At 71.8% G+C, this 111431-nt stretch carries 114 protein-coding genes, 1 tRNA gene and 1 riboswitch (2 of these 116 cut by a window edge); of the genes, 40 read left to right on the forward strand and 75 right to left on the reverse strand.

Features of this window, described 5'->3' with window-relative positions; all coding sequences use genetic code 11:
* Together AB0A65_RS14330 and AB0A65_RS14335 are read left to right on the forward strand one after the other, a co-directional pair.
* Positions 1–412, forward strand: the 3' portion of a protein-coding gene (locus AB0A65_RS14330; RefSeq protein WP_359951257.1) for a MarR family winged helix-turn-helix transcriptional regulator. Its footprint begins 17 nt before the window's first position; 412 of the gene's 429 nt are visible here — the last part of the coding sequence; its start codon lies off the left edge, out of view; the stop codon is at positions 410–412.
* A 155-nt stretch (positions 413–567) separates the two neighbouring features.
* Positions 568–2298 (forward strand): hypothetical protein, encoded by a 1731-nt coding sequence (locus AB0A65_RS14335; protein ID WP_359951259.1) that lies wholly within the window; start codon positions 568–570, stop codon positions 2296–2298.
* Between the two features lie 76 nt (positions 2299–2374).
* Here AB0A65_RS14335 and AB0A65_RS14340 read toward each other — a convergent pair whose 3' ends face one another.
* Positions 2375–2563, reverse strand: coding sequence for a YbdD/YjiX family protein (locus AB0A65_RS14340; RefSeq protein ID WP_106366286.1), 189 nt, complete (start codon positions 2561–2563; stop codon positions 2375–2377).
* Entirely contained in the window at positions 2560–4704 is a 2145-nt protein-coding gene (locus AB0A65_RS14345) for a carbon starvation CstA family protein (protein WP_359951261.1), read from the reverse strand. Before AB0A65_RS14345 ends, AB0A65_RS14340 begins: the two co-directional genes overlap by 4 nt.
* A 365-nt stretch (positions 4705–5069) precedes the next feature.
* On the opposite strand from AB0A65_RS14345, the gene AB0A65_RS14350 reads away from it, so the two are divergent.
* Positions 5070–5618 carry a hypothetical protein gene (locus tag AB0A65_RS14350; RefSeq protein WP_359951263.1) on the forward strand — a complete coding sequence of 183 codons (549 nt, stop codon included), beginning with the start codon at positions 5070–5072 and terminating at the stop codon, positions 5616–5618.
* 28 nt (positions 5619–5646) lie between these two features.
* Here the strand turns inward: AB0A65_RS14350 and AB0A65_RS14355 are convergent, their stop codons facing one another.
* Positions 5647–8454 carry a BTAD domain-containing putative transcriptional regulator gene (locus AB0A65_RS14355; RefSeq protein WP_359951265.1) on the reverse strand — a complete coding sequence of 936 codons (2808 nt, stop codon included), beginning with the start codon at positions 8452–8454 and terminating at the stop codon, positions 5647–5649.
* A 150-nt stretch (positions 8455–8604) separates the two neighbouring features.
* On the opposite strand from AB0A65_RS14355, the gene AB0A65_RS14360 reads away from it, so the two are divergent.
* From AB0A65_RS14360 to AB0A65_RS14405, 10 genes are all read left to right on the forward strand, one after another.
* Positions 8605–9258 carry a hypothetical protein gene (locus tag AB0A65_RS14360; protein WP_359951267.1) on the forward strand — a complete coding sequence of 218 codons (654 nt, stop codon included), beginning with the start codon at positions 8605–8607 and terminating at the stop codon, positions 9256–9258.
* Between the two features lie 9 nt (positions 9259–9267).
* Entirely contained in the window at positions 9268–10032 is a 765-nt protein-coding gene (locus AB0A65_RS14365; RefSeq protein WP_359951269.1) for a hypothetical protein, read from the forward strand.
* 256 nt (positions 10033–10288) lie between these two features.
* A complete protein-coding gene (locus tag AB0A65_RS14370; protein ID WP_359951271.1) occupies positions 10289–13039 on the forward strand; it encodes a BTAD domain-containing putative transcriptional regulator in 2751 nt (916 codons plus the stop codon).
* A gap of 83 nt (positions 13040–13122) precedes the next feature.
* Positions 13123–13587, forward strand: coding sequence for a heme-degrading domain-containing protein (locus AB0A65_RS14375; protein WP_359951273.1), 465 nt, complete (start codon positions 13123–13125; stop codon positions 13585–13587).
* Positions 13584–13979: an arsenate reductase ArsC gene (locus AB0A65_RS14380; protein WP_359951275.1), complete on the forward strand. Its 396-nt coding sequence runs from the start codon at positions 13584–13586 to the stop codon at positions 13977–13979. The genes AB0A65_RS14375 and AB0A65_RS14380 overlap by 4 nt, the downstream gene beginning before the upstream one ends.
* A gap of 54 nt (positions 13980–14033) precedes the next feature.
* Positions 14034–15425, forward strand: a complete 1392-nt coding sequence (locus AB0A65_RS14385; RefSeq protein ID WP_359951277.1) for a 3' terminal RNA ribose 2'-O-methyltransferase Hen1 — start codon at positions 14034–14036, stop codon at positions 15423–15425.
* Positions 15418–17958, forward strand: coding sequence for a polynucleotide kinase-phosphatase (locus AB0A65_RS14390; RefSeq protein ID WP_359951279.1), 2541 nt, complete (start codon positions 15418–15420; stop codon positions 17956–17958). Before AB0A65_RS14385 ends, AB0A65_RS14390 begins: the two co-directional genes overlap by 8 nt.
* A gap of 11 nt (positions 17959–17969) precedes the next feature.
* Positions 17970–18770 (forward strand): nucleotidyltransferase domain-containing protein, encoded by an 801-nt coding sequence (locus AB0A65_RS14395; protein ID WP_359951281.1) that lies wholly within the window; start codon positions 17970–17972, stop codon positions 18768–18770.
* Positions 18767–19414: an alpha-ketoglutarate-dependent dioxygenase AlkB gene (locus AB0A65_RS14400; protein WP_359951283.1), complete on the forward strand. Its 648-nt coding sequence runs from the start codon at positions 18767–18769 to the stop codon at positions 19412–19414. Before AB0A65_RS14395 ends, AB0A65_RS14400 begins: the two co-directional genes overlap by 4 nt.
* A gap of 76 nt (positions 19415–19490) precedes the next feature.
* On the forward strand, positions 19491–20393 hold the full coding sequence (locus tag AB0A65_RS14405) for an EamA family transporter (RefSeq protein ID WP_359951285.1): 903 nt from the start codon (positions 19491–19493) through the stop codon (positions 20391–20393).
* Here the strand turns inward: AB0A65_RS14405 and AB0A65_RS14410 are convergent.
* Positions 20390–21316, reverse strand: coding sequence for an NAD-dependent epimerase/dehydratase family protein (locus AB0A65_RS14410; RefSeq protein ID WP_359951287.1), 927 nt, complete (start codon positions 21314–21316; stop codon positions 20390–20392). The genes AB0A65_RS14405 and AB0A65_RS14410 overlap by 4 nt on opposite strands.
* A gap of 70 nt (positions 21317–21386) precedes the next feature.
* Here AB0A65_RS14410 and AB0A65_RS14415 point away from each other — a divergent pair, with 70 nt between their 5' ends.
* Complete coding sequence (locus tag AB0A65_RS14415) at positions 21387–22295, forward strand: LysR family transcriptional regulator (RefSeq protein WP_359951289.1); 909 nt, start codon at positions 21387–21389, stop codon at positions 22293–22295.
* A gap of 14 nt (positions 22296–22309) precedes the next feature.
* Here AB0A65_RS14415 and AB0A65_RS14420 read toward each other — a convergent pair whose 3' ends face one another.
* From AB0A65_RS14420 to AB0A65_RS14435, 4 genes are all read right to left on the reverse strand, one after another.
* Positions 22310–22693 (reverse strand): phage holin family protein, encoded by a 384-nt coding sequence (locus AB0A65_RS14420; protein ID WP_359951291.1) that lies wholly within the window; start codon positions 22691–22693, stop codon positions 22310–22312.
* 13 nt (positions 22694–22706) lie between these two features.
* Complete coding sequence (locus tag AB0A65_RS14425) at positions 22707–22997, reverse strand: SHOCT domain-containing protein (RefSeq protein ID WP_359951293.1); 291 nt, start codon at positions 22995–22997, stop codon at positions 22707–22709.
* 11 nt (positions 22998–23008) lie between these two features.
* A complete protein-coding gene (locus AB0A65_RS14430) occupies positions 23009–23413 on the reverse strand; it encodes a DUF6325 family protein (protein WP_359951295.1) in 405 nt (134 codons plus the stop codon).
* Between the two features lie 131 nt (positions 23414–23544).
* Positions 23545–23997, reverse strand: a complete 453-nt coding sequence (locus AB0A65_RS14435; RefSeq protein ID WP_359951297.1) for a DUF4383 domain-containing protein — start codon at positions 23995–23997, stop codon at positions 23545–23547.
* A 284-nt stretch (positions 23998–24281) separates the two neighbouring features.
* Between AB0A65_RS14435 and AB0A65_RS14440 the strand changes: the two genes are divergently transcribed.
* Positions 24282–25118: a hypothetical protein gene (locus AB0A65_RS14440; RefSeq protein WP_359951299.1), complete on the forward strand. Its 837-nt coding sequence runs from the start codon at positions 24282–24284 to the stop codon at positions 25116–25118.
* A 10-nt stretch (positions 25119–25128) separates the two neighbouring features.
* Positions 25129–25377, forward strand: coding sequence for a hypothetical protein (locus AB0A65_RS14445; protein WP_359951301.1), 249 nt, complete (start codon positions 25129–25131; stop codon positions 25375–25377).
* A 53-nt stretch (positions 25378–25430) separates the two neighbouring features.
* On the opposite strand, the gene msrA is transcribed toward AB0A65_RS14445, so the two are convergent.
* The 3 genes from msrA to AB0A65_RS14460 form a co-directional block, all read right to left on the reverse strand.
* On the reverse strand, positions 25431–25985 hold the full coding sequence (gene msrA, locus AB0A65_RS14450; RefSeq protein ID WP_359951303.1) for a peptide-methionine (S)-S-oxide reductase MsrA: 555 nt from the start codon (positions 25983–25985) through the stop codon (positions 25431–25433).
* A gap of 136 nt (positions 25986–26121) precedes the next feature.
* Positions 26122–27306, reverse strand: coding sequence for an FAD-dependent monooxygenase (locus AB0A65_RS14455; protein ID WP_359951305.1), 1185 nt, complete (start codon positions 27304–27306; stop codon positions 26122–26124).
* A 17-nt stretch (positions 27307–27323) separates the two neighbouring features.
* Positions 27324–27944 carry a TetR family transcriptional regulator gene (locus AB0A65_RS14460; protein WP_359951307.1) on the reverse strand — a complete coding sequence of 207 codons (621 nt, stop codon included), beginning with the start codon at positions 27942–27944 and terminating at the stop codon, positions 27324–27326.
* 117 nt (positions 27945–28061) lie between these two features.
* Here AB0A65_RS14460 and AB0A65_RS14465 point away from each other — a divergent pair, with 117 nt between their 5' ends.
* The 4 genes from AB0A65_RS14465 to AB0A65_RS14480 all read left to right on the forward strand — a co-directional run bounded on the left by AB0A65_RS14465 (position 28062) and on the right by AB0A65_RS14480 (position 31769).
* A complete protein-coding gene (locus tag AB0A65_RS14465; protein WP_359951604.1) occupies positions 28062–28862 on the forward strand; it encodes a Nif3-like dinuclear metal center hexameric protein in 801 nt (266 codons plus the stop codon).
* Complete coding sequence (locus tag AB0A65_RS14470) at positions 28862–29995, forward strand: epoxide hydrolase family protein (RefSeq protein WP_359951309.1); 1134 nt, start codon at positions 28862–28864, stop codon at positions 29993–29995. The genes AB0A65_RS14465 and AB0A65_RS14470 overlap by 1 nt, the downstream gene beginning before the upstream one ends.
* 74 nt (positions 29996–30069) lie before the next feature.
* Entirely contained in the window at positions 30070–30837 is a 768-nt protein-coding gene (locus tag AB0A65_RS14475; RefSeq protein WP_359951311.1) for a class I SAM-dependent methyltransferase, read from the forward strand.
* Positions 30838–30944: 107 nt separating this feature from the next.
* Positions 30945–31769 (forward strand): MBL fold metallo-hydrolase, encoded by an 825-nt coding sequence (locus tag AB0A65_RS14480; protein WP_359951313.1) that lies wholly within the window; start codon positions 30945–30947, stop codon positions 31767–31769.
* Between the two features lie 4 nt (positions 31770–31773).
* Here the strand turns inward: AB0A65_RS14480 and AB0A65_RS14485 are convergent, their stop codons facing one another.
* The 5 genes from AB0A65_RS14485 to AB0A65_RS14505 all read right to left on the reverse strand — a co-directional run bounded on the left by AB0A65_RS14485 (position 31774) and on the right by AB0A65_RS14505 (position 35135).
* Positions 31774–32346 (reverse strand): hypothetical protein, encoded by a 573-nt coding sequence (locus AB0A65_RS14485; RefSeq protein ID WP_359951315.1) that lies wholly within the window; start codon positions 32344–32346, stop codon positions 31774–31776.
* A 130-nt stretch (positions 32347–32476) separates the two neighbouring features.
* Complete coding sequence (locus tag AB0A65_RS14490; protein WP_359951317.1) at positions 32477–33352, reverse strand: alpha/beta hydrolase; 876 nt, start codon at positions 33350–33352, stop codon at positions 32477–32479.
* Entirely contained in the window at positions 33352–34017 is a 666-nt protein-coding gene (locus AB0A65_RS14495; RefSeq protein ID WP_359951319.1) for a TetR/AcrR family transcriptional regulator, read from the reverse strand. The genes AB0A65_RS14490 and AB0A65_RS14495 overlap by 1 nt, the downstream gene beginning before the upstream one ends.
* 51 nt (positions 34018–34068) lie before the next feature.
* Positions 34069–34536 carry a hypothetical protein gene (locus tag AB0A65_RS14500; protein ID WP_359951321.1) on the reverse strand — a complete coding sequence of 156 codons (468 nt, stop codon included), beginning with the start codon at positions 34534–34536 and terminating at the stop codon, positions 34069–34071.
* A gap of 2 nt (positions 34537–34538) precedes the next feature.
* Positions 34539–35135, reverse strand: a complete 597-nt coding sequence (locus AB0A65_RS14505; RefSeq protein ID WP_359951323.1) for a TetR/AcrR family transcriptional regulator — start codon at positions 35133–35135, stop codon at positions 34539–34541.
* A 169-nt stretch (positions 35136–35304) separates the two neighbouring features.
* On the opposite strand from AB0A65_RS14505, the gene AB0A65_RS14510 reads away from it, so the two are divergent.
* Together AB0A65_RS14510 and AB0A65_RS14515 are read left to right on the forward strand one after the other, a co-directional pair.
* Positions 35305–36309 (forward strand): hypothetical protein, encoded by a 1005-nt coding sequence (locus AB0A65_RS14510; RefSeq protein WP_359951325.1) that lies wholly within the window; start codon positions 35305–35307, stop codon positions 36307–36309.
* 135 nt (positions 36310–36444) lie between these two features.
* Positions 36445–37080, forward strand: coding sequence for a fasciclin domain-containing protein (locus AB0A65_RS14515; protein ID WP_359951327.1), 636 nt, complete (start codon positions 36445–36447; stop codon positions 37078–37080).
* 132 nt (positions 37081–37212) lie between these two features.
* On the opposite strand, the gene AB0A65_RS14520 is transcribed toward AB0A65_RS14515, so the two are convergent.
* Positions 37213–37968, reverse strand: a complete 756-nt coding sequence (locus tag AB0A65_RS14520) for an anti-sigma factor (RefSeq protein ID WP_359951329.1) — start codon at positions 37966–37968, stop codon at positions 37213–37215.
* A 264-nt stretch (positions 37969–38232) separates the two neighbouring features.
* Between AB0A65_RS14520 and sigK the strand changes: the two genes are divergently transcribed.
* The 3 genes from sigK to AB0A65_RS14535 all read left to right on the forward strand — a co-directional run bounded on the left by sigK (position 38233) and on the right by AB0A65_RS14535 (position 40108).
* Positions 38233–38850 (forward strand): ECF RNA polymerase sigma factor SigK, encoded by a 618-nt coding sequence (gene sigK, locus AB0A65_RS14525; protein WP_359951331.1) that lies wholly within the window; start codon positions 38233–38235, stop codon positions 38848–38850.
* On the forward strand, positions 38847–39629 hold the full coding sequence (locus tag AB0A65_RS14530) for an anti-sigma factor (protein WP_359951333.1): 783 nt from the start codon (positions 38847–38849) through the stop codon (positions 39627–39629). The genes sigK and AB0A65_RS14530 overlap by 4 nt, the downstream gene beginning before the upstream one ends.
* Positions 39630–39748: 119 nt before the next feature.
* Positions 39749–40108 (forward strand): metalloregulator ArsR/SmtB family transcription factor, encoded by a 360-nt coding sequence (locus tag AB0A65_RS14535; protein WP_359951335.1) that lies wholly within the window; start codon positions 39749–39751, stop codon positions 40106–40108.
* Here the strand turns inward: AB0A65_RS14535 and AB0A65_RS14540 are convergent.
* From AB0A65_RS14540 to AB0A65_RS14555, 4 genes are all read right to left on the reverse strand, one after another.
* Entirely contained in the window at positions 40105–40428 is a 324-nt protein-coding gene (locus AB0A65_RS14540; protein ID WP_359951337.1) for a hypothetical protein, read from the reverse strand. The genes AB0A65_RS14535 and AB0A65_RS14540 overlap by 4 nt on opposite strands.
* A 222-nt stretch (positions 40429–40650) precedes the next feature.
* Positions 40651–40836 carry a hypothetical protein gene (locus AB0A65_RS14545; RefSeq protein WP_359951339.1) on the reverse strand — a complete coding sequence of 62 codons (186 nt, stop codon included), beginning with the start codon at positions 40834–40836 and terminating at the stop codon, positions 40651–40653.
* Positions 40837–41273: 437 nt separating this feature from the next.
* Positions 41274–42284, reverse strand: coding sequence for an MsnO8 family LLM class oxidoreductase (locus tag AB0A65_RS14550; protein ID WP_359951341.1), 1011 nt, complete (start codon positions 42282–42284; stop codon positions 41274–41276).
* 1200 nt (positions 42285–43484) lie between these two features.
* A tRNA-Leu gene (locus AB0A65_RS14555) sits at positions 43485–43569 on the reverse strand.
* A 157-nt stretch (positions 43570–43726) separates the two neighbouring features.
* Between AB0A65_RS14555 and AB0A65_RS14560 the strand changes: the two genes are divergently transcribed.
* Complete coding sequence (locus AB0A65_RS14560) at positions 43727–44740, forward strand: phosphotransferase (protein ID WP_359951343.1); 1014 nt, start codon at positions 43727–43729, stop codon at positions 44738–44740.
* Between the two features lie 46 nt (positions 44741–44786).
* A complete protein-coding gene (locus tag AB0A65_RS14565; protein ID WP_359951345.1) occupies positions 44787–45884 on the forward strand; it encodes a C45 family peptidase in 1098 nt (365 codons plus the stop codon).
* Here AB0A65_RS14565 and AB0A65_RS14570 read toward each other — a convergent pair.
* From AB0A65_RS14570 to AB0A65_RS14610, 9 genes are all read right to left on the reverse strand, one after another.
* On the reverse strand, positions 45881–46687 hold the full coding sequence (locus AB0A65_RS14570; RefSeq protein ID WP_359951347.1) for an RNA methyltransferase: 807 nt from the start codon (positions 46685–46687) through the stop codon (positions 45881–45883). The genes AB0A65_RS14565 and AB0A65_RS14570 overlap by 4 nt on opposite strands.
* Before the next feature lie 72 nt (positions 46688–46759).
* Positions 46760–47797, reverse strand: a complete 1038-nt coding sequence (locus AB0A65_RS14575) for an SPFH domain-containing protein (protein WP_359951349.1) — start codon at positions 47795–47797, stop codon at positions 46760–46762.
* A 38-nt stretch (positions 47798–47835) separates the two neighbouring features.
* Complete coding sequence (locus AB0A65_RS14580) at positions 47836–48315, reverse strand: NfeD family protein (protein ID WP_359951351.1); 480 nt, start codon at positions 48313–48315, stop codon at positions 47836–47838.
* 108 nt (positions 48316–48423) lie between these two features.
* Positions 48424–49479, reverse strand: a complete 1056-nt coding sequence (locus tag AB0A65_RS14585; RefSeq protein WP_359951353.1) for a ferrochelatase — start codon at positions 49477–49479, stop codon at positions 48424–48426.
* 12 nt (positions 49480–49491) lie between these two features.
* A complete protein-coding gene (gene fabI, locus AB0A65_RS14590) occupies positions 49492–50274 on the reverse strand; it encodes an enoyl-ACP reductase FabI (protein ID WP_359951355.1) in 783 nt (260 codons plus the stop codon).
* Positions 50275–50318: 44 nt separating this feature from the next.
* Positions 50319–51023, reverse strand: coding sequence for a beta-ketoacyl-ACP reductase (locus AB0A65_RS14595; RefSeq protein WP_359951357.1), 705 nt, complete (start codon positions 51021–51023; stop codon positions 50319–50321).
* A 101-nt stretch (positions 51024–51124) separates the two neighbouring features.
* Positions 51125–52075: a VWA domain-containing protein gene (locus AB0A65_RS14600; RefSeq protein WP_359951359.1), complete on the reverse strand. Its 951-nt coding sequence runs from the start codon at positions 52073–52075 to the stop codon at positions 51125–51127.
* Between the two features lie 25 nt (positions 52076–52100).
* On the reverse strand, positions 52101–52997 hold the full coding sequence (locus tag AB0A65_RS14605) for a DUF58 domain-containing protein (protein WP_359951361.1): 897 nt from the start codon (positions 52995–52997) through the stop codon (positions 52101–52103).
* 4 nt (positions 52998–53001) lie between these two features.
* On the reverse strand, positions 53002–54081 hold the full coding sequence (locus tag AB0A65_RS14610) for a MoxR family ATPase (RefSeq protein ID WP_359951363.1): 1080 nt from the start codon (positions 54079–54081) through the stop codon (positions 53002–53004).
* 395 nt (positions 54082–54476) lie between these two features.
* On the opposite strand from AB0A65_RS14610, the gene AB0A65_RS14615 reads away from it, so the two are divergent.
* The 4 genes from AB0A65_RS14615 to AB0A65_RS14630 are packed head-to-tail and all read left to right on the forward strand — an operon-like array spanning position 54477 to position 57231.
* On the forward strand, positions 54477–55040 hold the full coding sequence (locus tag AB0A65_RS14615; protein ID WP_359951365.1) for an alpha/beta hydrolase: 564 nt from the start codon (positions 54477–54479) through the stop codon (positions 55038–55040).
* Between the two features lie 22 nt (positions 55041–55062).
* Positions 55063–55278: a hypothetical protein gene (locus AB0A65_RS14620; protein WP_359951367.1), complete on the forward strand. Its 216-nt coding sequence runs from the start codon at positions 55063–55065 to the stop codon at positions 55276–55278.
* Positions 55279–55285: 7 nt separating this feature from the next.
* Complete coding sequence (locus AB0A65_RS14625; protein ID WP_359951369.1) at positions 55286–55792, forward strand: PH domain-containing protein; 507 nt, start codon at positions 55286–55288, stop codon at positions 55790–55792.
* Complete coding sequence (locus tag AB0A65_RS14630; RefSeq protein WP_359951371.1) at positions 55789–57231, forward strand: PH domain-containing protein; 1443 nt, start codon at positions 55789–55791, stop codon at positions 57229–57231. The genes AB0A65_RS14625 and AB0A65_RS14630 overlap by 4 nt, the downstream gene beginning before the upstream one ends.
* A gap of 19 nt (positions 57232–57250) precedes the next feature.
* Here AB0A65_RS14630 and hisG read toward each other — a convergent pair whose 3' ends face one another.
* Positions 57251–58096 carry an ATP phosphoribosyltransferase gene (gene hisG / locus AB0A65_RS14635; protein WP_359951373.1) on the reverse strand — a complete coding sequence of 282 codons (846 nt, stop codon included), beginning with the start codon at positions 58094–58096 and terminating at the stop codon, positions 57251–57253.
* Positions 58097–58110: 14 nt separating this feature from the next.
* Positions 58111–58374, reverse strand: coding sequence for a phosphoribosyl-ATP diphosphatase (locus tag AB0A65_RS14640; RefSeq protein WP_359951375.1), 264 nt, complete (start codon positions 58372–58374; stop codon positions 58111–58113).
* Between the two features lie 218 nt (positions 58375–58592).
* Here AB0A65_RS14640 and AB0A65_RS14645 point away from each other — a divergent pair, with 218 nt between their 5' ends.
* Positions 58593–59297: a hypothetical protein gene (locus AB0A65_RS14645; protein WP_359951377.1), complete on the forward strand. Its 705-nt coding sequence runs from the start codon at positions 58593–58595 to the stop codon at positions 59295–59297.
* Positions 59298–59338: 41 nt separating this feature from the next.
* On the opposite strand, the gene AB0A65_RS14650 is transcribed toward AB0A65_RS14645, so the two are convergent.
* Together AB0A65_RS14650 and AB0A65_RS14655 are read right to left on the reverse strand one after the other, a co-directional pair.
* Positions 59339–61018, reverse strand: a complete 1680-nt coding sequence (locus AB0A65_RS14650) for a glycoside hydrolase family 2 TIM barrel-domain containing protein (protein WP_359951379.1) — start codon at positions 61016–61018, stop codon at positions 59339–59341.
* Positions 61019–61089: 71 nt separating this feature from the next.
* Positions 61090–61830 carry a TetR/AcrR family transcriptional regulator gene (locus AB0A65_RS14655; RefSeq protein WP_359951381.1) on the reverse strand — a complete coding sequence of 247 codons (741 nt, stop codon included), beginning with the start codon at positions 61828–61830 and terminating at the stop codon, positions 61090–61092.
* 122 nt (positions 61831–61952) lie between these two features.
* Between AB0A65_RS14655 and AB0A65_RS14660 the strand changes: the two genes are divergently transcribed.
* Positions 61953–62864 carry an NmrA family NAD(P)-binding protein gene (locus tag AB0A65_RS14660; RefSeq protein WP_359951383.1) on the forward strand — a complete coding sequence of 304 codons (912 nt, stop codon included), beginning with the start codon at positions 61953–61955 and terminating at the stop codon, positions 62862–62864.
* Here AB0A65_RS14660 and AB0A65_RS14665 read toward each other — a convergent pair.
* Complete coding sequence (locus AB0A65_RS14665; RefSeq protein ID WP_359951385.1) at positions 62861–63298, reverse strand: SgcJ/EcaC family oxidoreductase; 438 nt, start codon at positions 63296–63298, stop codon at positions 62861–62863. The genes AB0A65_RS14660 and AB0A65_RS14665 overlap by 4 nt on opposite strands.
* Positions 63299–63390: 92 nt before the next feature.
* Here AB0A65_RS14665 and AB0A65_RS14670 point away from each other — a divergent pair, with 92 nt between their 5' ends.
* A complete protein-coding gene (locus AB0A65_RS14670; RefSeq protein WP_359951387.1) occupies positions 63391–63846 on the forward strand; it encodes a MarR family transcriptional regulator in 456 nt (151 codons plus the stop codon).
* A gap of 49 nt (positions 63847–63895) precedes the next feature.
* Complete coding sequence (locus AB0A65_RS14675) at positions 63896–65335, forward strand: glycosyltransferase family 39 protein (protein ID WP_359951389.1); 1440 nt, start codon at positions 63896–63898, stop codon at positions 65333–65335.
* 50 nt (positions 65336–65385) lie between these two features.
* Here AB0A65_RS14675 and ribH read toward each other — a convergent pair whose 3' ends face one another.
* The 18 genes from ribH to AB0A65_RS14765 form a co-directional block, all read right to left on the reverse strand.
* The gene (gene ribH / locus AB0A65_RS14680; RefSeq protein ID WP_359951391.1) at positions 65386–65856 is read right to left on the reverse strand and encodes a 6,7-dimethyl-8-ribityllumazine synthase; all 471 of its coding nucleotides are present in this window, start codon (positions 65854–65856) and stop codon (positions 65386–65388) included.
* 1 nt (position 65857) lies between these two features.
* The gene (locus AB0A65_RS14685; protein ID WP_359951393.1) at positions 65858–67108 is read right to left on the reverse strand and encodes a bifunctional 3,4-dihydroxy-2-butanone-4-phosphate synthase/GTP cyclohydrolase II; all 1251 of its coding nucleotides are present in this window, start codon (positions 67106–67108) and stop codon (positions 65858–65860) included.
* Positions 67105–67695, reverse strand: coding sequence for a riboflavin synthase (locus AB0A65_RS14690; RefSeq protein WP_106364658.1), 591 nt, complete (start codon positions 67693–67695; stop codon positions 67105–67107). The genes AB0A65_RS14685 and AB0A65_RS14690 overlap by 4 nt, the downstream gene beginning before the upstream one ends.
* 88 nt (positions 67696–67783) lie before the next feature.
* A riboswitch (FMN riboswitch) is annotated at positions 67784–67925 on the reverse strand.
* A gap of 79 nt (positions 67926–68004) precedes the next feature.
* A complete protein-coding gene (locus AB0A65_RS14695; RefSeq protein WP_359951395.1) occupies positions 68005–68994 on the reverse strand; it encodes a response regulator in 990 nt (329 codons plus the stop codon).
* Between the two features lie 7 nt (positions 68995–69001).
* Positions 69002–69697: a ribulose-phosphate 3-epimerase gene (gene rpe, locus AB0A65_RS14700; RefSeq protein WP_359951397.1), complete on the reverse strand. Its 696-nt coding sequence runs from the start codon at positions 69695–69697 to the stop codon at positions 69002–69004.
* 76 nt (positions 69698–69773) lie between these two features.
* Complete coding sequence (locus tag AB0A65_RS14705) at positions 69774–71129, reverse strand: glycoside hydrolase family 6 protein (RefSeq protein ID WP_359951399.1); 1356 nt, start codon at positions 71127–71129, stop codon at positions 69774–69776.
* A 145-nt stretch (positions 71130–71274) separates the two neighbouring features.
* Positions 71275–72660: a transcription antitermination factor NusB gene (locus tag AB0A65_RS14710; RefSeq protein ID WP_359951401.1), complete on the reverse strand. Its 1386-nt coding sequence runs from the start codon at positions 72658–72660 to the stop codon at positions 71275–71277.
* Positions 72657–73577, reverse strand: coding sequence for a methionyl-tRNA formyltransferase (gene fmt, locus AB0A65_RS14715; RefSeq protein WP_359951403.1), 921 nt, complete (start codon positions 73575–73577; stop codon positions 72657–72659). The genes AB0A65_RS14710 and fmt overlap by 4 nt, the downstream gene beginning before the upstream one ends.
* Positions 73574–74125, reverse strand: coding sequence for a peptide deformylase (gene def / locus AB0A65_RS14720; protein ID WP_359951606.1), 552 nt, complete (start codon positions 74123–74125; stop codon positions 73574–73576). The genes fmt and def overlap by 4 nt, the downstream gene beginning before the upstream one ends.
* Before the next feature lie 223 nt (positions 74126–74348).
* The gene (locus AB0A65_RS14725; protein WP_359951405.1) at positions 74349–75056 is read right to left on the reverse strand and encodes a hypothetical protein; all 708 of its coding nucleotides are present in this window, start codon (positions 75054–75056) and stop codon (positions 74349–74351) included.
* A gap of 8 nt (positions 75057–75064) precedes the next feature.
* The gene (locus AB0A65_RS14730) at positions 75065–75775 is read right to left on the reverse strand and encodes a hypothetical protein (protein ID WP_359951407.1); all 711 of its coding nucleotides are present in this window, start codon (positions 75773–75775) and stop codon (positions 75065–75067) included.
* Positions 75772–76521, reverse strand: coding sequence for a hypothetical protein (locus AB0A65_RS14735; protein ID WP_359951409.1), 750 nt, complete (start codon positions 76519–76521; stop codon positions 75772–75774). Before AB0A65_RS14735 ends, AB0A65_RS14730 begins: the two co-directional genes overlap by 4 nt.
* Before the next feature lie 4 nt (positions 76522–76525).
* Positions 76526–77398 (reverse strand): ABC transporter ATP-binding protein, encoded by an 873-nt coding sequence (locus tag AB0A65_RS14740; RefSeq protein ID WP_359951411.1) that lies wholly within the window; start codon positions 77396–77398, stop codon positions 76526–76528.
* Entirely contained in the window at positions 77395–77760 is a 366-nt protein-coding gene (locus AB0A65_RS14745; RefSeq protein ID WP_359951413.1) for a GntR family transcriptional regulator, read from the reverse strand. Before AB0A65_RS14745 ends, AB0A65_RS14740 begins: the two co-directional genes overlap by 4 nt.
* A 102-nt stretch (positions 77761–77862) precedes the next feature.
* Positions 77863–78504 (reverse strand): response regulator transcription factor, encoded by a 642-nt coding sequence (locus AB0A65_RS14750; protein WP_359951415.1) that lies wholly within the window; start codon positions 78502–78504, stop codon positions 77863–77865.
* Positions 78501–79748: a histidine kinase gene (locus tag AB0A65_RS14755; RefSeq protein WP_359951417.1), complete on the reverse strand. Its 1248-nt coding sequence runs from the start codon at positions 79746–79748 to the stop codon at positions 78501–78503. Before AB0A65_RS14755 ends, AB0A65_RS14750 begins: the two co-directional genes overlap by 4 nt.
* 125 nt (positions 79749–79873) lie before the next feature.
* The gene (locus AB0A65_RS14760) at positions 79874–80353 is read right to left on the reverse strand and encodes a VOC family protein (RefSeq protein WP_359951419.1); all 480 of its coding nucleotides are present in this window, start codon (positions 80351–80353) and stop codon (positions 79874–79876) included.
* Between the two features lie 128 nt (positions 80354–80481).
* Positions 80482–82086, reverse strand: coding sequence for a hypothetical protein (locus tag AB0A65_RS14765; RefSeq protein WP_359951421.1), 1605 nt, complete (start codon positions 82084–82086; stop codon positions 80482–80484).
* A 135-nt stretch (positions 82087–82221) separates the two neighbouring features.
* Here AB0A65_RS14765 and AB0A65_RS14770 point away from each other — a divergent pair, with 135 nt between their 5' ends.
* Positions 82222–84735, forward strand: a complete 2514-nt coding sequence (locus tag AB0A65_RS14770) for a tetratricopeptide repeat protein (RefSeq protein ID WP_359951423.1) — start codon at positions 82222–82224, stop codon at positions 84733–84735.
* Here the strand turns inward: AB0A65_RS14770 and AB0A65_RS14775 are convergent.
* Entirely contained in the window at positions 84732–85949 is a 1218-nt protein-coding gene (locus AB0A65_RS14775) for an MFS transporter (protein ID WP_359951425.1), read from the reverse strand. The genes AB0A65_RS14770 and AB0A65_RS14775 overlap by 4 nt on opposite strands.
* A gap of 60 nt (positions 85950–86009) precedes the next feature.
* Here AB0A65_RS14775 and AB0A65_RS14780 point away from each other — a divergent pair, with 60 nt between their 5' ends.
* Together AB0A65_RS14780 and AB0A65_RS14785 are read left to right on the forward strand one after the other, a co-directional pair.
* Positions 86010–86378 (forward strand): MerR family transcriptional regulator, encoded by a 369-nt coding sequence (locus tag AB0A65_RS14780; RefSeq protein WP_359951427.1) that lies wholly within the window; start codon positions 86010–86012, stop codon positions 86376–86378.
* Positions 86375–86617 carry a hypothetical protein gene (locus AB0A65_RS14785; RefSeq protein ID WP_359951429.1) on the forward strand — a complete coding sequence of 81 codons (243 nt, stop codon included), beginning with the start codon at positions 86375–86377 and terminating at the stop codon, positions 86615–86617. Before AB0A65_RS14780 ends, AB0A65_RS14785 begins: the two co-directional genes overlap by 4 nt.
* Positions 86618–86620: 3 nt before the next feature.
* On the opposite strand, the gene AB0A65_RS14790 is transcribed toward AB0A65_RS14785, so the two are convergent.
* The 13 genes from AB0A65_RS14790 to pyrR form a co-directional block, all read right to left on the reverse strand.
* On the reverse strand, positions 86621–88510 hold the full coding sequence (locus tag AB0A65_RS14790) for a primosome assembly protein PriA (protein ID WP_359951608.1): 1890 nt from the start codon (positions 88508–88510) through the stop codon (positions 86621–86623).
* A 96-nt stretch (positions 88511–88606) separates the two neighbouring features.
* Positions 88607–89800 carry a methionine adenosyltransferase gene (metK, locus tag AB0A65_RS14795; RefSeq protein WP_359951431.1) on the reverse strand — a complete coding sequence of 398 codons (1194 nt, stop codon included), beginning with the start codon at positions 89798–89800 and terminating at the stop codon, positions 88607–88609.
* A 116-nt stretch (positions 89801–89916) separates the two neighbouring features.
* Entirely contained in the window at positions 89917–91107 is a 1191-nt protein-coding gene (coaBC, locus tag AB0A65_RS14800) for a bifunctional phosphopantothenoylcysteine decarboxylase/phosphopantothenate--cysteine ligase CoaBC (RefSeq protein ID WP_359951433.1), read from the reverse strand.
* A gap of 22 nt (positions 91108–91129) precedes the next feature.
* A complete protein-coding gene (rpoZ, locus tag AB0A65_RS14805; protein WP_112134919.1) occupies positions 91130–91402 on the reverse strand; it encodes a DNA-directed RNA polymerase subunit omega in 273 nt (90 codons plus the stop codon).
* A 29-nt stretch (positions 91403–91431) separates the two neighbouring features.
* Complete coding sequence (gene gmk, locus AB0A65_RS14810; protein ID WP_359951435.1) at positions 91432–92034, reverse strand: guanylate kinase; 603 nt, start codon at positions 92032–92034, stop codon at positions 91432–91434.
* A 20-nt stretch (positions 92035–92054) separates the two neighbouring features.
* Positions 92055–92378, reverse strand: a complete 324-nt coding sequence (gene mihF, locus AB0A65_RS14815) for an integration host factor, actinobacterial type (RefSeq protein ID WP_030156658.1) — start codon at positions 92376–92378, stop codon at positions 92055–92057.
* Positions 92379–92527: 149 nt separating this feature from the next.
* Positions 92528–93442 carry an orotidine-5'-phosphate decarboxylase gene (gene pyrF / locus AB0A65_RS14820; RefSeq protein WP_359951438.1) on the reverse strand — a complete coding sequence of 305 codons (915 nt, stop codon included), beginning with the start codon at positions 93440–93442 and terminating at the stop codon, positions 92528–92530.
* The gene (locus AB0A65_RS14825) at positions 93435–94526 is read right to left on the reverse strand and encodes a quinone-dependent dihydroorotate dehydrogenase (RefSeq protein WP_359951440.1); all 1092 of its coding nucleotides are present in this window, start codon (positions 94524–94526) and stop codon (positions 93435–93437) included. Before AB0A65_RS14825 ends, pyrF begins: the two co-directional genes overlap by 8 nt.
* A gap of 110 nt (positions 94527–94636) precedes the next feature.
* Positions 94637–97960 carry a carbamoyl-phosphate synthase large subunit gene (gene carB / locus AB0A65_RS14830; RefSeq protein WP_359951442.1) on the reverse strand — a complete coding sequence of 1108 codons (3324 nt, stop codon included), beginning with the start codon at positions 97958–97960 and terminating at the stop codon, positions 94637–94639.
* Positions 97953–99104, reverse strand: coding sequence for a glutamine-hydrolyzing carbamoyl-phosphate synthase small subunit (gene carA / locus AB0A65_RS14835; protein WP_359951444.1), 1152 nt, complete (start codon positions 99102–99104; stop codon positions 97953–97955). The genes carB and carA overlap by 8 nt, the downstream gene beginning before the upstream one ends.
* Positions 99101–100399 carry a dihydroorotase gene (locus tag AB0A65_RS14840; RefSeq protein ID WP_359951446.1) on the reverse strand — a complete coding sequence of 433 codons (1299 nt, stop codon included), beginning with the start codon at positions 100397–100399 and terminating at the stop codon, positions 99101–99103. The genes carA and AB0A65_RS14840 overlap by 4 nt, the downstream gene beginning before the upstream one ends.
* On the reverse strand, positions 100396–101316 hold the full coding sequence (locus AB0A65_RS14845) for an aspartate carbamoyltransferase catalytic subunit (RefSeq protein ID WP_359951448.1): 921 nt from the start codon (positions 101314–101316) through the stop codon (positions 100396–100398). Before AB0A65_RS14845 ends, AB0A65_RS14840 begins: the two co-directional genes overlap by 4 nt.
* Positions 101313–101891: a bifunctional pyr operon transcriptional regulator/uracil phosphoribosyltransferase PyrR gene (pyrR, locus tag AB0A65_RS14850; RefSeq protein WP_106364628.1), complete on the reverse strand. Its 579-nt coding sequence runs from the start codon at positions 101889–101891 to the stop codon at positions 101313–101315. Before pyrR ends, AB0A65_RS14845 begins: the two co-directional genes overlap by 4 nt.
* Positions 101892–102163: 272 nt before the next feature.
* Here pyrR and AB0A65_RS14855 point away from each other — a divergent pair, with 272 nt between their 5' ends.
* On the forward strand, positions 102164–102664 hold the full coding sequence (locus AB0A65_RS14855; RefSeq protein WP_091034397.1) for a transcriptional regulator: 501 nt from the start codon (positions 102164–102166) through the stop codon (positions 102662–102664).
* Between the two features lie 141 nt (positions 102665–102805).
* On the opposite strand, the gene nusB is transcribed toward AB0A65_RS14855, so the two are convergent.
* The 5 genes from nusB to aroC form a co-directional block, all read right to left on the reverse strand.
* Entirely contained in the window at positions 102806–103249 is a 444-nt protein-coding gene (nusB, locus tag AB0A65_RS14860; RefSeq protein ID WP_359951451.1) for a transcription antitermination factor NusB, read from the reverse strand.
* Positions 103250–103251: 2 nt separating this feature from the next.
* Complete coding sequence (efp, locus tag AB0A65_RS14865; RefSeq protein WP_359951453.1) at positions 103252–103809, reverse strand: elongation factor P; 558 nt, start codon at positions 103807–103809, stop codon at positions 103252–103254.
* A gap of 107 nt (positions 103810–103916) precedes the next feature.
* Positions 103917–104348, reverse strand: coding sequence for a type II 3-dehydroquinate dehydratase (gene aroQ / locus AB0A65_RS14870; protein WP_359951455.1), 432 nt, complete (start codon positions 104346–104348; stop codon positions 103917–103919).
* Complete coding sequence (gene aroB, locus AB0A65_RS14875; RefSeq protein WP_359951457.1) at positions 104345–105901, reverse strand: 3-dehydroquinate synthase; 1557 nt, start codon at positions 105899–105901, stop codon at positions 104345–104347. Before aroB ends, aroQ begins: the two co-directional genes overlap by 4 nt.
* Positions 105902–105956: 55 nt before the next feature.
* Positions 105957–107135 (reverse strand): chorismate synthase, encoded by a 1179-nt coding sequence (gene aroC / locus AB0A65_RS14880; protein WP_359951459.1) that lies wholly within the window; start codon positions 107133–107135, stop codon positions 105957–105959.
* Positions 107136–107357: 222 nt separating this feature from the next.
* Between aroC and AB0A65_RS14885 the strand changes: the two genes are divergently transcribed.
* Complete coding sequence (locus AB0A65_RS14885) at positions 107358–108635, forward strand: ABC transporter substrate-binding protein (RefSeq protein ID WP_359951461.1); 1278 nt, start codon at positions 107358–107360, stop codon at positions 108633–108635.
* 65 nt (positions 108636–108700) lie between these two features.
* Here the strand turns inward: AB0A65_RS14885 and AB0A65_RS14890 are convergent, their stop codons facing one another.
* The 3 genes in view from AB0A65_RS14890 to AB0A65_RS14900 are tightly spaced (at most 28 nt apart) and all read right to left on the reverse strand, a layout consistent with a single transcriptional unit that may run on beyond the window.
* Complete coding sequence (locus AB0A65_RS14890) at positions 108701–109699, reverse strand: Gfo/Idh/MocA family oxidoreductase (RefSeq protein WP_359951463.1); 999 nt, start codon at positions 109697–109699, stop codon at positions 108701–108703.
* A 28-nt stretch (positions 109700–109727) separates the two neighbouring features.
* A complete protein-coding gene (locus AB0A65_RS14895) occupies positions 109728–110651 on the reverse strand; it encodes a TIM barrel protein (protein ID WP_359951465.1) in 924 nt (307 codons plus the stop codon).
* 13 nt (positions 110652–110664) lie between these two features.
* Positions 110665–111431, reverse strand: partial view of a CoA-acylating methylmalonate-semialdehyde dehydrogenase gene (locus AB0A65_RS14900; RefSeq protein ID WP_359951467.1) — the 3' portion only. Its footprint extends 730 nt past the window's final position; only the last 767 of its 1497 coding nucleotides appear in the window; its start codon lies beyond the right edge, outside the window — the gene reads right to left on this strand; the stop codon is at positions 110665–110667.

A 111431-nucleotide genomic window follows, 5' to 3' on the forward strand; every position in this document is an offset into this window, starting at 1 on the left:
GGCGGCCCTGCCGCCCATCGGAAAGCTCCTGGTCACCCTTGACGGCCTCATCAACGACCAGTTCGACCACGCCATCGCCGCCCACGGCATCACCCGCCGCCAATGGCAGCTCCTCAACACCCTCGACCGGGCCCCGGCGACCATCGACGACCTGACCGAAGCGGTCTTGCCGTTCCTCGACACGGCCGCCGCCGAAACCGCCCTCCCCCACCTCGAACCCCTCGCCGCCCAGGGGCTCATCGCCATCGAAGGCGACGTCTGCTCCCTCACCGCCCACGGCCGAGAACGCTTCACCACCACTAAGTCTCACGTCCACGCCATCCGCGGCCAGATCCTCACCGGCCTGGAGGAGGGCGAATACGAAGCGACCGTCACCAGCCTCCAGAAGATGATCCAGAATCTGAGGCCATGACTGAGGGCGGCGCCTGAGGCGCTTTGGGGGCCAGCGGGTTTACATGGGCTTTGTAATATGTTACATATTACTGGCACTGCTCGACCCCCAGCAGACTCGGAGCGTGACAAGTGAAGAACCGCAGTGGAAGTGCGTTGATCGCAGGGGCGGCGCTGGTGGCGTTGCTCGTAGGGGCGAGCCCGGCGTTCGCTGAGAGTTCGGCGGTGGTCGAGGTCGGGGCGGACGGGCGGGTCGTCGTCGATCCGTCGTTCGCGGGGCCGCAGATCACCGAGGTGAGGGTGATCAACGAGGGGAAGTTCCTTGAGGTCTACTGGGACCGGTACGTCGACGAGGAAGCGGTCGTCAGTCCTGAGAACCTGGTGCTCACCAACGGCGGCACCGAGATCGACCTGAAGGCGAAGCCTTCGAGCGGGGCCACCGACACGATCTTCTTTGACAAGGACAACCGGCAGATCGCCGGGACCGACGCGAACAGCATGGCCCGGCTGCCGGAGGACCTGCACCTCGCGAGCATCGCCTACACCGGGACGATCGATCCGGATCAGCCCCTGACGCTCACCGTCTCCGGGTCGAACATCGAAGACGCGCAAGGCAGACCGGCCGCAGACGCGACGTACGCCGGGATTCCGATGCTCGACTACTACACGCAGCAGACGACCACCGCGACCGGGATCGTCGTCAAGGCCGCACCGCGGGTCGATCCGGCCACACTGGACCTCGCAGCCGCGCAGGTCGACGTCGAGCTCGGCAAGGGCGGGAACGGCATCGCCGAGACCATGGCCGACTTCGGGTGCTCGCTCGCGGTGTACGCGGCGCGCGAGAACGCCTACCTGGTGCCGGAGCACCGCGACGGGTACAACCCCGAGTCGTACGACGTGGAGGGCTTCGGCGGGAGCACCTGGAACAACTGCGTCTCCTCGATCTCCGAGCGGAACGTCCTGCGCACCAGGGGGAACGCCAACGCGTTCCTCAACACCGCCTATCCGAACGAGAACATCCTCGTCCACGAGTTCGGCCACGCCGTCAGGCTCGTCGGCATCGAGACGCAGGACGACGAGTCCCTTTCGGACGAGCTGTACGCCGTCTACGAGAACGCCTACGAAACCGGCCTGTGGCCCAACACCTACGCGATCTCCAACATCGACGAGTACTTCGCCACCCTCTCCTCGGTCTGGTTCGACGCCATGGCCGAGAAGCCCGACTGGAGCGACGGCGTGCGCAGCCCCATCAACACCAGGGCCGAGCTCCAGGCGTACGACCCGATGGCCTACGCGTTCTTCGCGAAGGTCTACCCCGCCGACCAGATCCTCCCCGCCCCTTGGGATGTGCCGGGCCCCGACGACTACCACGGGGACTTCACGCAGGAGCCGCAGCTGCCCGAGCGCGAGGCCGCCGAGCACGTCGATCTCCGCAATGACCTCTTCAGGATCGCCACCGACAGCCTCGGCACCGAGTACCAGATCGACCAGTACGCGGGCGACGCCGAGCATCCGGAGCGGGACGTCGTCGTGTGGGCCAAGTGGGGCGACGGCGTGTGGAAGCTCGCGCGCAAGCACGGGCAGTACACGATCAGCGCCGCCGACGGGAGCGGCGTCCTGGCCGCCGCATCGGACACCGAGGTCGCCTACCTCGGCGTCGAACCGGACAAGCGCGATCCGGCGCAGCGGTGGGAGTTCATCGCGGCCACCGCCACCGAGGCGAACCCGTTCGACGGCGTGCTCGTCAACGCCGCCAACGGACTCGCGCTCACCCTCGACGGCCGCGCCGGGTCCGGGACCTCCATGACGCTCGCCGAGCCCGACCAGGGCACGAGGTGGATCCTGGAGGACACCACCCGGACGGAGGCGCAGGGGACGGCGGCCTACCTGCTCCCCGACTGCGCGTGATGGCCTGAGCAGATCGAGTTCGGCGCGGCCGCGATGCGGCCGCGCCGAACTCGTCATTCCCGGACGACCGGGGATGTCAGCAGCACCGCGCCCGCGGATGCTCGTCGCCCCGGTCCGTCCGCCAGCGCTCGAACTCGCGCCGGGGCATGGCCGGGACGCCCGGGTGGGCGAGGCGGTGGCGCTCCACGTAGCGGTCGTAGGCGGTCTCGCCGGTGAGTTCCCGCAGGTACCACCGGACTAGACCGAGCAGGCGGCGCACGGTCACGGCCGGTCCTCGGCCGCGTCGGTGTCCTTGGTGGACGAGAAGCGCCCGGCCGAGACGAGCAGTTTCGACTCGACGTAGGGCGCCTCGGTCGACGGGAGCGGTTCGGTCGCCCGCACCGCGCGCCAGCAGATCCAGGCCGCGTTGAGGATGACGATCACCACCAGCAGCGCGAAGAACGCCGCGAGGACGCCGTCCACCGTGGAGTTCGTGACCACGGTCTGCATCTGGTCGAGGTCCTTGGCCGGGGCGAGGACCTCGCCCTGGTTCAGGGCGTCGGCGTACCGCTCGCGCTGGGCGAAGAAGCCGATGCGCGGGTCGGTGGAGAAGACCTTCTGCCAACTGGCCGTGAGGGTCACGATGGCGACCCAGGCGAGCGGCACGGCCGTCACCCACGCCCATTTGAGCCGTCCGCTCTTGACGAGGACGGTGGTGGCGACGGTGAGGGCGATCGCGGCGAGCAGCTGGTTGGCGATGCCGAACAGCGGGAAGAGCTGGTTGATGCCGCCGAGGGGGTCGTTGACGCCGGCGTAGAGGAAGTAGCCCCACGCGAGGACGACGACCGCGCTGGTGGCCCAGATGCCCGGCTTCCAGGAGACCCGGCCGAGGGGCTTCCAGACGTTGCCGAGGGTGTCCTGGAGCATGAAGCGCCCGACGCGGGTGCCTGCGTCCACAGTGGTGAGGATGAAGAGCGCCTCGAACATGATGGCGAAGTGGTACCAGAACGCCTTGAGCCCGTCGCCCCCGAAGACCGAGGACAGGATCTCGGACATGCCGACGGCGAGCGTCGGTGCGCCGCCGGTGCGGGCGACCAGGGATTCCTCCCCCACCGCGTCGGCGGCGGCCTGGAGGTCCTGTGGACTGATGGTGAAGCCCAGGTTGGCGACGGCGGTCGAGGCGGACTCCACTGTGGTGCCGAGGACGCCCGCGGGGGCGTTCATGGCGTAGTAGAGGCCCGGGTCGAGGATGCACGCGGCGATGAGGGCCATGACGGCGACGAACGACTCCATGAGCATGGCGCCGTAGCCGATCATGCGGACCTGCGACTCCTTCTGGATCATCTTCGGGGTGGTGCCCGAGGAGATGAGCGCGTGGAACCCGGAGAGCGCGCCGCACGCGATCGTGATGAACACGAACGGGAACAGCTTGCCCGCGAACACCGGTCCGGTGCCGCTCACCGCGAAGTCGGTGATGGCCTCGGTCTGGAGGATCGGGGCGACGATGAGGACGCCGATCGCGAGGAGCCCGATCGTGCCGATCTTCATGAACGTGGACAGGTAGTCGCGCGGCGTCAGCAGCATCCACACCGGGAGCACCGCGGCGAGGAAGCCGTAGATCACCAGGCAGAACACGAGGGTCTGCGGGCTGAGCGTGAACGCGTCGGCCCACGAGGACGCCTGGACCCAGCCGCCCGCGATGATCGCGAGGACGAGCAGGGCGACGCCGATGAGGCTCGTCTCCAGCACTCTGCCGGGTCTGAGCGTGCGCATGTAGAAGCCCATGAGGAGCGCGATCGGGATGGTCATCGCGATCGAGAACGTGCCCCACGGGGACGCGGCGAGCGCGTTGACGACGACGAGCGCGAGCACCGCGAGCAGGATGATCATGATGGAGAAGACGCCGATGAGCGCGGCGGCGCCGCCGATCGGGCCGATCTCGTCGCGGGCGAGCTGGCCGAGGCTCCTGCCGTTGCGGCGCATGGAGATGAAGAGGACGACCATGTCCTGGACGCAGCCGGCGAAGATGGCGCCGATGATGATCCACATGGTGCTGGGCAGGTAGCCCATCTGCGCGGCGAGGACGGGGCCGACGAGCGGTCCGGCGCCCGCGACGGCGGCGAAGTGGTGGCCGAGGAGGACGCGGCGGTCGGTGGGCTGGAAGTCCACGCCGTCGTCGAGGCGTTCGGCGGGCGTGGCGCGGGTGTCGTCGACCCGCAGGACCTTGGTGGCGATGAAGCGGGCGTAGAAGCGGTAGCCGATGGCGTAGGAGCCGAGGGCCGCGAGGACGAGCCAGAACGCGGAGACCTCTTCGCCGCGGACCAGGGCGATGACGCCCCAGGCGGCGGCCGCGGCGACGGATATCGCCGTCCATATGAGGATGGACCGCCAGCTCGGTCGGGATCTGGTGCTGTCGGGGGTGGTCATGTGGTCCTCCGATTGGTCGGCCGCGGGGGCCGGGGGTAGGGCAGGGGGTCCGGCGCCGCGCGGCGGGCCGCCGCACGGGGCTTGATGTAGGTAGATACCTCAATTCCTACGAGCGAATGTGTTCTGCGTCTCGCGGGTGCCGCCGCTCCGGTACTGGTTTACCAGTATTTCGTCCGGATTTCCAGTGATCCGGGCGCGGACGCGCCGGGGCCGCTCCACGTTCGCTCAACGCCGCCTCAACGCAAGGGGCGCATGATCGGCCCGCATCTGGAGGGGGCGGCTCGGCGCCGGTCCCTCCGCCCCTTTCGCGGGCGGGCCCGGTGACCGGGCGCCCGTCCGCTCCGACTTCTTGAGGAACGATCGATATGAGGCAATCTGTGCGGGCCGTGCTGCGGCCGGTGACCGCGGTCGGCGTGTGCGCCGTCGTGTTCGGGCTCACCGGCTGCGGTGCGGGCGAGGACGGCGACGCCGGTGCGGCGTCCGGTACCGAGTCGGTCGAGGTGGCCGAGAGCAGCGCGGAGGCGACGGCTGAGGAGACCGCGGAGGGCGGCACCGAGGGGACCGAGTCCGCTTTCAGCCCTTGCGATCTGGAGACCGACGCCGAACCCGGCGACCCGCGGCTGGAGTCGGTGGTGGGGACCTGGACCGCCGTCGGCGAGTCGTTCCTGAGCGACTCCGAGGGCCAGGGCTCGACGTTCTGCATCGACGGCGACGGGGACGTCTCCTACAGTGCGCCCGAGGGCGACTGGATCGGCGCGCTCACGATCGGCGAGGCCACGGACCACGCCGTGCAGCTCGAATCGCTCGACGATCAGACGCTGACCGAGTGGGTCTTCCGCTATGAGGCGGAAGAGGACCTGATCGACGTCGGCACGCCCGGCGAGGGCGGGCTCCCGTACACGCGGGTCCAGTAGTTCGCGGGGCTGGGGGCCGACGCGGCCCTCAGCCCTCCGGGACGGCCGCGGCGAGGCCGTCGATCTTGGCGCGCAGCGACTTCTCGTCGGCGGGTTCGAGCACGGCGTACGTGTCGAGCGCGTGCCGCCAGCTCTCGCGGGCGGCGGCGCGATCACCCGCCGCGTGGAGGGTGTCGCCGAGTTTCTCGCAGGTCAGGGCCTCGGCTTGATGCGCGCCGAGTGAGCGGTAGATGCCGATGGCGTGCCGGTAGCGCTCGACGGCCTCGGTGTGGTGGCCGAGCATCATGTGGGCGTGGCCGATGCTGTCGGCGGTGTCGGCCTGGCCGATCCGGTCCTCGATACGCTCCATGACGGACATCGCCCGTCCGCAGTAGTGCAGGGCCGCTTCGTGGTCGCCCGACAGACAGTGCCACCAGCCGATCGAGTTGAGCACGTGGGCCTCTCCGGCCTCGTGCCGGGCGGCCCGATACAGGTCGAGCGCGCGCATGCCGCAGGCGATCGCCTCGTCGATCCGGCCGCGGCGGATCCGGATGCGGGCGTGGACGTGCAGCGCGTGCGCCTGCCCGGCCCGGTCGCCGAGCTCCTCGCACAGGGCCAGCGCCTCGTCCGCGTGCGCGCTCGCGTCGTCCGGGTCGCCGAGGTGCGCGAAGTTCTGCGCGAGGATGCTGCACAGCCGCGCGCGGGCGGCCCGGTCGCCGAGCCGCCGGGTCGCGTCGAGTCCGGTCCGCAACAGCGGCGCCAGGCCGTGCCAGCGGGCCCGGTCGATGAGGTCGCGCACCGTCCAGGCCAGCTGCCAGCAGTGCGAGTCGAGGCCCCGGTCCGCCGCATACCCGACGGCCGCGATGAGGGTGGCGTGCTCGGCGGTGAACCAGGCGACGGCGGAGGGGACGTCGGCGATCGGTGCCGGTTCGACTCCCGGTGAGGCCGGAACGAGGTCGATGGCATCACGGGCCGGGGCGACGATCCGCTGGGCGGCATAGGTGGTGTGCAGGTAGAAGTCGAGCACTCGGCGGGCCGCGGCGGCGCGGTCCGCTTGCGGGTCTTCGGCTTCGGCGCACTCGGCGGCGTAGGCGCGGAGCAGGTCGTGGAAGGCGAAGCGCCCCGGCGCCGGTTCGGTGAGCAGGTTGGCGCGGGTCAGCTCGGTGAGCATCCGGGTCGCCCGGCGCGGCGTGGTCCCGGCGGCGGCCGCGGCCGCGGCGGTCGGGAAGTCCGGGCCTGGGTGGAGGCCGAGGAGCCGGAACAGGCGGCCGGTGTCGGGGGTGAGGGCCCGGTAGGACCAGGAGAAGACGGCGCGAAGGTCGGCGGCCTGGTCGGGGTCGGCGAGCGCGTCGAGCCGGTCGCCGGCCCCGCGCATCTCGGCGGCGAGGTCGGCGAGGGGGAAGTGCGGGTCGGCGGAGGCGCGGGCCGCCGCGATGGCGAGCGCGAGGGGGAGCCCTGAGCAGGCGTCCACGATGGCGCGTGCGGCCTCCGGTTCGGCCGCGGTTCGCGGTTCGCGCAGGCGCCGGTCCATGAAGCGCATCGCGTCGGCGTCGTCCAGGATCGGGAGCGGGATCGGCTGGGCGCCATGGGCGATGAGGCCGGAGAGGCGGCTGCGGCTGGTCACGAGGGCCATGCTCTGCGGGGCGCCGGGCAGGAGCGGCAGGACCTGCTGGAAGCTGCGGGCGTTGTCGAGGACGACCAGGACGCGCTTGTCGGCGGTGAGCGTGCGGAAGGCCCCGGCGAGGGCGTCGAGGCCCTCGGGGAGGGTCTCGGGCAGGGCGCCGAGCGCGCGGAGGAACCCGATGAGCGCCTCGGTCGGTTCGGCGGGCGTCCCGGCGGGGTCGAAGCCGCGGAGGTTGACGTAGAGCTGGCCGTCGGGGAAGCGGTCGGCGGCCCGGTGGGCCCATTGGACGGCGAGGGTGGTCTTGCCGATCCCGGCGGTGCCGGTGACCAGGGCGACCGTCGCGGCGTGGGCGTCGCGGTCGCCGGTGCCGCCGGGGAGGAGCGCGTCGAGTTCGGCGGTCTGGGCGGCCCGGCCGGTGAAGTAGGGGGCGGCGGCGGGGAGCTGGCGGGGGACGGCGGGCGCGGCAGTGCGGGGCTGCGGATGGACGGCGCCGGTGAGGATCTCGCGGTGGAGCTCCTCAATGGAGTCCGAGGGCCGGACGCCGAGTTCCTCGTCCAGGATGCGGAAGAGGCGCCGGTAGGCGTCGAGCGCCTCGGCCTGGCGTCCGGCCCGGGAGAGGCCGAGCATGAGGAGGCGCCAGGGTCCTTCGCGCAGGGGGTGCGCGGCGACGAGCGCCTCCAGTTCGGCCAGCGGGGCGGGCGCCGCGGTGTGCTCCATCTCGATGCCGATGCACGCTTCGAGCGCCTCGCCGCGCAGGTCGTCGAGGGTCCGGGCCCGGTCGCGGACGGCCGGGACGTCGAGTCCGTCGAACGCCGGGCCGCGCCACAGCGCGAGCCCTTCGCGGTAGGCGGCTGCCGCGGCCGCGTACTCGGCGTCCTGGAACGCCTTGCGGCCCAGGGAGATGAGGGACGTGAAGCGGTCGGCGTCGACGAGCCCTTCGCGGACCGCGAGCCGGTAGCCGCCGCTGCGGCCCTCGATGGACGCTCCGTCGAGGGGCTCCAGGCGGCGGCGCAGCTGGTAGACGTAGGAGCGGAGGGTGGTGTCGGCGCTCGCGGGCGGGCGACCGGCCCAGAGCTGGTCGATGAGCCGGTCCGACTCGGTGAACCCGTTGGCGTTCAACAGGAGCAGGCCCAGCAGCGCCCGCGGCTTGGCCGCGTGCAGCGGGACGGCGCGGCCCGCGATCTCCAGTTCGAGGGGCCCCAGCACCCGGAAGACCACGGGTCGATCGGACATGGCAGCACGGTATCCCGGCGCACGCGCGGCGCGCGGCCCGGGGAGCGCGGACCCGCTGGTCTGTACGTTTCGTGTACTGCGCGTGTACACCCCGTTCCCTACGCTGGCGGAGGCCGTGTCGCCCCTGGACCGGCCGGAAGGGAATGTCCTATGTCGATACCTTCAGCGAAGCGGCTGGGCGTCAGGGCCGTGTGCCTGGCCGCCGCCGTCTTCACGACCGTGGCGGTCACGGCCGGGGTCGCCTGGGCGGCGTACACCGACAACATGTACCCCACCCAGTACGAGCAGTCCGGGTGCTTCAGCGAGAGCGGCCCCGACGGCCAGGTCTCCTGCCAGACCGACAACGCGACCCTCACGTACTACATGGACAGCGGCGGCTCCAACATGCTGGAGACCGAGGACCGGAACGTCGTCATCAGCGTGATGAACAGCGTGTACGCCCCCACCGACTTCACCGTCTCCCTCGACACGACCCCCGAGTTCTCCGGCAGCGCCGAGACCGACATCGTCTACGAGGAGAGCGCCGTGGGCATGTCCGCGAGCGCCGACGGCGTCACCTTCTGCAACAACGCCGCGTCCACCCTCAAGTGCGACCAGCAGTACATCCGCATCCGCGGCGCGGGCCACTACGTCAAGGGCCTGACCTGCCACGAGACCGGCCACGCCGTGGGCCTGCTCCACGGCAACAAGTCGTCCCCGATGCGGTCCAACTCCGACGAGCTCCTCGGGTGCATGGAGACCCCGACCAGCGACGAAGAGGGCTTGCAGGCCAACAACATCGAGAACATCAACGCCACCTACTGAGGAGGACCCATGCGCATCCGGACCCGCATCGCAGCGGCGGCAGGCGTCATCGCGGCCGCCTCCGCCACCGGCATCGCCGTCGCCGCCCTCGGCGCGCCGGCCGCCGACGAGACCGCACCCGAGACCGAGGAGATCCTGCTCGCGCAGGGCAGCGACCACCTCCCGAGCATCACCGCCGCCGACTGGGTGACCTACGCCGACCATGTGATCGTCGTCGAGGCCGTGGCCGAGGAGGCCGTCGAGCCGGAGGCCGAGGAGCTCGACCGCGGCGAGGGCATCATCGGCCGCACCGTCTCACTCACGATCGAGGACGTCCTGTGGTCGCGGGAGGGCGCCCCGCAGGCGGCCCCCGAGACCTGGGAGTACTCGGCCCTCGGCTGGCACTTCAACGCCGAGGCCGAGGACCCGATCGAGATGGCCCTCGACGGCTTCCCGCGCGTCGAGGTCGGCCACCGGTACGTCATGGCGATCCGCTGGGAGGAGGCCGTGTGCACCGCGGGCGGCGACTACCGCCCGGCCCAGTGGCGCGGTCTCGGCGAGGGCTCCGAGATCCCCTTCGACGACGGCACGCTCGGCAACGGCGAGTCCGAGGGGACCGTCAAGTCCGCAGCGGCCTTCGCGGCTGACGAGGACATCCACGTCGACGAGGGCGTGGAGGAGGTCCTCGCGGGCGAGGGCGCCGACGCGCTCGTCACGGCCCTGGAGGACGCGAAACCTGACGAGGCCGCGCTCTCCGAGGTGCAGTCGCTCGCCGCCGCGGCCTCCTGCGAGTGACGGAAGCGGCTGCCGCTCAACCGGAACCTCCCCAGAACGGCTGCTCGGCCGCCGGCGCCCGGCTCCCATCGCTGCGGGAGCCGGGCGCCGCGTCGCCGCGCCCGCCCGGCCGCGGATATAGTGGCCGCTGCCCCTTTCGGACTCGACGCCGACACCGGAGCCGAGTGCGGGGAGCCGCCGCGGCCGTCGGGCGCGCGGCGAGGACACGCCCCCGCGCGGACCGGACGGGGGCTCGATCCCTTGAGGCTGTGGCCGTATGCGCTTCTCGGTACTCGGTCCGCTCCGGGTCGAGACCGGCGGGCGGACGGTCCCCCTCGGCGGCCCGCGGCAGCGCGCCGTCCTCGCGGCGCTCCTGACCGCCCCGGACGAGCCCGTCAGCCGCGCCCGGATCATGGACCTCGTGTGGGACGACCCGACCCCGTCCGCGGCGGTGAACCTCCGCGGCTACGTCTCCAAACTCCGTGCGGCCCTGCACGATCCCGCCGACCCCGAGCCCCGCATCGTGTGGGACCAGGGCCTGCGGCTGCGAGTCGCGCCCGGCGAACTGGACGTCTGGGAGTTCGACCTGCACGCCGCAGAGGCCCAGCGGATGCGGGACGAAGGACGGCTCGCCGAAGCGGCCGAGGCGTACCGGGCCGCGCTCGCGCTGGTGCGCGCCGACCCGTTCCAGGACATCGAGGGCAGCGGCAGCTTCGAGGAGGTGCGCACCCCGCTGCGGGAGCGGCGCGACCTCGCGTTCGAGCGGTACGCCGCCACCGGGCTCGACCTCGGGCGCCACGCCGAGCTCGTCGGTGAACTGCGCACCTGGCATGCGCGCCAACCGCTCTGGGAGCACCTCGCCGCGCAGCTCATGCTCGCGCTGTTCCGCTCCGGCAGGCGCAGCGAGGCGCTCGCGGTCTTCCAGGAGACCAGCGAGACCCTTGTGGACGAACTCGGGACGGGGCCCGACCGGGAGCTGCGCCTGATGCACCGGCGCATCCTCGCCGACGACCCCGGGCTCCAGCCCACCGCACGCGGGCGGCGCGCCCCGGTCCCCCGCCAGCTCCCCGCCGCCTCGGCGCACTTCACCGGGCGCGCGACGGAACTCGCCGCATTGGACGGTCTGCTCACCGACGGCGGCGAAGCCGTCGCGGTCCTGTCCGGGCCCGGCGGGATCGGCAAGACCGCGCTCGCGCTCCACTGGGCCCACCGCGTCGCCGCGAAGTTCCCCGACGGCCAGATCCACCTGGACCTGCGCGGCTTCGACCCCGCCGCGGGCCCGATGGACCCCGGCGAGGCGCTGCGGGCCGTCCTCGACGCGCACGGCGTCCCCGCCGAGCACCTCCCCGACGGCGCCGACGCGCAGTCCGCGCTCCTGCGCAGCGTCCTCGCCGACAAGCGCGTCCTCATGGTCCTCGACAACGCCCGCGACGCCGCCCAGGTGCGCCCGCTCCTGCCCGGCACCGCCGAGAGCCTCGTGCTCGTCACCAGCCGCAACCGCCTCTCCGCGCTCACCGCCGGCGGCGCCAAGCCCCTCCACCTCACGGTCCTCGACACCGCCGACGCCGAGCGGTTCATACGGCAGCGCCTGCGCGACCGGCGCCCGACCGCCGAACCCGAGGCCCTCGGCCAGATCATCGCCTCGTGCGCCGGACTCCCCCTCGCGCTCGCGGTCGCCGCCGCACGGGCCGTCAACGACCCGGCCTTCCCCCTTGCGGCCCTTGCCGAGGAGCTGCGGCCCGCGGAGCGGCGCCTCGACGCGCTCGCCGACCCCGACGGGAGCACGGACCTCCGCACGGTCTTCGCGTGCTCCTACCGCGACCTCAGTCCCGCTGCGGCGCGGTTGTTCCGGCTCCTCAGCGTCCACCCCGGACCGACGTTCGCGCTCGCGGGTGCCGCGGCCGTCGCGGCCGCCCCGGCCCGCGAGACCCGGCTGCTGCTCACCGAGCTGACCCGCGCGAACCTCCTGAACGAGTCCGGCCCCGGCCGCTTCGGCTTCCACGACCTCACCCGCGCCTACGCGGCCGAGCTCGCCGCGACCGAGCGCCGCGACGCCGTGCGCAGGCTCCTCGACGAGTGCCTGCACACCGCGCACGCCGCGAACCTCCTCCTCGACCCCCACCGCGACCCGCTCGACCTCGTCCCGGCCCTCGATGGGACCGTCACCGCCGTGTTCGCGGACGCCGCCGAGGCCATGGACTGGTTCCACACCGAGAGCGCAGTACTCACGGCCGCAGTCGGTCTCGCCGCCGAGCACGGCTACGACCGGCACTGCTGGCAGCTCGCCTGGACCCTCCGCGACTACCTCGACCGCGGGCGGCGGCACGAACAGGCCGCCGTCTTCGGCATCGCGATCGAGGCCGCCCGCAGGCTCGGCGACGGCCCCGCGCAGGTCAAGACCGGCCGCCTCCTCGCCGAGGCCCTGAGCTGCCTCGGCCGCCACAGCGAGGCCGCCGCGATCCTCGACCGCACGCAGGCGCTGTGCCGCGAGCGCGGCGACCTCCTGGAGCAGGGGCACACCTGGTACGTGCACGCGCGGCTCCTCCACCGGCAGGCCCGGTTCGCCGAGGCCGTGGACAGCGACCTGCGGGCGCTCGACCTGTACCACCGGGTCGGCCACGAGGTCGGGAAGGCCAACGCGCTCAACGCGATCGGCTGGAACCACTCCCTCGCGGGCGACCACGCCCAGGCGATCGGCTACTGCGAGGAGGCCCTGGCCCTCATGCGGACCACCGGCGACCGCCACGGCCAGGCCGCGACCCTCGACAGCCTCGGGCACGCGTTCCGCGGGCTCGGGCGGCACGCGGAGGCCGTCGCGTACTTCCATGCGTCCCTTGACCTCTACCGCGATCTCGGCAACCGCCACGAGGAGGCGTCGACGGTCCTCAAGCTCGCGGACGCCCACCACGAGCACGGCGACCGCGCCGAGGCCCGCCGCACCTGGGAGCGGGGCCTCGCGATCCTCGACGAGCTGAACCACCCCGACGCGCGGGCCGTGCGCGCAAGGATCGCGGCGCTCGACGGCTAGGACGGGCCGCGGGCGGGACCCGGCGGCTACGCTGCTGGGGGACGGCGACCCGGCCGGGGGCCGCGGAGCACTGGGGAGCGTTCATGGCCGATCTGATCACCGCGCTGGAGCAGCAGGAGCGGTACCTCGTCTTCGACCGGTTCGACCACGACGACGCGTGGGCGCTCGGCTCGCTCATCACCGCGGCCGCACGGGACGCCGGGCACGGCGTGGGCATCGACATCCGGCGCCCCGGCCTGATCCTGTTCCGCGCGGCCCTGCCGGGCAGCGGGCCGGACCAGGAGTCGTGGATCGCGCGCAAGTCCGCGGTCGTGCTGCGCATGGAGGCCAGCAGCGCGCTCGTCAACGAGCGCATCAAGGCGAAGGGCGTGGACCCGGGCGCGACCGGCTGGCTCGACCCGGCCGTGTACGCGGTCACGGGCGGCTCGTTCCCGGTGCGGGTGCGCGGCGTCGGCGTGGTCGCTGCCGCCACCGCCTCGGGCCTGTCCTCGATGGACGACCACGAGCTGGTGGTCGCCGGCGTCCGGGCGTTCCTGGAGGCCGCGTGAAACCGGTGGTCCTGTTCGTCTGCGTCCACAACGCGGGCCGCTCCCAGATGGCCGCCGGATGGCTCGCCCACCTCGCCGGGGACCGCATCGAGGTCCGCTCGGCGGGCTCGGCCCCCGCCGCGGACGTCAACCCCGCGGCGGTCGCGGCGATGGCCGAGGTCGGGATCGACATCGCCACCGCGACCCCGAAGCTCCTCACCGCGGACGCGGTCGAGGCCGCCGACGTGTGCGTCACGATGGGCTGCGGCGACGCCTGCCCGGTCTTCCCCGGCAAGCGCTACCTGGACTGGGAGCTCGACGACCCCGCAGGCCGGGACGTTGCGGCGGTCCGCCCTATCCGCGACGACATCCGCGCCCGCGTCGAGGCGCTCATCGCGGAACTGCTCCCCTGACCGGGGTCCGAAACCAGGTCGCGGAGGGTGCGGACCGGGTGGCATGATCGGCGGGTGCTGCTGACGATCACGACCACCGCGAAGCCCGCGACCGACCTGGGACGGCTGCTGCGCAAGCACCCCGACCGGGTCCAGTCCTTCGAGCAGACGTTCGGGACCGCGTGGGTGTGCTATCCGGAGGCGGGCGAGGACCGGTGCACGGCGGCGCTCCTGCTGGAGGTCGACGCCGCGCGCCTGGCGCGCTCGCATTCGCGCGCGTCCGGCGGGGACTCGTTGAGCCGGTACGTGAACGACCGGCCGTACGCGGCCTCGTCGCTGCTGGCCGTGGCCCTCGGGAAGGTCTTCTCCACCGCCAGGACCGGCGTCAGCGAGGAGCGGCCCGAGCTGGCCGCCGCGGCGATGCCCCTGGAGATCGCGCTGCCGGCCGTCCCGTGCAAGGGCGGGCCGCAGCTGGTGCGGGACCTGTTCGAGCCCCTGGGCTGGGAGGTCGGGGCCGACGCGGTGCCGCTGCCGGGCTTCGACGCCGACTCGCGGTACGTGGACGTGCGGCTGCGCGGCGAGGTGCGCCTCTCGGACGCGCTGAGCCAGCTGTACGTGCTGCTGCCGGTCCTCGACGACGCGAAGCACTACTGGGTCGACATCGGCGAGGTCGACAAGCTCGTGCGCTCCGGCGGCGAGTGGCTCGCCGCCCATCCGCGGCGCGGCCTCATCGCCCGCCGGTACCTCGCGCACCGCAGGTCCTACGAGCGAGCCGCGGCCGAGCGCCTCGCCGAGCTCGCCGAAACCGCTGAGACCGAAGAGGACGCGATGGTCGAGGAGGAGGCCGCGGAGGAGACCGAGCGGTCGCTCCCGCTGCACCGCATCAGGATCGGCGCGGTCCTCGAAGCGCTCGGCGACGCCGGCGCAGCCTCCGTCCTCGACCTCGGCTGCGGCTCGGGCAAACTGCTCGCCCAGCTGCTCAAGGACGCGCGGTACACCCGCGTCACCGGCGTCGACGTCTCGTCCCGGGCGCTCGACATGGCCGAGAAGTCGCTCCACCTCGACCGCATGCCCGAGCGCCGCAGGCAGCGCCTCGACCTGCTCCAAGGCTCGGTCGTCTACCGCGACAAGCGGTTCGCCGGATACGACGCGGCCGTCCTCATGGAGGTGATCGAGCACCTCGACCCCGGGCGGCTGCCCGCCATGGAGCGGGTCGTCTTCGCCGAGGCCCGCCCGCGCACCGTGGTCGTGACGACCCCGAACGCCGAGTACAACGCCCGGTACGGCATGGAGGCGCACCAGATGCGCCACGCCGACCACCGCTTCGAGTGGGACCGGGCCCGCTTCGCCGCGTGGGCGCGGGACACCGCCGCCCGCCACGGCTACCGGGTCCGCATCGAGGGGGTCGGCGCCGCCGACCCCGACGCCGGGACCCCGACTCAGATGGGAGTGTTCGACCGTGACTGACGCACCTCCGGTGGTGAGCGTCCCCGAGCTGTCCCTCGTGCTGCTCGTCGGCGTCTCCGGGTCCGGCAAGTCCACCTTCGCCGCCGCGCACTTCAAGCCCACGCAGGTGGTCTCCTCGGACTACTGCCGGGGCCTGGTGGCCGACGACGAGGCCGACCAGGCCGCCACGCCCGAGGCGTTCGCGCTGCTCAACCACATCGTGGGGACGCGGCTGCGGCTCGGCCGGCTCACCGTCGTCGACGCCACGAACGTCCAGAAGGAGGCCCGCGCGCAGCTGGTCAAGCTCGCACGGGAGCACCACGTCCTCGTGGACGCGGTCGTCCTCGACGTCGAACCGTCGGTGGCCGTGGAGCGCAACCGGTCCCGGCCGGACCGGAACTTCGGCGAGGCCGTCGTGCGCCGCCACCACCGCGACCTCAAGCGCAGCCTCACGCACCTGAAGAAGGAGGGCTTCCGGCGCGTCCACCACCTCGCCGGGGCCGAGGCCGTCGCGGCCGCGAAGGTCGTCACCGAGAAGTCCTGGAACGACCGCACGGAGGAGACCGGCCCATTCGATCTGGTCGGCGACGTGCACGGCTGCCGCGCCGAACTCGAAGCGCTGCTTGCGGAACTGGGCTGGGCGATCGAGCGCGACGACCGGGGCCGCGCCGTGGGCGCCGCGCACCCGGAGGGCCGCAAGGCGGTGTTCGTGGGCGACCTGGTCGACCGCGGGCCCGACACGCCGGGCGTGCTGCGCCTGGTCATGGGCATGGTCGAGGCGGGGACGGCGCTGTGCGTGCAGGGCAACCACGAGCACAAGCTCGTGCGGGCCCTCAACGGCCGCAAGGTGACCGTCGCGCACGGCCTGGCCGAGTCGCTGGACCAGCTCGGCGCCGAGGACGAGGCGTTCCGCGAGGAGGCCCGCGCGTTCATGGACGGGCTGCGGGCGCACCTCCTTCTCGACGGCGGGAACCTCGTCGTCGCGCACGCGGGCCTCAAGGAGGAGTTCCACGGCCGCGCCTCGGGCGCGGTGCGCTCGTTCGCGCTGTACGGCGACACCACCGGCGAGACCGACGAGTTCGGGCTGCCGGTGCGCCTGCCGTGGGCCGAGGAGTACCGCGGCGCGGCCGCGGTCGTCTACGGCCACACGCCCACCGTCGATCCCCAGTGGATCAACAACACGATCTGCCTCGACACCGGCGCCTGCTTCGGCGGGAAGCTCACCGCGCTGCGCTACCCCGAGCGGGAGCTCGTCGCGGTCGACGCCGAGCGCGAGTGGTACGAGCCGGTCCGCCCGCTCGTCCCCGCCGTGGTCGAGCGGGACGCGGCGACGCTCGACATCACCGACGTCACCGGCGACCGGCACCTGGAGACCGGCCTCGTCGGCACGGTGAAGGTGCGGGCCGAGAACGCGGCGGCGGCACTGGAGGTCATGAGCCGCTTCGCGGACGACCCGCGGCGACTGCTGTACCTGCCGCCGACCATGGCCCCCGTCGACACCTCCGATGCGGACGGCTACCTGGAGCACCCGGCGCAGGCGTTCGCGCAGTACCGCGGCCGCGCCGAGCGGGTGGTGTGCCAGGAGAAGCACATGGGCTCGCGGGCCGTCGCGCTCGTGTGCCGCGACGCCGCGACCGCGAAACGCCGCTTCGGAATCGACGCGGCGCCCTGGGGCGCGCTCCTCACGCGGACCGGGCGCGCGTTCTTCCAGGACGACGTGCTCACCAATGAACTTCTCGACCGCGTCGCGGCCGCCGCTTCGGCCGCGGGCCTGTGGGAGCGCCTCGACACCGACTGGATGCTCCTCGACTGCGAGCTGCTCCCCTGGTCGGCGAAGGCCCGCGACCTCATCGCGGACCAGTTCGCGGGCGTCGCGGCCGCGGGCCTCGCCGCGCTCCCGGCCGCCTCGGCGGTCCTGGACGCCGCGGCGGCACGGGGTCTCGACGTGGCCGCCCTGGCCGGGCGGACCGCCGCGCGCCACGCCAACATGGAGGCGTTCGCGGAGGCGTACCAGCGGTACTGCTGGCCCACAGAGGGACTCGACGGCGTGCGGCTCGCGCCGTTCCAGGTCCTCGCGACCGAGGGCCGCAACCTCGCCGACCACCGGCACGACCGGCACCTGGAGGTCATCGACGCGCTCAACGCCGCCGACGCCTCGGGGCTGCTGCTGGAGACGCGGCGGCGGTTCGTCACGCTCGGCACCGCCGACGAGGACGAGGCGACGCAGTGGTGGCTCGACCTGTGCGCCGCCGGCGGCGAGGGCATGGTCGTCAAGCCCGTCTTGGAGGACCGCCCGAAACTGCAACCGGGCCTGAAGGTCCGCGGCCGCGAGTACCTGCGGATCATCTACGGCGCCGACTACACCGATCCCGAGCGACTCGCGGACCTGCGCCAGCGCCGCCTGCACCACAAGCGGTCCCAGGCGCTGCGCGAGTACGCCCTCGGCGTCGAGGCGCTCGACCTCGTCGCCAAGAACGCTCCATTGTGGCAGATCCACCAGTACGTGTTCGCGATCCTCGCCCTCGAATCCGAGCCGGTCGACCCGCGGCTGTGAACGGAGACGACGTGACCACCGAGCACGAGACCGCCGACCCCGGCACCACCGCCCGCGCCAACGAGATCCTGCGGACCGAGGCGGGCTCGGGCGTCCACGGCCTCGCCATCGCGGGCGTGAGCGACCACGACGAGGCGGGCGTCTTCATCGAGCCCGCCGAGCACGTCTTCGGCCTGGCCGGGGCCCTCGACCACCACGCGTGGCGCGACCGCCCCGAGGGCGCCCGCTCCCAGGCCGGGGACCGCGAGTGCACGCTCTACTCGCTGCGCAAGTTCCTGCGCCTCGCCGTCGCGGGCAACCCGAACCTGCTGCTGGTACTCAACGCGCCCAAGGAGTCCGTGTACCACTCGACGCCCCTCGGCGACGAGCTGCGCGCCCTCGGCCCGGCGTTCCTCTCCCGGCACGCCGCCCGCCGCTGCATCGGGTACCTCGACGGCCAGGTCGCCATGCTGCTGGGCCGCGGCCGCCAGAAGGACATGCCGAAGCGCCCCGAACTCGTTGCGGCACACGGCTACGACACCAAGTTCGCGTCACACGCCCTCCGCCTCGGCCTCCAGGGCCTGGAGATGACCGAGCACGCCCGCCTGACCCTCCCCATGCCCGCCGACCAGCGCGAACGCGTGCTCGCCGTCAAGTCCGGCCGCGTCCCCGAACTCGACACCGTCCTCACCGAGATCACCGCCGCCCGCGACCGCATCGAGACCCTCCTCGACACCGGCCGGACCCCGCTCCCCGCCGACCCCGACACGGACCGCATCTCGGCCTGGTCGGTCGAGGCCCACCAGCGCCACTGGGCCGCGGCGGCCCCGTGAGCGACGAGCTGTTCCCCAGGACCCGCACCGAGGTCGCGCCCGGTGCGGTCCTGGTGCCGGACTGGCTCGGCGCCGACCGCCAGCGCGACCTCGTCGCCGCCTGCCGCGACTGGGCGCGCGGCCCGGCGGGGATGCGCACGGTCCGCACGCCCGGCGGCGGCACGATGACCGCCAAGCAGGTCTGCCTCGGCTGGCACTGGCGCCCGTACGCGTACTCGCGGACCACCGACGACGGCGCGCCAGTCAAGCCGTTCCCGCCCGAGCTCGGCGCCCTCGCCCGCCGCGCGCTCGACGCGGCGTACGGCGAGCCGCCGGGCGCGGAGTACGACATGGCGCTCGTCAACTTCTACGACGCCGACGCACACATGGGAATGCACCAGGACCGCGAGGAGCGCTCGGATGCGCCGGTGGTCTCGCTGAGCCTCGGCGACACGTGCGTCTTCCGGTTCGGGAACACCGAGATGCGCTCGCGGCCCTACACCGACCTGGAGCTGCGCAGCGGCGACCTGTTCGTGTTCGGCGGGCCCTCGCGCCTCGCGTTCCACGGCGTCCCGCGCGTCCTCCCGGGCACCGCCCCTTCCGGGCTCGGGCTCACCGGGCGGCTCAACCTGACGCTCCGCGCGAGCGGCCTCGGTTCCACCTGACGGGACCGGCGGCCCCCGGTAAAGGTCACGTCCTATTGCGTTTGCCGCGGGCGTCCGGCGCGGTCATCATGGACCAATGCCCGTCCGCCATGTACTGCTCGCCATGGCCGTCGCCGTGATGTGGGGCCTCAACTTCATCGCGATCGACGCCTCGCTCCAGCACTTCCCGCCGATGTTCCTCGTCGCGCTCCGCTTCGCGCTCATCGCGATCCCCACGCTCCTGCTGGTCAAACGCCCCGACGTCCCGCTGCGCTGGCTCATCGGGTACGGCCTCGGCTTCGGCACCCTCCAGTTCCTGTTCCTGTACTGGGGCATGGCCGCCGGGATGCCCACCGGCCTGGCGTCCCTCGTCCTCCAGGCGTCCGGGCCGTTCACGATGCTCCTGGGCGCGACGTTCCTGCGCGAGCGCGTCTCCGGCCCCCAGCTCATCGGCATCCTCGTCGCGGTCGGCGGCCTCGCCGTCGTCGGCTGGCAGCGCGCCGAGCACGCCAGCGTCATCCCGTTCCTCCTCACCCTCGCCGGGGCCCTCGGCTGGGCGATCGGCAACATCTCCAACCGTCAGGCGCGGGCCGCGAACCCGCTGCACCTGACGCTGTGGATGTCCGTGGTCCCGCCCCTGCCGATGCTCGCGCTCGCGCTGGTCTGGGAGGGCCCTTCGCGGATCGCAGTTTCCCTCACCGACTTCAGCGACCCGGGCGCCCTGGCGGCCGTGCTCGGCCTGCTCTACACCGTGCTCATCGGCACGATCCTCGGCTCCGGCCTGTGGACCTGGCTCATGTCCCGCCACCCTGCGGGCGTCGTCGCCCCGTTCTCCATGCTCGTCCCGGTCACCGGCATGACCGCGGCCTGGCTCATCCTCGGCGAGACCGTCACCCTCCCCGAAGCCCTCGGCGGCATCCTCGTCGTCGGCGGCGTCCTCCTCGGCAGCATCAGAACCCGCAAGCCGGCACTCCCCCTCCCCGAACCCGCCCCCGCCTAGACCGCTTCGGAGGCCGGAGTCTTGAGGGCCTCGGCGATGACCTCGGGGAGCCAGGTTCGGGTTTCGCTGAAGCGGAAGCCGAGGGTGGTGGCGCGGTGGGTGTCCATGGCGTAGTAGCGGTCGAAGGCGTACGGGGAGGGGTCAGGGGTGTCGGTCGCGGTGAGGTGCGGGGTGCCGGTGCCGGCGGCTTCGATCGCCGCGCAGAGGTCCGTGACGTCGAGTTCGCCGGTGGAGGCCGCGTTGAGGGGTCCGGTGAAGGATTCCGTTGCGGCCCAGTGGAGGACCTCGGCGATCTCGTGGTGGTGGATGAAGGACGCAGGGCGGTTGACCGGGTGGACGGCAATCGGCGTTCCGGCGGCGGTGCGGTCGAGGTAGTGGGCGAGGCGGCCGGTGAAGTCGGTGCCGCCGAGGACGTGGGCGCAGCGCACGGAGGCGAAGTCGAACGCCGCGCGTGAGAGCACGGCTTCGGCCTGGCGTTTGCCCTCGCCGTAGTGGGCGTCCGCGAAGGCCGGGTCGGTCCACGGCAGCGCGGGGTCGACGGGCCAGTCGGCGGGGTCGACCGCGGTTTCGGGGACCGGCGAACCGGGCGGGCGCTCGGCGATCCGGGAGGAGCTGCGCGGGTCGTACACCTCGACCGTGGAGGTCATCAGGTACCGCGAGGTGCGCCCCTCGAAGACACGACGTGCGACGGCGGCCTGGAGCGGCGTGTAGCAGACCTGGTCGATGACGACGTCGAAGCGCCGCGACCCCAGCGCCGCGCGCAGGGCCCGCTCCTCGTCGCGGTCGGCGATCACGTGGGCCGCGCCCGGCGGCGCGGGTACGGAGCCGCGGTTGACGACGGTCACCGCGTGGCCGTCGCCGAGCAGGAGTTCCACGAGGCGGCGGCCGAAGTAGCGGCTGCCGCCGATGATGCACATGTCCATGACGCCAGCCTCCCTTGCTACGGTCCCAAGCGGAAGTGCCGATCTGGTCGGCACGTCGTAAGGAGAACTGATGATCGAGGTGCACCGGCTGCGCGTCCTCCGCGAGGTCGCCCGGCACGGCAGCTTCAACAAGGCGGCCGCGGCCCTGCTCTGCACGCCTTCCGCCGTGTCCCAGCAGATCGCCGCCCTTGAGCGCACCCTCGGCGCGGACGTCGTCAGCCGCAGCACCCGCGGCGTCCGCCTCACCGAGCCCGGCCGGCTCCTGGTCGAGTCAGCAGACGCCATCACCGCCGAACTCCAGCACGTGCAGCGCCAGATCGCCGACCTCGCAACGGGCGCCGACAAGCTCACGATCGCCACGTTCACCAGCGGCGGCCGCCGCCTGCTCCCTGCCGCGCTGCGGGAGCTGTGCGCCGGGTTCCCCGACCTGGACGTGACGATCCTCCAGCACGAACCCGAGGACGCCCTGCCGCTCGTGCGCGCGGGCCAGGCCGACCTCGCCCTGGCCTACCACTTCGACGGCCCGCCCCCGGCGCGCCCGGGCGACCGCGGCGGCCTCGATTGGACCCCGCTCACGCACGACCCGCTCCGGCTCGTACTCCCCCGCACCCACCGGCTCGGCGACGCGCCCGAGATCCACCTCGCCGACCTCGCAGAGGAGCGGTGGGTCCTCGGCTGCCTCAAGACCGCCGACCACCTGCGCGGCCTCGCCGCTATGGCCGGGTTCGAGCCGCGGATCTCATGCAGCGCCACGGACTACTTCTTCGCCGCGTCCCTGGTGGACGCGGGCGTCGGCATCGCAATGCTCCCGGAACTCGCGCTCGACCAGCTCCCGCCCGGCCTCACCGCGGTCCCGCTCGCTCCGCCGACGGCCTCACGGCACGTCGGCATCGCGGTCGCCCGGCGCCGCATCCCGGCCGTGCAGCCGTACCTCGACCTGCTGGTGACGTCCCTGCAATCGGCCGCCGAGCGGCTCTGACCCCGGGCCGCCCGCTAGGACGACGGCGTGCGGTCGGGAACGGCGAGGCCGACGATCCAGGAGACGACGCCGACGAAGATCGCGCCCCAGAACGCGGGCCAGAATCCGTCGATGCTGAACGGCAGGCCCAGCAGGCCCGCGATCCACTCCGTCAGCAGGAACAGCAGCGCGTTCACCACGAGCGCGGCCAGGCCGAGCGTCACCCAGTAGACGCACCCGCCGGCGCGGCGGAACAGCGGCTTGAGCGTGGCGTTGACCAGGCCGAAGACGAGCGCGACCCCGATAAGGGTGAGCGTGTTGCGCACCGGGCCCGAGGCGTCGACGTGGATGCCGTCGATCAGGAGCGCGGCCAGCGCGAGGGCGGCCGCGGTGATGAGCGTGCGGATCAGGAAGCGCATGGCGGCCTCCCGTTCAGGCCAGGAGCTTGGCTTTGGCGGCGGCGAACTCGGCGTCGTTCAGGACGCCGCTCGCGTGCAGCTGGCCGAGGCGGTCGAGCTGCGCGAGCATGTCGTCCCCGCCTCCGGACGGGGCCGGTGCGGGCGCGGCCTGCTGCTGCCGGTACGCCTGCGCGTCGGCCTGGGTCTGGGCGCGACCGGACGCGGCGCGTTCCATGGAGCGGTTGACGGCTCCGGCGGTCCCGGCGATGACGGCGGTGCGCGCCATCGTGCCGAGCAGGCCGGGGCGTCCGATACGTCGTGGCATGGCGTGGCTCCTCAGGTCGCGGCGAGTGCGGTCAGGGCGGCGGCGGGGACGCGTTCCCAGTCGACCAGGCGCCCTCCCCTGCTCTGGATCGACGCGGCCAGCGCGCCCGCCCAGGTGTGCTCGAAGACGAGCATGCCGATCGCGGTGCCCGGCTGGAGCTCTTCGGCGACGGCTTCGGCGTCTTCCGCGGCGAGCAGCCCGGCCGGTTCGCCGACGATGGCCGCGAGGCGCTCGTCGGCGCTGGCGGCCTCGGCCCACTCGACCGACCCGTCGCCGCCGCGGCTGACCAGCAGCGCGTCGAGGACGGTGATCGTCCCGGCGGCGATGAGCGATTCGAGCTCGGCGAGGATGCCGCCGTCGAACCGTCCTCCGGAGAACTCGACGAGGACGAGGTCCACCGGTCCCTTGCCTTCCATGTCCGCCTCCCCGGACGGGCCGCACCCGGGCCCGGTCCTGGCTGGACGCTACCCCGCCGCCCGCCCCCGGACGCCGGTTTCAGGCGAACGCCCGGGGGACGCGGGGCGGACGGGGCGGACGGCGGACGCGTTCAGGCGGCGGCGCGGCGCTGCTGGCGCGAGAAGAGGAAGCCGAGGGCGAGCATGCCGATGGCGAGGCCGAGGTGGAGCCAGTTGTCGGCGTCGTTCACGGGCACGAAGTTCGCCATGGAGTCCAGGTCGATGACCAGCCCGTACAGCCAGAGCACGAAGTAGATCGCCCCGCCGGTGAGCAGGTAGGTGACCGCGGCCCCGGCGGTGCGGACCATGAGGAACCCGACGACGCCGAACAGCACGTGCACGAGGTTGTGCAGGACCGACACCTCGAAGATCCCGAGGAGCGCCGCGCCCGAGTGGTGACCGGCGAAGGTCAGCTGGTCGAGGCCGGTGGTGATCCCGGGGACGAACCCGAGGACACCGACGAGGAGGAAGACGGACGCGATCACCATCGTCACGGTCTGCACCGGTGCGCGGCGGGTGCTGACCTGGGCATGTGAGGAGGACATGAGAAGCTCCCTTGTCGTAATGCGAGTCGATACACGGGGTATTCGTCGCCGTGATCGCACCGGATGGGTCGGCGTCCGAAGATTTCTCAGCAGCCCGACGACCCGCACTTCCCACAACACCTACTCGACCCCTCCGACCCCAGGCGCAACTGGAGTGTCTGATGTCAACCCTGTTGCAGCGGAACGCATCCGGTCGTCCGTTTACTGGGGTTCCCGTGCGCTATGGTGACTTTGCTTCATATTCGGAGCGGCGGACTCCAGGAAGAAGACGAACGCGGTGCTGAATGGGTAGCTCTAGTTCCAAGCCGAGCGGGAACGCCGGCGGCAAAGCGGCCGGCACGATAGTCAACCGGGTCCTCAGGCTGCCCAGCTCGTTCCGGAAGGCCCTGAGCCGCAAGAAGAAGCCGGGCGACGCGGTGACCACTCCCGACCCCAAGCCGGACGTCCCGACGCCGGACGCGCCCAAGGGCTGGACGCACCCCAAGCACCCCGACGTGAAGCTCAGCCCCGAGGACAACGCCGCGGTCGACCGCTTCCTGGAACGCTCCCGCCTCGCCGAATCCAAGATCACGCCCGAAATGGACAAGATCGCCGACAAGACCGGCTCGGACCTCATCGGGCGCGACCACCGGCTCAAGACCGAGGACTCCCTCAAAGAGAAGATCGCGAGGATCCAGCGGCGCAACCCCGACGCGACCGCCGACGACGCCATCGCGGACATCAACGACTCCGTCAGGTACACGATGGGCCACCCCGAGGACAAGTACACCGACGGCGTGAAGGAAGCCCAGAAGACCCTGAAGGAAGCCGGATTCGAGCCGGATCCCAAGCAGTACAAGTACAAGTGGAACCAGGACGGCAAGTACCAGGGCATCAACACCACCTGGCGGGACCCCGAGACCGGCACCCAGTTCGAGGTCCAGCACCACACCGACCGGAGCTTCTGGGCCAAGGACGAGGGCACCCACGATCTGTACGATCAGATGAAGGTCCTCGACGACGGGGACCCGCGGAAGGCGGCCCTCGACGCGGAGCAGAAGAAGATCTTCAACGAAGTGCCGCATCCGAACAACGTGCAGGACCTGAAGACGTTCGATGGGAGTTTCGGTGGAGGATCTTAGGTACTACGTGATGACCAATCACCGCTGGCCGAGGTCCAACCCCGCCGGATTCCTCCGCAAGTACCGCGACGGCGGCAGGACCCAGAGCGAGGAGTACGACTTCCACAACTCCGCCTGGGAGCGCACCACCTTCTTCCTCGACCACGACCGCGGCCACATCGACTACGACTACGAAGAAGTCCCCGCCGCCGAAGCCGAAGCCCTCATCCAGGAAAAACACCGCCGCAAGGCCGAACGAGACCTCCAGCAGGGCGCATGACCCGCTGGTGGACGCCGGCCGCTTGACGGCGAACGTCCCCGGGCCGCTGCCGCTCAGTCGGTGGTGGTGGCGCGGGCGGGGAGGACCCAGCCGGGGCGCGGGAAGTGGCAGGTGTAGCCGCTCGGGTAGTTGACCAGGTAGTCCTGGTGCTCGGGCTCGGCCTCCCAGAACGGGCCGGCCGGCTCGATCGTGGTGACGGCCTGGCCCGGCCACAGGCCCGAGGCGTCGACGTCACTGATCGTGTCGCGCGCGATGCGCTCCTGCTCGGGGCTGAGCGGGAAGATCGCCGACCGGTAGCTGGTGCCGCGGTCATTGCCCTGGCGGTTCAGCGTGGTCGGGTCGTGGATCTGGAAGTAGAACGCCAGGACGTCCCGGTATGTGGTCTGCGCCGGGTCGAAGACGATCTCGACCGCCTCGGCGTGGCCGGGGTGCTTGCGGTAGGTCGCGTGGTCGTTCGTGCCCCCGGTGTAGCCGACGCGGGTGGCGAGCACGCCCGGCTGGCGGCGGATGAGGTCCTCCATGCCCCAGAAGCAGCCGCCGGCGAGGACGGCCGTCTCGGTGCCCGGCTGGCGGGTGATGGCTCCGGTGTCGGTGATGCCGCTGGTCATGGCTGGCGCTCCTTCGTACTGGTCCGGGCGCCTCGACAGGCGCTCACTGGGCACAACACGCCCAGGGTCGGATTTGGTCCCGGCCCCTCGAACACCTCCTGTGACTGCTGTCGCAATTCACGTCATCTGGGCGGGTTCAGCGGGCGTCGAGCGCGATCGCTTCGGACGCCTTCGCGAGCTTGGTGTCGAACCGGCCGAGGAAGGCGAGCAGCGGACCGGCCTTGAGCATGCCGTCGCGGGCGGCGATGCCGAAGGCGGTGCGCGGGGCGAGGAACGCGAGCCCGGGCGCCGCGATGGCCTGGTTGGCGGCGACGAAGGGCCGCATGCGCCGCTCATAGGCGGCGAGCGCGGGTTCGACGGCGTCGTGGCGCGCGAGTTCGTCCGCGAGCACGTACGCGCCGACGAGGGCGAGGCTGGTGCCCTGCCCGGACATGGGCGACGGGCAGTACCCGGCGTCGCCGAGGAGCACGACGCGGCCGCGGTGCCAGGCGTCCATGTCGATCTGGGTGACCGAGTCGAAGTAGAAGTCCGGGGACCCCTCCATGTCGGACAGGATCCGGTCGGTCTCCCATCCCATGCCGTCGAAGACGTCCCGGAGGTGCCGCCGCTGCTCCGCGGGCGGGCGGCGGTCGATGTCGCTCTCGGTCGGGCGGCGGTGCAGCAGCAGCGCCTTGGCGCCTTCGGCCCGGTGGGTCCGGTAGAGGGCGGCGAGGCGGCCGGGCCGGTTGAAGAGGCGGACCTCGTCGCCGAGGCCGAGGTGGTCGCCGACGGTCGCGATGCTGACGTGGGCGCCCAGGAAGCGGCGGAAGGGCGGCTCGGGGCCGAAGGCGAGCGCCCGGGTGTTCGAGTGGAGCCCGTCGGCGCCGACGACGAGGTCGAAGCCTTCGGCCTGGGCCCCTTGGAAGGAGGCGACGACGCCGTCGTCCCGCTGGCGCAGCTCGGTGATCGTGTCCCCGTACCGGAACTCGGCGCCGGGGGCGGCGTCGTGGAGCAGGCCCACGAGGTCGCCGCGGAGGATCTCCAGCGAGCGGTCCTCGGGCGCGACCAGGCCGGTGCCGAACCGGGCGCGGATCCGGCCGCGGGCGTCGACGGTGGAGACGTGCTCGATGCCGGTGGCTGCGGCGCGGACGCCTTCGAGCACGCCCATCCGCTCGGCCACGTCGATCGCCTTGCCGCGCAAGTCGATCGCGTAGCCGCCGGTGCGGCGGGCGGGGGCCTTCTCGACGAGGACGGCGCGGATGCCGTGGTGCCCGAGCCAGTGAGCGAGTGCGGGTCCGGCGATGCTCGCGCCGGAGATGAGGACGTTGCGTACTGCGGTCATGGAGGGGTCGCTCGCTTTCAGTCGGTGTCGGTGAAGCCTTGCGCGAGAAGGGTCAGCGCCCGGTCCACGAAGGGGAGCGGGTTCGCGTCGAAGTCGGTGAGGTGCCAGTGCCGGAGGGCGCCGAGGAAGGCGCCGACGAAGGCGTGCACGAAGACCTGGGTGTCGAGGCGGTCCCCTGCATCGGGTGCGACGGCGGCCGCGATGGCGCGCGACTTCTCGTAGGAGTGGAGGGTGAACGCGGCCTCGACCGCCGGGACGCGGTAGATGAGCGCGACCCGCCGCCGGATCAGCCGCAGGTCGGCGTCGCTCATGGCCGCGAAGCCCGCACGGACGGCCGCACGGAGGGCGTCGACCGGGTCGGCCGCGGCGAACTGCGGGGTGAGCGGGCTCGAAGCGTGCTCGTCCGCCTCGTCCCAGATGACGAGCATCTCCTTCGCCCCGAAGTAGCGGTACACGGTCCGCGGCGCGACCTCGGCGGCCGCGGCCACCGCCTCGATCGCGACCGCATCGAAGCCGTGCTCCTCGAACAGGCCGAGCGCCGCCTCCTGGATGCGGTGCATCGCGGCGAGCTTCTTGCGCGCCTGGAGACCCGGCGTTCCGGCCGGGGCCGCCGACGGGGCGGGGGGATCGGTGTCCATAAACTCATTATAGGCAGTCACTGCCAGATGGCAGCGACTGCCCTCTTGATCATGGAGTGACCAGGGCGCCGAGACTCGGGCCGCGGAGTCGAGGGCGGATAGAGTTCGGGTGTGGCGATGACAGCTCAGGACGTGGTGGACCTCCTCGACAGGCACCTGGACGTGCCCCGACGCGAGTCCACTGTCGACGAGTACCTTGCGGGCGGGCCGGACCAGGAGGTCCACGGCGTCGCGTTCACGATGATGGCGACCCTCGACGTGCTCCAGCGCGCGGTCGCGCAGGGACTCGACCTGGTGATCACGCACGAGCCGCTGTACTTCAACCACCGCGAGGAATGGACCGCGATGCTCGCGGCCGAGGACGACCCGGTCCACCGCGCGAAGTCCGATTTCATTGCGCGGCATCGGCTGGTGGTACGCCGCCTCCATGACGCGGTGCACGACACGCGCCCCGACCGGATCGTCAACGGCGCGGCGCATGCCTTGGGCTGGAAGGGCTTCGAGCGCGCCGACCTGCCGACGGTCTTCGACATCCCGGCCACGACCCTCGGCCGGCTCGCCGAGCACACCGCGCAGGCGCTCGGCGCCGGCGCCCTCCGCTACATCGGCGACCCCGACCTGCCGGTCTCGGCCGCCGGAATCCAGCCCGGTTTCTGGGGCTTCGAGAAGAACCGCGCCGTGCTCGCCCGCCCCGATGTCGACGTGCTCCTCATCGGCGAGTCGAACGAGTGGGAGACCGCCGCATACGCCGCCGACGCCGTCAGCGCCGGCCTCGCCAAGGGGCTCATTGTCATCGGGCACGTGCCCTCCGAGCAGGAGGGCATGTCCGAGACGGCCGACCGCCTCGCGGAGCTCCTCCCCGACCTCCCCGTCGCCTTCGTCCCGACCGCCGACCCGTTCCGCACCGGGACCGCCTGATGGACGATCCTGGGAAGCTGATCGCGGTGAGCGATGCCGATCTGGCGGACCTGCGGGCGCGGCTGCGCGCCACCCGGTGGCCGACCGCGTGGCCGCTCGACGGATGGGCGGCGGGCACCGATGCCGCGGTACTGCGTCGGCTGGTGGAGTACTGGGCCGACGGCTACGACTGGCGCGTCCACGAGGCGGAGCTGAACGCCCTGCCCTCGCATCACGCCGACATCGACGGCACTCCCGTCCACTACCTGCGGTTCGAGGGCGAGCGTCCGGGTGCGCTGCCGCTCATCGCGACCCATGGTTGGCCCAGCTCGTTCCTGGAGCTGGCGGGCATGGCCCGGCGCCTGTCCGAACCGTCGCGGTACGGGGGCGATGCCGCCGACGCCTTCACCGTCATCGTCCCGTCCCTGCCGGGGTTCGGCCTGTCGCCGCAGCGCCCGTCGCTGCCGCCGGTGCTCCAGACCCATGAGATCTGGCATCGCCTCATGCGCGGTGAGCTCGGCTTCGACCGCTACGGCGCCCACGGCGGCGACCTCGGCGCGGGCATCACCTCCCGCCTGGGCGAGGCCCACCCGGAGTCCGTCCTCGGCATCCACCTCCTGGCCGTCGCCGCTCCGGCCGCGTACGACCCGGCGGGCCTCAGCCCCGAGGAGGGGGCTTATCTCGACGAGGCGGCCGCGTGGAATGCGGAGGAGGGCGGGTACCAGCACCAGCAGAACACCCGGCCCCTCACGTTGGCCTTCGCCTTGTCGGACTCGCCCGCCGGGCTCCTGTCCTGGCTGGTCGAGAAGTACCGGGCCTGGAGCGACTCCGGCGGCGACCTGGCCGCCCGCTTCTCCGACGACTTCGTCCTGACCCAGGCGTCGCTGTACTGGTTCACCCGCACCATCGCGACCTCGTTCCGGCCCTACTACGAGTACGCGCAGGGTCTGACCCGGCGCGTCGAGCGGGTCGAGGTGCCCACCGGCGTCGCCGTGTTCCCCGCCGACCTCACGCACCCGCCGCGGGCCTGGGCTGAGCGGACCTACAACGTCACCCGGTACACGCGGATGCCCCGCGGCGGACACTTCGCCGCCCACGAGGAACCCGCCCTCCTCGCCGACGACATCACCGAGTTCTTCCGCCCCCTCCGGTGACCGCCGCGGTCACGGAGCCGGCGGTCATTCGATAAGCGGTTGCCCTGCACGCCAAGGATTCCTAGCCTCAGTCCATGGAATGGGCTAAGGACTTCTACTCGCGGACCGGGCATTGGTGGGGCGAGGCCGAATCGGGCGTCGGCCCGCGCGACCGCGCCAGGACCGAACGGTTCGAGGCGATCTGCGGGCCGGGCCCGCACCGGGTCCTCGAACTCGGATGCGGCTACGGGAACACGGCTGCGGCGTTCGCCGAGGCGGGCCATCGGGTCACGGCCGTCGAACTGTCCGACCGCGCCGACTACGCGCGGGCGCACGCCGAACGCAGCGGCGGACGCCTCGACGTCGTGCGCGGGGACTTCTACGAGGTGCCCGTCGCGGGGCCCTTCGACGCCGTGACGTACTGGAACGGCTTCGGCATCGGGACCGACGCGGACCAGCGCAGGCTCCTGCGCCGCATCGCCGCCTGGCTCGCCCCCGGCGGGACCGCACTCCTCGACGTGTACAACCCCCTCGTATGGGCCCGCTGGGACGGGGACACCGAGGTCCTGCATCCCGCGCCTGAACGCGGGTACCGGCACGAACTGCACCAGCGCATGGCCTATGACCCGGTCGCGGCGGTCGCGGTCGACTCATGGTGGGACGCGGACGAGCCCGAGCGGGTGATCACCCAGCGGCTGCGCTGCTACAGCCCCGCCGACCTGCGGCTGCTCCTCGAAGGCACCGGGCTGGCCCTCACCGGCATCGAGGCCGGTGGTGAGCCCGTGGACCCGGCCGTCGACCACGCCTCGGACGCGGGCATGCTGCGCGAGCACCACGAGTACCTGGCGGTGCTCGCACACTAGGCTTAGCCTCTCGCTCACTCCGCGACCCGGCTCCTCCCCCGCCCGTATGCGAGGCTTGGCGTACCGTCCGAGTGGAGCGGTGGCCGAGCATCCCGAGGAGGCATCCCATGCTGAGCCAGGTCGCGGAAGGCGTGCTGGTCCACCAGAGCGCGCTTCTGGAGAACAACGCCGTCGTCGTGGACGGCCCGTCCGGCGTGCTGCTGGTCGACCCCGGGCTGACCGATGCCGAGATGGCCTGCCTCGCAGCAGACCTCCGCAAGTCGGGCCGGAGCGTCGCGGCGGGCTTCGCGACGCACCCCGACTGGGACCACGTGCTCTGGCACCCGGACCTCGGCGACGCGCCCCGATACGGCACCGCCCGGTGCGCGGCCCGCATGCGGGACTTCCGGTCGAACCCCGACTGGAGGGCTCTCGCCGCCGAGGGGCTGCCCCCGGAGATCGCCGACGACACCCCGCTGGACCTGTTCGGACTCCTCACGGGCCTGCCCCCCGGGGCGACCGAGATCCCCTGGGAGGGAACGCGGGTCCGGATCATCGAGCACCCGGCACATGCCCCGGGCCATGCGGCGCTGCTCGTCGAGGAGCAGGGAGTGCTCATCGCGGGCGACATGCTCTCCGACGTCCTTGTGCCGAACCTCGACACGCTCGACGACGCCAACGATCCGATCGCGGAGTACCTGCTCGGGCTCCAGCGGCTCGAAGCCGTGGCGGGCGGGGTCGACGTCGTCGTCCCCGGCCACGGGTCGGTCGGCGGCGCCGACGAGCTGCACGCCCGCATCGAGCAGGACCGGGCCTACGTCCTCGCCCTGCAAGCGGGCCGCGTCCCCGGCGACCCCCGGGTCGGCCCCACCGCCAAGCCCGGCTGGGAGTGGACGACCGACATCGGCGCCGACCAGGTCGAGCGCCTCGCCGAACGCCACAACGGCGGCTAGGTCGTCACTCGGAGTCCATGGGCCGCTGGGCGGGCCGGGTCATGGACTCGGCCTGCTCGGCCGGGGCGTCCTCGGTCTGGCGGTCGTACATGGTGCGGCTCGGGTTCGCGAAGGGCTCGCCCGGCTGGGTGTCCTTGGTGCTCCAGTCGGACGGCTCGGCGGCCCGGTAGCCGTCGCTCCCGGTGTCGGCGGCCGCGCCGGACACCGCGAGGGACCAGATCACGAACACGTCGACGGCGATCACGGTGATCGCCCACAGCGGCTGGTACGGCATCCAGAAGAACTGCGCGGTCGCCGAGAGCACCGCGAGCATGATGCCGAGCCAGCGCGCCCACGCGCGGCCGGTGAAGATGAACATGCCGGTCACGGCCGCGAGTGCGCCGATGATGAGGTGGGTCCAGCCCCAGCCGGTGAGGTCGAGCTGGAGCATGTAGTTCGGCGTGGTCACGAAGATCGCGTCCTCGGCGATCGCGGCGAGGCCCATGAGGACCTGCCAGACGCCGACCATGATCATCAAGCACGCGGCGAGCGTCGTTCCTCCCGCCGCCCATGCCGCTCGGCTGTTGTTCTGCGCCATCGTCCTGCCTCCGTTCGACCTGGAGACGGCCGCGAAGCCCGGCAGAGCCCCCGGTCCCGCAGGCCGCCAATCAGGCTGATCGTAACGCCGGAAAACGTCAGGAAATGGCTATTCCTCGCATTCCGTTCCGCTAGCGGGCGATGAGGGCCCGCGTGAACGCGGCGATGCGGTCCGGGTCCTCCTCGGCCATGAAGTGCCCGGCGTCGATCGGCTCGTAGGTGAAGTCGGGGGCCCAGGCGGCCCAGATCTTCTCGGGGTCGAAGCCGAGCGCGCTTCCCCAGTCCTGGGAGATCGCGGCGACGGGCATGGCGAGGGTGCGGCCCGCGGCGCGGTCGGCGCGGTCCGTGTCGAGGTCGATCCCGGCGGTGGCGCGGTAGTCGGCGACGATCGAGGGCACCGCGTTCACGGAGGCGCGGAGGTAGTGCTCGCGGACCTCGGCGGAGAACGTGGTCCCGGCGGGGTCCCACGCGTCGAGGAACGAGGCGAAGAACTCCTCGGCCACCGCGGCGATCATCTTCTCGGGCAGTCCCTTGGGCTGCGCCATGAGGTAGAGGTGCCAGGCGACCTTCGCGTCGGCGCCGTGCAGGACGTCCCAGGTGTCCAGGGTGGGGAGCACGTCGAGGATGCCGAGGTGGGAGACGATCTCGGGGTGGTCGAGGCCCGCGCGGACGGCGACGAGCGCGCCGCGGTCGTGGCCGATCAGGGCGAAGCGGTCGTGGCCGAGGCGGGCGGCGGCCGCGATGACGTCGTTCGCCATGGTGCGCTTGGCGTACGTGTCCGGGGCGGTCTCCTCGGGCTTGTCGCTGTCGCCGTAGCCGCGGAGGTCGGGGGCGATGACGGTGTGGTCGCGGGCGAGGTCGCGGGCGACGGCGCTCCACATCAGGTGGGTCTGCGGGAAGCCGTGCAGGAGGACCACGGGCGGGCCCTCGCCCGCGTGGGCGACGTTGAGTTCGACGCCGTCGGCGCCGGGGAGGCGGTCGTAGGCGAAGCCTGGGATCGTGGTCATCACTGGTCCTTTCGGTCGGTGGCCGGGGTCGGCCGGCCGGAGAAGATGCCGTGCTGGCCTGCGGCGACGCCGCTTCGCAGCGCGGGGATGAGGACGGCGTCGGCGAGCGCCTCGCGGTAGGCCGCGTCGGTGGTGAGGCCGTTGAGCTTGCGGAGGACGAGCACTGCGGCGCCGACCTCCTCGTACGTGAACGGGTCGGCCGTGGCCGGGAGTTCGCCGCGTTCGATCGCGGCGCGCCTGACGGTCTCGGTGAGGCGGGCGCCGGTCGGGCCCGCGGAGTCCTCGATGTACTGGCAGAGTTCGGGATCGCGCAGGCCCGCTTGGAGGATGGTGAGGCTCACGGACGAGCCCGCGTCCATGGTCGCCTCCAGGCGTTCGAGGAGCGCGAGGAGGTCGCCGCGGAGCGAGCCGGTGTCGATCGGATCGGGCCGGTTCCCCGCCGCCGGCCCGGCCTTGATCGCGGCCACCACCATCTCCTGCTTCGTCGCCCACCGCCGGTAGAGGGTCTTCTTCGACGCCTGTGCGCGGCGGGCGACCTCCTCGAAGGTCACGCCGTCGATGCCGGACTCGCCGAGGAGCGCAAGGACGATGCGGAGGATCTCGGCCTCGCGCGCCTCGTCCCGCGGCCGGCCCGGCGGCCTCGGCTGATCATTAGGATACGTCACGGGTCGTATCCTAACACGGTCCGCAGGGCCGATGCGAACGAGACTCGGCCGCTACGGCGTCACGGTCGAGGACGGTGCCGCGGAATTCGTGGCCGCCGGCCTGGAGAACCACCCGGCATAGGTCAGCAGCAGGCCCATGACCGCCATCGCGGCGAAGCCGATGCGGGCCACGGTGACCGTCGTCGGATTGCCCATGGTGGCTTCGACCCCCGCCTGCATGGCGTCAGGCGACATGATGAGGGCGAAGCCGCGGAGGGCCACGAACCAACCGAAGAGGGACACCGTGATCGCGAGGGGGCCGCGCCAGTTGCGGTGGAGGCCGATGACGATGAGTCCGGCGAGGAACATGAAGGTGCCCAGGAGCATGACCAGGCCGGGCTGGGTGAACAGGTCGTCGAGGACGTCGATGCCGTCGGGCAGGCGGATCGCGTAGAGGGTGGTGAACGCGGCGACGTAGGGGCCGATGACTCGGGCGAACGCCCGGGAGCGCTGCTGCGCTTCGATGCTGGCGGTCTTCATTCCTATTGCTCCTTCTCGGTGGGGCGGTAGCCGGCTTGGCGGAGCACGGCCCGCAGGTACTGCTCGGCCTCCGCGGGCGTGCAGGTGTCCGGGCGCGTGACCAGGTGCTGCCAGGCCGCGCCGGTGAGCATGTCGAGCAGGATCTCGGGCTCGGTCGACTCGGGCAGTTCCCCTCGCTTGCGGGCCCGTTCGAGGACTTCGAGGCGGACGTCGCTTCGCTGCCGGCCGAGCTGGTCCTGGTAGGCGCGGGCGATCTCGGGGAAGTCCTCGAAGGCGCCGTACAGGCGCCTGAGGAGGCGGCGCTGGCGCGGCGCCGCGAGGACCGACGCCCAGCCCGACAGCAGGTGCTCGACGTCCCGGATCTCCGGTGTCGCGGACGGGTTGCCGTACGAGGCTTCGACCGCGGCGATCAGCAGCTCCGATTTGGTGGGGAAGCGCCGGTACACCGTCGCCCGGGTGACCCCGGCCTGCCGGGCGACCTGCTCGATGCTGGTCGCCTCGGCCCCGCGTTCGATCAGGAGGTCAAGGGCGGCTTGAAGGATCGCGGCATCGGCCTCCATGCTGCGGGGTCGGCCGGGAGTGCGGTCGGCAGTGCTCATCCTAAAACAATACAATACAGCTCTGTATTGATATAGGCAGGCTCCAGGACGGCGGCCGGTGGCCGAACCGGGGGTACCCGGTCTCCTAGGATCACCTCCCCCGCGCGAGTGAGTCGTGACCCTCGCCGGGGTGAGGACGGGTCGCGGCCCGGCGGCGAGACTCGTCGTCATGAGCGACAAGCACAACGGCACGGCCCCAGCCCCTTCGGAGTCGCCGCCGCGGCTGGTCATAGTCCGCCGCACTGCGGGTTTCACTGCGGCCGCCTCGATGTCGCTGTACCTGGCGGTCAAGGCCGTATGGGTCCTGGGCACCCTCGCCGGAGCCGCACCACGGGAACTGGAAGCGGACCTGTCCGATTGGATCGCCCTCAACACCGTCACCATCGCCATGGCCGTGCTCGGCGTGACGCTCGGACTCGCGCTGGCGCAGCCGTGGGGCATGCGCATCCCCGCACCGCTGGTGCTGCTCTTCGCCTGGACCGCAGCCGGGTTCCTCGTCTCCCTGCTGCCGTACACGGTGCTGTCCGCGCTCCTCGACGCGGCCGGGATCAGCGCGGAAGCTCCGAGCGGTCCCGATGCGGGCGAGTCGGTGCTCCCCGCATGGGAGACGGCGCTGATCACCGTCGGCTTCGCCGGGATGGCGCTCGGACTGCTCGTCGCGGTGCCGCTCTACATGCGCGAGCGCTGGCCCCGCGCGTTCACCGGCACCACCGGCGGCCTCCGTCCGGCAGCGCGGCCCCCGCGGGCGCTCTCGGTAACGGCTTCGGTGGCGGCGGGCGTCTCGGCGGTGGCGTGGATGTACTGGGCGGCAGGGGGAACCGCCGGCCTCAATCCTGCGGCACGGGAGTTGTGGAACCTCGATGTGCGACTCCTGACGGCCACGAGCGCACTGTGGGCGGTACTCGGCGTCTGGAGCGTGTGGGCATTGTCCGGCCCGGGCCCGGCGCGGGTTCGCCTCTGGATGCCCGTGACCGTCGGCTTCGTGGCCTCGGGGTCCCTCTTCGCCTGGAACGCCTGGAGAGTCCTGTGGGTGGTCTTCCCTGTCACCAGTCAAGAGCCGTTGAAGACACCGGTCGTCGCCATCGCCGAGCACCTCGTCGCGATGGCCGCGGGCCTGACGATGATCGCGCTCCTGCTGCACGTCTGCACCAGGCAAACGGATGAGCGGCAGTGACCGGCCTGTCGGCCGGGCGGGGTGGAAGAAATGTTTGGGTGGGGACCCATCCGCGGTCATCCCGGTGCCGAATCTGGGGCATGGCAGGGCGCCGAAGGCGTCTGGGCCCGGTACCCGATGAGAGAGGCAATCCAGATGAGCAATCGACTCCTGACCCGCGCCGGAGCACTCGCCCTGGCCGCGGGATGCGCGATCGCGCTGTCCGCGTGCTCGGACGACGCCGGCAGCGACGACGCCGCCGAGGACACCTCCGCCACCCAGGAGTCCATGCCCGAGGAGACCACCGAGGCCATGACCCCGGCCGGCGAGTTCGGCGCCGCGTGCTCCGCGGTGCCCGCCGACGGGGAGGGCTCCTTCACCGGTATGGCCGACGACCCGGTCGCGACCGCGGCGGGCAACAACCCGGTGCTGTCGACGCTGGTGACCGCGGTGACCGAGGCGGGGTTGGGCGACACGCTCAACACCGCCGAGGACATCACCGTGTTCGCGCCCACCGATGAGGCGTTCGCGAAGATCCCCGAGGCCGACCTCCAGGCCGTCCTCGCCGACACCGAGACCCTCACCTCGATCCTCACCTACCACGTCGTGGCCGGGCGCCTCGCCCCTGAGGACCTGGCCGGTGAGCACGCGACGCTCCAGGGCGAGAGCCTGACGGTCGAGGGCGCCGGTGAGGACTTCACCGTGAACGGCGAGGCCGCCGTGGTCTGCGGCAACGTCCAGACCGCCAACGCCACCGTCTACATCATCGACACCGTCCTCATGCCCGCCTAACACACTCCCACCACACAAGACGCGTCCTCGTTTTGGTTTCCTGTCTGCTGCGGCAGGCCGGGACACGAGCAGCGGCGCGAGAGCGCCGGCCGGAAGCCCTTCCGGCTGGCGCTGCTTCGCGTTCCCCTCACCTCAGGGTGCTTCGGGGACGCCAATAGGAAGGTGCGCGATCGCCGGTCGCGTCGGGGCGGTCGAACCACCCGCGGGCTCCTCGGTGAGGGCGATGGCCGCGGCGTCGGCCAGCCCGTTGACGAGAAGGGTCGCTGAAGTCTCGCCGGGGTCGAGGATGCCTGCGGCGACCGGGCCGTCGGGCTCCATCAGCCAGATCTCGTAGGAGCGGTCGTCCCCGATCGCAGGGAGTCCCTCCATGGTGATGACCGCCTGGTCGAGTTCGGCCGAGGCCGTCACGGTGATCAGGCCGCCGTCGGCAGTGGTCGCGGAGGAGACGGTCGCGTCCGCGGCGTCGATGACGGCGCTGAAGTGCTCGGGTGATGCGTCCGGTTCGCTGGAGGCGAGCTGCGACCAGGTCAGGACCCCACCGGCCATCGTGATGGCCAGACCGAGCGCGGCCGCGGCCAGCATCGAGGCCCAGCGTGGCACTCTTCGCGCTCGTCCCTTCTGGACCGGCGGTGCGGGGCTCGACGCAACTTGGCGGGGTTGCGGTGTCGCCTGCTCGGTGCGGCGGGCGGCGGCGAGGACCCTGCCGCGCAGCCGCGCGGGCGGTTCTGTATCGGTGGTGTCGGCCAGGCGTGCGAACGCTTCCAGCAGCTCAGCCGCTTCCATTGCGCAGGAGGGGAAGTCGATGAGGTGCGCCTCAACAAGGGCCCGCTCGCGGGCGTCGACCGCATCGAGGACCCAGGCGCCGATCAGGGAGTGCGCCTCTCTCATCGGGCCCCTCCGGTCGCCCCCGCCGCGGGGAGGGGACGAGCAGCGGTGGGCCGCGGATGGCACCGTGCCGTGGTGCGTTGTGCGGTCATCGTCCCACCCCTGTCGCTGAGTCCTTCTGCCCTTCATTCGAAGCCGCCGCCTGCACGGATGGGTCGCACCGGAGGGCATCACCCCGTCGGACGCGATTTCGGCTCGGCACCCATCCGCGGTCGCCCCGGCTCCGAATCGGTGGGGACTTGACCGATCGACCACGGGAGCGCGTTGATGTTCGAACAGGGTGCCCACACCCATCGCAGGGAGGACCGCCCGCACTTGTCGGCGGTGTCGGGCATCGACCCCGACACTCCCGAGTCCCTCCTCCACCGCGCCGCCTTGGGCGATGAGGACGCGTTCGCGATGCTGTACGACCGGACCGCGCCGCGCGTGTACGGGCTGTGCCTGCGCATCGTCCGCGATCCCGCGCAGGCCGAGGAGGTCGTCCAGGAGGCCATGGTCGAGGTGTGGCGCACCGCGACCCGCTTCGACGAGCGCCGCGGCTCGGCCAAGGCGTGGATCACCACGATCGCCCACCGCAAGGCCGTCGACCGGGTCCGGTCGGCGCAGGCCGCCGGGGACCGGGAGCGGCGCGTCGCGGCCGAGTCGGTGGAGGTCGAGTACGACCAGGTGGCCGAGGCCGCCGAAGGCCGCCTGGAGCACCGCCAGGTCCGCCGCTGCCTCAAGACCCTGACCGAGCTGCAACGCCAGGCGGTCACCCTCGCCTACTACGGCGGGCACACCTACGGGCAGGTCGCGACCTTGCTGGACGCGCCGGTCCCCACCGTGAAGTCCCGCATCCGGGACGGCCTGATCAAGCTGCGCGACTGCTTGGAGGCGGCCCGATGAGCACCGACGACCACGCCCTGATCGGCGCCTGGGCCCTCGACGCCGTCGACCCCGACGAGCGCGACCGCATCCAAGGCCACCTCGACTCGTGCGCCTCGTGCGCGCAGGAGGCCGACGAAATGCGCGAAACCGTTGCCCGCCTGGCCGATTCGACGCACGCCGACCCGCCGATGCGCCTGCGCGCAACCGTCCTCGCCCGGGTCCACCACACGCGCCAGGAGGCACCCGCGACGCGCGCCCCCGAGCCCGAACGGCCCGATACGCGAGCGGCGCGCAGCAGAGCCGCCCGCCTCTCACAGCGGCGCGGGCCGCGGCCGGCCATGGGCCACAGGCGCCTGCGGCTGGCGCTGGGCGCGGCCGGACTCGCCGTGGCCGCCGCGTTCGCCGGGGTGTTCGCCACCTGGTCGCTGCTGCCGCGGACCGCACCCACTGAATCCGATCGCGTATCGGCCGTCCTGGCGGCCCCCGACGCCGAGGTCGCCTTCACCGGCGCCGAAGGCGGCGGCAGCGTCACCGTCATCTCCTCGGCCGGACTCGACCAAGCGGTGGTCGTGGTCTCGGGCCTGCCCGACACCGGCGCCGACCGCGCCTACCAGGTGTGGGCCGTCGAGGGCGCGACACCGGTCTCGGCGGGAGTGATGAACCCCGGCGACTCCTCGGCGACCATGCTCATCGACGGCACGAGCGGCATCGAGGTCATCGCCGTGACCGAAGAACCCGCAGGAGGCTCACCGACACCGACCCTCCCCCTTGTCGCCGACGTCCCCCTCGACGCCTGACGCATCAGGCAGCGAGCCGAGCCCGGCGCCGGCGGGCTGATGGAGGAACACCGGACTCGCAGAGAGCATCCCTGGAGCGGGGCGCCCGGCCCCGCTCCACGCCGCCGGCTCAGTGCCGCATGAGCTTCGACAGCGGACGGGCGCTCCAGGTGCTCGGAGCACCACGCCGCCGCGGCGTCCTCGAACTGCTGCCGACGGACGAACTCTCGGCGGGAGAGATCAGCAGACGGTTTGCCGAGGTCAGCGCCCCGGCGGTCTCGCAGCACCTCCGAGTCCTGAGGGACGCCGGGCTCCTCGTCGAGCGTGTGACGGCGCCCGGCGGCTGTACCGAACCGACACCGGGGCACTGCGAGCGCTCTGCGCCTACCTCGACGACATGCGAGCCTCAAGCCAGCGCGCCGATGACAAGTTGGGGCTGTGAAACCCCGCCCCGAAGCCGTCGCTTCGGGGTCTTGCGCGGGGTCGAGCCGGTCGGTTAGAGGCGCCCCTCGTAGTACAGGTGCCAGATGGTGCCCATGGCGTTGCCTTGCACGCACCAGGCGTCGGTGACGGCGGTGCCGTTGAGTTCGACCCAGCGCGCCTTCTCCACGCACAGCGTGGAGGTCCTGAAGCTGCCGAAGAACTTGGCCTGGGCCGTGTACTCACCGGCGGCGGTCGACGTCTCGTTCTGGACGGGCGCGGGTGCCGCAGAGGCAGCGCCGGAGATCGTGAACCCCGCCATGGTCGCCGCGATCGCGAGGCCGGTGAGCATCGCCGAGACGCGTGCCGTGTTCCTCTTGAGGACGGTGTTCTTAGACATCGCTTTCCTTCCGCTGCAATGGTGTCGCCAACTGTCGACACAGGAGGGGACCTGCTCGGCACTCGGCCGACCGCCCAGAGCGGGTCGACCGGAACGAGCGGTCTTCAAGATGACTCTGGTGGAGAGAAGCGGTCTTTACCAGGCTGGTTACCGGCGGGATCACGGCAGGAACATCCGATCGGGAAGGCATTCTGGAACGCTTGTCCGGCCTGTTGCATGTAGTCATTCTCGCTCGGTGAGGTCGGTGCTGACGCGGGTGAGGACCGGGCGCACGGCCCGGTCGGCGGCGGTCCACGCGAGGGCGGCCAGGGCGAGGAGTCCCGCGAGGACGCCGATGGTGGCGGGATTGAGCAGGCGCACGGCGCCGAGCGTGGAGCCGGCGGCGGCCCGCGACGAGGGCGATGCCACCCAGGATGGCGGTCGGCAGGAGCATCTCGCGGCGCTGCGCGGCGAGCAGGACGCGCTGCGGCGTGTCGGCCAGATGCATGCCCAGCAGGGTGTCCCGTTGCGAGAGCACGCGTGCGATCGCGTCGATGACCATGGCCGCCAGGCCGAGGAGCGCGGCGACCGGCATGATCAGGAGGCCGTGGACGATGCCTTCCTCCAGGAGCCAGACGGTCGGGAGGTCGTCGGCGAGGCGGCGTCCGGCGAGGAATCCCGCCGTGGTCCTCGACGCCCGCGCGAGGAGGCGTCCGAGCGCGTAGATGATCCAGGGGCTGACGGTGAGCAGGCCCCAGCCGAGCGCCCGCACCGGCGAGGACGGCGAGCTCGACGGCGGCCAGGAGCGCGACGAGGAGAAGTCTCCCTGGCGTACTAACCGTCGCCAATGAACCTGAAAACAGACCTTAGTGGCTTGTGAGGTCGGTGAGTTCGGTGAGTCGGCGGTGGGAGTCGAACAGGGCCTTGCGGTCGTAGGAAGTGGTGCCGATGAGGAGCTCGTCCGCACCGGTCGCTTCGACCAGGCCCGCCAGACGAGGGGCGACCTCGTCGGCGGTACCGTAGACCGCGCCCGCGAGCGCCTGTTCGAGGTACATGGACTCGCGGCGGGTCTTCGCGGCCGCCCGGATCTCGGCCGGGGGCCGCAGCGGCCCGAACTCGCCTTTGGTGCGGGACTGCGCGGTGGACCAGTACTCGGGGAGCAGCAGGTCCTCGGCCGCTTCGCGGGTCGCGGCGACGGCGACCGTCTGCGCCACGACGACGTACGGTCCAGATCGCCACGCGGAGGGCCGGAAACCGCGCCGGTAGTCGTCGATCTTGGCGCGTGTGGCCGCGAGCTCTTTCGAAGCGGCGATGACCAGGCCTACACCGTGCTTGGCGGCGTACTCGCCGCCTGATCCCACCGCCAGGACGAAGGGTTCGGGGCGCAGCCCTTCGCCGGGCCGCGCGTGCACGCCCGGGTGGGATCGCTGCTCGCCGGTGAAATAGCCGAGGAGTTCGGTCAGGAGGTCGTCGAAGTCGTCGCCGTCGTCCAGGTCGTGGCCCAGTGCCGCGCGGACGGCCGGGACAAACCCGAGGGTGCGGCCCAGGCCCATGTCAATGCGACCTTCGAACAGGGACTCCAGGACCCCGAACTGCTCGGCGACTACCAGCGGCCGGTGGTTGGGCAGCATCACGCCGCCGGTGCCGACCCGAATGCGGCCGGTCGCTGCCGCGACGGCGGCTGCGAGCACGGTGGGCGCCGAACCGGCAATGCCGGGGACACTGTGGTGCTCGGCCACCCAGTAGCGGTGGAAGCCCAGTTCCTCGGCCTGCTTGGCGTGGCTCACCACCTCCCGTAGGGTCTCAGCGGCCGTCTGACCCTCGGCAATGACGGCGCGGTCCAGCAGTGAGAGCCGAAGGGGCTGCGGAGTCCTCATATGCCGCGCAACACCCGCGGGCTTGCGAATGTTTCTCCCTCGACGCTGATCGTGCCCGGTCTCACCGCCCTGTCACGCCGCCGCCGGGTTGTTCGCGAGTAAGCCAACGGCGGGCGTCTTCGATGCCTGTCTGGTTCGCTGCGTGGTCGGAGGACCAGCCAGGAAAGGCGCCGGCTCGATCTACTGGGTCACTCGCAACCAACGGTTCATCGGGGCGCTCTCGTTGGGCACGCGACCCGATGGGAGCAGGATCCGCCCGTCTGTCCAGGGCCGCAGCATCGCAGAGGTCTCGGCGAAGCTGGAGAAGCTTCGGAGGGAATACGACAACGGGATCGAACTCGGCGACAAGTACACCCTCGCGGACGCCTGCAGGGACTTCCTCGCCGACGGGACGCGCGAGGCTGAAGCGGCTGCGGGCCGACTATTTCGAGGCATGGATCGACGCGATGGCTGCGGAGCTGTCGCCATCGTCGGTCAAGCGGCGCGTGAGCACGCTGCGGCGGGTCATCCGGTTCGCGGAAGCACACAACCATGTCGATCGGAACGTCGCCGAGCTCGTCGACCCGCCAGGAGGGACGGGCCCCGGGAGGCCGAGCAAGGCGCTCACGCTCGGATAGGTCTATGCACTGCTCGAAGCCAGCGCCATACAGCTGATCGGGGTCCACATCGCCCTGTCGGCGCTCGCCAGCATCCGCACCGAGGTAGCGTGGCCGCTCGAATGACGCCACCTCCATCTCAACCCGCTCGTGGGCCAGATCTGCTCCTGCGGTCGCGAGCACGAGGTGGACTCGGTGCCGCATGTGGAGATCTGGCACTCGGTCCGAGCAGGTGGGGAAACGAAGACGCCCGGGAGCCGGCGTACGGTCGCGATCCCCGATCTTGCTTTGGAGATGCTTCTCGATCACCAGGTGCGGCAGCAGAAGTGGCGGGCACGGCGCGGCTGGAAGTCGAGCGGGATCGTGTCGCCAGGGCGGGGATCCAGGGTTCGTGGACGCCGCGGGAGCTGCGCCATACGTTCGCGTCAGGCAGGGTGCCGATCTGATGAACGACGCGATCCGCGAGCACCGATCTGTCCAAAAGGGGCTCTTATGCTGCCGAAACGGGGCTGTCTTTTCGGCTGGTCGTTAGCAGGCACCAAAGGAAAGGAGCCGTCTTGGCCATAGAAAAGAAGGCCCCAGATACCTGGAGCCTTCTGAAGTGTGCGCGAGGGGGGACTTGAACCCCCACGTCCATAATAGGACACTAGCACCTCAAGCTAGCGCGTCTGCCATTCCGCCACCCGCGCGTGCACACTGAGAGTGTATATGGAGTTTGTTTTGGCTGCCAGGTGGGCCTTTTGGCTTGCCCCGGCACGAGACGAAACTTTACACGACGGTTCCGGGGGTTGCGCAAGGGGGGTTCGCGGTCGGGGCGGGGGGCGGGCGGCGGCTACGCTTGGGGGTATGACCGTGACCGCGCCTCGACTCCCCGACGCGGCGCTGGCGCATTGGGATCTGGGGCAGATCTACCAGATGCAGCGGGTGCAGACCGGGTTGATGAACCGGTCCTGGCGCGTGGACACGTCGAGCGGGTCGTACCTGCTGAAGCTGTTCAGGGACGTCACGGGGCCCGAACTCCAGTTCCAGTTCCATGTGCTGCAGACCCTGGGGGGCAACGGCGTCCCGGTGGTCCTGCCGGTGCTGAGCAGGGACGGGCGCACCACCATCTTCCTGGAGGGCGAGGAGTTCGGCGTCTTCCCGTGGGTCGGGGGGCGGCACCGGAGCGGGTTGTCGATGTCCCGTGATGCGTGCCGGGACCTGGGGTCTGTTATCGGGCGTTTGCACCGGACCCTCCATGCTTCCATCCCGGCGGACCGCGCTCCCAAGGTCGAGAATCCTCCGACGACGGAGGCCGCCTTGCAGAAGGTCGACCGGCTGCTGGAGCTGGTCGCGGCCGGGCGCGGGGACAAGACCGGGTTCGAGGCGACCGCGGAGCAGACGCTGCGGTTGAAGCGGGGGCTGCTGGTGCGGCTCGGGGACCGGCGGCCGCCGGACCTGGCGCCGCAGTACACGGGGTACACGCACGGCGACCTGCATCCTCACAATGTCCTGCACGGGCCTGACGATCGGATCTCCGCGATCCTGGACTGGGACCGGCTGACGATTTCGTCCTATGCACGGGAGATGGCCCGTGCCGCGGTGTTCTACTTCACGTACGGGGACGAGCGAGGTCTCGACTGCGAGCGCATCCGGGCGTTCGCCGGGGGCTACCGGTCGGTGTTCGACGTCGGGGAGCCAGAGATCGGGCTCGCCACGCACCAGCTGTGGTGGGACCGGCTCACGGACAACTGGGTCATCGAGTGGCACTACGTGCGCCACAACTCCGCCTGCGACCACCTGCTGCCCGGCCAGACCGGGCTCGTGAAGTGGTGGACCATCCACTACTCGCAGGTCGAGCAGTCGCTCATGGGCCGCTGAGAATTCGCGGTGGCGGGGCGATATCGCTTCTGTCACAATGACTCGCATGACTGAACTGCCCCTCATCCACCTCCAGGGAAGTCCCTACCGCCAGGGCGTGCAGCAAGGCGAGCAGCTCAGGGAGCAGATCGCGACGAACGTGGCCGTGTACCGGTCTCGGATGCTCACCTCGGGGCTCCCGGAGGACTCGCTCGCCGAGCGGTCGCAGCACTACCTCGGGATCTTCACCAAGGAGGACTCGCAGTACCGCGCGATCATGGACGGGATCGCCGACGGGTCCGGGCAGAACATCCTCGACATCGCCCTGCTGAACGCCCGGTACGAGCTGCTGTACAGCGCTTGGAGCGAGTTCGGGCGGCCCACCATCGAGTCGATTCGGTCGGAGTGCACTTCGTTCGGTGGAGCGGATGGCGTGTTCGCGGCCGGTGGGACCCATATCGGGCAGAACTGGGACTGGTTCACCGGAGTCGAGGGGGCGCTCCTCCAGTGGAAGCACGGCGAGACGACCGTGGTCGGGTTCACCGAGGCCGGCGTCGCCGGGACCAAGATCGGGATCAACTCGGCCGGGATCGGCCTGTGCGTCAACGGACTCGGGGCGAGCGTCGACGACTGGAACATCGACTCCGTGCCCTTCCACCTGCGGACGTGGCGGATCTTGCAGTCGAGCACGCTCGCCGAGGCCGTCGGTCATGCGGTGGCGCCGAGGCCGGCCTGCTCGGCGAACTTCTTCATCGGGAGCGCCGCTTCCGGCGTCGCGACCGTGGAGACCTCGCCGCTCGGGTCGCGCGTGATCTACCAGGACGGCACTGCTCCCCTGGTGCACGCCAACCACTTCCGGGACCCCGAGGCGCTCGGGGTGTACCAGAGCTGGCTGGAGACCGGCCGGGTCTCCACGTACCACCGGTGCGACCGGATGGAGCACCTGCTGGCCAAGGAGAGCCCCGTGACCACGGAGCACCTGCACGCGGCCATGCGGGACCACGACGGCGGGCCGCTGGGCCTGTGCCGCCACCCCGTCGAGAGCGACCCGGAGGAGCTGCGGACCCACACCGCGCTCGCCGCGCACCTGGAGCTGGACGCGCTGAAGTTCTCCTACACGTGGGGCCCGCCCTGCGAGTCGGAGTTCGCGACGGTGAGCCTCTAGCGCGGCGTCGGCTGCGACAGCTCCCAGCAGGCCACGGCGGTCGCCGCGGCCACGTTCAGGGAGTCGACGCCCGCGTGCATCGGGATGACGACGGTGCGGTCGCAGGCGTCGAGCGCGGCCCCGGTGAGGCCGGGGCCCTCGGCGCCGAAGAGGAGCGCCGGGCGCTCGCGTTCGGCGGCGGTGACCTGGCCGATGTCGATCGCGCCGCGCGAGGGGCTGAGGCCGTGGAGCGTGAACCCCGCTTCGCGGACCTGGGAGAGGCCCGCGGGCCATTCGTCGAGGTAGGCGTACGGGACGGCGAACACCTCCCCCATCGAGACGCGCACACTGCGGCGGTACAGCGGGTCGGCGCAGTCCGGCGCGAGGAGCACGCCGTCGAAGCCGAGGCCCGCGGCCACGCGGAAGATCGCGCCGATGTTCGTGTGGTTGTTGATGCCTTCGAGGACGACGAGTCGCCTGACCGCGGTCAGCAGTTGCGCCGGCGCAGGGAGTTCCTTGCGGTGGAACGAGGCGAGGGCGCCGCGGTGGACGTGGAAGCCGGTGACGGATTCGAGGACGTCGGGTCCGGCGGCGTAGCAGGGGGCGTCCTCGGCGAGGTGCGCGAGCTGGTCGACGCGCTTGGCGTCGATGAGCATGGAGCGCATGCGGTACCCGGCGCGCAGGGCGCGGCCGATGACCTGGTGGCCTTCGGCGATGAACAGGCCGTGGGGCTGCTCGAAGCGGGTGCGCAGGGCCAGGTCGGTGAGGGCCCGGTAGTCGGCGAGGCGCTCGTCTTCGGGGTCGGTGATGTCGGTGGCGGGCACGCGGTCATTGTGCCCCATGGCGAGCGAAACGGCCGGGACCGCCCGTCAGGGGGTCCCGACCGTCACGTGTGCTTACGCGGGAGCGGGCGGGAGTTCGCCGCGGTCCTTCTTGCCGTCGCCGAGGTCCTGAACCTCGCGGGCGGCCTGCTGGGCCGCTTCGAGGGCCTGGAGCGCGGAGTCGTCGAGTTCGAGGGCGCTCGTGTCGACCTCGACCTCTTCCTCCGCGGCCTGGCCGGACTTGTCGCCGCCGCCGAACGCGTCGCCGATGTTCCCGAGGGCCTTGGTGAGCTCGGCCGGGACGACCCAGACCTTGTTGGCGTCGCCCTGGGCGATCGTGGGCAGCGTCTGGAGGTACTGGTAGGTGAGGAGGCGGTCGGTGGGCTTGGCCTTGTGGATCGCCGCGAAGACCGTCTGGATGGCCTTCGCCTCACCGTCGGCGCGCAGGACCGCGGCGTCGCGCTCGCCCTTGGCGCGGAGGACGGCGGACTGCTGCTCGCCCTCGGCGTTGAGGATCGCGGCGCGCTTGGTGCCCTCGGCGTTGAGGATCGCGGCGCGGCGGTCGCGCTCGGCGCGCATCTGCTTCTCCATGGCGTCGCGGATGCTCAGCGGCGGCTCGATGGAGCGCAGCTCGACGCGGGTGACCTTGAGGCCCCACTTGTCGGTGGCCTTGTCGAGCTCGGCGGCGAGGCGGGCGTTGATCTCCTCGCGGCTGGTGAGGGCCTTCTCCAGGTCGAGGGAGCCCACGACGTTGCGGAGCGTGGTGGTGGTGAGCTGCTCGACGCCCGCGAGGTAGTCGTCGATGTTGTACACGGCCGCGGTGGGCTGCGTGATGATGTAGTAGAGGACCGTGTCGATCTGCACGCCGAGGTTGTCGGCGGTGATGACGCTCGACGGCGGGAAGTTCACGACGCGCTCGCGGAGGTCCACTTTGGCGCGGACGGAGTCCACGAAGGGGACGAGGAGGCGCGGCCCGGGTTCGAGCGTGCGGCGGTAGCGGCCGAGGCGCTCGATGATGTAGTTCCACTGCTGGGGCACGATCTTGATCGATCGGAACAGCACGATGATCAGGAAGAACGCGACGATCAGGAGCAGTATGCCTACGGGTTCCATGGTTTCTCAGCCTCCAGTGGTCTGGCGGATCGGGCGGGCTATGGGCACGAGGGTACTGAACGGCCGCCTGCCGGTAACGACTGCTTCCATACGATGACCGTCGCACCCTTGATCTCGACGACCGTGACGGTGTCCCCGGGTTCGAGGAGCTGGTCGGGTTCGAGGGGGTAGGCGGTCCAGTTGTCCCCGGCGATCTCGACGAGGCCGCCGGAGAGGTCGACGGTCTCGATGACGCGGGCCTCGGCGCCCTCGATGGCGCGCGTGCCGAACGGGCGGTGCGCCTGGGCGCCGGTGTCCGATTCGAGGGCCTGCTTGAGGAAGGGGCGGAGGCCGAAGATCGAGCCGATGGAGCCGACGCCGAAGAGCACGGCCTGGAGCCAGAGGGGGGCGCCGACGGCGGCCCCGATGCCCGCGAGCACGGCTCCGACGGCGACCATGGCGAGGACCAGGGTGCCGGTGAAGAGTTCGACCGCGCCGAGGATAACGGCGACGATGATCCAGATGAATACGTCGTCCACCCGTTAAGCATGTCACGTGGCGGACACCTGCGGGGACGACGGTCCGGGCCCGCGTACGGAGCGGCTCGCGATGCGGTGCAAGCGGCTCCGTGCGCGGGCCCGGTGCGGTCAGCGGCCCCGCTTCTCCGGTGCCGGGGGCCGGCGCGCGGGGCAGCAGCCCTCGACGGTCGGGTCCCAGACGGGGAGCTTGCCGAGGCGGCGGATGGGCGCGTTCTGGACGCGTTCGGCGACGAGGTCGCGGAACATGCCGACGAGGTCGGCGTCGACGGTCGGCGTCCCGGCGCGCAGGTAGCGCAGGCCCAGGTCGGCGGCGGTGTCCTTGGCCTCGTTGTCGAGGTCCCAGAGGACCTCGATGTGGTCCGAGAGGAACCCGACGGGGCTGACGACGACGGTGTCGACCCCTTCGGAGGCGAGGACCTTCAGGTGGTCGTTGACGTCGGGCGCGAGCCACGGCATCGACGGCGGGCCCGAGCGGGACTGCCAGACGACGTCGAAGGGCCCGGTCCAGCCGGCGTGCTCGGCGACGAGCGCGGCGGCCTCGGCGACCTGGTCGGAGTAGCGGGCGCCTTCGGGGCCGGAGCACTCCTCCATGACGTCGGGGATGGAGTGCGCGGTGAAGACGACGCGGGTCTTCGACTGGTCCTCGATCTGGTCGAGCGAGCCCTTGAGCTGCCGGGCGAAGCCGCCGACGAACCCGGGGTGGTCGAAGAAGTGGCGGATCTTGTCGATCTGCGGCGCGGTCTCGCCGACGGCGGCGCGGGCGGCGTTGATGTCCTCGACGTACTGGCGGCACGAGGAGTAGGAGCCGTACGCGCTGGTGCACAGGGCGAGGGCCTTCTTCACGCCGTCGCCGGTCATCTGGGTGACGGCGTCGACGAGCATGGGCGGCCAGTTGCGGTTGCCCCAGTAGATCGGCAGGTCGATGCCGTTCTTGCGGAACTCCTGGCGGAGGGCCTCGATGACCTCGCGGCACCACTGGTTGATCGGCGAGATCCCGCCGAAGTGGTAGTAGTGCTCGGCGACCTCGGTGAGGCGCTCGTCGGGGATGCCGCGGCCGCGCGTGACGTTGCGCAGGAAGGGCAGCACGTCGCCGGGGCCCTCGGGGCCCCCGAAGGAGACGAGCAGGACGGCGTCGTAGCCGTCCGTGTTGTCGATGGCTGTCATGACGCGGCTCCGCTACTGCTCTGTGCGCTCGACTCCGACGGCGTGGAACCCGCCGTCGACGTGCACGATCTCGCCGCTGGTGGCCGGGAACAGGTCGGACAGGAGGGCGGCGCACGCCTTGGCGACCGGCTCGGAGTCGGTGAGGGACCAGCCGAGGGGGGCGCGCTTGGTCCACGCCTCCTCGAAGGCCACGAAGCCGGGGATGGACTTGGCGGCCATGGTGCGCTGCGGACCGGCGGAGACCAGGTTGACGCGGATGCCCTTGGGCCCCAGGTCGCGGGCGAGGTAGCGGTTGACGGACTCCAGGCCGGCCTTGGCGACGCCCATCCAGTCGTACACGGGCCACGCCTGCTGCGCGTCGAAGTCGAGGCCGACGATCGCGCCGCCGTTCTCCATGAGCGGCAGGCAGGCGACGGCCAGGGACTTGTAGGAGAACGTCGAGACCTCGACGGCCTTGGCGACGTCGGCCCACTCGGTGTTCAGGAAGTTCCCGCCGAGGGCGCCGGGCGGGGCGAAGGCGATGGCGTGGAGGACGCCGTCGAGGCCGTCCACGTGCTCGCGGACCTTGTCGGCGAGCCCGGCCAGCTGCTCGGGGTCGGTCGCGTCGAGCTCGACCACCGGGGCGGGCGTCGGGAGCTTCTTGGCGATGCGCTCGACCAGGGAGAGTCGCCCGAAACCGGTGAGGACCACTTCGGCGCCCTGCTCCTGCGCGTACTTGGCCACGCCGAAGCCGAGGGACTGCTCGGTGATGACACCGGTGACGAGCAGCCTCTTGCCGTCCAAGATTCCAGACATGTGTGTTCCTCCGTGCGTTATCGGTGCTTGAAAACTATCCGGGCCTAGTGGCCCATGCCCAGGCCGCCGTCGACGGGGATGACCGCGCCGTTGACGTAGGCGGCGCCGTCGCCCGCGAGCCAGGTGACGGCTCCGGCGATCTCCTCGACGGCCCCGAAGCGCTTCGCGGGGATCGAGTCGAGGTACGCCTTGCGCTGGGCCTCGGGGAGCGCATCGGTCATGTCGGTCTGCACGAAGCCGGGGGCGACCACGTTCGCGGTGATGTTGCGCGAGCCGAGTTCGCGGGTGATGGAGCGGGCGAGGCCGACGAGCCCGGCCTTGGACGCGGCGTAGTTGGTCTGCCCGGCGTTGCCGTAGAGGCCGACGACCGAGGAGATGAAGATCATGCGGCCGAACTTGCCGCGGAGCATCTTCGAGGAGGCGCGCTTGGCGACCCGCCAGGCGCCCTTGAGGTTGGTGTCCACGACGCGCTCGAACTGCTCGTCGCTCATGCGCAGCAGCAGCGTGTCGTCGGTGATCCCGGCGTTGGCGATGAGGACCTCGACGGGGCCGAACTTGTCCTCGACCTCGGTGAACGCGGCGTCGACCGAGGCGGTGTCGGTGATGTCGCACTGGACGCCGAAGAGGCCGTCGGGGGCGCCGGAGCCGCGGTGGGTGACGGCGACGTTGTCGCCCTGGGCCGCGAACGCCTTGGCGATCGCCAGGCCGATTCCGCGGTTGCCTCCGGTGACCAGGACCGTGCGCGCCATTGTCCGAACTCCCTCATGTTCTTTGTACGAAGCCACCGACGATCGTAGCGACGGGCCACTTCAGGGGCGAAGGGGCCTTCACGGACCGTGTGGTGCCGGACTCAGGTGAGGCGGGAGGTCCACGCCAGGCTCAGCCCGGCCGCGGCGAACAGGAGGATCATCGCGGTGCCGATGAACCACTGCGAGACGTCCTCGGCGATGGTCCGGTAGCCAAGGGACGAGCCCATGTCCTCGTAGACGGCGCGGAGCTGCTCGGCGGTGACGGCCTCGTAGTACTCGCCGCCGGTGTCCTCGGCGAGCCCGGCGAGGGCCTCGCGGTCCACGGGCACGGAGACGAGCTCCTGGTCGAGTTCGATGACGCCCTCGTCGGTGCCGAACGCGACGGTGGAGACGGGGATCTCGGCCGCGGCGGCGGCCTCCCCGGCCTCGTCGACGGTGCGCCCGGCGGTGCGGTAGCCGTCGGAGAGCAGGAGGATGCGGGCGGGCGCGAGCTGCCCGGACTCGTCGGGCATGACCTGCTGGACGGCCTGGAGGGACGCGAACACGGCGTCGCCGGTGGCGGTGGCCTCCGCGAGGGTGAGGCCGTTGATCGCGGACGTGACCTCGGCGCGGTTCTTGGTGGGGGGCACGACGACCGAGGCGTACCCGGCGAAGGACACGAGGCCGACGTTGTACTGCTCGGGCAGTTCGGCGACGAAGTCGGAGGCCGCGGACTTCGCGGCGTCGATGCGGGTCGGGTCGACGTCCGAGGCCATCATCGACAGGGACACGTCGATGGCGAGGATGATCGTGGCCCGCTCCTGCGGCTCCTCGACGTCGACCGCGGGGCGGGTCATGCCGCCGACAAGGACGGCCAGCGCGATGACGAGGAGGCCCGCGGGGAGGTGGCGGCGCCAGCCGGGGAGCTTGGGGACGAGTTTCGCGAGGAGCGAGGCGTTGGCGAACCTGACGGCGATCCGCTTGCGGGCGAACTGGGCCCAGACGTACACCGCCGCGAGGACCGCGACGGGGACGAGCGCCAGCAGCCATGCGGGTTCGAGCAGGCGGATCAACGGTTCTCCTTGGCGTAGTTGGCGTTCAGCGGTAGGCGGCGAGGTGGCGGCGTTCGGCGACGAACGCGGCGATGTCGCGCAGCCAGTCGGAGCCGGTGGACAGGCGCAGGTGCGCGGCGCCGCCGGAGCGGATGCCGGCGGCGATGCGGGCGCGCTGCTCGGCGGCGGCCTCGGCGTAGCGGGCGCGGAAGCGGGCGTTGCCGGTCTGGACTTCGACGGTGGCGCCGGTCTCGGGGTCCATGAGGTCGAGGACGCCGACGTCGGGGAGCGCGAGTTCGGCCGGGTCGAGGACTTCGACGCAGAGGACCTGCTGGCGCACGGCGAGGCGGCGCAGTTCGCGGGACCAGTCGCTCGGGTTCTCCTCATCCTCCAGGAAGTCGGAGATGACGATGGCGAGGCCGCGGCGGCGGGCGTGGCGGCGGGTCTTGTCGATGAGCTCGGCGAGGTTCCCGGCCCCTTCGCCGCGCGGGAGGCTCGTGACGGTGCGCAGGAGGGAGCGGGCGCCGCCGCGGCCGGGCCGGGGCGGGATGGCCTTGGCGGGGCCGCCTTCGGTGACGACGGCGCCGATGCGGTTGCCGCCGCGTCCGGCGAGGTAGGAGAAGGCGGCGACGGCGCCTTCGGCGAGTTCGCGCTTGAGCATCCCGACGGTGCCGAAGTCGAGGCTCGGCGAGAGGTCGATCGCGAGCCACGTCTCCAGTTCGCGGTCGCTGATCGTGGTGCGCACGTGCGGTGTCGTGGTGCGGGCGGTGACGGGCCAGTCCATGCGCCGCACGTCGTCCCCGGCCCGGTACTCGCGGGCCTCGCCGGGCTCGGAGCCGGGTCCGGGGAGCAGGCCCAGGTAGTCGCCGTGCAGGAGCCCGTCGAGGCGGCGGGTGACCAGGAGCTGGAGGCGGTCGAGGGCGCGCAGGTCGGCGGCGTTCACGCGGCTACCAGGCCCCCGGCTGCTGCGGCTGCTGGTAGGTCGGGGACGGTTCGGCCGGGCGCGGCGCGGCGTCCTGGCGGGGCGTCACCGTGGGGGCGGGGACGGCGGCGAGGAGCTGGGCGACGAGGCGGTCGGCGGTGATGCCGTCGGCCATGGCGTCGTAGGAGAGGACGAGGCGGTGGCGCAGCACGTCGGGTGCGATGTCGTCGAGGTCCTGCGGGAGCGCGTAGTCGCGGCCGCGCAGGAGCGCGATGGCGCGGGTGGCGCGGATGAGGCCGAGCGAGGCGCGGGGGCTGGCGCCGTACTGGATGTGGCGGGCGATGGCGCCCAGGCCCGCGGCGGCGGGGTTGCGGGTTGCCATGACGATGCGGACGGCGTAGTCGACGAGGGCGTTGTGGATGAACACGCCGTCGGCGGCCTGCTGGAGGCGCAGGAGGTCGTCGGTGTCGAGGACCCGTTCGGGGATCGGGGAGTCGACGCCCATGCGGAAGACGATCTCGCGTTCCTCGGCGTCGGTGGGGTAGCCGACGTTGACCTTGAACAGGAAGCGGTCGCGCTGGGCCTCGGGCAGGGGGTAGACGCCCTCCTGCTCGATGGGGTTCTGGGTGGCCATGACGAGGAACGGCTTGGGGAGGACGTGGGTCTGGCCGCCGATGGAGATGCGCTGCTCGGCCATGACTTCGAGCATCGCGGACTGGACCTTCGCGGGGGCGCGGTTGATCTCGTCGGCGAGCACGAAGTTGGTGTAGACGGGGCCGAGTTCGACGTCGAAGGACTCCGAGGACTGGCGGTAGATGCGGGTGCCGACGATGTCGGCGGGCACCAGGTCGGGGGTGAACTGGATGCGGTTGAACTCGGCGCCGACGACCTTCGCCATGGTCTCGACCGCGAGGGTCTTCGCGACGCCGGGCACGCCTTCGATGAGGCAGTGGCCGCGGGCGAGGAGGGCCGCGAACATGCGCTCCACCAGGGCGTCCTGGCCGACGATGACCTTCTTGATCTCGAAGAGGGCCTTCTCCAGCAGCGCGGCGTTCTCCGCCGGGGTCGGAAGGCCGTTCGCGCCCGATCCCTCGGGTGATCCCATATCGGTTCCAGCTCTCATGTTCGACGGCGTGTCGTTCTTCGCGGTGTCGTCCGGTGTGTCGATGGTAATGCGCGCTCCTCAGAGACGCAGGGGCCCGGAGGGACCCGTTTCGGGGTGTCGCACCGGGTTTTGTCGGGAACCCGACAGTTCTTGCCGAACCCCTTGGGGCACAGCAGGTCTAGACTGCGCGCGGCCCGCGGCGGCAAACCCCCAGGGGGTTTTTGCCCCGCAGAGTGACACGCCGCGCGGATTCAATCCGTTGCTGCGAAATGTCGGAGCGCTATGCTTTCCCCAACCCGCACGACTTCCCCCGTGGTCGTGCGGGTCTTTCCGTCCCCGGACCCGGTCCGTCTCAGGTACCGGACGACGCGACCGACGCAACTAGAATCACTCTCATGCCCCGCCGTCGCCAGGCCCTGCTCCTGCCCGGACGCAACTACAGCGTCCAGGGGCCCTTGCTGATGTACACGCACGTCGCCCTGCAGTCGCGCGGCGCGCGGACCTACCCGATCCAGTGGACGGACGTCGACCGGCTCGCCGCCGACGAGCAGACCATGATCGAAGGGGTCTGCGAGCAGACGGAGGCGGTCCTCGACCGCGTCCACAACGACGACCCGCCACTGCTCGTCGGCAAGTCCCTCGGCACCGCCGCGGCCGTGCTCGCCGCCCACCACGGGCTCCCGGCGATCTGGTTCACGCCGCTGCTCAAGGACTACCCGATCGTCCAGGCCCTGCGCCGCGCCACCGCCCCGTTCCTGCTCATCGGCGGCACCGCCGACCCGGCCTGGAACGGCGCGCTCGCGCGCGAGCTGCCCGGCGACGTGTTCGAGATCCGCGGCGCCGACCACGGCATGTTCCTGCGCGGGCGCCCGCTCGTGGACTCCGCGCACGCGCTCGCCGACGTGATCGAGGCGGTCGAGGCGTTCATCGACACAGCCGTGTGGCCTCGCCACGGCTGACCGCATGACGCACAATCGCAACGTGTCCCAAGAGAACGCACCGTCCGCAGAGGGCCCGCCCGTGTGCTCGTCCCGCGGCTGCCGCCGGGAGGCGGCGTGGATGCTGCTGTGGCGCAACCCGCGCATTCACGGCCCCGAGCGCGTCAAGCGCTGGGCCGCCTGCGAGGACCACCTGCCGGTCCTGCGCGACTTCCTCACCGCGCGCGGATTCCCGTGCGAGACCCAGAGAGTGGAATGATCAAGGGATGAGCGCGAAAACGGTCCCGGTGTGGGACCTGTGGCCCGGCGAGGTCACCTGGCAGCCCATGTCGCCGAAGCTGCGCACCGTGTGGGTGCTGCGGAGCCTGCTGAACCTCTTCATACTCGCCGTCGTCGCGGCCGTGCCCCTGACGATCTGGCTCGGCTGGCGCGGCGTCCTGTGGGCCCTCGGCGGATACGTCGTCCTCGCGGGCCTGCGCGCCTGGGCCGTCGCGCGCACGGTCTCGACGTGGGGCTACGCCGAGCGCGAGGAGGACCTGCTGGTGCGCCACGGGCTCCTGACGCGGCGCCTGAACATCGTGCCCTACGGCCGCATCCAGCTCATCGACCTGTCGGCCGGGCCCATCGAGCGGATGTTCGGCCTGACCACCGTCCAGGTCCGCACCGCGGCCCTCGGCTCCACGTCCGAAGTGCCGGGCCTCGAACCGGCGATCGCGTCCGCGCTGCGCGACCGGCTCGCCCTCCGGGCCGCCGAGGTCCGGGAGGGCCTGTGAGCGACGAGCCCGCTCCCCCGCTGGCCGAGACCCCGTACGGGCCCGAGGCGGCCCCCGCGGCGCCGAGCGCCCCGCCCGAGGGCGTCCAGCGCCAGCGCCTGCACCCGCTCACGCCGCTGCTGGAGTCGTTCCGGTTCCTGACCGCCGCGGCCGCGGCGGCGGGCCTCCAGGCGTTCACCTCGCGGAACTTCCTGTTCGCCCTCTATATCGCACTCGCGGCGGCCGTGATCGGCGGGATCGCGAGCCTCATCGCGCTCCAGTACCGCGGCTTCGTGATCTGGGGCCGCGAACTGCACATCTACGGCGGCGTGTTCACCCGCAGCCATCGCACGGTCCCGCTGGACCGGCTCCAGTCCGTGGACCTGGTGCGGCCCATCCGGGCGCGGCTGTTCGGCTTGGCGCAGTTGAACATCGAGGTCGCCGGGGGCGACGGCACGGACGCGCGCCTGGCGTACCTGAAGGCCGACCGGGCCCTGGCGCTGCGCGCGGAGCTGCTGGCGATCGCGGGGCGACCGGCCGCGCCGGTCGCGGAGGCGGCGGAGTCCGAGACCGGGACCGAGGCCGAGGCGGTGCCGGACCGGGACGCGGGGCTGCTGGTCCCCCAGCTGACCGTGCGGCGCCTGGCGCTGGCCTCGTTCCTGGAGGTCCTGCCGGTGCAGCTGACGTTCCTGGCGGTGTTCGGGACGGCGTTCGCGGTGACCGGGTCGATCTTCGGGTTCACGACAGTTGCGACCACGCTGTGGGTGGGGTTCCTGGCCCCGGCGCTCGTGGGCTACGCGCAGAGCACGATCGCGGCGGTGAACCGGTTCCTGCGCAACGGCCGGTTCCGGATCGCGCGGGACGGCACGAACCTGCTCATCCAGCGGGGCCTGACGGACACGAGCCACGAGACCGTCCCGGTGGACCGGGTGACGGGCGTGAGCTTCGTGGAGCCGGTCCTGTGGCGATCGCGGCAGTGGAAGCGGGTCGAGGTGTGGACGGCGGCGGTGGCGCAGCAGAGCGCGACCGCGACGCGGTCGACGACGGCGCTGCCGGTGGGCGAGCCCGACCAGGTGGCGCTGGTGGCCGCGGAGGCCGTGCCGGACCTGCCGAGCGTCTTCGAGACGGAGCGCCCGCCGCTGCGGGCGAAGTGGCGGATGCCGTTGCGGTGGAAGAAGACCGGGGCGGCGCTCACCGAGCGGGCGTTCGTGGTGCGCCACGGCCTGTGGGTGAACGTCCATGTGGCCGTGCCGTACGCGCGCATCCAGTCGGTGAGGGTCACGCAGGGCCGCATCCAGCGGATGCAGGGCCTGGCGACCGTGCGGGCGATGGCCGCGGGCGGCGTCGGGCACGACGCCGTGGCCGTGCACCGCGACGCGCGCGAGGCGGTCGCGATGGCGTCGGAGCTGCGGGACCGCGCCGACGCCGCGGCCGCACTGGAGCGGCCGCGGCTGTCGTAGCGGCGCAGCGCCTCCTGAACTACAGGCGGCAGGCGTCGATGTTCGAGGCGAGGATGCCGCGGGCGCCCAGCTCGTAGAGGGCGTCCATGACGCGGTGCAGGTCGGCGCGCTCGGTCATCGACTGGACGGCGACCCACCCTTCCCGATGCAGCGGCGAGACCGTCGGCGACTCGATGCCGGGAGTGAGCTCGACGGCCGCTTCGAGGAGCTCGGCGCGCACGTCGTAGGCGAGCATCACGTACGAGCGGGCCACGAGGACGCCGCGCAGGCGCCGCAGGAGCTGCTCGATCGCGGCGCCGGTGCCGTTGCCGGCCTTGCGGACGAGCACGGCCTCGGAGTGCATGATCGGCTCGCCGAAGACGGCGAGCCCGGCCTGCTTCAGGGTCGTGCCGGTCTCCACGACGTCGGCGATGGCGTCGGCGACGCCGAGGGCGATCGCGTTCTCCACGGCGCCCGCGAGCTCGACGATCGCGGTCTTGACGCCCTGGGCGTCCAGGTCGCGCTGGACGACGCCCGGGTAGGAGGTCGCGATGCGCTTCCCGTCGAGGCCCGCGACGGAGTCGATCTCGCCGGGGCGGCCCGCGTAGCGGAACGTGGAGCGGCCGAAGCCGAGCGCGAGGACCTCTTCGACCTCCGCGCCGGAGTTGACGGCGAGGTCGCGCCCGGTGATGCCGAGGTCGAGGTCGCCGGAGGCGACGTAGGTGGCGATGTCGCCGGGGCGCAGGTAGAAGAACTCGACGCCGTTGGCGGCGTCCACGGACTGGAGGTCGCGGCTGCTGCGGCGCTGCCGGTAGCCGGCCTCGGTGAGCATGTCGGTGGCGCCCTGTGAGAGCGCGCCCTTGTTGGGCACGGCGATGCGGAGCATTCGGATGGGCCTTTCTAGAGGTACCGGTAGACGTCTTCGACGCTGATGCCGCGGGCGACCATCATCACCTGGAGGTGGTAGAGGAGCTGGGAGATCTCCTCGGCCGCGGCCTCGTCCGACTCGTACTCGGCGGCCATCCAGACCTCGGCCGCCTCTTCGACGATCTTCTTGCCGATGGCATGGACGCCGGCGTCGAGGGCGGCGACGGTGCCGGAGCCCTCGGGTCGGGTGGCTGCTTTCTCGGAAAGTTCGGCGTAGAGCTGCTCGAAGGTCTTCACGCTGCCGAATTCTACGCGCCGGACCGGGCCGGACCGCCGCCGACGCGGCGCGGCTACCGCAGTGCGGGACGGCCGAGACGGGGATCACGCGGCGGCGGTGACGGACGGTCACGGCCCTGGACATTCGTTTGGTCGTCTGTTTTAATTAATGTATCGACATTCGTCGAATTTCGGATGTCGGTGCTGAAACCGCGACTCTTGAGAAAGGCGCACCGCCTATGCGACGCAGATCGCTCCTCACCGCCGCGCTGGCCGCCCCCGTGGCCACCGCCGGCGCCGTCGGCGCCCTCCAGTCCCCGGCGCAGGCCGCCGTCTGGTCCTCCTCGGACCAGTGGGGCCAGTGGACCACCGGCGCGTACACGCTCTACAACAACATCTGGGGCTCGGGCGCGGGCGCGCAGACCATCTGGGCGAACTCCGCGTCCAACTGGGGCGTGTGGGCCAACCACCCGAACACCGGGGGCATCAAGTCCTACCCGAACGTCTCGTACACGCTGGGGCGCAACGTCTCCAGCATGGGGAACGTGTCCAGCTCCCACAACGTGACGGTGCCGTCAGGCTCCGGGCTCGCGTACAACACCGCGTACGACGTGTGGGGCAACGGCCACGCCCACGAGATCATGATCTGGACGAAGTGGACCTCGAACGTGGGGCCGCTCGGATCGTTCGTCCAGAACGTGAGCCTGGGCGGGCGCAACTGGGGCTACTACCAGGGGCACAACGGGTCCAACCCGGTGTACAACTTCCTCGCCCACACGCAGACCACGACGTCGACGGTGAACATCACCGCGCACTGCCAGTGGCTGGTGAACCAAGGGCGCATGCCGAACGTGCGGATCGACCAGATCCAGTTCGGCTGGGAGATCACGTCCTCCGCCGGGGGCTACAACTTCAACTGCAACAGCTACTCGCTCACGACGTGAGGTGAGGGCCTCCCGCGAGGCGCGGGAGGCCCTTCGCGCCGCTAGGCGTTGCGCCAGTGCTGCTGGAACTGTTCCCGCACGGCCTTGAACGACTGCTTCGGGCGGCGGTACTCGTCGACGATGCCCTTGTCGTTGACGCCGCGGGGGCGCTTGAGGAGCATCTCGCGGTGCTCGGTGGTCCGGAAGTCGCCGAGGACCCAGATGCCGAGGCCGGAGATGCGCTCGTGCCCGATGACGTGGTCGACCACGGTGGTGAGCAGGGCGGTCTGGTAGTCCTCGGTCCACAGGGAGCCGTTGGCGTCGTTCCAGCCGGGGACCGCGCCCGCGCCGATCTCGGAGATGATGAGCGGCTTGTCGGCGTGGCCGAGCGAGTCGACGTGGGCGGCGATGCGGTCGAGCTGGTCGGGGATGCCGGGGACGTCGCCGAAGTACCAGCCGGGGTAGTTGTTGGCCGAGACGACGTCCACGAGGTCGAAGCACACGTCGTCGAAGGCGTTCACGCTCGCGTACGTGACCGGGCGGGTCGCGTCGAGTTCGCGCAGGCGCCCCAGGAGCCGCTCGTAGACCGGGTACCCGGCCTCGGACCAGCTGGGGCACTCGTTGAGGATGCCCCACAGGATCACCGAGGGGTGGTTGCGCCCGGCGGCGACCATCTCGTCGATGTGCTCGGTCTGGGCCTCGGTGAAACCGGGGGCCGTCAGGTGCTCGACGGGGTACTGCCAGCCGATCGACTCCTCCCAGACGAGCAGGCCCGCCTCGTCGCACAGGTCGAGGAAGAGCGGGTCGAGCGGGTAGTGGCTGCCGCGCACGAAGTTCGCGCCGAGGTCCTTGAGCTGCTGGACGTCGGCGACGAGGAGCGCGGCGGGCTGGGCGTGGCCGAACTGCGGGTGGAGCTCGTGGCGGTTGACGCCGAGGAGGGTCACGGGCTCGCCGTTGAGGGTGATGCGTGCGTCCTCGATGCCGATGCGGCGCAGGCCGAAGCGCTCGCGCAGGTCGTCGCCGCCGAGTTCGGCGGCGAGGAGCGAGAGGCGCGGGTCGGCGGTGGTCCACGGTGCGGCCCAGGGGATCTCGACGGTGCGCGTGAGGGTGCCGGAGGTGTCGAGCTCGACGTCCTCGGTCAGGAGCGGGCGGCCGTCGCAGGTGAGCGCGAGCGGCACGGTGGCGGGCGCGTCGGCGGTGTAGTCGATGCGGACCTCGACGCGGCGGTCCTGGACCGAGACGGTGTCGATCGCGAGCGCGTCGATGCGGACCGGGCCGAGGCGGTGGAGCGCCACGGAGCGGCTGATGCCGCCGAAATGGTACCAGTCGAAGTGCTCCAGGTGCAGCGGGGAGCGCTCGCCGAAGCGGTTGTCCACCAGGACGATCAGCTCGGCCTCGCCGTCTTCGGACGCGGTCTCGGCGGTGAAGCGAGTGAAGCCGCCCGCGTGGTCGCGGACCGGCTCGCCGTTCCACAGGACGCGGCACCAGTGCTGCACGCCCTCGAAGACGAGGCGCTGGAGCCCGGCCCCGGTGCGCACGCGGGTGCGGTAGGCGGCGAGGCCGCGGCGGCCCGCGTAGGCGGGGGTGGCGTCGAAGCAGCCGGGGACGGCCATGACGTCGTCGAAGGCGATGGCGGCGGGGTCGACGTCGTCGGGTTCGACCTCGCCGAGGTAGGCGAAGTCCCAGACGCCGTCGAGGTCGGTCACGGATCGGAGGACGTGCGGGAGGAATCGGCGGGCCATGTCGGCCTCCTTCGCGGTCGGCTCCGGTCGATCCTAGGCGAGTGCCTGCAACCGGTTGCCGAGGGCCTTGCTCAGGCGCCCTTCCGCTTGTCGCGGAAGGCTTTCTGGCGACAGGCCGGGGAGCAGTACTTCGCGGGGCGGCCGGTCCCGGCGTGGGCGACGGGGGTGCCGCAGACCGGGCAGACGTCTTCCGTTACGGCGATTTCGTTACGGACGGTCGTGGCGATCGAGGTTTCGTTACGGATCTCGCGGTTTCGTTCGGTCCGCATGCCGTCCCAGAACAGCTTCGCGAGGTCCGCGGCGCGCTCCGTGGAGCCGAGCGACTGGGCCATCGCGGTGCACCCGGCCAGGAGGGCCCGCACGTCGCGGGTGTCGAGGTCGGCCCGGAGGACGCCCGCGCCCTGGGCCTTGGCGACCAGGGCCGCGAGCGGCGAGTCGATGACGCAGCGGCCGTCGCCCTTGGAGGGCTCCTGCCAGTCGCCGCGCGCCGCGAGGGCCTCGCAGATGGCGCGGTTGGCGAGGGCCTGCTCGTTGAGGAACCGCAGGTACTCGAAGAAGGCGTACTCGATGTCGGGGTGGCGCAGCATCGCGGCGCCGTAGTCGCCGAGCGCGGCCAGCCGCTCGTCCAGGACGCTCGCGAGCAGGGCGTCCTTGGTCGGGAAGTGACGGTAGACGGTGCCCGCGCCGACGCCCGCGGCCGCGGCGATCTCCCCCAGGGAGACGCCGGTGCCGTGCTCGCCGAAGAGCCGGTCGGCCGTGTCCAGGACCTTGCGGCGGTTGCGCTGGGCGTCAGCGCGCTCCGCTCGTTTCACCGCCGTCTGCAACGGTGCCCCCTCTCGCGCCCGTCGATAAACGGGTGTACTGTTCCGCTTTAGCAAGCGGGTCGCCGACTCCGATACTAACCGGCGGCCCCGGGAACGGAAAGGACCGCAGTATGCCCTCCACCGACAAGATCATTCTCGTGTCCGGCGCGACCGGTCGCCAGGGCGGGGCCGTCGCGGCCCGGCTCCTCGCCGACGGCTGGGGCGTGCGGGCGCTCACCCGCGACCCCGCGAGCGCGAAGGCGCTGGCGCTCAAGGAGGCCGGGGCCGAGGTCGTGCGCGGCGACCTGGACGACACCGCGTCGCTCGCGGCGGCGGCCGCGGGCGTCTGGGGCGCCTTCAGCGTCCACGCGGGCGCCTACGAGGGCGGGCCGTACGGCCACGACCTCGGGCACGAGGAGCGCTCGGCGGCGAACCTCGCCGCGGCGGCGAAGGCCGCGGGCGCGAAGTTCCTCGTCCACTCCTCATCCGTCGGCGTCGGCGGGCCGCTGGAGCCGCACATGGACATGCTCCAGCGCAAGGCCGAGGCCGAGAGGGCGATCAAGGCGAGCGGGCTGCCCCACACGATCCTGCGGCCGACCTCGTTCATGGAGAACACCTTCGACTCGTTCCGGGAGCTCCAGGACGGCGCGCTCGTCTCGCTCCTGCACGCCGACACCTACGAGCCGCACATCGCCGCCGCCGACATCGCGGCCTTCGCAGCGATCGCGTTCGCCGACCCCGGGACCCACGCCGGGAAGGCGTACGAGCTCGCCGGGGACGACATCACGCAGCTGGAGAAGGTCGCGATCATCTCCCGGGTCACCGGCCGCGACGTGCCGTACGTGGCCGTCGACGCCGCCGCGGTCGCCGAGCAGAGCCCCTCGACCGCGAAGACCCTGGGGCTCATCAACCAGCACCGCATCGAAGTCGACATCCCCGCGCTCAAGGCGGTCCACCCGGGCCTGCTGACGTTCGAGGAGTGGATGACCGGGATCGGGAAGCCGCTCGTGGACGCGTACTTCGCGCGGATCGACAACCGCTAGCCCCAGGCCGGAGCGGTGTCGGGCGCGAAGGCGAAGGAGATCTTCTCCATGAGCGCCTTGCGCTTGGTGTTCTGGAAGGCCGCGATGCGCCACTCGCCGTCGGCCTCGCGCACGAGCGTGTAGGTCTGGACCTTGGTGAGCTTCGCGGGCTCGGCGCCGCGCTTGCCGACGTCGCCGCGGCTGGTGACGACGGCCGTGTCGGGGCCGAGGAGGCGGATCTCGGCGATGTCGTCCACCAGGATGGACCCCTGGAGGAACTTGTCGAACAGGGCCTGGTGGGCGCGGCCGATCTCCTCGCGGCCGCGGTAGACCGTCCCGACCCAGGTCACGTAGGTCGCGTCGGCGGTGAATCCGGCGGCGTAGGCCGCGCCGTCCCCGGCGTCCCAGGCTTCGACGGTCGACTTGATGCGGGCGGTGATGCGCTCGGTGTCCATGTACGGGTCTCCTTCCGGTAGCCTGATGCAGTAGTTGCATCAGAACATTATCTGCACGCTTGCAGATATTAGCTTAAGGAAGGAGACCCGGCGTGTCAAGACCGGACCTCGAACGACTCGGCGCCGTCTACCCGAAGTACCTCAACGCCGTCGTCCTCCACGGCCTCGCCACCGCGCAGGCGATGGGCATGGGCGCCACGGACCTCTACGCGCTCGGCACCCTCGGGTTCCACGGCCGCATGACCTCCGGGGAGCTCTCGGCCAAGACCGGCCTCACCACCGGCGCCACCACGCGCCTCATCGACCGCCTCGAACAGGCCGGCATGGTGCGCCGCGTCCCCGACCCCGCCGACCGGCGCCGCGTCCTGGTCGAACCGGTCGGCGCCGATCAGGAGGACCTCGACGAGGCCCTCGCCCCCGCGCGCGATGTCCTCGGCCGCGTCTTCGCCGCCGCCTCCCCCGAGGACATCGCGGTCCTCACCGACCACTTCGAGCGGGCGACCCCCGCGTTCCACGAGGCGATCGAGGCGATGCGCAAGGCCGAGTGAGGAACACGGTACGCTGGCGCCGGGCCCCCCTCACCCCCGAAAGGCCGCCATGCGTCCTCTCCACCGACTCCACCCCGCCTTGGCGAGCCTCGCGCTCGCCGCCGCGCTGGCGGTCACGTCAGGCCGGTACGGCTACCACCGCGACGAGCTGTACTTCCGCATGCTCGACCCCGCGTGGGGCTACGTCGACCAGCCGCCGCTGACCCCGCTCCTCGGCCACGCCTCCATCGCGCTCTTCGGCGACACGGTGCAGGCGTTCAGGATCCCCGCGATCCTCTGCATGGTCGGCGTGCTGTGGCTCGCCGCCCTCATCACCCGCGAACTCGGCGGCGGCAGGGCCGCGCAGGCGCTCTGCGTCTGGGGCCTGGCGTTCGCCGGAGTGGCGCTCGCGTTCGGGCACACGCTGTCGACTGCCACAGTGGACCTCCTGGTATGGGTCGCGGTGCTGCTCTTCGTCATCCGGGCCCTCATGCGCGACCCGCGCTGGTGGCTCGCGGTCGGCGCGGCCACCGGGATCGGGCTCTACAACAAGCACCTGATCGTGCTGATGCTCGTGAGCCTCGCGGTCGGGCTGCTGGCCGTCGGGCCGCGGACGGTGCTCGCGTCGAAGTGGCTGTGGGCGGGCGTGGCGATCGCGCTGGTGGTCGGGTCGCCGAACCTGGTCTACCAGGCGGTGAACGGCTGGCCGCAACTGGAGATGGCCTCGGCGATCCGCGAGACCGACGGCGAGGAGAACCGCATCCTCCTGCTGCCCTTCCAGTTCCTGCTCGTGGGCCTGTTCCTCGTCCCGGTCTGGTTCGCGGGGATCTGGGGCCTGGTCCGCCGCCCCGAGTGGCGCCCGGCCCGCGCGCTCGCGGTCGCCTACCCGGTGCTCCTGGTGGTCGTGCTGGTCACCGGCGGCCAGTTCTACTACCCGATGGGCCTGGTCATCGCCTTCTACGCGATCGGCTGCGTCACGGTCGCGGCGTGGGCGCGAGGCCGCGGGCGGTGGGTCCTCCTCGTGGGCGCGGTGGCCCTGAACAGCGCCGTCTCCCTGGTGGTGGCACTGCCGCTCATCGCCGTGGACGAGGTCGGCGGGACGCCGGTCCCGGACATGAACAACTCGGTGCCGGACCAGGTCGGCTGGCAGGCGTACACCGACCAGGTCGAGGCCGTGGTCGCGGCCGCGCCCGAGGCCGGGGCCGTCGTCACCGCGAACTACGGCGAGGCCGGGTCCCTGGACCGGTACGGCGAGGACCTGCCGCCGGTCTTCAGCGGCCACAACGCCCTCCACCAGTACGGTCCTCCCCCGGCGGACGCCGACACGGTGGTCTTCGTCGGTATCGATCCCGGCTTCGTGAGCAGGTACTTCGACGACTGCGTCCAGGAGGCTGAGCTCGACAACGGCGTGGGCGTCGACAACGAGGAGCAGGGCGCCCCAGTCGTGGTCTGCTCGGGCCTGCGGGAGACCTGGGACGAGGTCTGGCCGGACTTCCAGCGCTTCAGCTAGCGACGCCGAAAGCCGCGCCCGCGAATGCGGGCGCGGCTTTCGCGTGCGTGCTAGTCGAGCGAGCGGATCGCCAGGGCCGCACCGAGGGCGGCCACGACCGCCTCGTAGCCCTTGTCCTCGGTGGAGTCCGCGAACCCGGCGCGGGCCACGGCCTGCTCCTGGTTGTCCACCGTGAGGACGCCGTGGGCGACGGGGGTCGACTCGTCGAGCGCGACCCGGGTCAGCCCCTCGGTGACCGACTTGCAGACGAAGTCGAAGTGGGCGGTGCCGCCGCGGACGACGGTGCCGAGGGCGACCACGGCGTCGTACTTCCGGGCGAGGGCCTGCGCGGCGATCGGGAGCTCGACGGCGCCCGCGACGTGCAGGACCTTGACCTCCGCGACCTTCGCGTCCTCGGCGGCGTCGAGCGCGCGCCTGAGCATCTGCTCGACGACCGAGGCGTTCCAGTCCGTGGCGACCACGCCGAGCGTGAGCCCGGCGGCGTCGGGGACCTTGACTGCTGGTGCTCCGTGTCCGGCCATGTTATGCGGCTTCCATTGCGGTGGCGGGCGCGAGCTGGGGCAGGTCAGCGAGGAGGTGCCCCATGCGGTCGCGCTTGGTGGTCAGGTAGGCGATGTTGTCGGGCGTGGCGTACGTCGGCAGCGCCACCCGGTCGACGACCTTCAGGCCGTGGCCCTCGATCCCGGCGCGCTTGTCCGGGTTGTTGGTGAGCAGCCGCATCGACTTGATGCCGAGGTCTTCGAGGATCTGCGCGCCGATGCCCCAGTCGCGGGCGTCGGCGGGCAGGCCGAGTTCGAGGTTCGCGTCCACGGTGTCGCGGCCCTGGTCCTGGAGCTGGTACGCCTGGAGCTTGTGCACCAGGCCGATGCCCCGGCCCTCGTGGCCGCGCATGTAGAGCACGACGCCGCGGCCCTCGGCCTCGACCGCGCGCAGCGCGGCCTGGAGCTGCGGTCCGCAGTCGCAGCGCAGCGAGCCGAAGGCGTCGCCGGTGAGGCACTCGGAGTGGACGCGGACGAGCACGTCCTCGCCGTCTCCGATGTCGCCCTTGACGAGTGCGACGTGCTCGTTGCCGTCGAACACGGCGCGGTAGCCCACGGCGGTGAACTCGCCCGATTCGAGCGGGAGGCGGGCCTCGGCGAGGCGCTTGACGTGGACCTCGTTGCGCTGGCGCCACTCCACGAGCTGGGCGACGGTGATGAGCGCGAGGCCGTGCTCGTCGGAGAACTCGCGGAGCTCCGGCAGGCGCATCATGGTGCCGTCGTCGTTCATCATCTCGGACAGGACGCCCACGGGCTGCTTGCCCGCGAGGCGGGCCAGGTCCACGGCGGCCTCGGTGTGGCCGGTGCGCACGAGCACGCCGCCTTCCTTGGCGCGCAGGGGGACGACGTGTCCGGGGCGGCTCAGGTCGCCCGCGACGGTGCCCGGGTTCGCGAGCACGCCGATGGTGTGGGCGCGGTCGGCGGCGGAGATGCCGGTGGCGATGCCGCGGCGGGCGTCCACCGTGACGGTGTACGCGGTGCCGCGCGGGTCCTGGTTCTCGGCGGCCTGGGGCGGGAGCTGGAGCAGGTCGGCGCGGTCGGCGAGCATCGGAACGCACAGGTAGCCGCCGGTGTGGCGGATCGTGAACGCCACGAGTTCGGGGGTGGCGTCCTCGGCGGCGAAGATGATGTCGCCCTCGTTCTCGCGGCCCTCGTCGTCGGCCACGATGACCGGCCGGCCGGCCTTGATGGCGGCGATGGCCTCGTCGACGGTGTTCAGGCGGATGTCGTTCATCGGGTGCCTCCAGCGGCTTCCAGCAGCTTCTCGACGTGCTTGGCGACGACGTCGGTCTCGATGTGGACCGGGTCGCCGACCTGCTTGCGGCCCAAGGTGGTCGCTTCCAGGGTGGTGGGGATGAGGCCGACGCTGAATTCGTCGCCCTCGATCCACGCGACGGTGAGGGAGGTGCCGTCCACGGTGATGGACCCCTTCTCGACCACGTACTTCGCGAGCCCGGCGGGGAGGCGGAAGGTCACTTCCTCCCACTCGGCGGCGGGGGTTCGCTTGACGATGTGGGCGACGCCGTCCACGTGGCCCTGCACGAGGTGCCCGCCGAGGCGGGTGGTGAGGGTGGCGGCGCGTTCGAGGTTGACGCGGTCGCCTTCGCGGAGGTCGCCGATCGCGGTGCGGCGGTAGGTCTCGGCCATGACGTCGGCGGTGAAGACGTCGCCGTCGACCTGGACGACGGTGAGACAGACGCCGTTGACGCTGATCGAGTCGCCGAGGGCGGCATCGGAGGTGACGAGCGGGCCGCGGACGGCCAGGAACGCTTCACTGGCCTTGACGACCTCGCCGAGTTCTTCGACGATTCCGGTGAACACGATGTGAACTCCCTACCTGCTGCGAATTCTGCGGCGCGCAGGCGGGGGCAAGAGAATAGCTCGCAGGGGCCACCAGTGGCCTCCCGCGTTGCGTCTGCTCCCATCCGGACTTTGACCGTCGGTCCTGGATTCTCACCAGGTCAACCGTCCGCTGGTTGCGGACGGGTCGCGGACTCGCGGCTTTCGCCGCTCACCGCCGGCTCGGAATTGCACCGACCCCGCTGACGCGCGTTTGCTACAAGGAATTGTGCCACGGCGATATTCCGCCGCGGTCCGTACTGTGACGCACCCTACTGACTACCGGGCGTGTCAGTGGTCGTTCGTCCAGAACACGGGACGGCGCCCGCCGCGGCCCGGCGCGCGGCCCTCGGGGTAGGCGACGTACGTCCCGGAGTGGGACTTGGCGACGCTCTTGAGGGCCGTGGCCTCGGCGACGGCCTCGTACGCGTCGGCGAAGCGCCGCTGCGTGGAGAGGGCGACGCCGATCGAGAGGGTGGGCAGGCGCGAGCGGGTCATGCGGCGGGAGACGCGGTCGGCGTGCTCGATGTAGCCGCGCTCGGCGTCCTCGGGGTCGCACAGCTGGCGCACGCGGCGCGCGAAGTGGTCGTTGAGGAAGCCGGTGACGGCCTCCACGTGCTCGGGGACGCACAGGATCGTGAAGTCGTCGCCGCCGACGTGCCCGAGGAACACCGGGGCGGCGCCCGCGTCGCCCGCCGCGGAGTAGACGCACTCGGCGAGGCCCTTGATGAACTCGTCGCCGCGCACGAACCCGTACACGTCGTTGACCGCCTTGAACTGGTCGATGTCGATGTAGCACAGGGCGAACGGGTCGCCGCGCTTGATCCACGACTGGAGCTCGCGGAGGATCCGGTCGTTCCCGGGCATGCCGGTGAGCGGGGAGGACTCGCGGACCTCGCGGTGGCGGCGGATCGCGGAGTCGATGCGCGCGGAGACCTCGGCGGGGTCGAAGGGCTTCGCGATGTAGTCGTCGGCCCCGGCCTTGAGCCCGGCGATCTTGTCGGCCGAGGACGGCTGGGCGCCGAGCAGGATGATCGGCAGGCTCGCGGTGGCCGGGTCGGCGCGGAGCTGGCGGGTGAGCGCGAGGCCGTCGATGAACGGCAGGTCGGCTTCGAGCATGACGATGCCGGGGCGGCGCAGCGCGATCCCGGCGAGCGCCTGGTAGCCGTCCCGGGCGAGCGCGGTGTCGAAGCCGTCCGCTCTCAGGCGGGAGGCGAGGAACTCCGCGATCTCGGGGTCGGCGTCGGCGATGAGGACCAGGTCAGGGGTGGTTGCGGCCATGCGCGGCTCATTGGGGTGATCGCGCCGCGTCGGCGCGGGCGCGCAGGCGCCTGGCCGCATCGGCTGGATCGTCCGCGCCGTAGACGGCGGTCCCGGCGACGAACGCGTCGGCGCCGGCCTCGGCGGCGGCCGCGATCGTGTCGGCGGCGATGCCGCCGTCGACTTCGATGCGCAGCTCCAGGTGGCCGGAGGCGGCGCGTTCGCGGGCGGTGCGGACTTTGTCGAGCATGGCGGGGATGAACTGCTGGCCGCCGAATCCGGCCTTGATCGTCATGATCAGGAGGGTGTCGAACTCGGGCAGGAGGTCCAGGTAGTCCTCGACCGGGGTGTCGCGGTCGATGGCGAGGCCCGCTTTGGAGCCCGCGGCGCGCAGGTTCTTCGCGAGCGCGACGGGGTCGTCGCTGGCCTCGGCGTGGAAGGTGACGTTGTAGGCGCCCAGTTCGGCGTAGCCGACGGCCCACCGCGCGGGGTCCTCGATCATGAGGTGGCAGTCGAGCGGGATGTCCGTGGCGGCCTTGAGGGACTTGACGATCGGGGGTCCGAGCGTGAGGTTGGGGACGAAGTGGTTGTCCATGACGTCCACGTGGAGCCAGTCCACGGCGCCCTCGACCGCGTCGGCCGCCTCCGCGAGGCGGGCGAAGTCGGCCGCCAGGAGGCTGGGTGCGATGACGGTGTCGGCCTGCGCCGCTTGGAACTGTGCCACACGGACAGTGTAGGTCGCGAAACCGCGACGCAGGCCGGACACCTGGTGCCTTCTGTGGCTCAGGTCAGCTTTCTGCTCAGCAGGGGACGTCGAAGTCCGCGGCCGGGCCGGAGGCGACGAAGCCGAACAGCTCCTTCGTCTGGCCCGCGCCGACGGCGCCGTTCCAGCCGACGTCGCTGGCCGTCACGGTGGAGCCCGAGGTCGTGAGCTGCACGTTCCAGCTGGACTGGACCGATTGCGAGCCCGGCCAGGTCCAGTGGACGGTCCAGCCGCTGACGGCCGCGTCGGCGGTCATCGAGACCCTGCCCTGCCAGCCGCCGTTCCAGGAGGAGACCGTGTCGATGTGGACGGTGCAGTCCCCGGCGGGTCCGCCGGTGGTCGGGTCGTCCGAGGTCGGGTCGTCGCTGGTGGGGTCGTCGGAGGTCACCGGGTCGGTCGGCTCGACGTCCCCGGGCCAGCCCGAGCCCGCGTTGTTGGCGAGCTGGTAGGCGAGGTCGGGGATGAACTGGCCGGCGCTCCCTGCGCAGCCGTCGGCCTCGCCGGGGAGCTTGACCCACAGGTACGCGTCGATGCCGTTCGCGCCGGTCGCGGTGGTCGGGAAGTTCCCGATGGCGCGCCCGGACGGGTCGCACCACTGGTCCCCCGCGGGCCCGTTGCCATTGCGGCTGGTGTCGATGACGGCGCCCTTGTCGGACCCGATGGTGTTCTGGATCTGGTTGGCGTAGGCCGTGGACTCGGCGGTGGTGCGGTAGTTGGAGGTGTTGAGCGAGAAGCCGTCCGCGTACTGGACGCCCGCGGCCTGGAGCCGCGAGGCGGCGGTGGCGGGGGCGAGCCAGTTGGAGTGGCCGGTGTCGATGTAGACCTTGACGCCGGAGTCGGCGGCCTTGAGGGTCTGCGCGGCGTACGCGAGCGAGGCGTTGATCTGGGCCAGTTCGCTGGAGCCGTAGCAGTCGTGCGCGATGACGTCGGGTTCGAGGACGATGTATGCCGGTCCGTCGAGCTGGGCGGCGATCTGGTCGATCCAGCCGCGGTAGACCGAGTGGCTGGACGCGCCGCCGCCGGAGGCGCCGCCGCAGTCGCGGTTGGGGATGTTGTAGACGACCATGATCGGGGCCGCGCCCGCGGCGGCGGCGCCGTCCACGACGGCCGAGACCTGGGCGGCGATGCCGCCGGTGGGGCTGGTCTGGGTGAACCAGGTGCCCGCGGGGGTCTCGGCGATCCGGTCGCGGATGACCGCGGCGCGGGAGTCATTGGGGTTCTGGGCGACCCAGCGGGCCGCCTGCGTGTTCGGGTTCGTCCACAGTGCCTCCGCCTGGGCGGAGACGTCCTGCGCGCCCGCGTTGGGACTGAGGAGGAAGCCCGCGCTGAGCGCGGCGACCACTGCGGTGGCCGCTCCCGCGACGATCGCCGCGAGGCGATTGCGTCGGTTCATCTGGTGCTCCTTGGGGTCTAGGTGCCGGTAGCCCGGAGTACATTCACTTATGTCAATGTATGGTAGCGCTTCCAAAGAGCATACTTAAGCGGCCTCACCCGTCAAAAGGGCAGCACGGCACCCCGACCGCGGTCGAACAGGGGTGTTACCGGTCGCCGGTCCTGCGCAGCAGCGCCATGAACATCGCGTCGGTGCCGTGCCGGTGCGGCCACAGCTGCACGAAATCGCCCCGCGCCGAATCCGGCACCCGGTCGAGCAGCCAGTCCGGCCGCACGAGCTCCGCTCCCCCGGCCTTGAGCACCGACTCCACGGCCTCCGAGGTCTCGTCGAGCACCGGCGAGCACGTCACGTACGCGACCAGGCCCCCCTTGCGCGCCAACCGGAGTCCCGCCGCCAGCAGCTCCCGCTGGAGCGGCACCAGGGCGTCGAGGTCCGACCGCTGCTTGCGCCAGCGCGCCTCCGGGCGGCGGCGCAGCGCGCCGAGCCCCGAGCACGGCGCGTCCACGAGCACCCGGTCCGCCGAGCCCGGCTCGCCGAAGAGGCGGCCGTCGCCGGTGTGGACGGTGACCGGGAGTCCCTTGGCGGCCTTGGCGACCAGCTCGGCCCGGTGGGGCTGGACCTCGACGGCGTCGAGGTGCGCGCCGCGCTGCGCGGCGAGCGCGCCGAGGAGCCCGGTCTTGCCGCCGGGGCCGGCGCACAGGTCGATCCAGGCCGCGTCGGGGCCCTCCAGGGGCGCTTCGGCGAGCGCGACGGCGACGAGCTGCGAGCCCTCGTCCTGGACGTGCGCGAGGCCGGTGGCGACGGACTTGATGCGGCCGGGGTCGCCGCCGGGCAGGTACACCGCGTACGGCGAGTACTTGCCGTGGAGGCCGCCGCGGGTCTCGCGGGACAGGTCGCCCTTGGTGATGCGGCCGGGCTTGGCGCACAGGTGGACCGGGGGCGCGACGTTGTCGGCCGCCAGCGCGGGCGCGAGCTCCTCGGGGCCGACGACGGCCTCGAACTCGCGGGCGATCCACTCGGGGTGGGCGTGGCGCAGCGACAGGTCGTGGAGGCGGTCGCCGGTGGCGAGCTCCTCGCACCACTGGTCGAGGTCCTTCGCGGCGACCTTGCGCAGGACGGCGTTGGTGAGCCCGGAGACGCGGGGGCTGACCGCGGCCTTGACGAGGCTGACGGTGGTGGCGACGGCCGCGTGCGCGGGGATGCGCATGTACAGGAGCTGGTAGGCGCCCAGGCAGAGGGCGTCGAGGAGGTCCTGCTGGAGTTCGCGCACGTCGCGCCCGGAGGCGGCGGCGAGGATCTTCTCCAGGGTGCCGAGGCTGCGCAGGGTGCCGTAGGTGAGCTCGGTGATGAGCCCGGCGTCGCGGCCGGTGTGGCCGGTCTCGTTGATCATGCGGGGCAGCACGATGTTGGCGTACGCGTTGTCGGCGGTGACGGCGCGGATCGCGTCGAAGGCGATGCGGCGCGGGTTGACGGTGGGACGCGGGGCGTCGTCGTCGCGGCGGCGGTTGCGGCGGGGCCTGTCGTCACTCATGCGAACCTCGGTGCGGTCTGGAGGCCGCGGCCCCACGATGCGGCGTCCATGGGCTTCTTCCCGGCGGGCTGGACCTCGCCGAGGAGCACGGGCTCGGTGGCGGTCCCGACGTGCACGGTCTTCTTGGCGACGGCGACTTCCCCGGGCTCCAGTTGCGGCCCTTCGGAGTCGGGGGTCACGGGGCCGAGGCGCAGGCGCTGGCCGTCGAGGTCGGTCCAGGCGCCGGGGGCGGGGGTGACGGCGCGGACGCGGCGGTCGACGGCGAACGCGGGGTCGCTCCAGCGGACGCGGGCGTCGTCGACGGTGATCTTGGGGGCGTGGGAGACGCCGTCCTCGGGCTGGGGTTCGCCGACGAGGGCGCCGGCGCAGAGGGCGCTCACGACGTCGACGGTGAGGCGGGCGCCCGCGATCGCGAGGCGGCCGAGGAGGTCGCCGGAGGTGTCGCGGGGGCCGACGGGCTCGGTGAGGCGGCCGTAGACGGGGCCGGTGTCGAGGCCCTGTTCGAGCTGGAAGACGCAGGCGCCGGTCATGGCGTCGCCGTTGAGGACCGCGTGCTGCACGGGGGCGGCGCCGCGCCATGCGGGCAGGAGCGAGAAGTGGAGGTTGATCCAGCCGAGGCGCGGGATCTCCAGGGCGGCGGGCGGCACGAGCGCGCCGTAGGCGACGACGGGGACGACGTCGGCGGCGAGTTCGGCGAGGCGCTCCAGGAACTCGGGCTCACGGGGCTTGGCGGGGGTGAGGACCTCGATCCCGTGCTCGTCGGCCCAGGCGGCGACGGGCGAGCGGTGGACTTTGCGGCCGCGCCCGGTGGGGGCGTCGGGCCTGGTCAGGACGGCCACGACGTCGTGGTCGGACGCGTGGAGGGCCTCCAGGGTCGGCAGGGCGACCTCCGGGGTCCCGGCGAAGACGATCCTCATCGCTTGAAGAACACACCCTTGGTGTCGTGGGGGGTGACTTTGACTTTGACGTCTTCGTTGTACCAGTCCTGGGCCTGGATCTCGGTCATCGCGGCCTTGCGGCGCTCCGAGTCGAGGCGGTCGATGAAGATGATGCCGTCGAGGTGGTCGGTCTCGTGCTGGAGGCAGCGGGCCATGAGGCCGGTGCCGACGATCTGGAGCGGGTCGCCGTACTCGTTGAAGCCCTTGGCGACCACGTTCTGGCGGCGGATCGTGTCGAAGTAGAGGCCCGGCAGGGACAGGCAGCCCTCGGGGCCGTCCTGCTCCTCCTCGTCGGGGAATTCGAGCACGGGGTTGACGATGTGGCCGATGACGTCGTCGACGTCGAAGGAGAACACGCGCTTGCCGACGCCCAGCTGCGGGGCGGCGAGCCCGGCGCCGCCTTCGTCGCGCATGGTGTCGAGCAGGTCCTTCACGAGGTTCCGCAGTTCCTTGTCAAAGGTGTCGACTTCCTCCGCCGCGGTGCGCAGGACCGGGTCGCCGAAGATGCGGATGGGCTGGATCGACAATGTGCTGACCTTCCGGAGCGTGTACTGGCCGTTCACCAGTGTCCCACCCTCCCGGGGCCGCACGTGAGGGGTCGGGCGGCCGTGTGGCGCGTCTCGGCGATCCGCGCGGCGGGGCGGGCGGCGTGCCCGCGGTGAGGAGGAGCCCCGCGACGACGCCCGCCGCGATGCACGCGGCGACCACGAGCACCGGGAACGGGACGTCGGCGACGAGGAGGCCCACGGCTCAGCCGCCCCGCTTGGGCACCGGCACGGACCGCAGGACCAGCACGAGCGCGGTGACCATGGCGGCGATGAACGCGAGGCCCGAGCCGATCCAGGCGGCGGCCTGCCAGCTGAAGGCGTCCACGGTGTACCCGAAGAACTCCAGGGACAGGGTGCCCGCGATGAGCATGGACGGGAACAGCAGGAACAGGACGACGACGAACGCGCCCTCCTTGCCGATGCGGGCGGCCGCGGCGGTGACGAGCGCCCCGGCGAAGAAGTACGCGGGCCCGATGAGGAGGTACCTGGCGCCCTTGGCGAGGACCTGGCCCCACGTGTCGTCGGGTGCGGCGACGAGGCCGAGCATGAAGTGCTCGACGGCGAAGCCGGTGATCGCGAGGGCGGCCAGCGCGGCGGAGGCGAGGGCGCCGAAGACGAGGAACGCGACGGTGATCTCGCGGCGGGTGACGCCGCGGGAGATGAGGCCGGTCAGGGAGTTGTGGAGGAACACGCCGCCGGTGATCGCGGTGAACCACTGGAGGACCGAGATCGTGCCGGTCCAGGCGCCCGCGTCGGCGTCCCAGATGAGGTGGATGACGGGGCCGCCGAGGACGGCGAGGGCGAGGGCCGCGAGGAGCCACCAGCGGAGCCAGCGGACGGCGGCGGTGAACATGCGCGCGCCGAGCCGGTAGCGGCGCCGGGCGAGGGCGGCGGGGTCGATGGCGGTCATGGTCGGGCTCATTTCGCTCGGACGGGGGCGGTGCGGAGGGTCGCGGCCAGTCCTGCGACGAGGACCGCGGTGACGGCGAGGCAGATCCCGGCCCAGGCGGCGAGGTTCCCGCCGCCGTCGAAGAACCCGAACTCCAGGGCGAGGACGCCGGTGTACTGCCCGGCGGCCGCGACGAGGACGACCAGGGTGAACAGGGTGCTGCCCGCGAAGCGGAGCGCGGCGGCGCCGATGAGCGCGCCGGTGAAGCAGTAGATCGGGGTGATGAGCAGGTACCTGGCGCCGTCGGCGAGCGCGCCTCCCCAGGTTCCGGTGGCGTTGCCCGCGGCGGTGAGGAGGGCGTGCTCGGCGGCGAACCCGGCGGTGACGATCGCGGTCGTGGCGAGCGAGGCGATGGCGCCGAACACGAGGTAGGCGGTGGTGAGCTCGCGGCGGGTGACGCCGCGGGAGAGCACGCCGGGCAGGTTCGCGTACAGCCACCGGCCCGCCGCCGAGGCGACGAACCACTGGAAGACCGTCGCGGTGATCAGCCACAGGCCGGTCTCGATCACGTCGGCCAGCAGGAGCGACATGACCGGGGTGAGGACGATCCAGGCGAGCAGGATCCACCGGAGCGGGCGGGCGGCGCCGAGCGCGATGGCGAGGCCGAGGCGGTAGCGGCGCCCGGTCAGCGCGGTGGGCGCTCGGTCGGTCGAGGCGCGGTCGAGAGCGGTCATGGTCATGCCCGCTTCGAGCGCATCGGGATGTCGGTGAGGATGCGGCGGGCGGCGATCGCGAGGGCGACGGTGGCGAGGAGGATCGCGGCGGCGACGGGGATGCGGCCCATGCCGTCGAGGTACCGGCCGAGGAACCCGATCCAGCCGGGCCCGACGGGCTCGGTGTTGTAGAGCGCGACGTCGAGTCCGAAGACGATCGGGAGGATCGGCACGACCAGGAGCCAGCCGGTGTGCTCCCAGCGGTAGGAGGCGACGCCGATGACGGTGCCCGCGGCGAAGTAGGAGAGGAACAGCAGCGGGAGGTACGCGGCGAACTGGGCGGTGTCGGCGGCGGTCCCGATGGGGACGACCGTGTCGCCGACGTCGAAGCCCTGGGACCAGCCGAGGCCGTCGTAGTAGGCGCGTTCGGCGAACAGGCCCGCGAAGCCGATCGCGCCGAGGCAGAGCGACCACACGACGCCGAAGACGGCCTGGGACACGGCGAACTCCCGGCGGGTGAGGCCGGCCGCGACGTACTGGGGCAGCAGCGTGAACGCGAAGCCGCCGCCGACGAACGCGGTGAACCACTTGCCGCAGTTGACGGCGTAGTACCAGGCGGAGAGCTGGACGTCGGCGTACTGGGCGACGATGAACGGGACGACGAAGCACAGGACGGCGGCGGCGACGACCCAGTACTTGAAGTAGTTGAGCGCGGAGCCGGCGAGTCCGGCGCCGAGGGCGTACTGGCGCTTGGCGAGGCTGGGGGCGGTCATGGCGTCAGGCTCCGTTCCGGTTCGGGTCGGTGAGGTGGATGAAGAGGTCCTGGAGGCCGACCGGGCCGATCTCGATCCCGGCCGCGGCGGCGCGGGAGCGCACGTCGGCGTCGAGGGCCGCGGCGACGGTGATCGACTTGGTGCCGCCGAGGCGCTGCTCGGCGAGGGCGTCGAGGCCGAGGCCGTCCACCGCGTCGGCGGGGCCGGTGAGCGTGGCGCCCATGCCCTGGAAGGTCTCGATGTCGGCGTGGCGCAGGACGCGGCCGCGGTCGACGATGACGACCTCTTCGAGGTAGTTGGCGACCTCGTCGATGAGGTGGGTGGAGAGGACCAGGGTGTGGGGCCGCTCCATGTACTCGGCGAGGAGCTCCTTGTAGAACGCGTCGCGGGTGGGCGCGTCCATGCCGAGGTGGACCTCGTCGAACATGGTGAGCTCGGCGCGGGCGGCGAGCCCGCAGATCGCGGCGAGGACGGAGCGCTTGCCGCGGGAGAGGGCCGAGACGCGCTTCTTCACCGGCACCTCGAAGCGGTCGGCGAGCTTGTACGCGTACTCGGCGTCGAACGAGGGCCTGATCCCGCCGGACTCGATGGTGTCCTTGACGGTCTCGGTGTCGTCGAAGTCCCCGCCCTCGCGGATGAGGGCGACGCGGGAGACGATCGGGGCGTTCTCCCACACCGGCTCGCCGCCGACGAGGATCTCGCCGGAGGTGGGCTTGCGGAACGCGGCGATGAGGCTGAGCAGGCTGGTCTTCCCGGCGCCGTTGCGGCCGAGGAGGCCGTAGACCTTCCCGGCTTCGAGGTCGAGGTCGATCCCGCTGAGGGCGGCCTCGGCGCCGTAATTGAGGGACACGTCGCGGAGGGTGACGGAGAAGCTCATTTGAGGGCGCCTTCCTGGGTCTTGAGGTAGTCGATGATGTCGGTCAGGGGGATGCCCGCCTGTCGGGCCTCGCGGACCAGGGGGGCCAGGACGCGCTCGAAGAAGCGCTCGCGGAAGTCGGCGGAGAGCTTGTCGCGGGCGTCCTCGGCGACGAACATGCCGACGCCTCGCTGCTTGTAGAGGACGCCCTCGTCGACCAGCTCCCGGAACGCCTTCTGCGCCGTGGCCGGGTTGATCTGGTAGAACGCGGCGTACTGGTTGGTCGACATGACCTTGCCTCCCGGTTCGAGCGATCCGTTCATGATCTCGGCCTTGATCTGGTCGGCGATCTGCCGGTAGATCGGTGAGCCGTCATCGAACATCTCGCCTCCTTAGGGTTGGTTGGTTCTGAGGTTCATTACTTGACTAACGAACCATAGCACGAACGAACCCGGGGCGGGAAGCCCCGGGTTCGGATGGGTTCGCTAGACGAGTCCGCCTTCGTAGGCGGCGATGACGGCCTGGGTGCGGTCGCGCACCCCGAGCTTGGTGTAGACGCTGCTCAGGTGGGTCTTGACGGTCTCGCGGCCGAGGAACAGCGCCGCGGCGATCTCGGCGTTGGACAGGCCCTTGGCGGCGAGGGTGAGCACTTCGCGCTCGCGTTCGCTCAGGTCGCCGATGCCCTTGGGGGCCTTGCGGTCGGGGACGGCCGCGGCGAGGCGGCGGACCGCCTCGGGGAACAGGAGCGCGTCGGTGCGGGCGACGAGGCGCACGGCCGCGAGGAGGTCTTCGAGGCGGGTGCGCTTGAGCAGGAACCCGTCGGCGCCCGCGCGCAGCGCCTGCCACACGTAGTCGTCGTTGTCGAACGTGGTGACCACCAGGATCTTCGGCGGGGCGGCGAGTTCGGCGGTGATCCGGGCGGTGGCCTCGATGCCGTCGACCTTCGGCATCCGCACGTCCATGAGCATGACGTCGGCCTTCCCGGAGCGGGCGATGGCGAGCGCGTCGATCCCGTCGGCGCCCTCGGCGACCACGTCGAGGTCGGGTTCGGCGCCGATGACGGCGGCGAACCCGGAGCGGATGAGGGCCTCGTCGTCGACGAGCGCGATGCGCAGCGGCGCGGTCATGCGGTCCCCTCCGGGGCGGTGTCGTCCGAAGCAGCGTCGCTGTTCGGGGAGTGGTCGGGCAGGGTGGCGCGGACGGTCCAGGTCCCGGCGCCCCAGTCGGCCTCGGCGGTGCCGCCGAGGACGGCGGCGCGCTCGGCCATGCCGATGAGGCCGCGCCCGCCGGGGCGGGTCCGGGGCCGCCGCGCGGCGGGGCTCGCGACGGCGACGGTGACGCCCGAGTCGGCGACGTCGAGGTCCACGGCGGCCCAGGGCTCGTCGGCGTGGCGCAGGACGTTCGTGAGGGCCTCCTGGACGATTCGGTACGTCTCGCGGGAGGTCAGGCGGCCCAGCGTCTCCGGGTCGCCGGTGATCCGCAGCTCGGTGCGCACGCCCGACTCGGCGGCGAGCGCGTCGAGGTCGGCGAGGTCCTTCTGGGGGCCGCGGGTCTCCTCGCGGTCCTCGCGGAGCGCCCCGATGACGGCGTCGAGTTCGGCGAGGGCGCCGCGCGCGGTCTCGCCGACCGCGGCCATGGCGGTCGCGGCGAACGCGGGGTCGGCGGTGATGAGCCGGGAGGCGGCCTCGGACTGGACCACGACCACGGACAGGGCGTGCCCGACCGAGTCGTGGAGTTCGCGGGCGATCCGGTTGCGGGCGGCGAGGCGGGCGGTCTCGGCGCGGGAGGCGGCGAGCCGGTCGGCGGCGCCCTGCCCGAGCAGGTGCGGCGCGAGGGCCCGCATGCCCGCGGTGACGGCGGCGACGAGGAGGACGAGCGCGATGAGGAACAGCGGGCCGGTGAGCAGGCCCCAGTCGGTCAGCCGGCCCGCGTACGCGCCGGAGGTGTCGAGGCCGAGGAGGTTGCGGGCGCCGTTGATCACGAGGTAGACGGCGAACGGGACCAGCGCGAGCGTCACCCCCGAGAGGAGGCCCCCGACGACCGCGTGGAGGGTGAACCAGCAGCCGGTGCGCCAGCGCGTGTTCCAGGAGTCGTCGTCGGCGGGCGAGGCGAATCCGGCGCCGAGGAGGCGGCGGGCGGCGGTGCGCTCCACTTCGCGGTCGGGCAGGAGGAGCGAGACGGCGGCGACGAGGGGCACGACCGCGGCGAACACGAGCGGGTCGAGGACGCCCTCGAACCCGGCGTCGGGGTGGAACCAGTTGTAGCCGAGGGCGCCGACCACCATGAACGGCATCATGAGGGCGCCGCCGAGGATGAGCCAGACCCACCCGCGGTAGGTGGCCCCGGACCGGAGCGGGGCGAGGAGGCGCATGGGGCCATTGTGCCAGCGGACGTTCACGGTTCCAGCGTGCACCGCGTCCCCGGGGCGGCGCCTCCCTCGCGGGTGCGGGCCCGGTCCCCCGCGCGGGGGACCGGGTCGGCCGCCGTGCGCATTCGCTATCTGCCCTCGTAGGCGTCCTTGAGGCCCTGGAGGTCGATCTTCTTCATGCCGTACATGGCCTTGACGGCGCGCTCGGCGCCGGCCTTGTCGGGTCCGCCGACGTACTGCTCGGCCTCGGTGGACCACACCTGCCAGTTGACGCCCCACTTGTCGGCGATCCAGCCGCACTCGATCTCCTTGCCGCCGTTGGACAGGAACGCGTCCCAGAGGCGGTCGATCTCGGCCTGGCCGTCGCAGTTGACGAGCAGGGACATGGCGTGGTCGTGCTTGGCGGAGGCGTCGCCGTTGATGCCGGTGAACTGCTGTCCGGCGAGCTCCCAGTTGACGACCATGGCGGTCCCGGCCTTGCCGTGGGCGTCCTCGACGAATGGGATGCTCCCGGTGATCCTGGCGTCCTCGAACAGGGAGGTGTAGAACTCGGCGGCCTCCTGGGCGGCGCCGTCGGTGTACCAGATGTTGGTGACGATCTTCTGCATTGCTCGCGTCCTCCGAACGGGTCCTGGGCTGTACGCCTACAGCCGATTGCACCAGTTGAGACGAGCCCGCGGGCCCGGATTCATCGGTTCCGGCGGCTACATTGAACGGCGGCTCCGGGCCCGGTCTGCTAGGCGGCGTTCTCGATGTTGTCGGCGGTCTCGTAGACCTGCCCGTCGGCGTTCGAGTACGGGTCCTTGTCGGCGGTGGCGGCGCGGCCGGTGTCCGCGGCCTCGTGCTCGGTGTCGAATCCGTCGGCGGGCTGCCGGGTGCCGCCCTCGCTGCGGCGGAACCGCTCCAGGAGGTCGGTGAAGGCGCTGGAGACCTTGTTGTCGGACTCCTCGTAGTCCTCGGCGGCCTTGGCGACCTGGTCGCGCGCGGTGTAGTAGCGCGCCGCGGCGGTGCTGAGGAAGCCGCGGAACTCCTCGACCATCGCGAGCACGTCCTGGTCGGCGCCCGTGGCGTGCCCTTCCCGGTCGGCGAAGTGGCCGGCGGCGGCCTGGACCGGTGAGAGCCGTCCGGGCAGCTGCTCGTAGGCGCCCGCGACGAGGCCGATCTTCCCGGCGAGTTCGACGAGCTTCGTCGTGTCGGCCGCGAACCCCTTGCGCTCGCCCTTCGGCGTGCCGGTGGCGCGGTTCTCCGTCAGGTCGTAGAGCTCCAGGTCGAAGGAGCCCACGCCGTCGAGCATCGACCGGAGGTCGCCGGTGCCCTTGCGGTAGGCGAGCTCCTTGGCGTCGACGCCGTCGCGCAGGGCGTCCATGTGCTGCGAGAGCGCCTTGACGATCGCGCGGTGGTCCCCGGTGTACTTGACCGCGGGGTGCGTCGGGAGCAGCTCCTCGCCGAGGAACGCGATCAGGTCGAGGACCTTCCCGGCCGCCTCCGCGGGGCCCTTGGCGAACGCGAGGACCTTCGCCAGGCCCTCCAGGACCACCCAGCCGCTCGCCCCCTGCGCGGTCCCGGTGGCGCCGAGCGCCGTCGCGGCCTGGCCGATGAGGTGCAGGGTGTCGTTGCGCCCCATCTGGATGATCCCCGACCGGTAGTTGACGAGCTTCGCCAGCTCGGCCGCGAGGACGCGGTGGTTGTCCAGAGTGGGCCCGGTCGACTGGAGGAACCCGCCTCTGAACCCGTCGGCGGCGAGCCCGGTCCATTCGACCCACCAGTGCTGCGAGGTGCCGTCCCCGTCGGACAGGTCGGCGATCCTCTCCGGCAGGCTGCCGCCACGGGCGGTCCGGCTCCGGTCCGGCGCGGGGCCCGCCTCGGCGATGGCCTCGTAGAGGCCCTTGAGCCCGGCGTACGCCGCGTCGAGCGCGGGCAGCTCCTGGGCGTCGAACTTCGGGACCTTCTTCTCGATGGCGTCGCGCTCGGTCTTCGCCCAGCCGTGCACGGCCGTCATGACCTGCGGCAGCGGGCAGGTGACCCGGCCGGGCATCGTCGCGGGCGCGCCCGCGGGCATGCGGCCGCTGCAGGACACCGGGGTCGCGGTGCCGTCGGGGCCCTGGGCCCAGTCGCGGAAGTCGCACTCGCCGCGATGGAGGTCGGTGGCGGGCTTGCGCAGGTACGGCCAGTCCAGCGTCCCGCCGGGGTTCTCGACGATGCCGGTGCGGATGTCCTGCTGGTTGAGGAAGGACACCGCGGCCTCCTTCTGCCACCGCTTGATGAGCGCCTCCCAGAAGCGGTCGAGCGCGGGCTTCACGTTCGCGGCCATGTGGTCCGGCCCGGGGATGTACGCGGCCACGGCGCACCGCCTTTCACTGCACAAGGGATCTGCACCGAGTGCATCACCGAACCCGCTGCGCGGCAAGGGCCCCGGGTGTCCCGGTCCGTCCGGGACGGGGCGGACAGGGGGCGGGGGCGCCGGTAGGATCGTGACGTGCGTCAATCCCTCGACGGCCTCGACCCCGCGTCGGCCGGTTCGGCGCCGCAGCTCGTGGCGCTGCTGCGCGAGCTGCGGGCGGCCTCCGGGCTGAGCATCCGGGAAGTGAGCAGACGAGCCCGCGACCGCGGCGACTGGCTCCCCACGAGCACCCTCGCGGCGGTCCTCAACCGCGACGCCGTCCCCCGCGCCGAGGTCGTGGCCGCGCTCGTGCGCGCCTGCGGCGGCGACGAGGCGGCCGTGGAGACCTGGCTCGCGCAGTGCGCGCGCATCAGCGCCGCCGACGTCGCCGACACCGGGCAGGTCCCCCGCCAGCTCCCCGGCCCGCCGCACGCGTTCACCGGCCGCGAGCGGGAACTGCACCTCATCGACGAGCACCTCCAGGCCGCGTCCCCGCGCTCGGTCGTCCTCGCGGGCCCGGCCGGGATCGGCAAGACCGCGCTGGCCCTGCACTGGGCGCACCGGTCGCTCGACGCGTTCCCCGACGGCCAGCTGTACGTGGACCTGCGCGGGTTCTCCGGCACCGACCCGCTCGCGCCCGGCCCGGTCCTGCACCGGTTCCTGACCGCGCTCGGCACCGGCCCCGAGGAGGTCCCCGCCGACGCGGACGAGCGGGCCGCGATGTTCCGCTCGCTCCTGGGGCACCGGCGGGTCCTCGTCGTCCTCGACAACGCCCGCAGCCCCGAGCAGCTGCGCGACCTCCTCCCCGGCACCGGCGGCTCCACGGCGCTCATCACCGCCCGCACGGACCTGTTCGGGCTCACCGCGACGCACGGCGTCCCGCACCTGCGCCTCGCGCCGCTGACCCGCGAGGAGTCCATGGACCTCCTCGACGCGATGATCGGCCGCGGCCGCGTCGCCACCGACCCCGAGGCCGCGCGCGGCCTCGCCGCCGCCTGCGGGGACCTGCCGCTCGCGCTGCGCCTGGCCGCGTGCCAGACCCTCGCCCACCCCGAGCAGACCATCGGCGAGCTGCGCGACCGGATCGCCGAGGCGCCCTTGGCGAACCTCGACCTCCCCGGCGACGAGGCCGCGGGCCTGCGCGCCTGCCTCGACCTCACCCGCGCCCGCCTGGACGCCGCCGCCCGGGACGCCCTCGACGCGATCGGCCTCCACCCCGCGACCGAGTTCGAGCCCGCCGGCATCGCGTCCCTCACCGGCACCACCGTCGCAGACGCCGACGCGGCCCTGCACCGCCTCGCCGGGGTCCACCTGGCCGCGGCAGCCGGGGACGGCCGCTGGACCGTCCACGACCTCGTGCGCGCCTACGCCCGCGAGCACGCCGAACGCCGCCCCCGCGGCGAACACGAAGCCGCCCTGGGCCGCCTCTACGACTGGCACCTCGCCGCCGTCGCCGGGACCTGGGAGGCGATCTTCGGCCTCGAACCCGAAACGGTCCCCGAGACCGACGTCCCGGTCCCCGCCTTCGACGGCCCCGAGGCCGCCCTCGCCTGGCTCGACCCGCGCCACAGCGCCCTCAGCGAGATGATCCGCCACGCCGCCGCCGGGCGCCGCGACTGGCACGCCGCCCGCCTCGCCCACGCCCTCTGGCGCTACCAGTACATCCGCGGCGTGCGCGGCGAGGCTGAGGCGTGCCTGCGCATCGCCCTCGACGCCGACCGCCGCACCGGCGACCGCGCCCACCAGGTCAAGCTCCTGCGCCAGCTCGGCAACACCCTCAAGGCCCTCGGCCGCCTCGACGAGGCCGAGGACGCGCACGACCGGTCGCTGCGCCTCGCCACCGACCTCGACGACACCGAGGCCGCCGCCCTCACCCTCGTCGCCCTGGCCCAGCTGCACATCCAGCAGTGGCGCCTCGACGAGGCCCGCACCCGCGCCACCGAGGCCGCGCGCGTCTTCCACGACATGGGTGACGCCGACCGGGAGGTCAACGCCCTCGACGACGTCGCCCACGTCGACATGCTCGTCGGCAACGACGACGAGGCCCGCGCCGGGTTCGACCGCGCCGTCAAGACCTTCACCGACCGCGGCTGGATCCAGAACCTCGCCTCCGCGCTCGCCGGCCTCGCACGCCTGCGCCTGCGCGACCGCGACGCCGACAGCGCCGCGGCCCTCCTCGCCGAGTCCCTCGACGCGTACCGCCAGAGCGGCGACCCCCTCGGCGCGATCTACGTGCAGTCCCTCCAGGCCCTCGCGCACGCCCAGCTCGGCGACCGCGAGGCCGCGGCCCGCCTCGCGGGCGGCGCCGCCGAGGCCGCCGTCGCCACCTCCAGCCCCGAACTGGCCCTGGAGGTCCTCAACAACGCCGGGTTCGCGTACGGCGCCGTCCGCGACTTCACCGCCTCCGAACGGGCGCACCGCGAAGCCCTCGACCTCGCCGAGGCCGTCCCCGACCTGTACGAGCAGGCCCGCGCCCGCCACGGCATCGGCGACGCGCTCGCCGCCCGCGGCGAGGACGACGCAGCCCGGGCCGAGTGGACCCGGGCGCTGCGCCTCCACGAGAGGCTCGGGACCTACGGCAGGGCCGAGCTCGCCGAGCGCCTCGCCTAGGCCCCGTCCTGCGGAGCGGGCCGGCGCTGCGCCGGGAACGCGTGCCTGCGCGCGAGCACCGCCACCAGCAGGACCGGCACGCCGAGCGCGGCCACGGTCCACGCCAGCGACAGCGGCCCGAACCGGACCAGCAGCAGGCCGCCGAGGGCCCCGCCCGCGGCGGTCGCCGCGTTCCACAACGTCACCACCAGGGCCTGCACCGTGTCGGCGGCCTTCGCGCCCGCCTGCCCGGCCGCGGTCTGGAGCAGCGTCGGCACCCCGCCGTGGCCCAGCCCCCACAGTCCGACCGCGACGTACACGAGCGCCGGGACCTCGGCGAACACCGCCAGCGCGGCCGCCGCCGCCCCGGTGAGAACCGCCCCGGCGATCGTCAGGTGCCGCAGCCGCCGGTCGATGTGCGCGCCGGTGATCCAGATGCTCGCGATCGACGCGACGCCGAACACGAGCAGCACCCGGTCGACCGACCCGCCCATCCCGAACCGCTCCAGGAACGCCGCGATGTACGTGTACAGCACGTTGTACGCGATCACGTAGACCGCGATGACGACCAGGACCGCCGGGACCCCGGGGATCACCGCGGCCCGCAGCACCGGCGTCCGCGATTCGGCGCGCTGCCCCGGGAAGTCGGGGACAACGAGGGTGATCCACACGATCGACAGCACCGCCAGGCCGGACATGACCCCGAACGACTCGCGCCACCCCAGCGCCCCGCCGATGAACGTCCCGGCCGGGACCCCGAGCGCCAGCGCCAGGGGGATGCCCGCCATGACGATCGCGATCGCCTTGCCCTCCATGCCCTTCGGGGCGAGCCGCCGCGCGTACCCGACCATGAGGGCCCACGACAGGCCCGCGGCCATGCCCGCGACGAACCGGGCGCCCATGGTCAGCGCGTAGTCCTGCGAGACGGCGGTGACGGTGTTGGCGGCCACGAACCCGGCCATCGCCATGAGCAGGACCGGCTTGCGGCCCCACCCCATGGTCAATGCGGACAGGGGAATCACCGTGAGGGCCGTGCCGATCGCGTACACCGTGACCGCCTGCCCCATGGCGGCCTCGCCGACGCCGAGACTCGCGCGCATCCCCGGCAGCAGGCCCGCGGGCAGCGACTCGGTGATCACGGTGATGAACACGGCGGTCGACAGGGCCAGGAGCCCCGACAGGGGCAGCCGCTCCCGGCGCGGGGCCGCGGGCCGGGACAGCGTCGTTTCACTCATGGGGAGAAGCGTCTAACCTTGACACTAATGTCAGAGTCCAGTACGAGTGAGGCGGCCCACATGAGGATCGGCGAACTGGCGGAGCGCACCGGCGCCCCCGCCCGGATGCTCCGCTACTACGAGCAGCACGGCCTCATCGCCGCCGACCGCTCCCCCAACGGCTACCGCGACTTCCCCGAGCCCACCGTCGAGCGCGTCGGCCAGATCCGCGGCCTCCTCGACGCGGGCGTCCCCGTCAAGATCATCAAGCAGATCCTCCCCTGCCTCGACGGCCCCGGCCAGATCTACTTCCCGGTCCCCGACCCCGAGATGCTCGCCCAACTCGCCGAGCAGCGCGACCGCATGACCCGCAAGGCCGAATGCGTCCTCAAGAACCGCGACGCCATCGCCGCCTACCTCGACCGCGTCAGCGGAGCCCCCGCCCGGTGAACCGCCTCCGCACCGCCCTCATCACCCTGATCGTCAAGATCCAGACGGTCACGGTCTTCGGCTACATGGGCGTCATCTCGTTCATCGGCGTCGAAGCCCTCGTCGTCATCCTGGGCTTCACCACCGTCCTCCCGATCGCGATCCCCTTCGTCCTCATCGCCATCGCCGCCGCCTACTTCTTCCGCGAACGCCTCAAGCACCTCTGGACCCTCGTCAAGGCCAAGCTCAAGCGCGCCTAGCCCTCACGCGATCTCCCGCGGATCGATCTGCACCCGAACCGCCTCCGCCTTGGCCCCCGCCCGCTCCGCAGTCGCCTTCGCCAGCGTCGCCGCGAGTGCGGCCCCGTCCCGGCGCCGCACGCGCAGCAGCAGCCGCTCGGTGTGCTCATCGACGGGAATCGGCCCGATCGCCTCGACGCCCAGGTCGCCGGGCAGGTCCGCGGCGAGCTTCTCGGCCTCGCCGATCGGGCCGGTCAGCGCCGCGAACCTCATGACGGGCGGGAAACCGAGCTCGCGGCGGTCCTCCAGCTCCTGGCCCGCGAACCACGCGGCGTCCCAGCGGATCAGCGCCTGGACCACCGGCAGCCCGCCGTCGGCGGTGACCACCGCGGTGCCGGTCGGGGCGCACAGGGCGACCGCGTTCATCCAGATCCGCAGGGCCTCTTCGGAGGCGGTGAGCTCGGCCCGGGTCAGCTGCGCCCACGTGTCCACCAGCAGCACCGCACCGTAGCCCTGCGGCGCAACGGGTTCCACACCGGGCGTGGAGACGACGACCCGCGCCCCGGACGGGATCGCGTCGAGGCGCTCTGACGCGTTCGACTCGACGACCTCGATCCCGGGGAACGCGCTGGCGATCTCCTCGGCGGTGCGCGCGGCCCCGATGACCACGGCCCGGATGCGGTTCGAGCCGCACTCGGCGCAGCGGTGCGGGTCGTCGACCCGCCCGCACCAGGTGCACACGGGCGGGCGGCGAGGACCGGTCAGGCGCAGCGGGCCGGTGCACTCGGGGCACATCGCGCGGGAGCGGCAGCGCTGGCAGGAGACGGCCGGGACGTAGCCGCGGCGCGGGACCTGGAGCAGCACGGGGAGGTCGGCGGCGACGGCCTTGCGGGCGGCCTCCCAGGCGACCGAGGGCAGCCGCGCGGTGGAGCTGGACGGGTCGATGGCGAGGTCGGCGTCGTCGCCGATGGGGACGACGCGGGGCGAGGCGGCACGGAGGGCCTCGCGGCGGCCCGGGGCCGAGACGGCCCAGCCGGTCTCGACGAGCAGCTGCGCCTGGGCGGTTCGCGCGAAGCCGCCGACGATGCACGCGGCCCCGGCGAGTTCGGCGCGGGTGAGCAGGACCTCGCGGGCGTGCGGGTAGGGGGCGTGGAGGCTGACGAGGTTCTTGTCGCCGTCGTCCCAGACGGCGACGAGCCCGAGGTCGACCACGGGCGCGAACATCGCGACCTGGGTCCCGGCGACGATGCGGACGTCGCCGCGCAGGGCTTTGAGGAACGACCGGTACCGGGGCGTCGGGCCCGTCGAGTTCGCGATGGTCACGTGCCGGTCGGGTCCGAGCACCGCGGTGAGCGCCCTGTCGAGGCGCTCCAGGTCGTACTGGTCGGGGACCACGAGCAGTGCACCGCGGCCCGCCGCGGCGGCGGCAGCGGCGGCCTCGGCCAGCCGCGCGGCCCAGTCCTCGCCGGGCACGGCGCTCCAGGCGATCCGCGGGGCCTTGCCGGCGCGCAGCGCGCGAAGGAAAGCCTCGCCCGCGTTATATCTATCCCAGTGATCGAAGGGCGGCGCGGCCACGGGCAGCCGCTCGGCGGGCGGCTCCTTCTCCACGCGGACCTTCCGCTCGGGCAGGGCCAGGCGCAGGACGTCGGCGAGGTTGCCCGCGTAGCGGTCGGCGATCCGCTGCACGAGCACGGCGACCTCGGGGGCGAGCACCGGGCCGGGCGGGACGACGTCGAGGATCGGGAGGATCTTCCCGGCGAACTCGGCGCGGTCGCGGACGGCGAGGACCGTGCCCTTGAGCTTGCGGTTGCTGAACCGGACCGTGACGCGGCAGCCGGGCTCCACGTCGTCGAGGAGCTCCACCGGGATGCGGTAGTCGAAGAGCTGGTTGAGCTGCGGCAGCGGGTGGTCCACGCACACTGCTGCATAACTCACCGGCGACTGCTCCATCCGATAAAAGTACCGGGCGCCTCCGACGTCGGAGGCGCCCGGCGCGAGACCGTTGCGCCGCTAGCTGACGGCTTCCTTCAGGGCTGCCGCGCGGTCGGTGGCCTCCCAGGTGAACTCGGGGAGTTCGCGGCCGAAGTGGCCGTAGGCGGCGGTCTTGGAGTAGATGGGGCGGATCAGGTTGAGGTCGCGGATGATCGCGGCGGGGCGGAGGTCGAAGACTTCGAGGACGGCCTTCTCGATGAGGGCCGGATCGACGGTCTCGGTGCCCTGGGCGTCGACGGCGACGCTGACGGGCTTGGCCTTGCCGATCGCGTAGGCGACCTGGACCTCGCAGCGCTCGGCGAGCCCGGCGGCCACGACGTTCTTGGCGACCCAGCGGGCCGCGTACGCGGCGGAGCGGTCGACCTTCGACGGGTCCTTGCCCGAGAACGCGCCGCCGCCGTGGCGGGCGTAGCCGCCGTACGTGTCGACGATGATCTTGCGGCCGGTGAGGCCGGCGTCGCCCATGGGGCCGCCGATCTCGAAGCGGCCGGTCGGGTTCACCAGGAGCTTGTAGTCGTCGATGTCGAGGTCGAGCCCGGAGACGACCGGCGCGATCACGTGCTCGGCGACGTCGGGCGAGAGCAGCGAGTCGAGCGAGATGTCGGGCGCGTGCTGGCTGGAGACGACCACCGTGTCGAGGCGGACGGGCCGGTTGCCCTGGTACTCGATGGTGACCTGGGTCTTGCCGTCGGGGCGCAGGTACGGGACGGTGCCGTCCTTGCGGACCTCGGTGAGGCGCTGGGACAGCCGGTGCGCCAGGGCGATCGGCAGCGGCATCAGCTCGGGGGTCTCGCGGCACGCGAAGCCGAACATGAGGCCCTGGTCGCCCGCGCCCTGGAGGTCGAGCTCGTCGTTCACGGCAGAGTCCACACGGGACTCCCACGCCTTGTCGACGCCCTGCGCGATGTCGGGGCTCTGGCCGCCGATGGAGACGTTCACGCCGCACGACGCGCCGTCGAAGCCCTTCTTGGACGAGTCGTAGCCGATCCGGAGGATCGTGTCGCGCACGATCCGCGGGATGTCGGCCCACGCGTTGGTGGTCACCTCGCCCGCGACGTGCACCTGCCCGGTGGTGATGAGGGTCTCGACCGCGACGCGGCTCCCGGGGTCCTGGGACAGCAGGGCGTCCAGGATCCCATCGGAGATCTGGTCCGCGATCTTGTCCGGGTGGCCTTCGGTGACCGACTCGGAGGTGAACAGGCGACGTGCCACGGCACTCCTAAAAACCATCCACGCCGCCCAGCGGCGCTCCTCGACTGACTTCGCAGCTCACAAGTCTATGCGCTCAAGATCATGCCACCAAGCCGCCTCGCTGCGCGGCCGAGGTGTCAGTCGCGTCCAACCAGCGGGAGCCGGGCGGCCACTGCGTCCCAGACGGCGTCCGCGACCAGTTCTTTCGACGCCTCGGAGAGCGCGGCGACCGGCCCGGAGGCGTCGAACACCGTGACGGAGTTCTCCAGTTTCCCGAACACGGCCCCGCCGGAGACGTCGTTGAGCACCACCAGGTCGGCGCCCTTCGCCTCGCGCTTGGCCTTCGCGTGCTCGGGGCCGTCGTGGGTCTCCGCGGCGAACACGACGAGGACCTGCTCGGGGCGCTTGGCGCGGCCCACGGCCGCGGCGATGTCCGGGGTGGACGTGAGCGCGAGGTCCAGGTCGCCCTTGCGCTTGAGCTTGCGGTCGGAGGTCTCCTTGGGCGTGAAGTCCGCGGGGGCTGCGGCGAGGACCATCGCGTCCGCCTCTGCGGCGGCCTTGACGGTGGCCTCGTGGAGTTCGCCCGTCGTGGCAACGCGTTCGACGCGGACTCCCGCGGGCAGCGGCGCGTCGATGTGCGCGGCGATGAGGGTCACGTCGGCGCCGCGCGCGGCGGCCGCGGCGGCGATGGCGATGCCCTGGCGGCCGGACGAGTGGTTGCCGATGAAGCGGACCGGGTCGATCGGCTCGCGGGTGCCCCCGGCGGTGACGAGGACCTTGCGGCCCGTCAAGTCACGTGCAGGGGACGTGAGGAAGCCCTTGAGGAGGGCGAACAGCGACTCCGGCTCGGGCAGGCGCCCGGGGCCGGTGTCGGCGCCGGTGAGGCGGCCCGAGTCGGGCTCGACGACGTGGACGCCGCGCTCGCGCAGCGTCGCGACGTTCGCGCGGGTGGCCGGGTGCAGCCACATCTCGGTGTGCATCGCCGGGGCGAACACCACCGGGCAGGTCGCGGTGAGCAGCGTCGAGGTGAGCAGGTCGTCGGCGCGGCCGTGCGCGGCCCGCGCGAGCAGGTCGGCGGTGGCCGGGACGACGGCGACGAGGTCGGCCTCGCGGCCGAGCCTGACGTGCTTGACCTCGGAGACCTCGGAGAACACGCCGGAAGCCACCGGGCGGCCCGACAGGGCCTCCCAGGTGGCTTCACCGACGAACTTGAGCGCCGCCTCGGTGGGGATCACGGTCACGTCGTGGCCGGACTCCTTGAGGAGGCGGAGCAGGATGCACGCCTTGAAGGCGGCGATGCCGCCCGACACGCCCAGGACGATGTTCAACTGTCCCTCTCAACGACCGGGCTTACGCCTCGTTGTCGTCGAACGCCTTCGTCTCAAGGAGGCCCTTGTCGAGCTCGCGCATGGCGATCGACAGCGGCTTCTCCTCGGGCGTGGTCTCGACGAGCGGACCGACGTACTCCAGCAGGCCCTCGCCGAGCTGCGAGTAGTAGGCGTTGATCTGACGGGCCCGCTTGGCGGAGTAGATGACCAGCTGGTACTTCGACTGGCTCTTCTTCAGCAGGTCGTCGATCGGCGGGTTGGTGATGCCGACGGGGTCGGCGACAGTCCCTGACACGTGTTGTCCTTCGTGTGACTCGGGTGTTGCTACCGTGCTCCGGTCTTCATTACGGCCGGAGAACTGAGCAACTCTACCAGCTCGGAGGCCGCCTGCTCGATCGACACGTTCGTGACTGTGTGATCGAACTCGGATTCGGCGTCGAGCTCTTCGCGCGCGGCGTCCAGCCGGCGCGCGATGGTCGCGGCGTCCTCGGTCCCGCGCCCGGTGAGGCGGCGGACGAGTTCGTCCCACGACGGCGGGGCCAGGAACACCAGCTGCGCGTCGGGCATGGCCCGGCGGACCTGGCGGGCCCCTTGCAGTTCGATCTCCAGCAGCGCCGGGAGTCCGGCGCGCAGGCGCTCCTCGACCGGGCCGCGGGGGGTTCCGTAGAGGTTCCCCGCGTAGGAGGCCCATTCAAGGAACTCCCCCGCGGCGATCATCGACTCGAACTGCTCAGTCGACACGAAGTGGTAGTCGGCGCCGTCGACCTCACCAGGACGCGGCTTGCGGGTCGTGCAGCTCACGGAGAGCCAGACCCACGGGTAGTACTCCTGGATGAGTGCCTTGACGCTGCCCTTGCCAACGCCGGACGGGCCGGAGAGGACCGTCAGTCGCTGGGCGAGGGCGGCGTGGTGGTGATCGATGCTCACGCGACTACTACTACCCGAACTTAGGCCTGGTCGCCCTTGAATTCATCCAGAAGCGCGGCGCGCTGGTGCTCGCCCAGGCCGCGCAGCCGACGCGAGTCGGCGATCTTGAGCTTCTCCATGATCTGGGTGGCGCGCTTGTCGCCGATGCCCGGGAGGGCCTTGAGCACGGCCGAGACCTTCATCTTCCCGGAGATGTCGTCGGTGGCAGCGGACTTGAGGACCGCTTCCAGGGTGGTCTCGCCCGACTTCAGCTTCTCCTTGAGCTCGGCGCGGGCCTTGCGGGCCGCCGCCGCCTTCTCAAGGGCGGCTGCGCGCTGTTCCGGAGTCAGTTTAGGGAGCGGCACGGGGTCTCCTTGCAGTCGATGGTTTCGTCCCTGTGGACCTTGACGTGCGGGTATCGCCAAAGCATACCCAGCTCGGAGACGGTAACCCCACCTACCGACACGCCTGCGACCGGGGGTCGGGCAAATTCCGGGGCCGGAAACCGGCGGTTTTATTCCCCCATGGCGGCGCGGCATTCCTCCTGCAACGCCTCGACGGCGGTGCGAATGCTCGCCGCGGCAGGGCCCGGCTGCGCGATTTGTCGGGAGTAGGACGGTATTGCGAACTTCGTCGCGGCCCCGAGGACGCGCGGAAGATCACTGGGGCGCCCGCCCTGGGCTCCCATGCCCGGTACGAGGATGGGTCCGTTGAACTGGGAGAGGTCGTGAGCGGAGTCACGTTGGCTCACCGTGGTGTGGGTGATTCCGTAAGTCGACTCACGCAGGCGGGCCTCGCCCTCGGCCGCGCACGCGCCGATCGTCGCTCCCATGACGATCCCGAAGGACCCCATCGGATCGGCGTCGCCGTTGTGCTCGTTCACCTCATCGATGACGCTCTGCGCGACCGAGCGGCCGTCGCGGCGCTTCGCCATCTGGAGGTACTTGCCCTCGGGGTTGGAGGTGCGGGCGAGGACGAACACGCCCTTGCCGTGCGCGGCGGCCGTGTCGAACGCGGGCTGGAGCGAGCCGGTCCCCAGGTAGGGGCTGACGGTGATCGCGTCGGCCGCGAGCGGCGAGGCCGGGTCGAGGTACGCCTGCGCGTACGCGGCCATCGTGGAGCCGATGTCGCCGCGCTTGACGTCGAGGATGACGAGGGCCCCGGCGCGGCGGGACGCGGCGATGACCCGCTCGAGGAGGGCGACGCCGCCCGAGCCGAACCGCTCGAAGAACGCCGACTGCGGCTTGACGAACGCGCAGCGCTCGGCGACGGCCTCCGTCAGTGTCATCGCGAACCGCTCGGCCCCGGCCAGGTCGTCGTCGAGGCCCCACTGGAGCAGCTGCGACCCGTGCGGGTCGATCCCGGCGCACAGCGGGCCCCGCTCCTGGGCGAGACGGAAGGCGCGGGCGCCGAATTCCTTGCTAGGCATGGTTCCTCGTATCGGAGTGTGCGATGGACTGGTGGCGGCGGGCGGTCTTGAGGTAGCGGCGCGCGCTGCCGCGCACCACGCCGGGGCCGTTGTAGATGAGCCCCGAGTAGATCTGGACGAGGCTCGCGCCCGCGTCGAACATGGCCTGGGCGTCGTCGGGGGTCATGATCCCGCCGGAGCCGATGATGGGCAGGCGCCCGTTCGTCTCGCGGTGCACGAACCTGACGATCTCGCGCGCGACCTGGGTGAGCGGCTTGCCGGACATGCCGCCGGGCTCGGCGGCGACGGCGTCCTCCGCGGGGACGATCCCGTCGCGCCCGAGCGTGGTGTTCGTGGCGATGACCCCGGCGACCCCGGCGTCGAGGCAGACCTCCAGGAGCTGCGCGAGCGCGGGCTCGGTGAGGTCGGGGGCGATCTTCACCAGGATCGGCCGGGTGGGGCGACCGGCCGCCAGGCGCGTCCCCTCGGCGCGCAGGGCCCCGAGGAGGGCGCGGAGCGCGCCCGCGTCCTGGAGCTGGCGCAGGCCGGGCGTGTTCGGGGACGACACGTTGATCGCGATGTAGTCGGCGAACGGGTAGAGGAACCGCAGCGACGTCAGGTAGTCGTCGATCGCGCCTTCGAGGGGCACGGCCTTGGACTTGCCGATGCTGATCCCCAGCGGGCAGTCGACGGCGGGCACAGCGGCGAGCCGGGCCGCGAGGGCCTGCGCGCCGTCGTTGTTGAAGCCCATCCGGTTGACGATGGCCTGGGACTGCCTCGCCCGGAACATCCGCGGCTGCGGGTTCCCGGGCTGGGCCTGCGCGGTCACGGTGCCGATCTCGGCGAAGCCGAACCCGAGGGCGGGCCAGGCGCCGACGGCGATCCCGTTCTTGTCAAGGCCCGCGGCGAGGCCGATGGGGTTGGGGAAGGGGATGCCGCAGACGGTGACGGGCGCGCTCGCCCGGTTGAGCTTGATGAGCGCGTTCCGCACCTGCCGCTGCTCGGACAGTCGCGTCAGCCAGCGCATCGTGAAGTCGTGCGCGCGTTCGGCGTCCCCGCGGCCGATCCGGAAGAGGACGGGGCGGGCGAGATTCTGGTACAGCATGTCTTTTCCTGTATACGTCAATTCACCGGGTGAGCGGAACGGCCACGGGCCGTTCGCGCGCACCCGGTTCTATTTATCACGCATGGCTCGCAAGCTTCGCCCTGGCAATATCAGACCGCGGCGGCCCGCTCGGCACCGCGCAGGCGCTTGTGGAGCTCCTGGAGCGAGGCGACGCGGATCTCGCCGCGCGAGGCCGACTCGATGGCCTGCGTGGCGGCGGCGGCGCCCTGGATGGTGGTCACGCAGCTCACGTCGGCGACGACGGCGGCGGAGCGGATCTCCCAGCCGTCGGTGCGCGGGCCCGGGGAGGCCGAGGGCGTGGTGATGACCAGGTCCACCTCGCCGGAGGCGATGAGGCTGACGGCGTCGACGGCCTCGCCGGAGGAGTGGCGGGCGACGGGCGTGAAGTCGATGCCGTGGCGCTTGAGGACCAGTCCGGTGCCTTCGGTGGCGTAGACGGTGAAGCCGAGGTCGACGAGGCGGCGCACCGGGAAGACGATGGCGCGCTTGTCGCGGTCGGCGACGGACACGAAGACGTTCCCGGAGGTGGGGAGCTTGCCGTAGACGGCGAGCGTGGCCTTGGCGAACGCGAGCCCGAAGGACGAGTCGATGCCCATGACCTCGCCGGTGGACTTCATCTCCGGGCCGAGGACGGCGTCGATGCCGGAGCCCTCGACGGTGCGGAAGCGCTTGAACGGCAGGAGCACCTCCTTGACGGAGATGGGGACCTCGGGTCCGGCGTCGGAGCCGTCGCCCTCGGGCAGGAGCATCCCTTCGGCGCGCAGTTCGCCGATCTTGGCGCCGAGCGCGATGCGGGCGGCGGCCTTGGCGAGCGGGACGGCTGTGGCCTTGGAGACGAACGGGACCGTGCGCGAGGCGCGGGGGTTCGCTTCGAGGACGTACAGCTGCTCGTCCTTGAGGGCGTACTGGACGTTCATGAGGCCGCGCACGCCGATGCCGAAGGCGAGCTTCGCGGTGTAGTCGCGGATCTGCTCGATGACGCGGGCGCCGAGGGTGATCGGCGGGAGCGCGCAGGAGGAGTCGCCGGAGTGGACGCCGGCCTCCTCGATGTGCTCCATGATGCCGCCGAGGTAGAAGTCCTCGCCGTCGCAGAGGCAGTCGACGTCGATCTCGATGGCGTCGTCGAGGAACCGGTCGATGAGGACCGGGTGCTCGGGGCTGGCCTCGGTGGCGCGGGAGATGTACCCGGCGAGGGTGTCCTCGTCGTAGACGATCTCCATGCCGCGGCCGCCGAGGACGTACGAGGGCCGGACCAGGACGGGGTAGCCGATGCGCTCGGCGACCTCGCGGGCCTCCTCGTAGGAGGTGGCGGTGCCGCCGTCGGGGGCGACGAGGCCGAGTTCGCCGAGGAGGCGCCCGAAGACGCCGCGGTCCTCGGCGTTGTCGATGGCCTTGGGCGAGGTGCCGACGATGGGCAGGCCGGCGTCCTGGAGGCGCTCGGCGAGGCCGAGGGGGGTCTGGCCGCCGAGCTGGACGACGACGCCGATGACGCCGGGGCCGCCCGCTGCCCTGCCGGACTCGTGCTCGGCGTGGAAGACCTCGGTGACGTCCTCGAAGGTGAGCGGCTCGAAGTAGAGCCGGTCGGCGGTGTCGTAGTCGGTGGAGACGGTCTCGGGGTTGCAGTTGACCATGATGGTCTCGTAGCCGACCTCGCGCAGGGCCTGGACGGCGTGGACGCACGAGTAGTCGAACTCGATGCCCTGGCCGATCCGGTTGGGCCCGGAGCCGAGGATCATGACCTTCGGGCGGTTCGAGGGCGCGACCTCGGTCTCCTCCTCGTAGGTCGAGTAGTGGTAGGGCGTGTGGGCCTCGAACTCGGCGGCGCACGTGTCGACGGTCTTGTAGACCGGGCGCATGCCGAGCCGGTGGCGCAGGCGGCGCACGCCGTCCTCCCCGGCGAGCTCGGGGCGCAGGGCCGCGAGCTGGGCGTCGGAGAACCCGGCGCGCTTGGCGCGGCGCAGGAGCGCGGCGTCAGCGACGGCGGCGGCCTCGATCTCGTCGCGCAGCTCGATGAGCTGGGCGACCTGGTCGAGGAACCACGGGTCGATCTTGCAGGCGTCGTGGACCTGTGCGACGGTGGCGCCGAAGCGGAGGGCGCGCTCGGCGGTGTAGAGCGTGCCGTCGTGGGCGGTCCGGAGCGCTTCGAGCGTGTTCTCCAGGGTGGCGCCCGCGGGGTCGGGGCGGGTCCAGAACCCGGCGGCCTTGGTCTCGGTGGAGCGCAGGGCCTTCTGGAGGGCCTGCTGGAAGGTGCGGCCGAGGCTCATGGCCTCGCCGACGGACTTCATGGTGGTGGTGAGCGTCGGGTCCGCGCCGGGGAACTTCTCGAACGTGAAGCGCGGGACCTTGACGACGACGTAGTCGAGGGTCGGCTCGAACGCGGCCGGGGTGGCCTTGGTGATGTCGTTCGGGATCTCGTCGAGCGTGTAGCCGATGGCGAGCTTCGCGGCGATCTTCGCGATCGGGAAGCCGGTGGCCTTGGACGCCAGCGCGGAGGAGCGGGAGACGCGCGGGTTCATCTCGATGACGATCATGCGCCCGGTGGCGGGGTCGATGGCGAACTGGATGTTGCAGCCGCCGGTGTCGACGCCGACCTCGCGGAGGATGGCGATGCCGACGTCGCGCATGTGCTGGTACTCGCGGTCGGTGAGGGTCATCGAGGGGGCGACGGTGACGGAGTCGCCGGTGTGGACGCCCATGGGGTCGACGTTCTCGATGGAGCAGACCACGACGACGTTGTCGTTGCGGTCGCGCATGAGTTCGAGCTCGTACTCCTTCCAGCCGAGCACGGACTCCTCGATGAGGACCTCGGTGGTGGGGGACTCGGCGAGGCCGTTCCCGGCGATGCGGTCGACGTCCTCCCAGGTGTGGGCCATGCCGGAGCCGAGGCCGCCCATGGTGAAGGAGGGGCGGATGACGACGGGGAGGCCGAGGTCCTTGACGGTGTCGCGGACCTCGTCCATGGTGTGGCAGACGGCGGAGCGGGGCACTTCGCCGCCGACGTCGAGGACGACCTGCTTGAACTGCTGGCGGTCCTCGCCGCGCTGGATGGCGTCCATGTCGGCGCCGATGAGCTCGACGCCGTACTTGTCGAGGATGCCGGCGTCGTGGAGGCCGACGGCGGCGTTGAGTGCGGTCTGGCCGCCGAGGGTCGCCAGGATCGCGTCGGGCTTCTCCTTGGCGATGATCTGCTCGATGACCTCGGTGGTGATCGGCTCGACGTAGGTGGCATCGGCGAACTCGGGGTCGGTCATGATCGTGGCCGGGTTGGAGTTGACGAGGGTGACGCGCAGGCCCTCCTCGCGGAGGACGCGGCATGCCTGCGTGCCGGAGTAGTCGAACTCGCAGGCCTGGCCGATCTGGATGGGACCGGATCCGATGACCAGGATGTGCTTGAGGTCGTCGCGCTTAGGCATCCGCCTTGGCCCCCTTCGTGCTTTCGATGAGTTCGACGAGCCGGTCGAACAGGTAGTCGGCGTCGTGCGGGCCGCCGGCGGCTTCGGGGTGGTACTGGACGGAGTAGGCCGGGGCGTCGAGGCAGGTGAGCCCTTCGACGACGTCGTCGTTGAGGCAGACGTGACTGACCTGGACGCGCCCGAACTCGGTCTCGAAGAACTCGCCTGACTGTCCCTCCGAAACCTCTGGGGCTTTGAGGGCGAAGCCGTGGTTGTGGGCAGTGATCTCGATCTTGTTCGTGTGCCGGTCGAGGACGGGCTGGTTGATGCCGCGGTGGCCGAACTTCAGCTTGTAGGTCTCCAGGCCGAGGGCGCGGCCGAGGATCTGGTTGCCGAAGCAGATGCCGAAGACGGGGACGCGGCGGCGCAGGAGTTCGCGCGTGAGCTCGACCTGGTGGTCGGCGGTGGCGGGGTCGCCGGGGCCGTTGGAGAGGAACACGGCGTCGGGGGCGTCGGCGAGGACGGCGTCGACGTCGGCGTAGGCGGGGAACACGGTGGTGGTGATGCCGCGCTCGGCGAGGCGGCGGGGCGTGTTCCGCTTGATGCCGAGGTCGATCGCGGCGACGGTGTACTTCTGGACGCCCTTGGCCTCATAGGTGTAGGGCTCGGAGGCGGTGACGGCGCCGACGTGGTTGGCGCCGGCCATCTGCGGCGTGTTGCGGACCTTCGCGAGGAGCTCCTCGGCGTCGGTGGTGCGCGAGGAGATGCCGACGCGCATGGCGCCCTTGTCGCGGAGGTGGCGGGTGAGGGCGCGGGTGTCGACCTCGCAGATGCCGACGACGCCCTGGGAGGCGAGCTCGTCTTCGAGGCCGCGCTTGGCGCGCCAGTTGGAAGAGACGCGGGAGGCGTCGCGCACGACGTACCCGGCGACCCAGATGCGGCGGGACTCGTCGTCCTCGTCGTTCCAGCCGGTGTTGCCGATCTGCGGCGCGGTCTGGGCGACGACCTGGCCGTAGTAGGACGGGTCGGTGAGGGTCTCCTGGTAGCCGGTCATGCCGGTGCTGAACACGGCCTCGCCGAAGGTCTCGCCGACGGAGCCGAAGGCTTCGCCGCGGAAGACGCGGCCGTCCTCAAGCACGAGGATCGCTGGTGCCCTGCTGCTCATTCGGTCGTCTCCTCTTCGATCTTGCCGTTGAGTACGGTGGCGCGTCCCCTGAGGAACGTCGCCTGGACGGTGACCGGGAGTTCCATCCCGGCGTAGGGGGTGTTGCGCGAGAGGGACGCGAGGTCGGCGGGGACGACGGTCCACTTCGCGGCGGGGTCGACGAGCGTGAAGTTCGCTTCCGTGCCCGGCTGCGGGTCGCGGCCGTGGGCTTCGAGCCCGGCGATGCGCGCGGGCGTGCGGGAGGTGCGCTCCGCGACCGTGTCCCAGTCCACGCCGGACGGTCCGCCGAGGGCGAGGACGGTGATCGACAGGGCGGTCTCCAGGCCGAGCATCCCGGGGCGGGCGGCCGCCCACTCGCAGTCCTTGTCCTGCGGGGCGTGCGGGGCGTGGTCGGTGGCGACGGCGTCGATGACACCCTCGGCGAGCGCGCCGCGCAGGACCGCGACGTCGGACTCGCGCCGCAGGGGCGGGTTGACCTTGTAGACCGGGTCGTAGGTGCGCGCGGCCTCGTCGGTGAGGAGGAGGTGGTGCGGGCAGACCTCGGCGGTCACCTTCGCTCCGCGGGCCTTGGCCTCGCGGATGATGTCGACCGAGCGGGCGGTGGAGACGTGGCAGAAGTGGACGCGCGCGCCGGTGTACTCGGCGAGGAGCACGTCGCGGGCGATGATCGCCTCCTCGGCGACCGCGGGCCAGCCGGGCAGGCCGAGCTCCGCGGACACGGCGCCCTCGTTCATCTGGGCGCCTTCGGTGAGGCGCGGCTCCTCGGCGTGCTGGGCGATGAGCCCGCCGAAGGTCTTCACGTACTCCAGGGCGCGGCGCATGAGGATCGGGTCCGAGACGCAGTGGCCGTCGTCGGAGAACATTCGCACTGCCGCTGCCGAGTGCGCCATCGCGCCGATCTCGGCGAGCTGCTTGCCTTCGAGACCGATCGAGACGGCGCCGATGGGCTGCACGTCGGCGTACCCGGCGGCCTTGCCGAGCGCGGCGACCTGCTCCACGACCCCGGCGGTGTCGGCGACGGGGTAGGAGTTCGCCATGGCGCACACCGCGGTGTACCCGCCCTTGGCGGCGGCGCGGGTGCCGGAGTAGACGGTCTCGGCGTCCTCGCGGCCCGGCTCGCGCAGGTGGGTGTGGAGGTCGACGAGGCCGGGCAGGAGCACCAGGCCGTCGGCGTCCACGGTCTGCACGTCCTTCGCGGTGACGGTGCCGATCTCGGCGACGCGGCCGTCGCGGACGAGGACGTCCTGCCGTCCCTTCCCGACGATGTCGGCGGACTTGATCAGGAGGTCGGTCACCGGGTTTCTCCGTTCGTCAACAGCAGGTAGAGGACGGCCATGCGGACCCACACGCCGTTGGTCACCTGCTCGGTGATGGTGGCGCGGGGCGAGTCGGCGACCGTGGCCGCGATCTCCATGCCGCGGTTCATCGGGCCGGGGTGCATGACGATCGCGTGGTCGGGCAGGAGCCGCATGCGGCGCTCGTCGAGGCCGTAGAGGCGCGAGTACTCGTTGGCGGTCGGGAAGAACGCGGCGTGCATGCGCTCGCGCTGGACGCGCAGCATCATGACCGCGTCGACGCCCTTGAGTGACGCGTCGAGGTCGTACCCGATCTCGACCGGCCACCCCTCGATGTCCTTGGGCAGCAGGGTGGGCGGGCCCACGAGGCGCACGTTCGCGCCGAGCTTCGACAGCAGCCACACGTTCGAGCGGGCCACGCGCGAGTGGAGGATGTCCCCCACGATCGCGACGGTCCGGCCCTCGACGGCGCCGAGGCGGCGCTTCATCGTGAACGCGTCGAGCAGCGCCTGCGTCGGGTGCGAGTGGGTGCCGTCCCCGGCGTTGAGGACCGCGCCGTCGAGCCACTCGGTGAGCCGCTGCGGGGCGCCCGCGGCGGGGTGGCGGATGACGACCGCGTCGGCGCCCATGGCCTGCAACGTGAGCGCGGTGTCGCGCAGGCTCTCGCCCTTGTTGACGCTGGAGGTCTTCGCCGCGAAGTTCACGACGTCGGCGGAGAGCCGCTTGGCCGCGGTCTCGAACGAGGTGCGGGTGCGCGTGGAGTCCTCGTAGAAGAGGTTCACGACGGTGCGCCCGCGCAGCGCCGGGAGCTTCGGGACCTCGCGGCCGGTGACGGCCTCGGCCATCTGCTCGGCGACGTCGAGGATCAGCTCGGCCTCGTCGCGGGACAGTTCCTTGGTGGTGAGCAGGTGCTTCATCGCTCCCGGCCTCCGGTCAGGACCACCGCGTCGAAACCGTCGTACTCGGTCAGGCGCACGGCCACGTTCTCGTCGCGGGCGGTGGGGATGTTCTTGCCGACGTAGTCGGCGCGGATGGGCAGCTCGCGGTGGCCGCGGTCGACGAGGATCGCGAGCTGGACGCTGGCGGGGCGGCCGAGGTCGTAGAGCGCGTTGAGCGCGGCGCGGACCGTCCGTCCGGAGTAGAGCACGTCGTCGACGAGGATGACGCGCTGGTCGTCGACGCCCCCGGGCGGCAGCTCGGTCGGGCCGAGGGCACGGAGGGCGTTGCGGCGCAGGTCGTCCCGGTAGAGCGTGATGTCGAGGGTCCCGGCGGGGACGTCGAGGTCGGCGAAGCGGCGGATGCGGTCGGCGAGCCGTCCGGCCAGCGCGACGCCGCGGGTGGGGATGCCCAGGAGCATGGTGTCGGGGGCGCCCTTGGTCTTCTCCAGGATCTGGTGGGCGATGCGGTCGAGGATCCGGCCGATGTCGTCGCCCGAGATGATCTGCTTGCCCGACGGGTCTTCCTCGGTCTGCCTGAGGGCAGGGGAAACCACGCGAACCTCCTTCTCCGCCTCACTGGACGGTCTGTTAAAGAACGGTTTCGTCGCGGACGATGCTACGCCGCCGGTGACGGAGCGTAAACCCGAGTCCCAAAACTACGGCGCCATTAGCTGCATATTTGACTTGTATGCCATGATTTGCCCGTCAGTCTTTCGGGCCCCACGCGACGAAGAACACTGTTTGGGGGCACCCCAACGGCCGATGGTCACCGACCGTAGTCAACAATAGGATTCCTCTCGTACCGAAAATTGGAGTTGATCCCAGCATGGCGACATCTGACTACGCCAAGGCGCTCGGCAACCGGCTGCGCGACATCCGGATGCAGCAGGGTCTTTCCCTGCAAGGCGTCGAGGACAAGTCCGGCGGCAAGTGGAAGGCCGTCGTCATCGGTTCCTACGAGCGGGGCGACCGGTCCATCACCGTCAGCCGCCTCGCCGAGTTGGCCGACTTCTACCGGATCCCCGTCTCGGAGCTGCTTCCGGAGGGCGTCCCGCTCCCGGTCGAGCAGGCCGAGAAGATCGTCCTCAACCTTGAGGCGCTCTACGACCACCCGGACCCCGAGCTGGAGCACGTCGCGAAGCTCGCGCGCTCCATCCAGCAGCGCCGCGGGGACTACAACGGACGGATCCTCTCGATCCGCGCCGACGACCTGTACACCCTCGCGGTGGTGTACTCGACCACGCCGTCCGGCCTGATCGAGAAGCTGGAGGACTTCGGCGTCCTCGTCCACGACCTCCAGGCGTTCTTCGCCTCGGACGGCGAGTAAGCAAGCAGGACAACGAGAAACGGCCGGGCCCAGGATCGGAGGGCTCGGCCGTTTCCCGTTGCGCCTCCGGCGCGAGAAACGGCCGGGCCCAGACTGTGCTTCCAGTCCCGAGGGCTCGGCCGTTCTTCGTTCGCGTCTGAGCTACTCCTCGGCTTTGGCCGCGGAGTCGAGGACGGCGTTCACGAACTTAGTGTCGTCCGTGGAGCCGATCTGCTCCCACACGCGCATGGCCTCCTTGATGGCCACGGGCGTGTCGACGTCCTCGACGTAGATGATCTCGTACAGGGCCACGCGCAGCACGTTCCGGTCGACCGCGGGCATGCGCTCGACGGACCAGCCGTCGGCGGCGCGGCCGATGGCCTCGTCCAGCTCGTACCGGTACTCGTCGACGCCGCGCGCCAGCTCCTCGGAGTACTTCGGGAGCCGGGGCGCCTCGGGGTCGGTGAACGCGCGGTCGGCCCGCTCGGCCAGGACGCGCTTGACGCCCTCGCCGCGGGACTCGGCCTCGTACAGGATCTCCACGGCCCGCATCCGCCACTTGGTGCGGGCGGTGAGCCGCTCAGGTCCGCTCTGCTGGTTCGCCACGCCTATGCCCGGCTGAGGTACTTGCCGTCGCGGGTGTCGACCTTGATCTTCTCGCCGTTGTCGATGAACAGCGGCACGAGGACCTGGGCGCCCGTCTCGACGGTGGCGGGCTTGGTGCCGCCGGAGGAGCGGTCGCCCTGGAGGCCCGGCTCGGTGTAGGTGACGACGAGCTCGACCGCGGCGGGCAGCTCGATGTAGAGGACCTTGCCCTCGTGCATGGCGACGGTGGCCTCGGAGTTCTCCAGGAGGAACTTCGCCGCGTCGCCGACCACGCCGGGGGTGAGCGGGATCTGGTCGTACGTGTCCGAGTCCATGAACACGAAGTCCTCGCCCTCCTTGTAGAGGTAGGTCATCGTGCGGCGGTCGACGTTCGCGGTGTCGACCTTGGTGCCGGCGTTGAACGTCTTGTCGACGATCTTGCCCGAAGGGATCTGCTTGAGGGTGGTGCGCACGAACGCCGGGCCCTTCCCGGGCTTGACGTGCTGGAATTCCTGCACCTGCCAGAGCTGGCCCTCCAGGTTGAGCACCAAGCCGTTCTTGAGGTCGTTCGTGGATGCCACGGGCGTTCGTCTCTTTCGGTTGAGGTCTGACTGGGCCGACCGTCAATGGTAGCGGTCGCCCCGGCTGGTCAGGGCGCAGGCCGCGTCGGCTGTGACCAGCGGCGCGGCTACGCGGTGAGCGCGGCGATGTGCCGCAGGGCCGCCGTGTACCCGTCGAAGCCGAGTCCGGCGATGACGCCCTTCGCGTGCGCGGACACGAACGAGCGGTGCCGGAACTCCTCGCGCTGGTGCACGTTGGAGAGGTGGACCTCGATGAGCGGGGCCGTGAGCTGGGCGCACGCGTCGCCGACGGCGATCGAGTAGTGCGTCCAGGCGGCGGAGTTGAGGACCACCGGGTACCCGTTGTCGGCGGCCTCGTGGAGCCACTCCAGCATCTCGCCCTCGTGGTTGGTCTGCCGGAACGACACGTCGAGTCCCAGCTCCTCCCCCGTCTTCACGCAGAGCGCTTCGAGGTCGGCGAGGGTCTGCGAGCCGTAGATCGCCGGTTCGCGCTTGCCGAGCCGGTTCAGGTTGGGGCCGTTGAGCACCAGTGTCGTCATCCCACGAGCCTCTCATAGGCTTCACGCTGCTGGGCGGCGGTCACGTCGTCCACGACCACGGGGGCCGCGAGGGCGTCGAGGAGCACGAAGCGCTGGGTGGCGCCGGTGTTCTTCTTGTCGATCTTCATGACCTGGAGGAGGTCGTCCCAGCGCCCGGCCTCGTACGTGACGGGCAGGCCCAGCGATTCGAGGACGGCCTTGGTGCGGTCGACGAGGTCGACGCGGCCGGTGAGCGCGTTCAGGTGCGCGGCGTAGACCATGCCGACGGCGACGGCGTCGCCGTGGCGCCAGCGGTATTTCTCGAGCTTCTCGATGGCGTGCGCGAAGGTGTGGCCGTAGTTGAGGATCGCGCGCAGGCCGCCTTCCTTCAGGTCGGAGGCGACGACGGCGGCCTTGACGGCGATGGCGCGCTCGACCAGCTCGGCGACCACTGGGTTCGCGGCGTCGAGCGCGGCCTCGGGGTCGCGTTCGACGAGGTCGAGGATGACCGGGTCGGCGATGAACCCGGCCTTGACGACTTCGGCGAGGCCCGCGGCGAGGTCGCGGCGCGGGAGGGTCGTGAAGTTGTCGAGGTCCACGAGGACGGCGCGCGGCGGGTGGAAGGCGCCGACGAGGTTCTTCCCGGCGGCGGTGTTGACGCCGGTCTTGCCGCCGACGGCCGCGTCGACCGCGCCGAGCAGCGAGGTCGGGACGTGGACGACGGCGACGCCGCGGAGCCAGCAGGCGGCGACGAACCCGGCGAGGTCGGTGACCGCGCCCCCGCCGACGCCGACGACGAGGTCGGTGCGGGTGAAGCCCTCGGCGCCGAGCGCGTCCCAGCACTGCTCGGCGACGGCGACGGTCTTGCCGTCCTCTGCGTCGGGCAGCTCCATGAGCGTGGCCTCGACGCCGTCGGGCAGCAGCGCGCCCACCCGCTCCGCGAGGAGAGCGGTGCTCTCGGTGTGGAGCACGGCGACGCGCGCGGCCTTCCCGAGGAACTCGGGGAGCCGCTCGACGGTGCCGCGGCCGATGAGGACCGGGTAGGGGGCCTCTGCGTCGCCCACGACGACGGTGCGGACGGCGAGCTTCGCGGCGATCTCGGCGGTCAGGTCGGCCACGTCCCTTCCGGTGGTGTCGACCTCGATGTCGGCGACCTCGCGGTAGAGCGGCAGCCGCTCCTCCAGGAGGCGCCGCAGCGTGGCGCGGGGGTTGACCTGGAGGAGCGGTCGGCCCTTGTCGATCTCGTTGCGGCGCACGGCTTCGGCGAGGTCCACGCGGAGGTGGACGACCGGCACGTCGGCGAGGAGCTTGCGGGTGGCCTCGGCGAGGACGGCGCCGCCGCCGAGGGCGAGGACCCCGTCGTGCTCGGCCACGGCCCGGCGGACCGCATCGCGTTCGAGCGCGCGGAAGTGGTCTTCGCCGTCGTCCACGAAGATGTCCGCGATCGGCTTCCCGGCGGTGTCGACGATGTCGGCGTCGGCGTCGCGGAACGGCGCGCCGAGCGCCTCGGCCAGCGCGCGGCCGACGGTGGTCTTGCCGGAGCCGGGCGGGCCGACGATCACGACCAGGGCCATCAGCGTCTCCTCCGTTTCGGGGAAGCGGGCGAAGCGAGCGGCGGGCGCGGGGCCATTACTTCACCCGCAGGTTCTGGAGGTAGTTCTCGTAGTTGCGGCGGGATTCGCCGACGGAGTCGCCGCCGAACTTCTCCAGGGCGGCCTCGGCGAGGACGTAGGCGACCATGTGCTCGGCGACGACGGCCCCGGCGGGGACCGCGCAGACGTCGGAGCGCTGGTTGATGGCCTCGGCGGCTTCGCCGGTGACGGTGTCGATGGTGCGCAGGGGCCGCGTCAGGGACGAGATGGGCTTGAGCATCGCGGAGACGCGGAGCGGCTGGCCGGTGGTGATGCCGCCTTCGAGGCCGCCGGCGCGGTCGGTGAGGCGCTCGACGCCGTCGGGGCCGGGGACGATCTCGTCGTGGGCGGAGGAGCCTCGGACAGCGGCCTGCATGAGGCCGTCCCCGATCTCGACGGCCTTGACCGACTGGATCGACATGAGGGCGGTGGCGAGGCGCGCGTCGAGCTTGCGGTCCCACTGCACGTGGGAGCCGAGCCCGGGCGGGAGGCCGTAGGCGAGGACCTCGACGACGCCGCCGAGGGTGTCGGCGTCCTTCTTGGCGGCGTCGACCTCGGCGACCATGCGGGCGGACGCGTCGGGGTCCATGCAGCGCAGCGGGTCGGCGTCGACGGCGGCGGCGTCGGCGGGGGTCGGCACGAGGCCGTCCTTGGCGCGGACGGGGCCGAGGGCCTTGACGTGGGAGACGATGTCGATCCCGAACGCCTGCTTGAGGAACGCCTTGGCGGCGGTGCCCCCGGCGACGCGGGCGGCGGTCTCGCGGGCGGAGGCGCGCTCCAGGATCGGGCGGGCGTCGCCGTGGTCGTACTTCTGCATGCCGGCGAGGTCGGCGTGGCCGGGCCGGGGCCGGGTGAGCGGGGCGTTGCGGGCGACGCCGTCGAGCGCGGCGGGGTCGACCGGGTCGGGGGACATGACGGTCTCCCACTTGGGCCACTCGGAGTTGCCGACGCGGATCGCGAGGGGCGAGCCGAGGGTGCGGCCGTGGCGCAGGCCGCCGATGAAGTTCACGACGTCGGCCTCGAACTTCATGCGGGCGCCGCGGCCGTAGCCGAGGCGGCGCCGGGCCAGTTCGGCGGCGACCGCCTCACTGGTCAGTTCGACACCGGCGGGCAGGCCGTCGATCGTGACCACGAGCTCGGGGCCGTGGGACTCTCCAGCTGTCATCCATCGCAACACGCGTCAAGTCTGCCACCCGGGCCGGTGTGACCCCGCCCCTGGTGGGACGCGCCTCCCAGGAATTGGAACGGGAGGGGTCCTGACCGGACGGCTGAGGCCGTTCTGGCCGGTCGGCGCGGTTTCGGGGGCTGCGGCAACGCAAGTTACCGCCTAGTATCCCTGGGTACGGGTGCCGCTCCCCCATCGTGCGGCGCCCGCGACGACCACGAAGAGGTGATCGACATGCGGACCCCCGCGAAGACGTCGAGGACTGCGGCGGCCCTGGCGGTCGCGGCGGCCCTCGGCCTGGCAGGATGCACGGCCCCCGAAGACGAGGACGAGGCCGCCGCGACCCCCGGCGTCACGGAGGACACGGTGACCATCGGGACGCACCAGCCGCTGACGGGACCGGCCGCGGCCGGGTACTCGGCGGTCTCGGCGGCGACCTCGGCGTACTTCGCGTACGTCAACGACCACGGCGGCGTGAACGGCCGCACCATCGAGTACCTGGTGAAGGACGACGGGTACGAGCCGCAGCGGACCAACGAGGTGGTGACCGAGCTCGTCGAGGACGACGAGGTGCTGGCGGTCGTCAACGGCCTGGGCACGCCCACGCACTCGGTGGTCCTGGACTACCTCGCCGAGGAGGGCGTCCCGGACCTGTTCATCTCGTCGGGCTCGCGGGTGTGGAACCAGCCGGCCCTGTACCCGAACGCGTTCGGGTACAACGCGGAGTACACGACCGAGGGCGCGGCGCTCGCGCAGTACGCGGTGGAGCAGGAGCCGGGCGCGACGGTGTGCGTCCTGGGCCAGAACGACGACTACGGCGAGGGCATCCTCGAAGGGGTCGAGGCGGTCATGGGCAGCAACGAGATCACCGAGATCCAGACGTACACGACGGCCTCGCAGGACCTCACCGACCAGATCGGGACCCTCAAGGCCGCCGGGTGCGAGGTGAACATCCTCGCCACGATCAACGGGTACACGGCCCTCGCGGTCGGCACGGCCGCGCAGATGGACTGGGCGCCGAAGTGGTACGTGTCGTCCTCGGGCGCCGACTACCCGACACTGGTCGGGCACCTCGGCGGGGAGGCCGCCGCGCCGCTCCTGGAGGGCATGGTGTGCGTGAACTTCCTGCCGTTCGGGTCCGGCAGCGAGTGGACGGCCCTGTTCGAGCAGATCAACGACGAGTACAACGACGGCGCGCCGTTCACGGCGAACACGGTCCTCGGCATGAGTGTCGGGTACCTGTTCGCGGAGGCGCTCGCGAAGGCCGGGGACGCGCCGACCCGGGAGTCGCTGATCGCGGCGGTCGAGTCGGGCGCGGTGGTGGGCAACGGGATCGTGCCGCTGGCGTTCAGCGAGACCGACCACGGCGGGTACGGGACCGTGGGGATCATGACCGTGGAGGACGGCGTCCAGGACTACTCCGGGACCACGTACGAGGTGGAGGTCGGGCACGTGAGCGCGGTCGAGGCCGCGCCGGTGCCGCTCGCGAACGGCGGCATCCCGACCGGGTGAGGCGGGGACGGGCCCGGCTGAGCGGCCGGGCCCGTCCCTCTTAACCCCAGAGCAAAGTCGTTGTCCTACTTGTAGAAGGCCGGTCGTTCAGGCAGGTCGACCGGGACGACGGTCCCGGTGCGGCGGGCCTCGACGGCGGCGTTGGTGACGACGGTGGCAGCGTACCCGTCCCACGCGCTGGGCCCGGCGGGCTCGCCCGAGCGCAGCGAGTCGACCCACTCCTGGAGCTCCACGTCGAACGCGTCGGCGAAGCGGCTCGGGAAGTCCTGGACGACCGCGGTCGAGGCGCGCCCGGCGGTGCGGACCAGCGGCGCGGCCGGGTCGGGGAGGCGCACGGTGCCGGTCTCGCCGACGACCTCGCACTGGATGTCGTAGCCGTACTGGCAGTTCACGAACACCTCGACGTCCACGCGCGCGCCGGACTCGGTCTCCAGCAGCAGGATCTGCGGGTCCACCAGGTGCGGGAACCGCTTCGAGGTGGAGCGGGGCACCACGACCTGGACGCTCGCGAACTCCTCGCCGAGGAGCCAGCGCAGCACGTCGATCTCGTGGACGGCGGTGTCGACCATCGGCTTGTCGGAGTGGTACGACTCGGGCTGGGTCGGGTTGCGGTGGGCGCAGTGGGCCATGAGCGGGGCGCCGATGCCGCCCTCGTCGAGGACGGCCTTGATGGCGCGGTACCCGGCGTCGTAGCGGCGCATGAACCCGACCTGGACGAGGCGCTTCCCGTGGGCCTGTTCGGCTTCGAGGATGCGCAGGCCGTCGGCGGCCTCGGTGGTGAGCGGCTTCTCGCAGAACACGGGCTTGCCCGCGGCGATGCAGGCGAGGACCTGCCCGGCGTGGGCGGGCCCCCACGAGGTCACGACGACGGCCTGGACCTCGGGGTCCGCGATGAGCTCCTCGGCGGTGGCGCGGACGCGGGCCCCGGCGGGGGCGGCCACGGCGGCGGCGCGCTCGGGGTCGATGTCGGACACGGCGACCACCTCCGCGCCGCTGACCTGGCCGGAGAGGCGCCTGACGTGCTCCTCGCCGATCCAGCCGGTGCCGATCAAGCCGATCTTCATGGGCCTCAGACCTTTCCTATGTGGTGTGTCAATTCTGCCGGGGCCGGGCGCCGAGCCCGCACCCGTTCAGGTACTCGCGGGTGCGGCGCGCGATCGGGAGGGGCGCGTCGGGCTCGCACGGGTAGAGGTCCTGCTCGACGATCACGAACAGCTCGGCGTCGAGGCCGGACAGGGCGGTCACGATGTCGGCGGGGTTCGGGACGCCCGCGGGCGGCTCGACGCAGACGCCGCGCTTGACGGCCTCGCCGAAGCCCAGGCCCTCGTCGCGGACTTGTTGCAGGATCTCGGGGTCCATCTGCTTGATGTGGACGTAGCCGATGCGGCTCGCGTAGCGGGCGATGAGGTCGAGGTTGTCGCCGCCGCCGTATGCGACGTGGCCGGTGTCCAGGCACAGCGAGACGTGGTCGGCGTCGGTGCCGTCGAGGAACGTCTCGATCTGCGCCTGCGTGCAGATCTGCGTGTCGGCGTGCGGGTGGAGGGCGATGCGGATGCCGTGCTCTTCGAACATCCGCTTGCCGATGCGGTTGGCCGTGGCGTGCACGGTCCTCCACTGCCCGGCGTCCCACTCGACCACGTCGTTGACGGCGTCGGTCTTCTCGTCGCGGAACAGCGGCGGTATGAACACGACGTGCTTCGCGCCCTGCGAGGCGGTGAGCGCCGCGACCTTCCCCACGAGGTCCACTGTGGCCTCGTACTGCTCGGGGCGGTGGAGGTTCCCGAAGACGGTGCCGCCGGAGACCTTCAGGTTCCGTTTCGCGAGTTCGTCGGCGAGGACGGCCGGGTCGGTCGGCAGGTAGCCGTAGGGGCCCAGTTCGAGCCACTCGTAGCCGGAGCCCGCGAGCTCGTCGAGGAACTGCGTGTACGGGAGCTGGCGGTCGTCCTCGGGGAACCAGACCCCCCACGAGTCGGGGGCCGAGCCGAGGCGCAGGTTCGGGGCGGTGGGTGTCGGCATTGACGTGCTCCGTTCAGCTGGCGGTCGGGAAGTGGAAGGCCGCGTCCACGCTCTGCTTGACCTCGGGCCAGCGGGAGGTGACGGTCTTGGCACGGGTGTAGAAGCGGACGCCTTCGGGGCCGTGGATCGGCGAGTCGCCGATGAGGGAGTCCTTCCAGCCGCCGAAGGAGTAGTAGGACATCGGAACGGGGATGGGGACGTTGACGCCGATCATCCCCACCTTGACCTCGCGCTGGAAGCGGCGCGCGGCCGCGCCCGAGGAGGTGAAGATCGCGGTGCCGTTGCCGTACGGGTTGGCGTTGATGAGCGCGATCGCCTCGTCCACGTCGGCGGCGCGGGCGACCGCGAGGACCGGCCCGAAGATCTCCTCGTCGTACGCGGCCATGCCGGGCGCGACCTTGTCGAGCACGGTGGGGCCCACGAAGAAGCCGTCCTCGTGGCCGGGCACGGTGAGGCCGCGGCCGTCCACGACGGGGACCGCGCCCTGCTCGATCCCGGCGCCCACGAGCGCGGTGACCCGGTCGCGGGACGCGGCCGTGACGACGGGTCCCATCTCGGAGGCCGGGTCGTCGCCGGGGCCGACCTTGACCGCTTCGGCCTTGCGGCGCAGCACCTCCACGAGGGCGTCCCCGGCCTCGCCGACGGCGACGCCGACGGAGATCGCCATGCAGCGCTGGCCCGCGGAGCCGAACGCGGCGGCCGTCAGGTGGTCGGCGGCGAACTCCAGGTCCGCGTCCGGGAGGACCACGGCGTGGTTCTTCGCGCCGCCGAGGGCCTGGA

Source organism: Glycomyces sp. NPDC047010 (assembly GCF_040644205.1).
Lineage (GTDB): Bacteria > Actinomycetota > Actinomycetes > Mycobacteriales > Micromonosporaceae > Glycomyces.

Bases quoted from the DNA above. Each gene is read 5' to 3' on its own strand.
- AB0A65_RS14345 (WP_359951261.1), bottom strand. From the start codon at position 4,704: ATGACCACCCCCGACAGCACCAGATCCCGACCGAGCTGGCGGTCCATC.
- AB0A65_RS14350 (WP_359951263.1), top strand. From the start codon at position 5,070: ATGAGGCAATCTGTGCGGGCCGTGCTGCGGCCGGTGACCGCGGTCGGC.
- AB0A65_RS14355 (WP_359951265.1), bottom strand. From the start codon at position 8,454: ATGTCCGATCGACCCGTGGTCTTCCGGGTGCTGGGGCCCCTCGAACTG.
- AB0A65_RS14360 (WP_359951267.1), top strand. From the start codon at position 8,605: ATGTCGATACCTTCAGCGAAGCGGCTGGGCGTCAGGGCCGTGTGCCTG.
- AB0A65_RS14365 (WP_359951269.1), top strand. From the start codon at position 9,268: ATGCGCATCCGGACCCGCATCGCAGCGGCGGCAGGCGTCATCGCGGCC.
- AB0A65_RS14370 (WP_359951271.1), top strand. From the start codon at position 10,289: ATGCGCTTCTCGGTACTCGGTCCGCTCCGGGTCGAGACCGGCGGGCGG.
- AB0A65_RS14375 (WP_359951273.1), top strand. From the start codon at position 13,123: ATGGCCGATCTGATCACCGCGCTGGAGCAGCAGGAGCGGTACCTCGTC.
- AB0A65_RS14405 (WP_359951285.1), top strand. From the start codon at position 19,491: ATGCCCGTCCGCCATGTACTGCTCGCCATGGCCGTCGCCGTGATGTGG.
- AB0A65_RS14410 (WP_359951287.1), bottom strand. From the start codon at position 21,316: ATGGACATGTGCATCATCGGCGGCAGCCGCTACTTCGGCCGCCGCCTC.
- AB0A65_RS14415 (WP_359951289.1), top strand. From the start codon at position 21,387: ATGATCGAGGTGCACCGGCTGCGCGTCCTCCGCGAGGTCGCCCGGCAC.
- AB0A65_RS14420 (WP_359951291.1), bottom strand. From the start codon at position 22,693: ATGCGCTTCCTGATCCGCACGCTCATCACCGCGGCCGCCCTCGCGCTG.
- AB0A65_RS14425 (WP_359951293.1), bottom strand. From the start codon at position 22,997: ATGCCACGACGTATCGGACGCCCCGGCCTGCTCGGCACGATGGCGCGC.
- AB0A65_RS14430 (WP_359951295.1), bottom strand. From the start codon at position 23,413: ATGGAAGGCAAGGGACCGGTGGACCTCGTCCTCGTCGAGTTCTCCGGA.
- AB0A65_RS14435 (WP_359951297.1), bottom strand. From the start codon at position 23,997: ATGTCCTCCTCACATGCCCAGGTCAGCACCCGCCGCGCACCGGTGCAG.
- AB0A65_RS14440 (WP_359951299.1), top strand. From the start codon at position 24,282: ATGGGTAGCTCTAGTTCCAAGCCGAGCGGGAACGCCGGCGGCAAAGCG.
- AB0A65_RS14445 (WP_359951301.1), top strand. From the start codon at position 25,129: ATGACCAATCACCGCTGGCCGAGGTCCAACCCCGCCGGATTCCTCCGC.
- msrA (WP_359951303.1), bottom strand. From the start codon at position 25,985: ATGACCAGCGGCATCACCGACACCGGAGCCATCACCCGCCAGCCGGGC.
- AB0A65_RS14455 (WP_359951305.1), bottom strand. From the start codon at position 27,306: ATGACCGCAGTACGCAACGTCCTCATCTCCGGCGCGAGCATCGCCGGA.
- AB0A65_RS14460 (WP_359951307.1), bottom strand. From the start codon at position 27,944: ATGGACACCGATCCCCCCGCCCCGTCGGCGGCCCCGGCCGGAACGCCG.
- AB0A65_RS14465 (WP_359951604.1), top strand. From the start codon at position 28,062: ATGACAGCTCAGGACGTGGTGGACCTCCTCGACAGGCACCTGGACGTG.
- AB0A65_RS14470 (WP_359951309.1), top strand. From the start codon at position 28,862: ATGGACGATCCTGGGAAGCTGATCGCGGTGAGCGATGCCGATCTGGCG.
- AB0A65_RS14475 (WP_359951311.1), top strand. From the start codon at position 30,070: ATGGAATGGGCTAAGGACTTCTACTCGCGGACCGGGCATTGGTGGGGC.
- AB0A65_RS14480 (WP_359951313.1), top strand. From the start codon at position 30,945: ATGCTGAGCCAGGTCGCGGAAGGCGTGCTGGTCCACCAGAGCGCGCTT.
- AB0A65_RS14485 (WP_359951315.1), bottom strand. From the start codon at position 32,346: ATGGCGCAGAACAACAGCCGAGCGGCATGGGCGGCGGGAGGAACGACG.
- AB0A65_RS14490 (WP_359951317.1), bottom strand. From the start codon at position 33,352: ATGACCACGATCCCAGGCTTCGCCTACGACCGCCTCCCCGGCGCCGAC.
- AB0A65_RS14500 (WP_359951321.1), bottom strand. From the start codon at position 34,536: ATGAAGACCGCCAGCATCGAAGCGCAGCAGCGCTCCCGGGCGTTCGCC.
- AB0A65_RS14505 (WP_359951323.1), bottom strand. From the start codon at position 35,135: ATGAGCACTGCCGACCGCACTCCCGGCCGACCCCGCAGCATGGAGGCC.
- AB0A65_RS14510 (WP_359951325.1), top strand. From the start codon at position 35,305: ATGAGCGACAAGCACAACGGCACGGCCCCAGCCCCTTCGGAGTCGCCG.
- AB0A65_RS14515 (WP_359951327.1), top strand. From the start codon at position 36,445: ATGAGCAATCGACTCCTGACCCGCGCCGGAGCACTCGCCCTGGCCGCG.
- AB0A65_RS14520 (WP_359951329.1), bottom strand. From the start codon at position 37,968: ATGAGAGAGGCGCACTCCCTGATCGGCGCCTGGGTCCTCGATGCGGTC.
- sigK (WP_359951331.1), top strand. From the start codon at position 38,233: ATGTTCGAACAGGGTGCCCACACCCATCGCAGGGAGGACCGCCCGCAC.
- AB0A65_RS14530 (WP_359951333.1), top strand. From the start codon at position 38,847: ATGAGCACCGACGACCACGCCCTGATCGGCGCCTGGGCCCTCGACGCC.
- AB0A65_RS14535 (WP_359951335.1), top strand. From the start codon at position 39,749: ATGAGCTTCGACAGCGGACGGGCGCTCCAGGTGCTCGGAGCACCACGC.
- AB0A65_RS14540 (WP_359951337.1), bottom strand. From the start codon at position 40,428: ATGTCTAAGAACACCGTCCTCAAGAGGAACACGGCACGCGTCTCGGCG.
- AB0A65_RS14550 (WP_359951341.1), bottom strand. From the start codon at position 42,284: ATGAGGACTCCGCAGCCCCTTCGGCTCTCACTGCTGGACCGCGCCGTC.
- AB0A65_RS14560 (WP_359951343.1), top strand. From the start codon at position 43,727: ATGACCGTGACCGCGCCTCGACTCCCCGACGCGGCGCTGGCGCATTGG.
- AB0A65_RS14565 (WP_359951345.1), top strand. From the start codon at position 44,787: ATGACTGAACTGCCCCTCATCCACCTCCAGGGAAGTCCCTACCGCCAG.
- AB0A65_RS14575 (WP_359951349.1), bottom strand. From the start codon at position 47,797: ATGGAACCCGTAGGCATACTGCTCCTGATCGTCGCGTTCTTCCTGATC.
- AB0A65_RS14585 (WP_359951353.1), bottom strand. From the start codon at position 49,479: ATGACAGCCATCGACAACACGGACGGCTACGACGCCGTCCTGCTCGTC.
- fabI (WP_359951355.1), bottom strand. From the start codon at position 50,274: ATGTCTGGAATCTTGGACGGCAAGAGGCTGCTCGTCACCGGTGTCATC.
- AB0A65_RS14595 (WP_359951357.1), bottom strand. From the start codon at position 51,023: ATGGCGCGCACGGTCCTGGTCACCGGAGGCAACCGCGGAATCGGCCTG.
- AB0A65_RS14610 (WP_359951363.1), bottom strand. From the start codon at position 54,081: ATGGGATCACCCGAGGGATCGGGCGCGAACGGCCTTCCGACCCCGGCG.
- AB0A65_RS14615 (WP_359951365.1), top strand. From the start codon at position 54,477: ATGCCCCGCCGTCGCCAGGCCCTGCTCCTGCCCGGACGCAACTACAGC.
- AB0A65_RS14625 (WP_359951369.1), top strand. From the start codon at position 55,286: ATGAGCGCGAAAACGGTCCCGGTGTGGGACCTGTGGCCCGGCGAGGTC.
- hisG (WP_359951373.1), bottom strand. From the start codon at position 58,096: ATGCTCCGCATCGCCGTGCCCAACAAGGGCGCGCTCTCACAGGGCGCC.
- AB0A65_RS14645 (WP_359951377.1), top strand. From the start codon at position 58,593: ATGCGACGCAGATCGCTCCTCACCGCCGCGCTGGCCGCCCCCGTGGCC.
- AB0A65_RS14650 (WP_359951379.1), bottom strand. From the start codon at position 61,018: ATGGCCCGCCGATTCCTCCCGCACGTCCTCCGATCCGTGACCGACCTC.
- AB0A65_RS14660 (WP_359951383.1), top strand. From the start codon at position 61,953: ATGCCCTCCACCGACAAGATCATTCTCGTGTCCGGCGCGACCGGTCGC.
- AB0A65_RS14665 (WP_359951385.1), bottom strand. From the start codon at position 63,298: ATGGACACCGAGCGCATCACCGCCCGCATCAAGTCGACCGTCGAAGCC.
- AB0A65_RS14675 (WP_359951389.1), top strand. From the start codon at position 63,896: ATGCGTCCTCTCCACCGACTCCACCCCGCCTTGGCGAGCCTCGCGCTC.
- ribH (WP_359951391.1), bottom strand. From the start codon at position 65,856: ATGGCCGGACACGGAGCACCAGCAGTCAAGGTCCCCGACGCCGCCGGG.
- AB0A65_RS14685 (WP_359951393.1), bottom strand. From the start codon at position 67,108: ATGAACGACATCCGCCTGAACACCGTCGACGAGGCCATCGCCGCCATC.
- AB0A65_RS14695 (WP_359951395.1), bottom strand. From the start codon at position 68,994: ATGGCCGCAACCACCCCTGACCTGGTCCTCATCGCCGACGCCGACCCC.
- AB0A65_RS14705 (WP_359951399.1), bottom strand. From the start codon at position 71,129: ATGAACCGACGCAATCGCCTCGCGGCGATCGTCGCGGGAGCGGCCACC.
- AB0A65_RS14710 (WP_359951401.1), bottom strand. From the start codon at position 72,660: ATGAGTGACGACAGGCCCCGCCGCAACCGCCGCCGCGACGACGACGCC.
- fmt (WP_359951403.1), bottom strand. From the start codon at position 73,577: ATGAGGATCGTCTTCGCCGGGACCCCGGAGGTCGCCCTGCCGACCCTG.
- AB0A65_RS14725 (WP_359951405.1), bottom strand. From the start codon at position 75,056: ATGACCGCCATCGACCCCGCCGCCCTCGCCCGGCGCCGCTACCGGCTC.
- AB0A65_RS14730 (WP_359951407.1), bottom strand. From the start codon at position 75,775: ATGACCATGACCGCTCTCGACCGCGCCTCGACCGACCGAGCGCCCACC.
- AB0A65_RS14735 (WP_359951409.1), bottom strand. From the start codon at position 76,521: ATGACCGCCCCCAGCCTCGCCAAGCGCCAGTACGCCCTCGGCGCCGGA.
- AB0A65_RS14740 (WP_359951411.1), bottom strand. From the start codon at position 77,398: ATGAGCTTCTCCGTCACCCTCCGCGACGTGTCCCTCAATTACGGCGCC.
- AB0A65_RS14745 (WP_359951413.1), bottom strand. From the start codon at position 77,760: ATGTTCGATGACGGCTCACCGATCTACCGGCAGATCGCCGACCAGATC.
- AB0A65_RS14750 (WP_359951415.1), bottom strand. From the start codon at position 78,504: ATGACCGCGCCGCTGCGCATCGCGCTCGTCGACGACGAGGCCCTCATC.
- AB0A65_RS14755 (WP_359951417.1), bottom strand. From the start codon at position 79,748: ATGCGCCTCCTCGCCCCGCTCCGGTCCGGGGCCACCTACCGCGGGTGG.
- AB0A65_RS14760 (WP_359951419.1), bottom strand. From the start codon at position 80,353: ATGCAGAAGATCGTCACCAACATCTGGTACACCGACGGCGCCGCCCAG.
- AB0A65_RS14775 (WP_359951425.1), bottom strand. From the start codon at position 85,949: ATGAGTGAAACGACGCTGTCCCGGCCCGCGGCCCCGCGCCGGGAGCGG.
- AB0A65_RS14780 (WP_359951427.1), top strand. From the start codon at position 86,010: ATGAGGATCGGCGAACTGGCGGAGCGCACCGGCGCCCCCGCCCGGATG.
- pyrF (WP_359951438.1), bottom strand. From the start codon at position 93,442: ATGCCTAGCAAGGAATTCGGCGCCCGCGCCTTCCGTCTCGCCCAGGAG.
- AB0A65_RS14825 (WP_359951440.1), bottom strand. From the start codon at position 94,526: ATGCTGTACCAGAATCTCGCCCGCCCCGTCCTCTTCCGGATCGGCCGC.
- carB (WP_359951442.1), bottom strand. From the start codon at position 97,960: ATGCCTAAGCGCGACGACCTCAAGCACATCCTGGTCATCGGATCCGGT.
- carA (WP_359951444.1), bottom strand. From the start codon at position 99,104: ATGAGCAGCAGGGCACCAGCGATCCTCGTGCTTGAGGACGGCCGCGTC.
- AB0A65_RS14845 (WP_359951448.1), bottom strand. From the start codon at position 101,316: ATGAAGCACCTGCTCACCACCAAGGAACTGTCCCGCGACGAGGCCGAG.
- AB0A65_RS14855 (WP_091034397.1), top strand. From the start codon at position 102,164: ATGGCGACATCTGACTACGCCAAGGCGCTCGGCAACCGGCTGCGCGAC.
- aroQ (WP_359951455.1), bottom strand. From the start codon at position 104,348: ATGACGACACTGGTGCTCAACGGCCCCAACCTGAACCGGCTCGGCAAG.
- aroB (WP_359951457.1), bottom strand. From the start codon at position 105,901: ATGGCCCTGGTCGTGATCGTCGGCCCGCCCGGCTCCGGCAAGACCACC.
- AB0A65_RS14885 (WP_359951461.1), top strand. From the start codon at position 107,358: ATGCGGACCCCCGCGAAGACGTCGAGGACTGCGGCGGCCCTGGCGGTC.
- AB0A65_RS14890 (WP_359951463.1), bottom strand. From the start codon at position 109,699: ATGAAGATCGGCTTGATCGGCACCGGCTGGATCGGCGAGGAGCACGTC.
- AB0A65_RS14895 (WP_359951465.1), bottom strand. From the start codon at position 110,651: ATGCCGACACCCACCGCCCCGAACCTGCGCCTCGGCTCGGCCCCCGAC.